We start from the raw sequence: 115,343 nt of genomic DNA on the forward strand, positions 1-115,343 counted from the left end.
TAAAACCCTAGTCGACAATATACGAGAAGAAGTCGCTTTGAATGATGGTCACACCCTATTGCTCTCTGGCGGAGACGTTAATACCGGCGTTCCTGAATCTGACATACAACACGCTGAACCAGACTTTAAAGGCATGAGCTTACTGGGTTACAACGCGATGGCGGTGGGTAGTCATGAATTTGATAACCCCTTATCAGTGCTTAGAAAACAACAAGAATGGGCAGGTTTTCCTTTTCTATCAGCAAACATTTTTGATAAAGAAACAGGAAAACGATTATTTGATGCTTATAAGATCTTCCAAGAAGGAGACTTGAAAGTTGCTGTCGTCGGCTTTACCACCGACGACACCATAAAACAGGGTAATCCAGAGTACCTTAAAAACATCGAGATTCGCTCACCTATTGAGGTCGCAAAAAAACTAATTCCCGAATTACGCAAACAAGCAGATATCGTGATTGCCATTACTCATATGGGCCACTATAACAATGGTCAACATGGTAAAAATGCCTCCGGTGACGTGACCTTAGCCCGAACAGTACCAGGCATAGATGTGATTATTGGCGGGCATTCTCAAGACCCCTTATTTAAACCCGACGTACAAAATGGCACCTTGATTCTACAAGCGCATGAATGGGGTAAATACTTGGGTCGTCTTGATTTAGTCTATAAAAACGGCGTGATCACTTCGTCACATTACAAACTGATCCCTGTTAACCTACAGAACAAAGAAACGTCCAACGACAGCAAAACTAAACGTGCGCTTCTCGATGATAAAATCGACGAAGACCCTGCGATGTTAAAGCTGCTCGCGCCCTATGAAGAAAAGGGCAAGAAAGAACTCATACAGCACTAATTTTCACAGAGCGACACCACTATTCCTTTGTTTATCCGCTGGCTAGGTTGTATAAAAAATGGCACTTAATACTAGGTGCCATTTTTATTAAGCGCGATTAACGAAAAAGAGAGTTACGGCTTATGGGAATATATTAACGTCCACGTAAGTGGTTTTGGGAGTTTTTCTGACTCCAGTTTTGCTGTGTATTCTAATGTGTTGGCGTCTATCATTTTCCACGTGTTGGTGCGTTTTCCACGCTCAGATTCTAGAACCACTTCAACTTTTTTTGCTGTTTGATGAATGGTCGAAAAAATCTTACGGTCGTCATCGCCCTTGGTTTCATAGCGATTTGCGCCCAAAGGAATCGTTTCTGCCGTTTCTTTATCACATTGCCATTGCCATTGTTTGGCTTGTGTCGATAGCTGCCATTCATGACAAATTTTCGTTTCTTTCTTCAAGATTGGACGGGCCACCATGCGAACAAAAAAATTCATTTCTTTGGCCACACTGTCTACCGCAGCATCCAACTTGGCTTGTGTGCTATCTGCGTCTTGCAAATACCATTTTCCATCAATCTGAGAAGCGAACGTACCTGAACTCAACGCCATTAACAGCGCGCCGGTTATTATTAATTTCTTCACCTGTACCGCCTTATTTTTATTGTTAGGTAAGCAAAAGATAATGACAGAGAAGGCACATATTGTGAGGCGCAAAAACGCGCACAATAACTAACATTAATCGCCAAACAGACTTTATAGTAGAGACATGTCTATCAGTAGATTTATTAAATTCAGATTCAAAAACAAAGAAAAGCCCAGTAATAATGCGGTAGAACACATTAAAACTGGGCTTCTGTATCCCATCTAAGTGGGCGAATAAACACTATAATGTTTGTCTAAAAACGTTATCGACTAATTATCAGCAAGTGCTTTCTTTTGTAACTCAATGATTTCAGCAATGCCTTTACGAGCCACAGCCAGCATGCCAACCATGTGCTCATCGCTGAATGCTTCGCCTTCCGCCGTTCCTTGAATCTCGATGAAACCGCCTTTGTCATTCATGATCACGTTCATGTCTGTTTCAGCATTAGAGTCTTCAGGGTAATCCAAATCCAACACAGGTACGCCTTTATAAACACCCACAGAAATCGCGGCGATTTGTGACACGATTGGGTTTTCTTTGATCCTTTTTTTGTTCAGAAGAACTTGCATGGCATCCGCTAACGCAACAAAGCCACCGCTAATAGACGCCGTACGAGTGCCGCCATCCGCTTGGATAACATCACAGTCGATCGTGATGGTGTTGTCGCCCAGTTTTTTAAGGTCAACCGCAGCGCGCAAAGAGCGACCGATCAAACGCTGAATCTCAACCGTACGGCCGTTTTGCTTACCACGAGCGGCTTCACGATCCACACGACTGTGTGTAGAGCGTGGCAGCATGCCGTATTCAGCCGTAATCCAACCTTGGCCCTTACCTTTCAAGAAACGCGGCACGCCATTGACCACGGTAGCAGTACAAATAACCTTAGTGTCACCGCACTCGATCAATACCGACCCTTCTGCATGTTTAGTAAAATTGCGTGTAATTTTAAGGGGACGTAATTGATCTGCTTCTCTTCCGCTCGGGCGCATAGTGGTCTCTCTATTAATGGAACTATTCTAAAGCGGCAATTATAACGAACCTCCACAAAATTGCGCCCCTTCCCTATGAAACTCTTACTCATCAGGTACACTATTCGTTCGGCCTTTGGGCTCTCTTTATTAATATGCTATCTAACTTTGGGTATTTAACATGACTGCAAGCATGACCGCCTTCTCTCGCCAAGAAGCTGTATACGATTGGGGCACCATCAGCTGGGAAATTCGCTCAGTAAACCAACGCTACCTAGAGCCACATTTCCGTCTACCTGAAAATTTCCGCGAGCTTGAATTTGCTTTTCGTGATGTGCTGCGCAAAAAGCTTAACCGTGGCAAATTAGAGTGCCAACTGCGCTTTCAAGCCGTCGATAAAGCCGCCTCCAGCCTCAATATTAATGCTAACAATGCCCAAGCATTGGCGACTGCTATCAACGAATTAGGTACTTGGTTTAAAGACCTAAACCCAGCCAACCCACTCGATATCTTACAATGGCCAGGCATTTTAAATAACGAAGGCAGTGACTTCGATATGATGAAAAAAGCCGTTGCTGAACTTTTTCAGCAAGGTGTAGAAGAGCTTATCCAAGTACGTTTACGTGAAGGCGAACAACTGAAAGGCATCATAGAGCAACGCCTAGACGCCATCGACCAAATAGTTGTCGATGTACAAGCCAAATTGCCTGAGATTGTTGCGGTGCAAAAGCAAAACTTGATCGACAAACTAGAAGCCGCCAAAGCGGACCTTGACCCAATGCGCGTCGAAGCAGAAATCGTCATGCTGGCACAAAAAGCCGACGTGGCCGAAGAACTCGATCGCCTCGCCACACACACCAAAGAAGTGCGCCGTCAGCTGCAACAAAAAGGCCCAATCGGCCGTCGCCTCGACTTCTTAATGCAAGAACTCAACCGCGAAGCCAACACACTTTCATCAAAATCCATCGTCGTCGAAACCACCCAAAGCGCCGTGGAACTGAAGGTTTTGATTGAACAAATGCGAGAACAGATACAGAATATTGAATAATTACTATAGATGTATTTTATTATATTTTTAACGATAAAAATCAATAATTTAATTTAAAAAAATAGTCCATAGCTGTATTCTAAAAACCACCTTTAACCACCACCATGTGGTGGTTAATTTGGTGGTTGTGATAGAATCAGTAGAAAGCTGAGTGGTGGGTAATCAATGCCTACCCATATCGCATTACTGTAGGTGGGCTATGGCTAAGTTAACTGTTAAGAAAGTAGAAGCGCTGATCAAAGCGGGTGGCGATAAAACGAAGCGCCATGCTGACGGTGAGGGTTTGTACCTTGTTGTCCCAGCTTCAGGCACTGCGAGCTGGATGCTTCGCTTCACGTCAAATAACAAACGACGTGAAATGACGCTAGGTAAGGTACAAGACCTTTCTCTATCCAACGCTCGCCTGGAAGCTGCTACAAAGATGAAACAGGTAAGAGAGGGTTATGATCCTCTCTTACAACGAAAACGCGCTGAACAAGAAAATATTAAAACGGTTAATGACCTATTTGAAGACTGGTATCCAACCTTAGTTAAACGCCTTAAACATCCTAATATCCCCAAACGGGTTTACACCAAAGACATAGCTCCTCATATCGGCGACCTACGTTTAGATCAAATTACTGCTCGTGATATCAGAAGCACAATTAACGCTATTAACGAGTCTGGTCGCCCCACCATTGCCAATGATGCACTAGGACACTGTAAACAGCTTTTTAATCACGGTATTAAACTTGACCTTATCCAAGGTAACCCCGCATCAGCCTTTACTGTAAGAGACGCTGGTGGCATTGAACAAAGTAAAGACAGAGCCCTAACAGAAGCGGAATTAAAACAATTCTTTGATACGGCAAGAGAACATAGCACGAGCTTTACTCGCGACAATTACTTAGCTTGTGCATTGTTAGTTTGTTTGGGGGTTCGTAAATCTGAATTGTGTGAAGCAAAATGGGAGGAGTTTGAGCTAAAGAAAGGCTTATGGCACCTACCAAAGGAGCGCAGTAAAACCAACGTAGGTTTTACTATACCCTTAGCACCAGAAGTATTGGAATGGCTTAATGAGCTGAAGATAAGGGGCTTTGGCTCTGATTACGTGCTGCCTAGCCGTAGAAGTAGCAAAAACCTACATATGGGCTCAGACACGCTTAACAGAGCTATTACCAAGCTATTTGGACATGAAGCAGGCAAAAAGAAACAACCACCTAATTTGATGGGTGATATGCTGCACTTTACAGTACATGACTTGCGCCGCACTTGCCGTACACTACTTGCAAAGCAAGGCACCCCCGGCCATGTGGCCGAGAGGTGCTTGAATCATAAGTTGAAAGGCGTTGAAGGCATTTATGATAAGTATGATTATTTTGAAGAGCGGAAAGATGCGTTAGATACGCTAGCCTTGCGGATTTCTAATATTGTTAGCTAAATAAAAGCATTGATGCTGATGAAGAAATTTAACTGTGTTTAAAACAAGCCAAAAACTCCTTTTTATTTACCTCAAATGAGGTAGTATAAACAGGAATATCATACGGAGTATTTTAAATGACCAAGACAACAGGCAATCTAGCCCACCAACCACAAATCATTAAAGACCCACAAGACGTCGAGCCGCAGCTACAAAGCCTAGCCAACCTTAGCCTGCAAGATTTTGCACAAATCATTCTAACGGCGAACTTTGCTAGAAGCGACGAAACCGCCCACAGCACTAAAAATTATGCAGGCACTAACTTTTACCACATCCTGGTAAAGGCTATTAGAGACGTCTTGTCGACCAAAGGTTTTACAGCACACTCACACCGTAATATTGAACTCGCTTTACACGACAATATTGTTATTGGTGTTTGCAAAGGCGATGAAAATACGGGCAACCCAAACCAAGAACCACGCTCCCAATATAAAAAGGGAGATGTAACCCTAAAGCTTCTAGGGTTAAGACAAGACGATAACCCTCAGCAAGAAAAATTATTCTCCGATACAGAGAGACTGCACGTAAAAGGCGGCAAGCTACAATTAACGCTTGATGAAAAAGAAAGAGATGTTTGGGTATTGGTTCACTACTCAATAAAAAATACCCTTGGTGACTATCAAGTAAAAGCGGAGTTATCGCAGCCAGCAACTTATGATAACAATGGCTATATCAACTCGTTTGCAAACAGAATTATTCTTGATTTTGGCCAACAGCAAATTAATAATGCTGCCCCTGAGTTTACCGACAACATCGATTTTAAGATTGAATAATGCTGCACTACAACCCTGAACGTTTACGCTTCGCTCGCGAGCGCCGTGGCTTAACCAAAAAGGCATTGGCCGACGCAGCGGATCTTGATAGCAAAACAATTACTGTCTATGAGAGCGATAGTAAAGATAGCGCCCCTACCCTATCCACCTTAGAGAAATTTGCATTCGCTTTAAGCTATCCCATTAGCTTTTTTCAAAAAGACGACGCGCCTACACTCGAAACAGGCGCCGTTAGTTTTCGAGCGGCAACCAAGCTCAGCAAAAAAAATGAAAATGCAGCCAGGCGAGCAGGTGAGTTAGCTAAAGAACTTAATCAATGGTTGGAAAGTCAGTTTTCGTTACCAGCTAATACCACCCCCGCGTTTGAACCAGAAGAATATGGCGACCCTGCAACAGCCGCCGCTATGCTGCGCCAGCAATGGCAACTGGGCGAACGCTCGATTACTAATATGGTGCACTTGCTTGAATCGAAAGGGATCCGCGTACTTTCCTTAGCGGAGAATTGCTTAGATGTTGATGCCTTCTCATTTTGGGAAGACAACACACCCTACATCTTACTTAACACAATGAAATCACCAGAACGAAGCCGCTTTGATGCTGCCCATGAGTTAGGCCACTTGGTGATGCATAAATTCACACAAAACAAAGGACCCGAAGCAGAACAGCAAGCCAACCAATTTGCCTCTGAATTTTTAATGCCGGAAGCCAGCGTAAAAAGTATCTTGCGCCCGTGGCCTACACTTCACCAGCTGATCCAACAGAAGAAAAACTGGAAGGTATCGCTTGCCGCATTAGTCAGACGCTCTTACGACCTTGGCTTCTCTACCGACTGGCACTATCGCCAATTGAGCATTCAACTAGCCAAACAAGGCTTTAGAAAGCAAGAACCAGAAGGCATGGAGAAACGCGAAACCTCGCTCTTATTAGAAAAAACATTCAATGCGTTGCGCACTAGAGGCATTAGTCAAAAAGACGTGCTTGAACAGCTAGGCTGGCCGTTGGATGAATTAAAGGCACTTACATATGGGCACGGGCTAGGAATGCATATCGCTAGTAACAAAACTGTTATACGCACGAATAATAAAAAAGCAGATTTAAGCGTTGTGAAGTGAAAGGTACCATTCTGTACTCACTGCCTTTAAGTTATTAGCCTATCACGTCGCCACTTCAGGATTCCGCTGGCTACCTTCAGCATAGCTATCCAATGCATCAGCTAATTGTCGGCGGTAGTTTTCTTCTTGCAGAGCAGAGACAAGGTAATTTTCATCACGCTGATCAATAAACTTGGTATGACCACCAGCGCGCTCGGCCATTACATCCAAGATAATATCCAGCAGACGTGAACGCAAAAGGCGTGCGGGCTCACTTTCTGTTAATAACATCCCTATGTTGAGCACTGCACGAAAACCGAACAAACCCAGCGCGGTGGTTTTGGTACCGTCATTGATGTCGGTACCAGACATTAGCCCCTTGAATTACTTTAGTTTTTTTACCTTCTAACACCTGATAGCCGTTGCTTTTTAACTCATCGGCATGGCTAGATAAGTAGCGCTCAATAGTACGGTCTGTAATGTAATACAAGGCAACCACTAGGGCCTTGGTAAATACCGTTTCACCTTCAAAGGTCACACCACCCAAACCCAAGTGCTGCTCGGCTTGTTGCAGGGCGTAGCGGTTGTTAAGGATATTTTGACGGTCATGTGATGATGCGGTTAGGTCTTTAGCCATTTGCTGCTCCCCTTGCCAACTGAGCCAGTGAAATATACCCAGTCTGGTAGGCTTTGGGGGTAATCACTTCAATGTGATAGTCTGCAATATGGGTTGCTGTTGCATTAGGGCGATATGTAGCACCTTTACGCACAGCACGGTCATCAGTTGTAGCTATCACTTTCTTTATTTGTATTGTGTCCGTCGCAATACCATAATGTAGATTCACCATTGCCAACAGATAATTAAGGAACAACTCCGAATTATTGAGCTGCTTTTTTGTCGCTTCAGGCTTTGGTTTGTCTGATTTAAGATCGAAAACCAATGCATAAGGCTGTTCACCTTCTTGCCATAGAATGATCAGGTCGCAACCTTTGTTCACGCCTTGGTCGTTCCCCACGTCAACATAAGGCGATAGTTGCTTAAACCAGCGATTTGAGTTACCACCTGGCTGATGATCCAATGTAAATGCAAGCGCATTTTCAGGCACATTGGTAATATACAACTTTTTAATCTTGCTATCTGCTCCATCTTCTTTAAGTAAAAGTTCTTTATTAACAATATCACCATCAATAACTACATCACGATTAATGATTTCCCTCATCGATGCCAGCATATATCACTCCTTGATACCGTAATAAATTTTATCTGCCAGCTCGTTAGCATCGGCAATTAGATTATCAAACACTTCCATATTGATGCCATACTGGTCGACTTCAACGGAATGTATCTGGTGATCGTCTTTTAAGCTGTAGGCTTTGATTTGTGTGGGTTTGAGCAAATCCAAATCCGTCATTTTGGCTGACTTCATAATCTGCTCTTTGTTTTCTACGTCAAGGTTAAGCATCACACGATTGTTCAGCTCGCGAATGAGATAATCGCTATGAGTCGTTACCAACACTTTAACGCCAGAATTCACTAGCCGCGCTAATAGTCCCGCCATTTTGCGTTGATTATCTGGGTGTAAGTTTAGCTCTGGCTCGTCGATAATAAGCATGCCATTTTTCTCAGCTAACGAGTTGATGTAGAGGTCGATCAAAAACAATGATTTAATCGAAGATGAAGCCACATAAACAGGTATTGCGACTTTATCTCGGCCGCGTTCTTTTTTGGGCATATACATCACTTGTTTATCGACGGCTTTGTAAGAACCGCCCATTAAATCTTGTAGTGCATCACGAATCGGTTTGCAGTCGCTTTCTTCTCGAATAAAGCTCTTACTTTTGCAGAGATTCTCATAATCCCGAACAACACTAATATTGTCTTGTATTGGCTGGGCATATCGCGAACGCATGCTATTGAGTAGCTCAAGCGGGTTAACCTTATCGCCGCTGGTAATATGCTCGATAATAGCGTTTTTACTAATATCCAGCTCTTTATAGAACAAGGCTATGCCCGTTCGTTCTGATGTCACGACAAAGGGGCGTGGCAATAAATCCGCAAACAGGCAATCAGTAATATGATCACTAATGACATCATCCAAAATTCGGTCAGGCACACGGCTGCCACTTTTGGTCTGGAAGGTCACCGACAAAACAGTTTCCTTGGCGGCTTTATAAAAACTTAATTGTTCCGACTGACCAAAGTTTATCGATTGCTTAAACTCATTGGCAAAATCAAATTGTAATTGATCATGGCTAAATTCGGCTTTAGCGCCATTAAAAAAATCTTTTGGCACATTAAAGTAGCGCGGCAAGTTCTCAGAAAATTCTGAAGAGGCGTTTTTTAGGTAGTCCGCTAATTTCGCTTGATAGTCGGTTAATTCGATCAACAACGTGCCTTCGTCACGCAGTTGCGCTAACCTTTCACGCGATACCGATAAATCAATCCACTGTTTAAACTGGCGCAGCAAGCCATAGATAGCATAGCTGATGTAGGTTTTGCCCATATTATTGGGGCCGCAAATCACGGTTAAATCACCCAGTTCAACGGTGCCTTTATCAATACCGCCTAAGTGTGCAAAGTTAAATTTCATGCGACCTCCTGATTAAGCAGTGTGGTGTAAAGTTTAACATTTAGCTTGCCTCCACAACAGTGACTTGGCCGTTCATTAGCATGGGGAGAAGCCAATCACGGAGTGAAGCGAGCTCTTGGTTCTCTTTTAAGTTTGTCAAAATAAGATCCATTTTTGACTTCGTAAATTCATGAAACTGAGTCAATGTACTTTGCGCAGGGATAACCACATCAAGGCTTTTTATTTTGTCCTGTGACAAATTATCTCGAGCGGATCCAGAGCTTAAATTAATTAGGTATTCGTAGAGCCTTTCAAGTGTGAACTTAAGGTAAACATTCATTTCTTGATCAAATGGATTAATTGCGCAAATTGCCTGATTAGTCGCAGCTGGAAAATCAATAAAACTGACTTTACCTGCTGTTGCTCCATACATAGCCATTAATATGGTATTTTTCGAGAATAATTTCGCGCTGGATTTTTCCAACCCTAGCTCGGTTATAAAATTAGCTGTTGAAACAATGAATTGTGCATTTAATTCACCACTATTAATCCACGGGATAGTACCATTTTCGTAGAATTCAGGGGTTGAGCTCAGCGGCGTTCCGCCCGAACCTGTCACCGCAATTTCTGATAGTTTTTTAACCTCCCACCCCTCCGGTATTTCCCGCTTTAGGATTGGGTTGTAGACCATTTTGCCGCCGGAGGTTTTGTAGGGGTTGCCTTGGCCTCGCGGTGAGTCGTCGGGGAAGTCGAACTGTACAAACCAGTAGTCGTACAGGGTTTTAGCCATGGCTTCCAGCTCAGCGTTGATGCGGTCACGCTCGGCCAGAACACCTTCGCGGTTATTGGGCTTTTTTACTTCAATAAATACCAGCGGCATGCCATTGATTAGCAGAGTGATGTCTGGACGGAATTCTTCATCGCCATTCTGGCAAGTGAGTTCTGTAACGACATGAAAACTATTGTTATTGAAGTTCTCGAAGTCAATCAGCTTGGTGTTTGAACGCTCAGATAGGCGCTCAAAAAAAGCACGGCCTAAATCTTCATTGTCGAGCAACAACTTTACATCTTCCAACAAACGCCCAGCTTCAGTAGCTTCAATGCCTGGATTAATTTTACTAATAGCCGCTTTGAACAAATCGGGGAAAATGTTGGTATCCAGATCCCAGGCTTGACCTTTTAACGAAAGATACTGATAGCCCAAGCGCATTAGATGCAAAATAGCAGGGATTTTGACGCGAGAATCTTCATTGAACTTCATGATATTCCTTTATAATTTTATTAATAAGTGCATCATTTTTTTCGAAAAACTAGAATTTTATATCAATCAAACCTAATCAAAATCACAGGATATTTTACTTTATCCATTTTAGGTATCTAGATAACCATGCAAGTTTTTAGGAACTATTTTTCTCTAACAAAATCAATTCTTGCTCAGCAATATTCCAGGGTAAACGCCTACCATTAGCTTGCATAAGTTTATAGGCAGTTCGCGCTTGTTCGGTGTTGATTTGCTGATGAACCACCAGCTGGCTTACTAGCCAAATTGTGCCGTTGACAATTGCTGCTTCTTTTTCTGCTGCGTTTCTAAGTGCCATGTCACCCGTAAGCAAAGGACATGACTCTTGCTTAGCTAATGCTAGAGCAAAACAATCGTTACGACTCGCTTTTCTATACATAGTCGTCAACTGCATGGCATACATCATTGAGGCGGGTAAGATCTCTTTTAGCTCTAGACCAAATTCAAGCAAATGGGAATGCGCCTCTTCCAATTCTTCTACAAACAAAATGTCTGGCGTTGCAAATTGGTACGGCAAATTAAACATAGCTTCAAGCAAGCCACCCTCTTCCATATCAATCAGAATATTGGCATCACTAATTAATAACTGCACTCAAAGCCTCCAACTTTCGTTCTTTATGAAAGCTAGATACAGACATACCAAGTAATTCTGCGGCTTTAGACTCTCCTATGTACTCTTCACCTAACGCTCGATATACCAACTGTTTATACAAAAAAGTCGACTCATGAGGATACTCTTTACCAGGCTCTTGAGTTCGCCAGCCACTTTTACCGAACAACATAAACAAACTTTTCTGAGTTGCTGGAGTAATAATCTCACACTGGCCTGCTCGATACAGTGCCGCTAGCATGCTAATCCCGTATTCATGCTTTAACATCAGTAACTCGCGCGGCTCAATGTTTCGACGTTTTTCACCTAGATGCTCGACAAGAGTTTGTGCAGGCAGTAAAAAAGCGCCAGCAAAGGCATTGCACACTTTCTCTTCATCTAGTTCTTCAGATAAGCGGCCATGAACCACCAAGTGCCCAAGCTCATGTGCTAACGTAAAACGCTGTCGGTCACCACTCTGGCTCGTTGAAATCACAACAACTGGAGTGTTATCGATTTTACCAGCTAAACCATCAAACTTTTTATTCGTTTCCACGTCCGTGGTAATGATCATGACCCCTTTTGCTTCAAGAGTATCGATCATGTCGTGAATTGGGTTTAGGCCGAGATCCCAAGCGTGACGCATCTGAATCGCTAGCTCTTCGGCTTGCTCTAGGCTATTAATTTGCTTTGGTAGATCATCCGGCAGCCCAAACTCAGGAATCGGTTTCACTGAGTCGGGATAAAGCTCTAGTAGCTCTTGCCAGCGTTCAGCTTGGTCTAAAACATCACCATTGATTCGGTCTAACACTTTCTTTGGTGTGCTCGCACGTTTGCGATACTCCACACCGGATATTTCGACCTTAGTAGGACGAAAGAAGTATTCGGTGCGAACTGATAGCGCCTTAGCAAGCTTTAGTAGGTTGGTGGATGAAGGCATAGCAATGCCATGTTCATATTTGTTAATTGAGTTTGCTGATAGATCGATTTCATCAGCTAAAGCCTTCATTGTTAATCCAGCAGCCTTACGAGCTCGCTCTAGACGTTCTGCAAACATGGTGTCCTCTCTGAAATGACGGATAGGTTGATAAAACATAAAAATATATATGATTTATAAACCTAATCATTACATTTTTTCGATTACTTTTCTATTCTATTCCTTCTATTTTACTCATCATCCAATCCTCAATTTCACTTTCCAACCATGCTTTACGCTTACCCATCACTGTGACGTTCTTAGGAAATTCTCCGGCATTAATCAGGTTATAAATACTGCTGCGGCACAAAGATGTTTTGTCCATTACTTGTTGTAGTTTTAAAAATCTCATTGGGTAATCCTTGTTATGCGGTTTCTGTCATAACAAAGGCAGCAGTGTTATTTTTTACCCTAGCCTATTTACTCAACTGATTTTCTTGCCTTACTAACAATGCAGATTTAAGCAGCAAAAAACATGAATCACTCACTGGCAGCACCAGTGAGTGATTCATTATCATTACAATTCTCGGCTTGCTGCTGAATAAGCAAGTTTAGAGGCCGCATCTTTTGCACCTATAGGAGAATAGGCATCCACTTTTTCCACCTCCATGAACTTTTCTGATCGCAACTTATCCACTTGATGCCAAAGCTCCCTATTGGCAATAGGCTTTTTACTTGCCTTGCGCCATCCTCGACGCTTCCAGTTATCTAGCCATTCATTAAAGCCTTTGACACAGTACTCACTGCTCGAATAGATAACATCACCATCACTAGCAAACTCTAACCCTTCAATGAGAGCCAATAGATCTAAGCGCATCACCTCGATTGTATTTTCAAAACATACCCAGTTCTCATAAGTAATTTGTCCATTGTCATCAAGCGCAACCAAACCAGTCCCACCACAAGGACCGCCTCTTTGCTTTTCTATAACAACCGCTTCCACATAAATTTCTTTGGTCATGATAATTTTCTCCAGATACTAAAAAGCCGATACGTAATTGCACCGGCTTTATTGGTTTAATTGTTAAACACTCAATGTCATTGCGCTGTCGTGTTATGCCCTTCTGTCATAAAGAAGACTTCGTGTGTATTTTTTAACCTTAATCACTCATCTCCCAGCCTTTAACTAGGCTCCCTGTCATCATCGAAAGCTTTTTCAGATATATATCATCGTTACGCATAGCCCCATTAACTAATGCCAAAGGAGGCACCCTATGCGTTCGCCTAAGCAACTATCCAGCTATCCCTCTCATCAGACTACAAACATCACTGAACTGTTAGAACAAGCCGCTGAGGCTCTTGCACAGAAATACAAACGAGAAGGCACTTTTACTAATGCCAATAATGTAAAAAAGTATCTCACGCTAAAATTAGGTTCTTATGAACGTGAAGTGTTTGCACTCATGTTACTAGACAGTCAGCATCAGCTAATTCGATTTGAGGAACTGTTTTTCGGAACAATTGATGCTGCTGCGGTTTACCCCAGGGAAGTCGTCAAAGCCGCCTTACACGCCAATGCCGCTGCTGTCATTCTGACTCACAATCATCCATCTGGATCACCGGAACCCTCGCAGTCCGATATAAACATCACCAACACACTCGTCAGTGCTCTAAAGCTCATTGACGTTAGAGTGCTCGATCATATCGTTGTGGGTGAACAATGCGTGTCGCTCGCTGAAAGAGGGTTAGTCTGAATAGGCCCTTCTCTTTAACCAATCCCCTTCTAACTACCCCCTTTCTTTATAAAGAATCAAATGGTGTTACTTCGATAACACCAAGGAGAGCACATGTCTGTTCAAACACCTGCTATTTCATTTTGTGACACTGCATTACCTATCTCCATAGCGTTCAAAAAGCGTTTACAGATTGTATTAAACGAACATACAAGCCAATTAGAAAAGCACCACATAATCCTTAACTTTAAAGATCAAAGTTACTCTGCTGATCACGGTGGTTATCACCCTGTTGAAATAGCATTAAGTAAATTGCCTGACGGTCAGTTCTTGATTCAATACATTACTGACTTTAGCTATGAGAACCATGAAGACACTGAGCTAGAAAAAGAACTTGATTTCGACTTTGATAATTCTGTGGCGTTTACTCGTTACTCAGGCTGGCAAGAGATTAATTCACCAGGTATCGATGAGCTCTATCAACTTTGGGAAAGTAACTTTCTCTGTTATCTAGAAATTGGCGCATTCGATCGAGTTGACGTTGAAGGCCTTTAAGTTAAGTCGCTTTTCTCAACTCATAACCTCATGAATGAACCAACAAGATCACCAGCACAGACACGCGCCTAAGCAGCTGCTTCCCATATTGTTAAAACGGGAAGCTGCAACCGCCCATGAAATAAGGGTTTAGCTATCGCGCCCCCTCTCTGCTTCTCAAAACTCCCACCTACAAACAAAAAAGGAAACAGACAATGGCTGAAGTGCAAGCGGTAAAAGACAGCGACACGATCCATCTGATCGGCCATCTACTAAGTATTCGCTTTAACCCACAAATGGCGGATGTATGGAACATTGGCCTCAACTTAGCGTTACGGATATCAGATCTGCTTTCTATTCGTTTTGAAGATATTCATGGAAGCCGTTTAATAATTCGAGAAAGCAAAACAGGAAAACTAGCCAACATTCAATTGAACACTAAAACTCTTGAACATATTTCAAGAATCCAAGCTCAGTACCCTTCACATATTTATCTATTCCAATCCCATCGATGTCAGCAAATAAAGCACACAGCACCCAAACCGATTTCACGACGTGCCGTGTCTATGGCTTTTCAGCAAGTAGGAAAAGAGGTGAATATTATTTTAGGGACACACTCTATGCGCAAAACACGAGGTTACTTTTTATATCAAGCAACGAAGGACATTGCCCGAGTAATGAAGATGCTTCGCCATAGCTCGGAGGGCGTCACCTTACGTTACATAGGCATTACCCAAGATGAAGTAGACAAAGACTTTGTATCGCTTGAGCTGTAGTCACAGAAACAACTGTCAGCTTAAGTAACCCCTTCCACAAATTTGCCAACGATCTACGCTGGCTCAGCTGAGTAATAAGTTATGAATCCATTAGCACTCTTAGGAAATATACTAGTAGGCAATTTAGCTAAAAGCCTAACCGACAATCTTTTCTACAAAACAAATGGCCCCGTCAGAGGAAGCATTCTTTATTGTGATTTGGCATTTGGTGCTGCTGAACATTCCGGCATCTATGTCGGCAATAACCAAGTAGTCCACAAGAATGGCCAGGGGGCGGTTGAACTCGTATCGATCAATCAATTCAAAAACACCATTAGCGCCATTACGATCTACATAAGTTGTAATAGCGATGGAGAACCAATAGGTGATGAGCACGTAGCTAATGATGCAGAAATGCTGATTGGAACCAATAGCACATATTCTCTACTGAGCAATAACTGCCACCAATTTTGTAGTTACTGCATCACAGGGAACTTCACATCAAACACCTTCTCTCTCAGGCAGCTTAAAAAGGACGCCAAGCTTTTTTTAGACACATCGCAATGGAGAGCATGGAATTTAACGAAACGTTAACTAAGAGGGCTTTAAGAGCCCTCTGCTAATCATCAACGAGAGCTACAACCAAAACATCGACGACCTTCCCCGTAATGCTTGGTTCTTTTTTTTGCCATATAACTTATTCGATGAAATAGGTCACTATACTGCTGTGAAAAATTCCGATCATTTTCATTCAGAAAATAGCCATGATCCTTAGGGAACTCGACCAAACGAGAGTTACTAGCAAGGCTACAACCTAAAGCGCTAGACCAAGCATCAATAATCATTGACGCTAAGCTTCCATCAGACGAATACTGACCTGCTTTGTAATACCTGTCTTTATTAAAGAAAAGAACGACATGATAATGATCGTTTCTAGAAGTATATCGCTCTCTTACCCATGCATACCTTACAGTACAAGGACGAGCTCTTTTACCTTCTCTACACATCCTCCTTGTTTGGGCTTTAACCTTTGCGCTTAACGATTCTATAAATCTCTTCATCAGGTTTATTCGATCCCAATTGTAGCTAATTATCTCATCTCGACTTAAGCAATCATCATAGACATCAAAACCTGGAAGCCTAAGATCAACCCTAATAGCGTAAGTTCGAGGATGTTCTAATAGAGATAAATTTATCGTGTTTAACAGCTTGTCTAAGTAAAGAAGACTGTTACTGTCAAGCGTCCCTTGGATCGGTAGGCCCTGATAACTATTTTCTTTCATGAGTAATACCAGTGTTATTTGTTCACAGGTATCCCCAGTCATATTATTTTTTTACAGATTAACTAAGCTTTACTCTACTTGGATAAATTAGTGTCTTATACGTTAGTGCTAGTTAGTTATATTAACCATACCGCCACTACCAACATCATCTTGCCAGACTACAAGCCAGCAATAGAGACACTGGTGACAACATAATCATACAAAAATCAGTCTGAAGTTACTTAACGATAAAGTGGTGTCCTTAAACTGAAAAATACGACCATAGGTCAAAATAATCCATATTCAGTCACAGCCAACTTGTAAAACATCACCTATTTCATGGCAAAACCTATGCACATTTAGCTCCCCATCTAAGAGAAAACCTCTATTAAATAGACTTCCTGTCAATATACTTATATATAATCATTACGGAAAAACCACTAAAAAATCACCTTTAAATCACCTTAAAACCACCATTAAATCACACAAAACAAACTAAAAAATCACTAAAAACACTACACAGTAATACATATAAATGATACAAGTACTGTATCCTCGTAGCTACAGAGCCTAATAATTATGTTTACAGTCAACTATGACTTTGAAGCGCAATCATTTCGAGAGTGCGCTTTCTATATCGAACACCTCTATAAAGAATTTGAAGATGTTCGTCTAAAGAAAATAGACCAATTTGACTCAGTCTCTACATGTTCGAATGCAATCAAGGAAGAAATTGGGCATCTTGTTAAGGGCGAAAATGCTAGAAACAGACTAATTAAAAAAATGAAAGCTGCATTTAAAGAACAGCAACTTAGCGACAAAGATTTTCTCTGGCTGGATAGTTCAGATGTACGGTTTTGTAACTGGGTATGGTGTTACTTAAGATCAAACCCCAATAGAAGAAAAAGAAACAGGACGCGAGAAAACATAACATCAAGATCTAATATAGATTGGAATGAAGATATAGAGATATTAAACACAGAATTGTTAGACTCAACTACCTATAATCACCGCTCTCTAGGTACTTTAGAAAGTATAAGCAACAACACCAAAGATAGGTATAAAGATATTATTAAATATTTTCATACATCAGAACTAAGCTTAGATGAACAAAAAACAGACATAAAAGGGTTAATTCGCTATTGGGAACCAATTTTTGAAGACAAAAGAATCGTTAACTGGCTAAACAAGAAAGATGATATTGAGTGTGACTGGGCATGGAAATACATTAAGAAATTTAATCGTAAATTACTTAGCGAAACCTGGTCTCCGACTAATGACAATGAAAAAAAACAAGCCATCATTAGTTTATTTGATCGACTTCACGACAGACAAGATAGCAAATCACTACTAATTGGAAATATGAAGCGTGCCTGGAATCAAAAGAAATTCCGAGACAAAAAAGAAGGAAAAAAAGCTTACAGCATAAGTATGACAGAGACGACAAAACAGCAGCTCGATAAGCTAACTGAACACAAAGGATTGAAAATCAATGAGACTATAGAGCTACTAATCAGAACTGAATTTAAAAACCTTAACAATTAACAAACCTATGCGGTGGTCAATTTGGTGGTTTATAAATTTAAAAACAGATAATATAAAAACAACCATTTGATTTTTAATGTTTTTATATTTATATTCTACATTCAGATCCAAAACATCGAATAGACCCTCTTATTGAAGCGACAGCTCCGATAAAGTAGTAAACGCTCTATTGGCTTAACGCCAAAACCTCGATATATACATCGAGATTTTGGCGTTATATGAAGGTGTCTTCTACCTGTATGAGGTTAAAAATATTTCAAACCCTAAATGATGCATTTTTTTGGTCGTAGGGACTCCGTTAAACCTCTGAAAATAATAAATTGAATGGCATTGGATAGCGATAATATCGACAAGCCATCAAGGTTAAAGGCATATGTCCTTTTGAAACCGCTGATAGCTGCCAAAAGCCATTCAAATGCTCACACTCTTCTTTTATATGGCCTAAGGCGTCCTTTCCATTAATAGGAAAATCCGTTGTTGCAACGCCATGTTGATCCGTTCCTGAAAACCAATGTATTTCCGAACTTTCAGATGGATACCAATATTGCAGAGTGCAATTTTTTAACTCCTCTTTACTAAAGCCTTCAAGTCTTGTTGCGGCTTCCTCTCTGCCATACAACTCACAAAAAACTGTTAATACAGGATAAAGAATACTCGCTTTTGTAATGGATTCCTTATATGAGGTATCCGTTTTATCTGTATTTCGATGCTCGAGCAATTGTTCGTATGTATGTAAATTAGTGGGATACATTCCATTAGTAATATATGAAAAAGTCACTCTTTCCACTAAGGCATCAATCCAGCTTTTTGCGAACTCTTTATTTCGATCGTCTTGGTATAACAGATGAAGAGCTAAAGCCAAATCAATAGCTTGCTCATCCTTATAAGGCGAGAGTAACAGTGGGTTGTTAACGACTAACTGACTAATAGAAGCAGTTACGTTTGACAGCCTATCTTGTAAGGAAATTTGCTCTTCACTGTCATAATTTTTAGTTGTGTCTTTGTTATATGACTCTGTCAGCTCAAACAATAACCACTGACCCTTGATCGCTAAACGTCCTAAAATATCGAACAGTTTAAGATTAATACTGATCGAGCATGGAGCAGAAATAAGTTTAGATATAGTGTGTTTTTTACCAACGAAAGGATGAATACATTTATCCAAATAAGCATCTGTGATTGTATGGTAAGTACTTAAAAGATTAGCAAAAGCTTTTTTTACGGTTGGTTTCCTAGGGTGTTTTTTAGCTATGTCCCAAGCTAATAAAAGAGAATATTCAGCTGAAAGGTAAGCTGGCTCAAGATTGTCCTCATCTCTACACCATGAAAATAATACCCAAAGTACTAGATTTAACTGTATTAAATTCTTAACTATTCTTTTATCTTCATTCTCCTGGAAAATTAGGCGAGCTAACTCGCAAAAGTGTCGATGAGATAAAGCAGGCTCTTCGATTAATATTAATGACTTTCTCATTAAAGATGACTTTTTTTTTCCAAGGTAGAATACTTCCTGAAAGTAGATGAGCTGAAATTAATGTCGCTAAATAGTCTCCATTCCAAATTTCATAAGCTCTTTTTTCTGTTTTATTCTCATCGATATAGGATACAACCCGATCAGACATACTTGAATGCATTTCACCGCCGAAACAAATACAAATAACAATTTTTAGGTCTTTAAATTGATCAAGAATTCTATTTCTAATAAAAGTATATTTAATATCCTCTAAAGATGGAGCCAAAGCTTGATTACCATTAGACCAATGATCTCTAGTTAAATCTCCGTCCTTAATAGAAAAAAGGTATAACTTTTCTTCTTCTCCTTTTTTAATAGATCCAATTGCAACAACATCGACTCCATATTCAGCTACACCTCTGGAAGGCTTGATTAAAACATTCAATCCCATTTGACTAAGCAAGTCGGGGAGCACTGCATCTAGCTCTTCTCTCTCACGTAAAGAGGCCAAATATTCCTTAAGAATCAACTTCATTGTTGAACCTCTCTGTGCGAAAAACTCTGAGCATAATATTCAAACCTTCAGGGTCAATAATATCCATTTTTGGCATTTCTGTAGATTGTGAAAAAGTTTGCATAGTGTTGATACTGCGCTTCGTTTCATGCCCTGTATGAATATGACCAATAACATCCCGACCATATAAAATAGTTTGAGTCCCTACCAATTCCATTATTGAACCTTTTTTAGAATGATCAATACTCTGAGATAGTTTTGTATTGAAGTCTTTCCAATAAAGATCAGCTTCTCGTTGAGGTGATAAAAGCTCTTTAACAGAGTTAGCTTCACTTATATCTGAGCAATAACTATCTAAATTTGATAGCAGACGATGGATACTAATCCTAATATTTTCATCATCTATGCTTTCTAATTTGTCTTGTATATAGCGTTTACTTTTCCCCATATAACTCAGTAGTAATGGATCATAAATAAGCTGTTCGATTTGTATTTTGATATTTGATGATGCATGAGGAAAAATCGAAAAAAGGTAGCTAATAGCCGAAATAGGTTGAAGGTAAAACCAACTAATAACCTTCTTAGATAAGAACAATATCTTTTTATCAGTCAGAGGTAAAACTGATTTATCAATAGATAGTTCATTGCCTGATAAACCTGTACTTGAAACGAGGTCATGTATTGCTTCATAAAGCTTAACCTCACCAGAGAGAAACCACTTGGTTACAATAAGATTCAGAAAGGTGTTATTTTCCTTATTAGATATTTCATGAGCTAAATGCGAGAAAAAATCTATGGTCACTCCTTCATTTTTGAGTAACAGAGACTTAAGTAAATTTTCTGCAACATCATATTTCTCAGCATTAATGGCATTACGAATAACGATGGTAATAAGGTTAAAAGTATCCTGATTTTTTGGTGATGTATGCTTTACATAGGATATTAATAAATCGACTGTGCTATCTGGAGCACTCTTACATTCAAAACAAAGAAGGTATGCAGCTTCATGAATTGTTTCTGCCTCCTTAGCCCCAAGACAACTATCTAATATTTGATTAACACCAAGCCAAAGGTCAGGTGTGTTCTTTGCTAAAAAACCAACGGCACGGACAATTCCTGATTTTGCCATCGAATTGTTTTCTGAATAATATGCCTTATCAAGTAGCTCAAAACGCTCTTCTGCTGAACATCCGTCTACGAGAGGCATTCGACCAATAGCCAAATATATTTGTCGTCTTACTGATGGATTTGGATGTTGAATCAAGTCAGAGAACTGTGCCATTACCCACTTAGAATCTAACTCTGCAGCAGAGAAAAGCGTGGTTTGTATAAGCTCATTTCGTTCTTCTGGCTTATCTAAAAGATAGCTCAACGCTACTTTTGGTCGTTCAATATCTTGTTTACAGAATTGAACATAGAATTCGTGGAAATTAGCATCAGGGAGTTTGTTTTCTTTTACATGTTGGAAAACATCTATCACATCAACAACTGAGCACGTTAGCTCAGGTAACGCAGCACAATAGATGTACATGAGATCGTAAGGGTTATTTCGGTCATCAAGTTGCCGGAATTGTTCATTTAAATCAAATCTACTTTCATTATGAAGACTTATTAATTCTTTAATAATAACGCTTTCTTCGGCTCGAACAGCTTTAAATTCGAAGTCACTTAAAATTCCCAGTAAGCTGTCATTTTCAATCGCATTAATTAGTGTTTTTCTTACTTCCAATTGTTCCATCTAAAAGTCCCTTATAAAAATGAACATAGCTACGATCTATGCGATACAGCAACCTTACTATAGGAAATACCTAAACATTAAACGCCGATTTCTTCAGGGCTTGCTCGGCTCGGCTTGAAATCGATCTTAGTGCTTGGCGCGCTTTAGCGTCTAAATACCCATCTAGACGATCGAATTTATAGTATTGATATTCGCTCACGATGACCTTCCTATGTATTTATTAAGAATTGAAAAGTTGGTTTTACTTTTATTGAAAAAGCGCGGCATTTTCCTGTTTGCGCTGACCCAATGTCTTAGTAATCGCAGACACTGTTGTTTTACTGATCCCTTGTTGCTTCGCAAGATACGTAAATTGGCTGAGTGCTTCTGCGACTTCTTCAATAACTTGCCTTGCATCATGCCAATTCCCATAGCCTGCGCTTGCTGCAAGTTTTTGCATGACCTTAAGCGGTGGCGCTTTGCCATAACCTCCGAACGCAGTGGCGTGTTCGTTGAATGGATGTGGACTGTAGGTAACATCATAAAAAGGTGCAGGATTCCATTGACCGTCATCCGCTTGCAAAAACGCCCAGTTTTTACTGTGGTCGTCTTGATTAGACGACAGCAGATTAAAAATGGCGCGGCGAAATTGCAGTTGCCCAGCAGCTGGAGATTTACACAACTGACGGCTGGCTTTGATCAAGTCAATATAATCTAAACTTGGCGTTCGAAAGTCTGCATTCAGCAGCCCGCAGGCGCTGTGCATATGCAAGCGACCTGAACTGCGCTTGCTGCCTAAATTGCTCTGTTCAGTGACATAATCAAAACGTTTGAGCGCCAGCCACGCAAGTGCACCGCTGGCATGAGGCGCCTCAATAAGTTGCCAGATCGGTGGTTGGCACTTAGCTTGCTCGGCCATTTGCAAATAGACGGCCTCACACAAACCTTCTTCATGGCCGAGCGCTAGGTTTTTAGAGGTAAACTTAATTAGCCAAGCTTCATCTCCAGGCTGAGTAAAAGTTCGACAATGCTGGGTTTCCCCAGCAGGCATATAAATCTGCGCCTTGGGTCTTGCTCCACCCGAACTACCACCGGCGACTAATGCGGCCAACACCTGTTGAGTATGCCCATCTAACTCATCGTGATTATCATCCATATAATCTGACATTGAAGAATCGAACAACGTTTGCGCTTCTAAGCCTAAATTAGCTAAATCAATGTCAGCGTTCGTCGTAGCTGAAAACTCAGACACCGGAGTAAAAGACAATGCTCCCATGCCTTTATCACCGACAAAAGCCAGTCGGTCCATCGCCGTTAATTGATTAGGCAGGATGCCCTTTTGCCGGAAAATACGATCTTGTAACAGCATGCCCCAGCCATCGGGCAAACAATCTCCAAATACGCCATGTACACCTTGATGCGGCTCTTTAGGTGCGGCTTGTACTTGCGTGTTCGCTTGCAAGGTAAACGGTGATAAATTGCCAAACTGCTGAAAATAGCTGTCTGCATACTGGAAAAAAACACCTTGCCGATTCTGAGCCAAGACCCCTACAGTGACCTGCTCACCTGAGCTTAACGTGCGGGTTACAGTGAGTTTTTGAATGGGTTTAAAACTCATCTTTTAGCACCTCATCAATGCTAGCGGGCATAGTGGCGCGCTCTTTGTTAGGTTGTGTGAGCTGATAAAGCCTATCCAATGAGTCGAGGGTCTGCCATAGCAACAACAATTGGCGAAATGAAATTTGCCCGGTCAGCTCAAATTTCTTAATGGTGGCCGCAGGTACGCAGCTTCGCTCGGCTAACGCAGCTCGTGACAACTTTGCTCGTTGACGTAACTCACGTAAATAAACAGCATAGGCTTGGCTTACATCGGTATCATCAAGTAAGGTAAAATTCATTAGCAATGACCAAATAGATACAGTTATATCCATTATAGCGAAATAAAACAGAAATTGGATACTATTGTAACCATTAATTGAAAGGTGTTGAAAAGTTACTCTATGAGTAACAACCTGTAGACCTGTGTAAAGGCTTACTATGAATGTTATAACCATGATGTATAAAGCCAGCTCTTCTCGATTTTAGATTTTTCTATTCTAGAAACGCCAGTTTCACAACAATTCCGTCATTTCGAGTAATTAAAAGCACTTTCTCTTTCATCTATCGGTTAAAATAAACACTAATTCGATCAATCACTAAGTTATGGATAATGATTAATGGACTGTGTTACTCGCCCAAATTCACTGATTTACGCATTGATTGCTTTTTGCTGTTGGCTTTTCCCTGTGGCAGCCTCTGCAGTGGTTCCCACACAGAATATTCAGAGTGATTTTACCAAGCTAGAACAGTTTCAAGTGGGCTATTTTGTCGACAAAACAGAAAAAATGTCATTGTCTGATATTGAAAAACAGCATTTTACAACGTCCTCTAATGCCATAACATTAGGCGTTACTTCCAAAACAACCTGGGTAAAAATAAAGCTTAAAAACACCAGTATTACGCCGATTAAAGTCTTCCTGCATGACCCATATGCCTATCATAACCACCTACTTGAACTCTATGAAGTTGTCGATGGGAAGCTCACAAGAAAACGTGTACTGGATATGAACCGGAAGGAAATACAACAGTGGATGTTTCACGGTACTTCTATCTTTGACATCGAATTACCGCCCCAGCAGGACAAAACATTGTTCATTAAGAACCTTGCCTTCTCCTCCCAATGGTTCAGTTTCAATTTATATAATGCTAATCAATCAAAACGAGCACTAATAGGTCAACACTCTGATATTTCTTTAATTATTGGGATGTTGCTGGCGCTTATTATTTATAACTTTCTGCTATTTTTCTCATCACGCTTAAAAGAGCACCTTTTTTATGCGTGTTATCTCATTTTTGGTGGTTGCTGGGTCGCGTTCTCGAATGGTTTATTGGCAGGTTGGTTTAATATATTCGGGGTTCACGCTCTAGACTGGAACCTATCATTAGGCGCGATGCCAATTTGTTTACTGCTGTTTATGGCTAATATTTTTGAAACCAAAAAGAAATATCCTATTGAGCATTGGGCGTTATTAGCCACTATTCTCATGTTAGTCGTCAGTACTTTCTATAGCTTATTTGATGTTATTACAGCGCTAAAATACTCAAGTACAATCGCGGCAATCATGATGGTCGTCAGCCTCTCAGTTGCGCTCTCAATGGTTATTCGTAAGCACCCGATATCCCTCTTATTTCTTACTGGGCATGTGTTTTTCGTTGCCTTTAGTACTTTAGAAGTGTTTTTCTATAAGGGTAAAGTCGAGTTTAATTACCTGAACACCCACGGTGTCGCTATTGGTATTATTCTAGAAGCCATTATGCTTTCACTCATTATTGCTTACCGTGTTCGCTCCTTAGAAAAACTCAAAGCAACCCAAGCCGAGTTGCAATTACTGGCCTCGACGGATCCATTAACCCAGCTTCTGAATCGCCGCTCTCTTGGCCTAGAAGCTAGCAAACTGCTAAGCCAAGATAAGCAAACACAATTCCCTCTTTCTGTTGCTATGCTCGACATCGACTTATTTAAAAATATCAATGACACCTACGGACACACTTTAGGCGACCAGGTCATTGTTCAGGTAGCTAATGTTCTTAGAGATCAATGCCGACGCCAGGACATTATCGCCCGTTACGGTGGGGAAGAGTTTGTTATTCTTATGCCAAAAACAGAACTAGAACACGCCCATTCATTAGCAGAACGGATTCGTCAAACATTTGAAAAAGTCAGCATTCAGAATGACCAACATCAGACGATCAATGTCACTCTTAGTGTCGGTATCTCAGAAGTAGACCCTAAAACAGCTGATCTACAAGCTGCGATTGATCGCGCTGACAAAGCCCTATACGAAGCTAAACATAGCGGACGAAACCTGTCTCTACTCTATGCTGGGTAGGTAACGGACAGATTTAGCGCACATAATATAAGATGTTGAACGTATTCTTATGTTACTCAATGATGCATGGATCTATATCATTATTCTCGGTGTCTCTAAGTTAAAATCTGTGCACTAATTTCCCCAGCGCTCCACTCGATATTGCCTTGGAGATTTACCAAGGGACTTTTTAAAAAAAGTAATAAACGCACTAACCGATTCATAACCCAACTCTTCAGAAATCGTTTGCACAGGGGTATTGATAGCTAATTTTTGCAAGGCTAAAACAATGTGTAAATGACCTCGCCATTGGCCAAAGGTAAGCTGGACATGACGCTTAACCATGCGTGCTAATGTGCGTTCGCTCATTGCAAAATCGCCGGCCCATTCACTTAACGTACGCTTTTCACTGGGATTGGCCAGTAACGCTAAGGCAAGGCGATTGAGAATCGGGTCATCTGGGATAGGGAAGTCAAATTCTTCTTTTTCTAGTGCCGCAAGTTGGTCAAGAAAAACCGTGGCCAAACGATCTGTTGCAGAACCCGCTTCGTAGTCTAATGCCAGCGTCGCTAAATGCATGGCCAACTCTCGTAATAGCGGCGTTACAGTGAGAGTACAAACGGTGTCCGGCATGACGAGAGCCGATTGGTCAACAAGCAACATACAAACATCCGCATGCGGTGATATTTGATTTCGATGCACCACCATGCTGGGAATCCATATTGCACAGCGAGGCGGAACAAGCCACATTTTGTCATTAATAAAGCTCGTCACTACACCAGTTAGAGGCAGTACTAGCTGCCCTTTTTGATGTTGATGCCATGGCGTCTCTTCAGCATGAGGAAGCGACTCAGAACGCAGAGCAAGTACTGGTTGCGGATAGTTATCTGAAAAATTCAGATCAGTCGTGAGCGGGGAAGCAATATTGTCTGTATTTAGCAATTTATTGTCCAAGTAGCTTAATTCAGCACATAGATTAGCGCATATAATAGCCCATCGACAATCTTCCAAATGTGACCATTACTCTATGAATGCTTTACGACGCCTCGCGCAGCATGACGCACTCTACTTGCTTATCTTTATTTTTCTTATCGCATTGAACTTACGCGGCCCAGTGACAGGTTTACCGCCCCTTTTGGATCGCATCAGCCAAGATTTACATCTTTCCAGTTCACAATCTGGATTATTGACCAGCTTACCTCTGCTAATTTTTGCGCTCTTCGCTCCGGTTGCCTCTTGGTTAACAAGGCACTTTCAGATTGAACGAATCTTAGCTAGCGGCGTGGGACTGATTGCTCTTGGCATGATTGCTCGCTCACTGGGTTCGCTCAGCACCTTGTACATTGGCGCAGTGCTTATCGGGGCTGGTATCGCCATCGGCAATGTTTTACTGCCAAGCTTACTAAAGCGTGAATTTCCAAATCACATCGTTCAACTTACCGCGATTTATGTCCTCATGATGAGTGTTGGAGGCTTTGTCATGTCGAGCTTTGCGGTGCCATTAAGCGAGTTTGCTGAGCAATCGGATTTTACTTTGCCAATGAGTGGTTGGTCGTTCGCACTGGCGTGCCAAGGGATCATGATTCTCTTGCCACTAGCAGTCTGGTTTACCTGTAAAATCACCCAACATCATACGCCCCAAGTAAACAGTACTGAGATATCGCCTAAACTGTGGCGCTCTGTCACCGCCTGGCAGGTAGCTGGTTTTTTAGCCTTCAACTCTTTGATTAATTACATCGTCGTCGCTTGGGTACCCTCTATTTTAGTGAGTTACGGTTACGAAGATTCAATTGCTGGTCTATATCAAGGTTACTTACAATTGGCCGGCGCCTTGCCCTCATTAATATTAGCCCCATTTATCAACCGCTTAGGAAGCCATCGTCGACTATGCTTGTTGGCTACGGGATTAACTTGGTTAAGTTTATTTGGCTTTTTATACCTCCCTAGTTGGTCTGGATTATGGGCGGTATGCTTTGGTTTTGGTGTCAGTATGGGCTTTATTTTAGGATTATCGTTTGTCGGTTTAAGGACCAGTAGCCCTAAACAAGCCGCGGCCCTCTCTGGCATGGCACAACTCATTGGCTACACTCTAGCCGCATTAGGTCCGGTGCTGATAGGCACACTTCACGATTCATATCATTCTTGGAATGCACCACTCTATGTACTTTTAGTCATTGGTTTTCTATGGATGATTTTAGGATGGTTTGCTAGCCCAAAGCCATCACAGTAGCGGATAAAAGCGTAAGAAATACTGTTTTCTTGATGATCAAAAGAGTGCTCAGTCGAAAAAAAAAGGAAGAATGCTATACTCCATTTTCTCTCCATCTTTGTAGTTTAGGAACCGACCATTCATGTACCAAACGAGAATCCGCTCGCTGTTCGCGACATTAGTGTTCCAGATAGTATATATCGTGCTGATTTTAATGGTGTCCCGCTATGCGATGTTGGCATCTTTTTCTGAACCCAGCCAACTAGCAAGCCATAGCGATGATGTACAGCGTATGTGGACTACAGGAATACGCTATGATTTACGCGTCGCGGGCATGTTAATGGTTCCTTTTGCGCTACTTGGGCTACTTATGGCTTTCAGTCAAAAAACCTGGAAGGTTATGAGAGTATGCTTGCCATGGGTGTTTGGACTGCTTGCTTTTATTGTCGCCATGGTGGCGATTAGTGACTATTACTATTATCAGACTTACCACAATACCTTTGACGTTTTTGCTTTTGGCCTTGCCGAAGATGACACAACGAGCGTGCTAGCAAATATGTGGGAAGGCTACCCTATTATTCGAGGTTTACTAGCGGCACTTGTCTTGGCATTTATTGCCGGCCGTTTAGTGAAATTCTTTATTAAAGAAAAAACACCTCACAAATGGAATGTAGGTTTTTTTGTTCTTTATGTTTTAATTTTCATTATCGTACTGGCCATTATTAGCCGCGGTAGTCTAGGAACCTTTCCTCTTAGACGAGGTAACGCACAAGTATCCCAATTGTTATTGCTCAACAAAATAACACCTAACGGTTTTATGAGTCTTAGCTGGGCTATTGATGATCACAATGAAGATTTATCGTTCTCTCCTGTCACAAAAGCCAAAGGTAAACAGCTCGAGAAAGCGCTTGGCATCAGCAGTATTATGGAAAAAACGCCTAAGAATCCTTGGCTTGCAGAGAATAAACCCAACGTTGTTATGGCATTAATGGAAAGCTTTGGCAGTAATATGCTGCAATTTGATGAGGTGGGTAAAAATGATCTATTAGGCCACCTGCGCCCTCACTTTGCCGAAGATTTCGTTTTCAAACGCTTTATATCTGAAGATAATGGTACCGCCCCTTCGTTAGCTGCAATGTTCTTTCATAGTCCAATGCAAAACATCAGCCACAGCTCAGCGCAACATACTAAGTTAAGTGGTACGCCATTCGACGTGTACAAGAAAGCCGGTTACAAGGTCATCTTTATTTCACCGGGCAATATGATGTGGCGTAACCTGGTAAATTATTTACCTGTTCAAGGGGTGGATGCCGTTTACGATCAAAACACCCTGATGAAGATGTATCCTGAATCTGCCAACGAAATCACCGATTGGGGTGTGCCTGATGACTACGCTTATCGGTTGGCCGAAAAACTGTTAAAAGAATCCAAAGGGCCTATTTTTATCAGTATTTTGACCATTACAAATCATCCACCTTATGTCACGCCTAGTCGTTACCATCCGCAACCAATAGCCATTACCCCTGAGGTAAAAAGGCATGCGGAAGCGCAAGGCCAAGAAGAGCTGAATATACAAGAAACGTATCAGTTTGCGACAGATGCTTTTGGTCAATTCATTAATGCTGTAGAGGCCTCCAACAAAGCTGATAGTACATTAATCGCCGCCACTGGAGACCACCAGATGCGACGTTTAAAAGCCTATTATCCTGAAGAGCAAATGCTTGATCGAGCAGTGCCTTTCTACCTACATATACCGAAAAAAATTCTTGATCATACGAGCTGGCGTTACGATCAAAATCGCGTTGGTTCTCATAAAGACATTTTTCCAACCCTTTATAATTTCAGCTTATCAGATACGTCTTATCAAGCCATTGCAGGGCGTAATATGCTTGCAGTAGAAGACGATAGAAGTCGAGATTTTGGCTATAATACGACCCTTTGGATTGATAATAAGGGCGCGTATCCCATGAGTGGTAAACCGGCTTTTTATCCTTGGAAAAACGATTCTGGATTAGAAGTCAAAAAACAAAGCCAAGACGTTGCACCTTTCCAGCAAGCACGTCAAAAAGCCTTACCCGCGCTATTACGCTGGCAAATTAATGCTCATATAAAAGGCTTTAAAGACTAAAAAATAGTCGTTAAAAGCGCTTAAATTCAGATAATAGATCGAATTATTAAGCGCTTTTAACTTCTTAGTTATTTGTTCATTCTCTGTTATGTATTAAGGGGATGGAAACCACAAAACTAGTGCCCTCACCTTTTTTAGACGTCACTTCGATATGGCCATTCATTAGTTGATAAACCCACTGATGAACTAGATGCAATCCAAGGCCTGTGTGTTTATCCCCTCGCCCTGTTGTTACAAAAGGGTCAAAAAGTCTATCAATAACCTCGTCAGATATTCCTTTCCCATTGTCTTCAATAGTCAACACCAGACAGCCTTCGTGGCTCTTTGCGATGAGTGTAATCGTTCCTCTCTTTACGTCTTTAAATCCGTGCTGAAGTGCATTATCAATAAAATTTTGAATGACCTGAAAAAGAATGCCAGGAAAGCCTTTCATATTTATATTTGGTTCGCATTCATGAATGATTTCAATGCCAGTATGACGTTTCAATAAAGACTTATAAACGATGAGTACATCTTTCAACACATCATTAAATAAGAAGGTCTCTATATCTTGGCCTGTCGCATCTGAGGTAATTCGCTTAAAACTTGCAACTAGGTTAACGGTTCTTGTTAAATTCTTGTTTGCTATCTCTATCGACGTCATCATGGAAGATTTACTTTTATTGGATAATTGATCTACCTCCCTATTAATTAATGCCGCTAAGGAAGAGATAGCCATCCGTACACCACCCAGCGGCGTGTTCATTTCATGAGCTAAGCCCGCAACCATCAAACCAAGAGCTGACAACTTACTTCTCTCCACTAACTCGTTTTGCAACTCGACTAATTGGCGGTTTATCTTATTAAGCTCTTCATTCGCTATTTTTAAATGTGACTTTTCTTGCTCTAGAGCAACCAATAAATCTCGGCGCTTATAAGCGTTCCCCATTTGCCACCAAACTAAAAATGACAGCACAAGAAAAGCAACACTACTCAGGGATATAATTACCCACAACAGATAGGTCCGATGCTCAGAAAGAACATGCATTTGTGAACGCGCGATAAAATATAAAGAAGAAGCCGAGCCTTCACTCAAAGCTGTCGAATCACCTTCAACCATAACTTGTTTTGAGCTCCAAACTTGCCCTTTATAAAGTAGGCTTGATAGATCACCATTAGGTAAAATGGAATTCCAAACGTCAGGGTATAAGGCTTTTAAAACGTTTTTATCTTGATCATAATTGAGAGCGTTAGCCCATTCTTGTTTAGGGTCTTTGCTAATCAGCCATTCCCCTTCAGGGTTTACAACGTCTAAATAAACTCGATTATCAGACAAGCTTCGTAGCTGACCAAATATTTGGGTTAAATTGTAGTTCACAACCAGCACACCTTTCATCTCTCGATCCAAAGAAACGGCGCCTCGTAAAGTAGGCTCAAGCGGGTGAACTATTTGATCATTTTCCATGTTCAGATCTACTGGAGAAATATAAACATAATTCCCTTTCGCCTTAGCGCCTTGCTGAAAATAATAGCGATCAGATTTATCTTGAAGTTGATCGGTAGGAACAACCGTAATTTGCCCTCCATGAGAGTTTATTCGGATAAGCTCTTTACCTTGTGGGTCAATCCAGCGAACCTGAGAAATATAAGGAGAAGTACGCGCAAATTGAGAAAAAACTTGGGTAATATCAGGTTTTCGCCAAACTGAGTTTGGCATATGGTTATGTGTCGTTGATAGTGCATAAACACTATTCCGTAAGAACAGTGTAGTGCTTCTTATATGACCTAATTCACGGCTAAAAAGAGCATTACTCTGGGAAAGTAATTCAGACTCGGTAACGGTCAACTGGGTAGTAAATCGATTTTCAAATAATCGATAATTACTCCACCCTATAAATACTATGGTTAAGAAAATGGCAGCAATAATAATAGGTACAATAATTTTTTTAGGAAAGCGAGTCATAAAGTATGACCCAAGTCCTTAGAGTATTTCTCCGCCCAGTTAACCACTTGATCTAAAGGCATGGGTCTAGAAAATAAGTAGCCTTGCCCTTGCTGGCAGCCTAATTCCGTTAATTGAGTACGCTGTGCAACCGTTTCAATACCTTCAGCAATAACCGTCAACCCTAATGCTTTGCCTAAATCGATAATCATTTTAAGGATTTGCCAATCTTTCGTGGAGTCTTCCATTCGCCAAACGAAACTGTGATCTACTTTCAACGTTGAAAGTGCCAATGTAGACAAATAGGCCAACGAAGAATAACCGGTGCCAAAATCATCAATATTTACCTTCATTCCATTGCTTTTTAGAACCTTCAGCTGCTTACAGATTGTGGCTTTTTCTTCTATGAGTTGGCTTTCTGTCAACTCTAATTCAATTAGCTGAGGGTCAATCTCTAGATCATGAAGAAGTGCGGCTAAATGTTCGAAGTAATCAGGACGAACGACTTCACTGCCGGTAACGTTGACGGAAATAGGAACAATAATGCCCTCCTTCACTAGTGCTTTTACCGCAAGACAAGAACGGCGCATAATATTCTGATCCAACTTACCAATCAGCCCACAACTCTCAGCGAGTGCAATAAATTGGTCAGGTGGAATAAAATTTCCGCTATGATGTTGCCAACGCGCCAATGCTTCAAATCCTACTAACTCGCCATGTTCTAAAGATACTTTAGGTTGAAGATAAATCTCAATTTGATCGTTAATCACGGCCTCACGTAAGTCTGTGAGTAACGCGTAACGGTCAATAATCGCACTGGCGAGTTTTTCACAATAAACCAAAAATGACAGGCCTTTTCTTCTCGCTTGCTCCAGCGCACTTTCTCCGGCACTAATAATTTGCTCTGCCTCATAGTGTTTAAATTGGTCTATTTCAATAGAACCAATAATAACATCGACGGTGTGTGTGGCATTTTCAATATTCAAACTTGCGTGGATAATTGGCTCTAAAGACTTTTCATCATAAACTTGGCTTGCATACACCAACACAGCCAAAGTATCTCGCTCAACTAAAACGATGTGAATCGTGTCGGTAAAATAGCTATGCAGATGACTACACAGTGATTTAATCAGTTGATCCACAAATTTTGAACCAAACACCATCTCTGTATGAGCTAAGTCTTCTAAATGCAGCATGAGTAGTTTTGCACAAGGTATGTCTACTGGTGACATATTTTTAATTTCACGAGTTAGCCAGTTCTTATTATGCAAACCAGAAGTAGGATCAAAATACGCTAGCTCTGTTAATTTACTGTGCAGTGCTACATTACGAAATCCAACGTTGATGTTTTCGCACATGACTTGCAGCAAATTTAATTCGTTTGGCAATAACGCTCGATCTAATTTTACCAAGGAGATACACACTCTTTCTTCCAGCTCTTTATTTGAAAACAACAAAATAGAGTAGCCTTCAATAAACACATGCTTCTTTTCTTTGCATGCATCTGAAATAGACTGCAATAGGAAGTGATCATCAAAAACATTACCTAGCTTTTGTTGTGCATAACCTGATAACTCGCCGCTCGCCGCGACAATAATAGCTTGCTCGATTTCACCGTCAGCGGTATCCGAAAAACAGACAATGCCACCTTTTTTGATATTCAGTAACTGGGAGACTTCTTCTAAAATTGACCGAGTGTAACCAAGAATATCGCGTTTGGTAGCCAGCCTTTGACTCGATTCGATAAGCATCTGCATACCATGTCGGGCTTCTTTCATGTCTTTTAAGTGATGCCAGGTACGAAGGTTACTTAAAATAATGGTTTGCAGGTGATCCTGCGTCAGGTCAGGCTTACTCCAATAATCATCGATATCATAACGGTTCATAATATCATCAGCTGGCGCCGAACCCGGTTGACCTGTTAACAGCACAATCCGAACCAAATCATTGCCTATGCCATCTCGGATAGTGTCAATTAAACGCAACCCTGCATCGTCTGTTTCCATAATAACGTCAAGAAGAATAACGCTAATGTCCGGATTCATCGCGATTATGACGCCCGCCTGAGCAGCTGAATTAGCCGTCAAAATCTCGACATCTTTACCATCATAATTCAATGTCGATAAGGCATTAATTAATGCGTCTTGATAATCTTGATCATCCTCAACAGATAAAACTTTACAAGTATCAACCCGTGATTCAAATATCGACATGTTCTGTTGATCGTGCGGCTTAACATTCATATAACGGCTCTTCCTTGCATCATAAGTCTGCTGTTTTTTTCTTACTTCAAGCTTAGATCTATCTCTTTGCTTTTGCCCAAATCAATCTCGTGTTAGTACATTTTTATACCAGCATAGCGTGACTTAATATATAGACTTATTTCACTAAACAGAACATAAGCGAAAAGATGTATACCATGATACAATCTCGAAACTTTATTTCGACTAATCTCAACTAGGTTTAAAGGTTTTATGGATCTACACACGGGCAACTTATTTATCCTTTCTGCACCTTCTGGGGCTGGTAAATCTTCTTTGTATAAAGCGTTACTAAAAGCGGATGATAAGGTTCGTATTTCCATCTCTCATACAACAAGAGCGGCGAGAACCGGCGAAGAACATGGCCGTGAATATTTTTTCACGGAAGATGAAGACTTTTTGGATATGATTGCTGAAGATGCCTTTTTTGAACATGCCCAAGTGTTTGATAATTACTATGGCACATCCAAAGCTTCCATTTTCAATATGCTTGAGCAAGGCTTGGATGTCATTCTAGAAATTGATTGGCAAGGCGCTCGACAAGTACGTCAACAGTATCCAAATGCGATTGGTATTTTTATATTACCACCGTCTTTAGCGGTACTAGAAGAACGTCTTCGCGACCGAGGTACAGACAGTGAAGAAGTAATTCAAAGACGCATGAGTAAAGCAGTAAACGAAATATCACACTATAATGAATATGATTTTGTCATTATAAATGATGACTTTGATATGGCTTTGGCACAAATGAAGTCGATTTTTACCGCAATGCGTTCAAAAAACACAGTAATGAAACAAAAATATGGCAATCTTATCAATGATCTCTTGTCATTATAATAAGCCGTTAAGTAGAATTACATTTGCATAAATAGCTAACCGCAATACAGAGGTCAAAATGGCTCGAGTTACCGTAGAAGATTGTTTAGAAAACGTTGATAACCGCTTTGAATTAGTCATGGTGGCATCAAAACGCGCACGCCAGCTAGCAACCGGTGGTGAAGAAGCAAAAGTAGCTATCGAAGACGATAAAGTGACAGTTGTTGCTTTGCGTGAAATTGCTGCAGATTTGATTAACGCTAAAAACGTTGATCTTCAAAAGCAACCTATTCACGAGTTCTAATATTGATGGTGTCGCTCATACCACTGCCGTTGTACTTCTTATTTATTGTTGTGAGGTGAGCGATGTATACCATTGAAGATCTAGCACTGACATTAAGTCAGTATTTACCATACGAGCAAATTGCTCAGGTAAAGCGTGCTTACTATTACGCAGAGCAAGCCCATGATGGGCAATGGCGTAAAAGTGGCGAACCTTATGTTACCCATCCGCTTGCCGCCGCCGAAATTCTTGCCGAATTACGCATGGACAGCGAAGGGTTAACAGCAGCACTTCTTCATGACGTTATCGAAGACACAGGCATTAGCCGTGAAGCGCTAACTGAGCAGTTTGGAGAAGGCGTTGCCAGTTTGGTTGACGGTGTTAGTAAGCTGACACATCTTGAATTCAACAGCCAAATTGAAAAACAAGCTCATAACTTCCAGAAAATGGCCATGGCCATGGCAGATGACATTCGAGTCATTCTCGTCAAACTGGCGGACCGTTTACACAATATGCGTACGCTGAACTCCATGCCAGCGCACAAAAAACGTCGTATTGCTCGTGAAACCCTAGATATTTATGCACCCATTGCTAACCGTTTAGGTATGTACAATGTGCGTGTTTCCTTAGAATCTCTCGCTTTTGAAGCCTATTACCCTATGCGTGCTCGCATGCTGCAACGGGCCATTAACAAAAAATATGGCCACCGCAGTAAAGACACCGAAAAGCTTGAAGATTTTATCCGCTCCGAACTAGCCGCCGATTATATCGACGCACACATCAGTGTAAGAGAAAAACACATCTACAGCATTTATCAAAAGATGAGCAAGAAACATCGCTCTCTCGATGAAATTATGGATGTGTTGGGTGTTCGTATTGTTACTGATCGTCACGATAGTTGTTATCGTATATTGGGAACAATCCACTCATTATTTAAGCCCATCGAAGGTCGTTTTAAAGACTATATTGCGGTTCCAAAATCCAATGGTTATCAGTCATTACACACGACTGTAGTGGGCCACAATGGTCTGCCAATGGAAGTTCAAATCCGTACAGAAGAGATGGATTTAGTTGCCAATAATGGTATCGCGGCGCATTGGGCTTATAAATTCAATGGCAATTCCGCAATACCAAGCAATCATGATCGTGCGACCAAATGGGTGAAAAGTCTGCTGGAAATTCAGCAGAAAACAGGCAACCCAATGGAGTTTGTTGATAACGTCAAAAGTGACTTATTTCCAGACGAAGTGTATGTATTTACACCAAAAGGCCAGATCATTGAATTACCATCTGGCGCAACGCCTGTTGATTTTGCTTATGGTGTACACACAGAAATAGGCAACACTTGTATTTCATGTCGTATAAATCGACGACTTGCACCATTAAGTACGCAACTAGAAAGTGGTCAAACGGTCGAAATCATCAGTGCTAAAAATGCCCAGCCAAACGTCGCTTGGTTAAGTTTTGCGATTACTGGTAAAGCACGAACCAATATCCGTCATTATCTCAAAGACAAGCAGCGTGAAAATGCCATTTCCATTGGTCATCGTTTGCTAACTCGTTCTTTGAATGCTTTTAAAACGAATATTGAAGAACTAACAACAGAACAGATCAATCAAGTCCTGATACAGCATCAACTCACCTCATTAGAGGATTTGCTTGAATCCATTGGCAAGGGCCGACACGTCGGCTACTTGGTTGCCAGAGAATTGTTCCCTGATTACGATGAAAAAACCTTGGTGACACCGAAATCCTTTAAGGTAAACGGCTCCGAAGGCATGCTAATTTCTTATGCCAAGTGTTGCTCACCAATTCCTGGAGACCCAATTGTCGGCTACGTCCAAGTAGACAAAGGCATTGTTATTCATCACTTAAATTGCCCAAATATTCAAGATCATCTAGCCAATCCTGAACGCTTTATTCGTATGGCTTGGGGTAAAGACATTGAAGAAGACCTCAATATTAACCTAATCGTTAGCTACATAAACGAACGTGGAGCCGTGGCGAAAATTGCCAGTTCCATCAGTGATACAGATTATCAAGTCTCTAACTTAGACATCATTGAACGTGGCCGCGTAAGTCGACTTCGCCTAAGTATTACTATCTCTAGCCGTGTTGGCTTGGCTGATGTAATGCGTCGCATTAAAGCCGTTCGTTGTGTTGAAAAAGTCTCGCGTGAGACCATTGTTGGTCGTTAAATAATTATTGAGTAATATTTACATTTAAACCTGTCGCAGCATAAAAATGCTGCGGTGACATAACTTTTGAAATGGGATTTAGTATCATGGCAAAACAAATAATTCATACGGACAAAGCACCTGCTGCAATCGGTCCATATTCTCAAGCGGTTCGTGCTGGCAATACCGTTTATATTTCTGGTCAGATTCCTTTAGTCGCTGAAACGATGGAAGTCATCAGCGAAGACATCGTTGACCAAACAACACAAGTATTCAAAAATCTTCAAGCAGTTTGTGAAGCGGCTGGTGGTTCTTTAGAAGATATCGTGAAATTTAATATTTTCATGACTGATCTAGGCAATTTCGCGACAGTGAACGAAGTAATGACTCAGTTCGTTAAACAACCTTACCCTGCTCGTGCCGCAATGGGTGTTCGCGCTTTGCCTAAAGGCGTTCAGGTTGAGATCGAAGGCATCATGGTACTTGAAGACTAATTATCTGTTTTCAGTACATGTAAGATAATTTGAAAAGAGGCGCTCGACGCCTCTTTTTTTATTTATAACTTAATTCATCTTGATAAGACTTAACTAACTCTAGATACCCACTGACGTAGCTTGGGTAATCGAAACAAAAGCCCGTCTCCTTTAACGCCCGATTATCAATACGTTTCCCAGACTGCGGAATAAAGGCATTCACATCATTAGGAATGTTTGCTTCAACACCCAGTAATTTAGCAATGCACAACTTAACTTCCCACATAGACACCGGCGTATCGTCAGTCACGTTGTAATGATTCGCTAATACGACTCCGCTAAGCGCATTTTCAGCCAAATGACACAAAGCACGAACCACATCGTGGCGATGAACTCGATTGGTCCAGCTATTCGCTTCCCATACTTCATCAGACATGACTTTAGTCAGCATCCGATAGCGGCCTGGTCCATAAATCCCAGAGCAACGTACAGCGATTGAGGGCAATACTTTTGCTAACGCGGTTTCTGTTTCTAACAATATGCTCGCAGTTGCCTTGCTCTCCTTTGGCACGGTTTCACTATCAATCCATTCGCCTTGGCTCTGACCATAAACACTGGTGCTAGAGACAAATATGATCTGGGGCTGAGTCGCTTGATAGCGCTGAATAAGACGTTGAGCCGTATTATAGTAAGCGGCACGATACCCCTCTGGGCTTCTGTTTGCGGGTGTCATAATCAGAAAAATCAGCTCAACCTCTGGCAACTTGTCATCTTCAAGCTCTGTGATATCGCCTGTTATTCCTTGTACACCTTGAGGAAAAACAGTACCCGAACGACGAATACCGTAAACGCGGTCACCTCTTTCAATAAAATAAGGAGCAATACCCGCCCCTAAATCACCACATCCTGCGATTAGAATTCGTTTCGGACTCATGAGAACCTCTTTAAGTAATAAAAGCGCAAACTGGATTAACCGATTCACTTTATCAAAATTTGTATTATCATAGTTATTAACAATGATTAGGTTGAGGGCACGTTATGACACTAACTGAATTAAAGTACGTGGTTATGCTGGCACAAGAACAACATTTTGGTCATGCCGCTGAAAAATGCCACGTTTCTCAACCAACGCTAAGTGTTGCCGTTAAAAAGCTCGAAGAAGAGCTGGGTGCTGCTATTTTCGAACGCAGTAAAAGCTCGGTGTATATTACGCCTATTGGCGAGCAAATTGTTACCCAAGCGAAACGCGTTCTTGAGCAAGCCAACACCATTAAAGAGCTAGCCTCATCTGGTCACAACCAGCTTAAAGGCCCGATCAAGATTGGCTCGATTTTTACCATTGCTCCTTATCTTTTCCCTTCAATGATTCCTAGTTTACGTAAAATAACGAACGACATGCCTCTTATCATTGAAGAAGATCTGACTGAAAACTTGCGACCTAAACTGCGCAATGGCGAACTGGATGCGATAATAATCGCCCTTCCATTCCACGAACCAGATGTAGTGACACAACCGATTTATGAAGAAGAGTTTGTCGTATTAATGCCCAAAGATCACTTGTGGACTAAGCTAACTCACATCAATACCGATCAACTTTCTAGCGATAACTTACTACTACTTGGTAAGGGGCATTGCTTCAGCGAGCAAGTATTAGAAGCCTGCCCTTTAGCAAACGAAGGGGGACATAGCGAAGGGCGCACCATAGTCAATGGCAGCTCTCTTGAAACTATTCGCTACATGGTAGCATCTGGTCTAGGCGTTACCGTTTTACCTAAATCGGCCGTCATGCACATCGATCATTCACTATTGGAAGTTCGACCTTTTACAGCACCTGCGCCTAAACGCACTGTGGCACTTGCGTGGCGTGCTAGCTATCCACGTCCGAATGCCATTGAAGCGGTAAGCCAGTCGATCCGCGAAGCCAGCAAGAAGTTGGATCTTTAGGCTCATTATGATAGATGATCTCGACACACAAGATGTTAGAGAACTAAAAGGTGTTGGCGATGCCATGGCTGAGAAGCTAGCAAAGCTGCACCTAAATACGGTACAAGACTTACTTTTTCATCTGCCTATTCGCTACCAAGACAGAACCCGCGTTGTGCCAATCGGCCAATTACGCTTCGGAGACGAAGCGGTTATTGAAGGCATATCAACTGGCTGTGAAATAAAAATGGGCAAACGTCGCAGCTTAGTGTGCCGAATTAAAGACGCTACAGGAACCTTGTGCCTGCGTTTCTTTCACTTCTCAGCAGCACAAAAAAAACAACTTGAGTCTGGAACGCGCATTCGATGTTTTGGTGAAATACGCCGTGGCAGTACCGGATTCGAAATATACCATCCCGAATATAAAACGATCAACGACGATGATACTCATTCAGGTAGCGACCAGCTGACGCCAATTTACCCTTTAACTGAAGGCATTACTCAAGCCAAGATACGCACACTTTGCGAACAAGCTTTAGAGCGCCTTACGCCATACAATCTAAAAGAATGGCTACCCGATAGCATTCGTCAGCAATTTGGCCTTCCCCCACTAGATGATGCGATTCGTTTTCTCCATCATCCAACAACTGACGCAAACCTAGAGCAGTTAAAAGCAGGTGCTCATCCAGCACAATACCGTCTCTCTTTTGAAGAACTAATGGCTCATCAACTGTCTTTGATTGGTAAAAAAATTAAAGCAAAAGAAGATAAGGCCATTCAGGTTGTTGAGTCAGGTCAACTTGCTCAGGGGTTATTAGAACAACTTCCTTTTTCGCCAACCAATGCGCAGCAGCGTGTTTTTCGTGAAATATTATCCGACCTAAAATCTGGACATCCTATGCTCCGTCTTGTTCAAGGAGACGTTGGATCAGGTAAAACCCTTGTCGCTGCATTAGCAGCTGCCGCCGTAGTAGATGCCGGCTACCAAGTGGCGATTATGGCACCAACAGAAATTCTCGCCGAGCAGCACCTCGCTAACTTTACTCATTGGTTTACTCCGCTTAACTTAAAAGTCGCTTGGATGGCTGGCAAACTAAAAGGCAAAGCACGCGAAGCAGAGCTTGAAGACATCGCTTCGGGAGCCGCTCATATCATTGTTGGCACACATGCCTTGTTCCAAGAAAATGTCCATTTCGATCGCTTAGCACTCGCGGTGATAGATGAGCAACATCGCTTTGGCGTTCATCAACGTATGGCGTTACGCGAAAAAGGCTTAAAACAAGGCTTTCAACCTCATCAGCTTATTATGACCGCTACCCCTATTCCTCGCACACTGGCCATGTCAGCCTATGCAGATTTAGACTGTTCAATCATCGACGAACTGCCCCCAGGAAGAACACCTGTAAACACCATAGTGGTATCAGATCAACGTCGTAGCGAAGTGATTGAGCGGGTAAAAGTAGCCTGCCAAGAAGGCAAACAAGTATATTGGGTTTGTACTCTCATTGAAGAATCAGAGGCGCTGCAATGCCAAGCAGCAGAAGACACAGCTATTTTATTAGAAGAACAGCTAACTGGACTTAATATAGGCTTAGTTCATGGACGGCTTAAATCGACAGAAAAAGCCGATATTATGGCGCGATTCAAAGCAAATGACATTCAGTTACTGGTTGCAACAACCGTCATTGAAGTTGGGGTAGACGTGCCTAATGCCAGCTTAATGATTATCGAAAACCCTGAACGCTTAGGCTTAGCTCAGCTACATCAGTTACGAGGCCGAGTAGGTCGTGGCCAAACGGCCAGTCACTGTGTGCTTTTATATAAGGCTCCTTTAGGGCAGCAAGGAAAAGAGCGCTTATCTACTATGAGAGAAACCAGTGACGGCTTTAAGATCGCCGAAAAAGACTTAGAGTTACGCGGCCCTGGCGAATTACTAGGCACCAGACAGACAGGCCTTTGGGAATTCAAGGTTGCTGATTTACAGAGAGATAAAGCATTGTTAGACGATGTTCAAAAAGCGGCCACTCTGCTCCATCAGCATTATCCAGAATGTATATCACCCTTGCTTTTGCGGTGGTTACCAAATCATAGCCAATATTTAAACGTATAGCTTCTTTTAGACAGCTCAAAAAAAAGGCGTTAGATTGCTCCAACACCTTTTTTAATTTTGCCTATCAGCACTGCTATCGATCAGCGCTTCTATCTATTAAAAACTTGATAAGCTACGGGATGCTAACCACAGTCGTATTTTTCACTTCTTCCATGGCGACATAGGTACGAGATTCTCTTACATGCGGCAAGGTTAGTAATGTTTCACCAAGCAGCAACCGATAAGAATCCATATTAGACACTCGCGCTTTCAATAAATATTCAAAATCACCAGCGATCAAATGACATTCAAGAATTTCAGGTATTTCTGTGACCGCGGTTTTAAATTCGTTAAAACCTTCAGGAGATGTCGTTTTTAAACGAATTTCTACGAATACCAGTAAGCCAGCATCCACCTTTTTAGGGTCAACTAACGCACAATAGCCCGTAATATAACCATTACGTTCTAGACGTCGTACACGCTCTAAACACGGAGTCGCGCTCAAGCCTACACGACTGGCTAATTCAACGTTCGACAAACGTCCGTTGACCTGCAGTTCCCGCAGAATTTTTTTATCTAAACGATCAAGCGGCTTAGTTGAGTTGTCCATTCGAAATGGATCTCCTTTGTCACACTAAAGTATTGTTAAGTCTATCATGTAGATACTAAATTATGGGGAGCACTTTTTATAAAATATTTCTGTTGTTTGATGACTAAAATATAGCGAGTCATTATTAGAACAGAATGGATATTTTGCACTGATATGGTGCTTTTTACGTTATCTTACGAATTGCTTCCTTATTTTACACTTCCTGATGCACTAATAGGTAACATAATCGTCAATTGGATAATCTAGATTATTACTTTTAAACATAAATTGGATATTTTTTATACACGATTTTGCTAAAAACGGCTCACCTTGCAAAAATTAAGCATTAAAAAAGTCATTTATAGCATTTTACCCTTGACTAGAAGCTATAAACAGTCATTCTATTAGACATTGCAGCGTTCTTTCAGAAGAATATTCTGCATCTAATGATACAAAAAAAATAAATAATCATATTGTTGGCAATATTTTTGCATTATTTTCATTCAAGTCCAAGACTTACAAAGAGTGAAAAGACAAACAACACACACAAAAGAAATGCCTGGGAGGCTAAATCAATGAAATCGAACGTTTGTAAACTATTCGCAATGGCTGCTGTCACTGCAGCAATCAGCACGGCTGCTGCTGCTGGCACACTAGATGACGTTAAAGCAAAAGGTTTCGTACAATGTGGCGTAAGCCAAGGCGTACCAGGATTTTCAAATGCTGATGATAAAGGTAACTGGACTGGTATCGATGTAGACGCATGTCGTGCCGTAGCCGCTGCCATCTTCAATGACCCACAAAAAGTCAAGTTCACTCCTCTTTCTGCTAAAGAACGTTTCACCGCACTACAGTCAGGTGAAATTGACATTCTTTCTCGTAACACAACATGGACTTACACTCGCGATGTTGCGCTAGGTCTTGACTTCACAGCAACCAATTTTTATGACGGCCAAGGCTTCATCGTACATAAAGAGCTAGGTGTAAAATCTGCATTAGATCTTGATGGCGCTACCGTTTGTACTGAGCAAGGTACAACAACAGAATTAAACATGGCGGATTTCTTCCGCAAACACAAAATGTCTTACGTTCCTGTTATCGTCCAAAAAGCAGACGAAGCTGTCGCAGCCTATGCATCAGGTCGTTGTGATGTATTTACGACGGATAAATCTGGTCTTGCCGCTTGGCGTACTAAGATGAAAAATCCTAAAGACAACATAATCCTTCCGGAAACTATTTCTAAAGAACCACTAGGTCCTGTTGTTCGTCACGGCGACAACCAGTGGAAAGATTTGGTTACTTGGGTAATGTTTGTTCAGGTTAACGCTGAAGAAATGGGCATTTCATCTAAAAACGTAGCGCAAATCAAAGCTGACTCTAAAGACCCATCTGTTCGCCGTCTATTAGGCGCTGAAGGTGACATGGGTAAAGATCTAGGTCTTAGCGCTGATTGGGCTTACAACGTTATCGCAAAAGTAGGTAACTACGGTGAAGAATTCGACCGTAACGTAGGTAAAGATTCTCCTCTAGATCTTCCTCGTGGCCTAAACAATCTTTGGAACAACGGCGGCATCATGTACGCGCCACCAGTTCGTTAATATAGTATTAAATAACTTCGTTTAGTTATTTCCCAGCAGCAAAACTCGCTGCTGGGAATTTTCCCTTCCTTATCCATCTGACGAGCAGTTTGCCTGAACCAAGATGAGCGATATTAAAAAACCTACTAAAAAAAGCTTTTTGTACGATGCGGGAACACGTTCCATCATCTTCCAAATTTTGCTTTTAGCCCTTGTTGTCTTTGTTTGTTATTACTTATTTAGTAACTTACAAGCCAACCTAGATAACCGCGGAATTTCTACTGGTTTCTCTTTTTTGAATCAACCAGCTGGCTTTCCAATCCTTATTCACCTTATTAGTTATACTGAAGCCGATACTTACGGGCGCGCATTCCTCGTCGCTTTAATCAATACTTTTGTTATTTCTATTCTCGGCATCTTCTTTGCGACCATCATTGGCGTCGTTATGGGCCTGGCCCGTTTATCAAAAAACTGGTTAGTCGCACGTTTAGCAACGGTATACATTGAAACGTTGCGGAACATTCCACTCTTACTACAAATATTCTTTTGGTATTTTGCCGTATTAGCCGCATTACCCAGCCCAAAACAAAGTTATGAATTTGCCGATTTTTTCTTGAATAAACGCGGTATTTATTCTCCAAATCCAATCACACAAGATGGCTTTGGTATCGCAATTATGGGCTTTATACTGTCTATTTTTGCCGCTATTGCACTGATTGTATGGGCGAAAAAACGTCAAACTAGAACGGGACTTTGGTTCCCTGCCTATTGGTCTGCTCTTGGTACTATTGTGGTGATTACCTTTATTGCCTTTGCCGTTGCAGGATTCCCACTAGAGTTCGACCTTCCTGTAAAAAGTCGTTTTAACGTTACTGGTGGGATGGTATTGCCTCCAGAGTTTGTTGCCGTGCTTATTGCACTGTCTACTTATACCGCCTCTTTCATTGCAGAAATTGTACGTGCTGGTATTTTGTCCGTCAGTTGGGGACAAACGGAAGCCGCTCGTTCACTAGGTCTTAGTGACAACATAACTCAGCGTTTAGTGGTTTTGCCGCAAGCATTGCGAGTCATGATTCCACCACTAACTAGTCAGTATTTAAACTTGGCGAAAAACTCATCTTTGGGTGCTGCCGTTGCTTATCCTGAATTGGTTGCGGTTGTGATGGGCACAACGCTTAATCAAACGGGTCAAGCAATTGAAACCATTGGTCTATGTATGCTGGTATACGGAACCTTGAGTTTAACTATCTCATTGTTCATGAACTGGTATAACAAAAAAATGTCTCTCATCGAGCGCTAGGAGGTAGAACATGGCTATCGTATTTAAACCATCACCCAGCCTCCCACCACCATCTACTTCGGTGGGTGCTGTTGCTTGGGTTCGACAAAACTTATTATCGTCACCGCTGAATATTATTTTAACGATGCTCAGCTTGTACATAATGTACTTAACTATTCCTCCTCTAATCGAATGGGGAATCATAAATGCAACCTGGACAGGATCATCCAGAGCGGCTTGTACTGGTACTGGTGCATGTTGGGCGTTTGTTAATACACGCTTTGATCAGTTTATGTATGGACTGTATCCCAGCGAAGAAACGTGGCGGATTAATTTAGCGGCAATTTTGATTGTTCTATTAGTCGGTATGTTTTCCATCAAGATGATCAGCAAACTGTACCTATCAATCACCATTACCATTATTTATCCGATTGTTGCGTATTTCCTATTTGCTGGCGGTATTTTCGGTTTAGAGCCTGTCGAAACGTCTCGTTGGGGCGGTCTTTTTCTGACTGTCTTGTTGGGTACTATTGGTATTGTCGCCTCTTTCCCGCTAGGTATTTTACTAGCGTTAGGACGTCGTTCTAATATGCCGATTGCAAAATCTATCTGCATTATTTTTATCGAAACTATCCGAGCGGTACCATTAATCACCATTATGTTTATGGCATCGGTTATGATCCCGCTGTTTCTGCCAGACGGCTTGAACTTCAACAAACTACTACGTGTCTTGATCGGTATTACCCTGTTCTCTGCTGCTTATATGGCCGAGGTGATTCGGGGCGGCTTACAGGCTATTCCAAAAGGTCAGTACGAAGCCGCTGATGCAATGGGGCTTACTTATTGGAAATCCATGATATTAGTAATTTTGCCACAAGCGTTGAAATTGGTAATTCCTGGTATTGTAAACACCTTTATCGGCCTGTTTAAAGACACCACCTTGGTTTACATCGTTGGTATGTTTGATTTGTTGGGCATTATACAGCTCGCCAATCACGATACTAAATGGCTAGGAACCACCATCGAAGGTTATGTTTTCGCCGCTTTCGTTTACTGGATTTTCTGCTTTGGTATGTCACGTTACAGCATGGCAATCGAACGCAAATTAGAAACCGGTCACAAGCGAAATTAGTTAAGAATTTGAGGTTTTTACAATGACAGATACAAATATGGCACGCGCCCACTTAGAAGCAGGCGAATCTACAATCATCGAATTTAACGATGTTAATAAATGGTATGGTGACTTTCACGTATTGAAGAACATCAACTTCAGTATCAAAAAAGGCGAACGAATCGTTGTCTGTGGTCCTTCCGGCTCTGGTAAGTCCACCATGATACGTTGCATTAACCGTCTAGAAGAGCACCAGAAAGGGACCATTCTAGTAGACGGTATTGAAATGAATAACAATCTGAAAAACATCGAAACTATCCGTAAAGACGTCGGAATGGTGTTTCAGCATTTTAACTTGTTTCCTCACCTTACCATTTTAGAAAATTTAACATTGGCACCGATTTGGGTACGCAAAACACCTAAAAAAGAAGCCGAAGAAATGGCGATGCATTACTTAGAACGAGTGAAAATTGCCAATCAAGCGTTGAAATACCCTGGGCAATTATCAGGTGGTCAGCAGCAACGTGTAGCGATTGCTCGAGGATTATGTATGCAACCTCGTATCATGCTATTTGATGAACCAACATCAGCACTTGACCCAGAAATGATCAAAGAAGTACTGGATACCATGATCGAATTGGCAGAAGAAGGTATGACCATGGTGTGTGTAACACACGAAATGGGCTTTGCCAAAACCGTTGCTGACCGCGTTGTGTTTATGGATGCCGGAGAAATCGTTGAAGCCAATGAGCCTCACACATTCTTTGATAACCCACAACATGACCGAACTCAAGCGTTCTTGAGTCAGATTTTAAACCACTAATTGCTCAAAAACTGTTATATTAAAAGCCCCTTTATTGGGGCTTTTTTTTAGTGACTATTCGATTTGAGTTGATTTATGACATCTATGGCAACGGAATTGGCCAATACAAAAAAACTACGAGTGGTTCACTTAGCGGACCATACTGGTCGTTTACAAGTTATATTTCCAGAAGACCACATGCTTGATATTGCCGCTATCTCACGCATTACAAAGCGACGCCTTGAGCCTATTGCAAATTACAATACAAAGGGTGACTCACTGCTAAAAGTAGGCAGCTGCGCCAGTATCATTGAGGTAAGTCTGCTTGAAGAACCTTTCATCGACATTCGTAGTAATTCGCACAGCCCTTACCACTCTATGTCCTCAAATGAATTTAAAAAACGTTTTTCAGGCCCATTAAGTCGTTTTGAATCGATCTCTATTAATATCGCTAATATCAAAAAGCCATCTAATAATGATCTAAATGACGAACAACAACTATTAGAATCTCTGGGGAAGTTTCAATCTGTTCGTATAAAGCAGCGCCTCGCAGAGACGCTAGAAATTCCGCCATTACCAGTCATTTCAAGCCAAATTATTCGCCTTTGCTCTAATGCCTCTTCTGATACGGACGAGCTTTGCGAAATCATTAGTTTAGACCCTAGTTTAGCAGCACAAGTCATACGCTGGGCATCTTCGCCTTATTACGGTGCCAAAGGCGGCATTGAATCCATCAAAGATGCCGTTGTTCGAGTGCTTGGCTATGATATGGCGATGACTTTAGCACTCGGCCTTTCTATGAGAAATGCGTTTGCCTCTCCAGAAGAAAGTCCTCGTCATTATGAAAACTTCTGGCTCAACGCGGTATCTCATGCGGTATTAATGGAAGCCTTAGTAAAGGCTATGCCACCAGCATATCGCCCAAGTAAAGGGCACGCTTATCTTGCTGGGCTGCTGCATAACTTTGGTTATTTAGCCATCAGCATTATTATGCCACCTCATTTTGCTATTTTAGCAACATACTATGAAGCCAATGCTCACCTAGACTCGTCAATAGTAGAAATGCAGATTCTACACTTCACTAAAGAGCAACTAGGCGCCTGGTTGCTTAAACAGTGGGACCTTCCTACTAACATTTACACCGCTATTCGTTACAGCAAAACACCCAGTTATGATGGAGAGTACGCAAATTTTGCCCATCTTTTGTATGTTACCCACCAACTTAACGAGCACCTCGATATCGACCCAGATGTGTTAGAAGGTCTAGGTATTTCATTAGAGCAAGCCACGGCGTGCCATACTGAAGTTCAAGCATCGTCTGCGGAGCTGTATAAAATGGTCGCTTTAATCAACAGTAAAAATCACTAGCTTTTATAATGCATATTGACCACGCCATTGCACAAAAATTAGATTACCGCTGGCACCCTATTCATAGGGTAAGCAAAGCTAAAATTCCGACCGGGTTGTGGCCATGGCTTTCCACACCAGCGTCTATCACCAAGAAGTTACAGCAAGCTGGTGAATTAAGCGTTGTGGTCTTAGAAGACGGCTGGGGGAAGCCAACCCAAAGAGAAAGAAGAAAGCTAGGATTGGCTCCGCGTCACGCAGTGCGTATTCGTACCGTCCTCCTCAAGTTTAATGGTGTAGTGGTTATCTATGGGCGCTCAATTATTCCCGCACAATCTCTTAAAGGGCATTGGCGAAGAGTCAGCCAGCTAAAAGAAAAACCCCTAGGCGGCTATCTGTTTCGCCACCCTGGCCTGTCTCGTAGCACAATAGAAATCGCCAATTTACCTGCTAACTTGTTTCCCGGCATTCATAAAAAAGTCTGGGCTAGACGCTCTGTTTTTTTACAATATGGGCCTGGTATATTAGTCAATGAAGCTTTCTTTGATACTATTCTCGACTTTAAGTCTCTTCTTGGATCACTATGACAAAATTAAACGACTACGCTGACCTCACTCGCTTTAACCGTCCTATTGGCTCTTTGCTTTTAATGTGGCCAACACTGTGGGCTCTTTGGCTTGCGGCGGATGGCTGGCCGCAATGGCATCTTGTTGTTATTTTTGTCTTGGGTGTTTTCAGTATGCGCTCAGCTGGCTGCGTTATTAATGACTATGCCGATCGCAAAATTGATGGTCACGTTGAGAGAACAAAAAATCGCCCTCTGCCTTCTGGGCGTGTTACAGAAAAAGAAGCTCTGGGTCTATTCTTTGCTCTTGTGCTACTGAGTTTCCTACTTGTCTTATGTACCGATTTACGCACTATTTTATTGTCATTTGTTGGCTTAGGTTTAGCCGCTTTGTACCCATTTATGAAGCGCTATACCAATCTTCCTCAGCTATTTCTTGGTTTAGCGTTTTCTTGGGCCATTCCTATGGCTTACAGTGCCCAAGGCGGCGATTTACTCGATCCTCAACTATGGATGCTCTTTCTAGCTAACTGCCTGTGGACTATCGCATACGATACCTATTACGCCATCACAGACCGTCCAGACGATCTAAAAATCGGTGTTAAATCTACGGCAATCTTATTTGCTCAATACGACTTACTCGTCATTGTTTGCTTACAAGCACTGACCTTATCATTGCTGGTTTGGATTGGCGCACTTGCCCACTTACAGTGGCCCTATTTTGTGTCTATCTTGGTTGCTATTGGCCTCTTCTATCTGCAATTTAAAAAAGCAAAAAACAGAGAACGCCTACCTTGTTTCCATGCATTCCTAGATAACAACCGTATCGGCTATTGCATCTTTATCGGTTTAGCTGCTAACTATTTAGTTTAAAATATGGCAAAAATGTGACAGTGTAATCTAATTGTCACATTTAGCAGATTTAATGGAATCGTTCCTGAAACGAGGGTGAATCCTGTGACTGGTAAAAAAGTATTAATAATTGATGATGAATCTTCCATCCGTGAAATGATCGCGGTTGCCCTAGAAATGGCAGGGTACGAATATATGGAAGCAGAAAACAGCCAACAAGCTCACGAAATCATTGTGGACCATAGACCAGATCTAATTCTTTGTGATTGGATGATGCCTGGTGGTAGCGGTATTGAGCTAACACGTCGTTTGAAGAAAGACAGCACGACAGCGGAAATCCCCGTTATTATGCTGACGGCGAAGAGCGAAGAAGACAATAAAATTCAAGGGCTTGAGGTCGGTGCAGATGATTACATCACCAAACCTTTTTCACCTCGTGAACTCGTTGCTCGCTTAAAAGCCGTATTGCGTCGTGCAACACCACAAGGTGTGGATGAACCTATTGAAATAGACGGTTTGATGCTAGACCCTATTAGCCAACGCGTTACCATTGGCAATAAACCATTAGATATGGGGCCAACGGAGTATCGTTTGCTAAAGTTTCTAATGACACACCAAGAGCGCGCTTATTCGAGAGCACAGCTACTTGATCAAGTGTGGGGAGGGAATGTTTACGTAGAGGAAAGAACGGTCGATGTTCATATTCGACGCCTACGTAAAGCCATTGGCACCGATCACGACTCGTTAATTCAAACCGTACGCGGTACGGGCTACCGATTCTCTGCGAAACGAACGGCTTAATATTATGAAAACTATTTGGCGACAATCTGTCATCCGCTGGCTCTTAGGGTTAACAGCTTGCATCGTCATTGGTTTTATTATTAAGCACCCTCTTCTTGTCGTTCTCATATACCTACTGGGTTCTCTCTACCATCAGCTATATCAGTTGTACCAATTCCATAACTGGCTGCGTTATTCTGGCAAAGCACCGCCGCCAGAAGCGTCTGGTATTTGGGGCGATATTTTTGATGCGGTTTACCGCTTACAGAAAAAACAACGCAAGTCCAAGCGCCGCATGCAGCAAGCGCTAACACGTATCGAACACTCAACAGCCGCGCTAAAAGAAGGCGTAATCATGGCTGACAGTGAAGGTAATTTAGAATGGTGGAACAACTCAGCGGCACACTTCTTTGGCTTAATGCGCCCTGTTGACCGTGGTCAGACCATAACGAACATCGTTAGAAATCCAGATTTTTTCCGCTACTTCACGCAAAAGCGCTTCGGTGAACCATTAATCATAAAGTCGCCAGCTAAAGAAGGCGTGTATTTAGAAATCCAAACAACGCTCTATGACAAAAATGACCACCTTATTTTTATTCGAGATGTGACTCGTCTCCATTTACTTGAAATAATGCGTAAAGACTTCGTTGCCAATGCTTCTCACGAACTAAAAACTCCGCTAACCGTTATTAAAGGCTACCTAGAAACCTTAGAAATGTTTCAAGACAATTTGCCAACCAGTATGCAAAAAGGCATTGCCAATATGTCTGAGCAGTCGGTACGAATGGAGCATTTAATCGAAGACCTGTTATTACTATCTCGTCTTGAGAGCAATGAAAAAGGTGAAGAAGATAAATGGTACGCCGTCACGGATTTCACTACCGCGATTAAGAAAATGGCGTCACCTATACTGACAGAGCAACATAAGCTAAGTTTTGACATACCAAGCAGCGCACGTCTTTATGGCTCTTATAATGAACTATACAGCGCCTTTTCAAACCTCGTCGTCAACGCTATAAAGTACTCACCTGATGGCGGAGATATCCTAGTAAGATGGGAATCAAGCGAATTTAATGGCGTCTTCTCTGTGAAAGACAATGGCCTTGGTATCGACCCAAGATACATCCCACGCCTAACCGAGCGTTTCTTTCGGGTCGACAAAGGGCGAAGCTCTAAAACAGGCGGTACTGGGTTAGGTCTTGCCATCACTAAACATGTATTAATGCATCATGATGCCAAATTGCAAATTCGCAGCGAACCAAACCGAGGCAGTGTATTCTCTTGTCACTTCCCGGCAAGTCGCGTACGAAATGACAGCATTCCGGCCACGGACTCGGCTACTACGGTCAATCCATCTAAAGAATAAACATAAAAAAACGGCTCACTTTTCTGCAAAGTAAGCCGTTTTATCGATTAATCTCGCGACTTAAAGACCGTTAAATAGCGCACTTATAAACGTCTCTTTCTCCAAATCTTGATCAATCAATCCCAAAATAACGGTTAAAAACGTTGAATCATGCTTCTTTTCTGTTGTGGCAACGGATTGAATATAATAATTCAAACGATTCGTTTGCCCAGCAAATTCTAAATCTAATACAGCTTGCCCTAATACTTGAGGCACCACGTCGTCGCTCTTAATCAACAAGGTCGCATCTTGCTTACTAAACTGAACCACCATGCAACGAAATTGCTTCTCTTCAAACCGCACCATAGTCGGAATTTTAACGTCTTTCGTCGTCGCGGCTGGTGTCACAGGATGAGTAAATTTCGTCGCTTGAACTGGGCGTGTTGATTTACCCGCGCCCATTAGAACATCAATCGAAGCTGCCGCCACACCACCTTGTCCGGGCGAACTAGCAGGGTTTCTAGGATTCTCTGCGATTAATTTACTTTCCATCTTATGCTTTTTTGCGGCGGACAAAATTTTGTTCGCCAGTTGCTCGCTCGAAAAAGGCTTACCTAAATAATCCGTCACCCCAGATTGCACCGCTTCGACCACATGACTTTTATCGCCACGACTGGTGATCATGACAAATGGTACTGCTTCTTTTTGATAACTGGGTTGCTCACGACACCACTTGAGTAACTCAACCCCATTCATTTCAGGCATTTCCCAGTCGCACAGCACCATATCAAACTGCGTTTTTTCGAGCATTTTCTGGGCTTTTCGACCATTCACAGCTTCTTCTACAACAGAGGCAGGAAACTGCTGACGTATCGTTCGTTTAATTAAATCACGCGTAAAAGAAGCATCATCAACGACAAGGATTTTTATCGACATTACAACAACCCATCAGTACGACCAACCAACGAAGAGACTTCGACATCTTGTGGTCTGAACACGGAAATCCACAACAAAGTGGCAGCGACAACAGCGATCGGCATGACAAATAAATTAAACAAAGGGATCGTCAAACCTACCATCACAATGCCACCAAATGTCCAACACAGCAGAGGCTTAGTTCGCAACATCTGACGCATATCGTGAAACGCTACCTTGTTGTTATCAAAAGCATAATCCATGTATTGGAGCGACAGCATCCACATAGAAAACAACAACAATAATACAGGAGCAACGACATTCACTAACGGAATAAAAGACATGAGTAAGAGCAAAATAAAGCGCGGTAAGAAATACAATATTTTCTGCATTTCTCTTTGTAATGTGCGCCCTGTTATCACCATAAGTGCTTTAGCATTTAATGCTTCATCAAACACTTTTCCCGTTTGGCGTTCTTCTACTTTTTCAGCCAAAAACGCCATAAAAGGAGCCGCTAAAATGTTAATGCCAACAGAAAAACTATAGAACAACAACACACTAATAAGAGCGGCAAAAATCAAATAAAACAACCAATGGAGAAACGCCAGCCAGTTTGGCAAATAGCCCATTGCCATCGTCATTAAATCGTTAAAGTAGCTCAACGCCACCATGTAGAGTAACGCCATCAAAGCAAAGTTAGCCAATAATGGCACCACGATGAAGACTCTTAATCCAGGAGAAATCGCCAAAGGTAACGCTTTTAAAAACGCTCCGGCTGCTTTAAATGGCTGTGTAATCACTCTTCCTACCTTAATTTAATAAATTGACATAATGCGTTGGCAGAGAATACCACGCGCCCATCACTGGCTCCATAAAGAGTATGTATTATCGAGTAACACAGGCTTATGACGACACTTTTTCCTGACAAGATAGCCTGACTTTTTCCCACTTCTACACGATGCCTTACTAACCTTACCTTTATTAGACGCATAGCTTGATGCGGAATTTCGATTGTGACCTTCCCTAAATTAATGAACTATGAAAACTCAAGATACGCTTGTTTTGCCATTTATTGATGGCTGGCCAATAAGTAAATCTAATGATAACAATGCAAAAACAAAAGCTAACTTAACAAAGGGAACACTATGAAGAACACAAAAACATTACTCGCCAGTGCTATTCTTGCGGCGTCTTTTGGTGCTATGCAAGTTCATGCTGCCGATGTACCGGCTGGCGTAAAACTAGCCAAGGAACAAGTATTGGTTAAAGGTGGCGAAGGTGAACCAGCGACACTAGATCCCCAAAAAATCCAAGGTACGCCAGGTTCTTTGCGTGCTCGCGATCTTTTTGAAGGCTTATACAGCGAAGGCAAAGATGGTACATTAGTACCCGGTGTTGCCAAAGATTACACCGTCAATAAAGACAATACGGTTTACACCTTCAATCTACGTCATGATGCAAAATGGTCTGACGGCACCCCTGTCACTGCAGAGGATTTTGTTTACGGCTTCCAACGTCTTGTTAACCCTCAAACTGCCTCTGTTTACTCTTGGTACGCTGCGCTTGCTGGCATAAAAAACGCACAGAACATCATTGATGGCAAAGATAAAGTCTCTTCTCTAGGTGTGAAAGCCCTGGATAAATACACCTTTCAAGTAACATTGGACCATTCAGTCCCTTACTTTGTAAAAATGACATTGAACTCAGTGCTCTTTCCAGCACCTAAAAAAACCATCGAGAAATGGGGCGAAGCTTGGACAAAACCAGATCACCTTGTTAGCAATGGTGCTTACAAATTAGACAAATGGATCGTCAATGAAAAAATGGTCTTGGTTCGTAACCATGACTATTGGAACGACAAGAAAACCGTTATCAATAAAGTGACTGTCTTACCCATTAAAGATGCAAGCGTGGAATTCAGCCGCTACCAAGCTGGCGATTTAGATATTACATCTAATCAGGGTATCCCAACTAACCGCTACAAATCACTTTTAAAATCAACGCCTAAAGAAGTAAAAGTGTCTCCAGCATTAGCCACTTACTACTATGATTTTAATAATCAAAAGCCACCGTTTAATGATGTTCGTGTACGCAAAGCACTGTCTTATGCGATAGACCGCACTATCATCACTAAATACGTCACTGGCGTTGGCGAAATCCCTGCTTACTCATTTACGCCACCAGATGTTGATGGTTTTAAAGCAAAAGAACCTGCATACGAAAAATGGACGCAAGCTGAGCGCAATAAAAAAGCCCAAGCACTGCTAAAAGAAGCTGGCTATGATAAGAGTCATCCACTTAGCTTTAATCTGCTTTACAACACAGACGAAAACCATAAGAAAATTGCTATCGCGATTGCCTCTATGTGGAAAACAACTTTGGGCGTCAATGCGAAGCTTGAAAACCAAGAATGGAAAACATTCTTAGATACTCGTAATCTAGGCAACTTCGGTGTCGCCCGTGACGGTTGGTTCGGTGACTACAATGAAGCCTCTACTTTCTTAGATTTATTCAAATCCACTAACACCAGTAATAATGCCCACTATAAAAGTGCAGCGTACGATAAGTTAATGGCACAAGCAGCCAAAGCTAATGACCCTGCGCCTTTTTATCAAAAAGCCGAAGATTTAGCCATTGATCAAGATATGGCCGTCGCGCCTATCTTTCAATACGCAACTAAACGCTTATTGAAAACCTACGTCGGCGGTTACAAACCAAATCTTGAAGACTATCTCTACACTCGCGACATGTACATTATCGCTCACTAGGATAGTCCTGCACTCTTCCCAGCGCAGTCATGCGCTGGGTCTTTATTCCCAATTAATGGTTCCTAGTATTAGCCGCCTAGCGGCGACCTAATCAGGTATTTTTTTATGTTCAGATTTATTATAAAGCGCTTGCTTGAAGCCATTCCAACGTTACTCGCGCTGGTTACTCTTTCTTTCTTTTTGATGCACTTTGCTCCGGGTAGTCCATTTACCTCAGAGCGTGGCGTACCGGCCGCAGTAATGGCTAACCTACAAGCCAAGTACCATATGAACGAATCCCTAATGAATCAATATTTTTATTATCTATGGGATTTGCTGCACGGTAACTTAGGTTATTCATTCCGCTTTACGGATTTCACGATCAATCAACTGGTCGCACAAAGCTTCCCTGTTTCCGCCGAAATCGGATTTTGGTCTTTTCTCGTTGCTATCACTTTTGGTGTACTGTGCGGCGTATTTGCTGCTTTACGTCAAAACTCTTGGTTAGATTATGCCGTTATGTCCTTTGCTAACGTCGGCATGGTACTGCCTAATTTCGTGATTGCGCCCTTGTGTATTCTATTCTTTTCGATTCAACACCATTGGCTGCCTGCCGGCGGTTGGAATGGAGGTGCTTGGCCATTTTTAATTATGCCTGTCATCGCCATGTCCACCAGCTACATAGCACAAATTGCCCGTATTACCCGTGGCAGCATGATAGAAACCATGCACTCCAACTTTATTCGTACGGCTCGAGCCAAAGGCTTACCGAAGTCTCGCATTATTATTCGTCATGCGCTTCGCCCTGCTATGTTGCCAGTCGTATCCTATCTTGGCCCTGCGTTTGTCGGCATTGTCACTGGTTCTGTGGTTGTCGATCAGTTTTTTGGAACTGGTGGTATCGGCCAGCACTTTGTAAACGGCGCCATCAACCGTGACTATTCCATGGTGATGGGAATCACTATTTTGATTGGTACGCTGACCATCCTTTTCAACGCCATTGTCGACATTTTATATGTCTTCATTGACCCTAAAATTCGTTATTAGAGCGACTCACTATGATGACAAGTAAAGATAAAGTCGCGGCTGTCGAGCAATTCGCCGAAAAGGTGGTCGAAGTAGAAGGCCGCAGTTTATGGCAAGACGCTCGCCGTCGTTTCTTCACCAACAAAGCCGCCGTGGCCAGTTTGATTATATTAGTTATTATCGCGGCCCTGTCTATTTTTGGCCCATTATTAAGCCAATGGAATTACGCGGATATCGATTGGACTGCCCTGTCTGATATTTCCGTTTTAGGCCGTCCAAATATTGCTTCTGGACACTATTTTGGTACCGACCCTCTTGGCCGTGATATTTTTGTTCGTACTATGCAAGGCGGCCAAATCTCTTTAATGGTCGGTATTTTAGGCAGTTTCGTCGCGGTTGTGATTGGCACCTTTTATGGCGCGACGTCTGGCTACCTTGGTGGTCGTGTCGACAGCTTAATGATGCGTTTCCTAGAGATTCTTAACTCTTTCCCATTCATGTTTTTCGTCATCATCTTGATGACCGTCTTCGGGCGGAATATCTTATTGATCTTTATCGCTATTGGCGCCGTCTCTTGGTTAGACATGGCAAGGATAGTTCGCGGTCAAACGTTAAGCTTGAAAAACAAAGAATACATCGAAGCGGCTTACGCCGGTGGTGTCTCTACGCCAAAAATAATCGCTCGTCACATAGTACCAAACGTACTGGGTGTGGTTATTGTTTATGCGACTTTGCTAGTACCAAACATGATTTTGTTAGAGTCCTTTATCAGCTTTTTAGGCCTTGGTGTACAAGAGCCTATGACCAGTTGGGGGGCACTGATTTCAGAAGGCGCACCGAATATGGAAATTGCTGTTTGGCAATTGGCTTGGCCTTTAGGCTTCCTTGTCGTCACACTATTTTGTTTTAACTTCCTAGGCGACGGTTTACGCGACGCTCTAGATCCAAAAGACCGCTAGGAGGACCTAATGAACTCATTGAAAACCGATAATATTTTAGAGGTTGATAATCTGCGGGTGAATTTTAAAACACCAGATGGATTAGTGACCGCTGTAAATGACTTGAATTTTGACCTAGCACAAGGGGAAACCTTAGGTATCGTAGGTGAATCTGGTTCTGGTAAAAGCCAGACCGCATTTGCCTTAATGGGGCTATTAGCAGGCAATGGCATCATTGAAGGAGAGGCGCGTTTTGAAGGACAAAACATTCTGACTCTGAATGAAAGAGCCATGAACAAAATTCGTTCTGAAAAAATTGCCATGATCTTCCAAGATCCAATGACCTCATTAAACCCTTATATGAAGGTCGGCAAGCAACTAATGGAAGTGCTGATTTTACACAAAGGCATGAACAAAGCAGATGCCTTTGAAGCCTCGGTAAAAATGCTCGACGCGGTAAAAATGCCAGAAGCTCGCAAGCGTATGAACATGTACCCACATGAATTTTCAGGTGGCATGCGCCAACGAGTCATGATCGCGATGGCATTGCTGTGCCAACCAAAGTTATTAATAGCGGATGAGCCGACTACGGCTTTAGACGTGACCGTTCAAGCACAGATTTTGACCTTGTTGAATGAACTAAAAGCCGAGTTTAATACCTCTATTATTATGATTACTCATGATTTAGGTGTTGTGGCGGGGCTGTGTGATAAAGTATTAGTCATGTACGCTGGCCGAACCATGGAGTACGGCCTAACAGAAGACGTATTCTACCGACCAACTCACCCTTATACTCAAGGCTTGCTAGAAGCCATTCCTCGTCTCGATGCCAACGATGAAGTGCTCGCCACCATCGCGGGGAACCCACCCAATTTATTAAACCTTCCCGTTGGTTGTCCGTTCCAAGAACGCTGCCAGTTTGTTGAAGATCGTTGCCGTAAAGAAGCACCTGTTCTAGAGGAATACCAACCAGGTAAATTACGCGCTTGTCACAAACCTATTAATGGGGAGGCGATGCTATGAACAACTCAACAAATACTGTTTTAATGGATGTGAAGAACCTAAAAGTTCACTTCAATATTAAATCTGACAACGCATGGCCATGGCAAAAAGGCCAAGCTTTAAAGGCGGTTGATGGCGTTGACCTCACCATTTACGAAGGTGAAACTTTAGGTGTAGTGGGTGAATCTGGCTGTGGTAAATCTACACTCGCGCGCGCGCTGCTACGCCTTGTTCCCATTACTGATGGTAATGTTGTCTGGTTAGGCCAAGATTTAACGAATCTCGACAAAAAGCAAATGCGCGACAAACGACAAGAACTGCAAATGATCTTTCAAGATCCATTGGCGTCGTTAAATCCACGCATGACGGTCGGCGATATCATCGCCGAGCCGTTAAACACTTTTAAACCGCATCTTTCCAAACAGGAAGTAAAAGACCAAGTACGCGCCATCATGGATCGCGTTGGTCTTCTGCCTAATGTGATTAACCGCTACCCTCATGAATTCTCAGGTGGCCAATGCCAACGCATTGGTATCGCTCGTGCTTTGATTCTAAAGCCAAAGCTTGTGGTCTGTGATGAACCCGTTTCCGCATTGGACGTGTCTATCCAAGCACAAGTAGTAAATTTGCTAAAAGAGTTACAAGCCGAAATGGGGTTATCTCTGGTGTTTATCGCGCATGATTTAAGTGTCGTTAAACATATTTCAGATCGCGTACTCGTTATGTATCTTGGTAATGCGGTTGAACTAGCCAGCAAGCACGCTTTATACGATAACCCACGCCACCCCTATACCAAGGCATTATTATCTGCAGTACCAGTACCTGATCCAAAACGTGAGCGTAATAAAAAAATTCAGCTACTAATGGGAGATCTACCTTCGCCGATCAATCCGCCTTCTGGCTGCGTGTTCCGTACTCGCTGCCCATACGCCAATGAAGACTGTGCGAAACAAAAACCGGCGTTAGAAAAACTATCAGAAGAGCATCAAGCCGCTTGTATCCGACTCGCTGATATCGCGTAACCCAGCGTTTCATACTATTCACTCAAAACGCCCAATAGGACCTATTGGGCGTTTTATTATGAAAAATGAGATCGTTTTCCGCCAATTTCTCAGCAATTTCTCAGTACTTTGTTATGATTGATGAACATCAAACCTTTTCAGGAATCATCAATACATGCGTTTCCTACTTTTAGTTATTGGTATTCTTTACATCACACCCGTGCTCGCATTATCACCACCAACAGGGCGTGTTCTGCTGACTTTAACAGGGAATATTACCGACACAAACGCAGGTCACACAGCAAAACTAGACAGAAAAATGCTCAATGCTTTACCACTATATAGTATTACAACCAAAAACCCTTGGGTTCATCAAGCCCATAAATACAGTGGATTCTCCGCGGTCGACCTGTTAAAACTTACCGGTGCCAAAGGAAATTTATTGCGAATTACCGCGCTCAATAAATACGTTATTGAAATACCTATCACAGATTTCACTGAGCGCGGAGCCATCTTCGCAATGCGCAAAGACAGTCACCCAATGAGCGTCAGAGAATTAGGCCCTATACTGGTAATGTATCCTTTTGATGATGACCCAAAGCTAAAAAATGAAACTTATTACTGGCGATCTATTTGGCAAATTAGCACAATTGAAGTGCTTACATCCCCATCCAAGGAATAAAAACTGATGGTAAAGTGGTTTCGAAAATGGCTTCCTACCTCCAAGCTACAACATTGGTATGTTTACGGTCTACTTTCCTTGATCGTAACCATTACCCTACTCGCCTCAAGTATTATTCTTTATTCGTACAATGGAAACCAAGCAACAAAACAACGAATTTATGAAGACTCACTCTGGAATGCACTCCAGTTTCAACTTCAATCCTATCGTTTCTTAAATTATCTCGTTCAAATAGACAAAAAAGACCTTCCTCTCAATGGTGCCGCTTACACACAATATGATTTGTTAATGAGCCGAGTAGATTTGCTACGCAGCGGCGAAGTCGGTTATTTGATTAGAGGCTTAACCGGTGGACGAACAGTGCGCCTGCTTAATATTATTACTGGCGAACTGGAACTCATTAGCCTAAATCTATCAAAAATCGAAGAAGGCGATTTGTCCTACCTAAAAGACATGACGACGCGACTTAAGCAGCTCGATAATCAAGTTAATGAATTTACCATTTTGGTTGGTAAAGGGACCAATTTATATATAGCCAGACAGCGCAGAGCGTTAGGCGAGAATCTGGAAAACGTTCGTATTCTAATGATATGCTTTTTAGCCAGTTTATTAGCGCTATGTTGCTGTATCGCAAAAGGCTTCTCAGTATTTAAAATCAACCAACGCAATAACAAACAGTTACTGATAGATATACAAAATATTCATGAAGAAAAAGCGAAAATCTTAACCCTAGTAGCACAAGAAGCACGGCCACAAATTCAGGCATTATTAGGTGTACCTTGCGATAATACAGAGTCTTCAAATAGCATCAAAGAGTCTGCGAATGAGCTGCTTCATACGATTAATATGTTTACTGATTTAGCATTAATCGATATCAAAAAATTGAGCTTAGACATCACCACAGAATCGCTACAAAAAAACCTAGATGACTATGTGCAAATTTTTTCATCCAAACTCCAACGCAAAGGCGTAACCCTGGTTAGCTACATTGATCCAGCATTGCCGGATGCCATTGGCCTCGACTTTAAACGCCTAAAAGAAATAATTTTAGAACTGCTTCTAAATGCGATAAAACACACGCCTGAAGGCAGTATCAGTATTAATGTTAGGCCTTCTAGCTTAACGCCAACACAGCAATCTCTGAACTTAGAGAATAGACGTATCGGCATGCTACAAATAGCGATAAAAGATACTGGCTTTGGTTTAGAACACGCAATACAAGATACCTTACGCGCCTCGCCTACTACTCAAGACAACCAGCCACTTATATTACAAAATAATATAGGTCTTGGACTTTCTCTTTGTTACCGCTTAGTCCATCTTATGAGGGGGGAAATTCATTTTTCCAGCGAAGCCACATCAGGCACTGAGTTCTGGGTAGATATTCCTTATGAAGTCAGCCAATCGTCTCCTGAAAATATAAGTCTGTACTCTTGTCCAGACCCTAAACAAGCACTCATTTTCACAACAGATAGCCACTTAGCAAACACGTTAAGCCTACAACTATCAGATTTTAATATTGAAGCAAATCGCTATTTAGAAGGCCCTTACTATGATGATGAAGATATCGATCTTGTCATCATTATGGACAGCAACCTCATCAGTCCTGAAATAGAATCTAATATTAAGCAGTGGCAAAAGAACGGCACTTTTGTATTGTATGATCACCAACTAACAAAGGATGTTCAAAACAAAGCATATGCAGCAAAAGCGCAAAGCCTATCTTTTCCTTTAACGCAGTCGCGCCTAAATGGCCTGATAATGGATACGTTCAAGACAGATTAAATGAAAACAACATTAGCCTGCATTGTTTATCGGCAAGGTAGGATGCTTGGATTGGAGATGTTAGCCCAAAGATAATATGCTTTTCTCTAGGCTAATATTTAATGATTACAACATGTTAGACTTTCGAGGGCTAAAAAGACCAACCAAAATCCGTTGCGGCTACAAAGGTTTCAACTAGACGCTCGAGACCCGCTTGGTCTACCTCAGAAAAACGCCCTGTTTTTGGACTATCCATATCAAATACGCCAATCAAATGACCATCAACTATGATAGGGATAACCACTTCAGAGGCCGATGCTGAATCACATGCAATATGGCCTTCAAATGCATAAACGTCTTCGATGCGTTGAGTTTCTTTAGTCTGAGCCGCGGCACCACAAACACCTCTTCCGAAAGGAATACGAGTGCAGGCCACTTTACCAACATAAGGCCCTAGAACCAGCTCTTTACTACGAGCAAAGTAGAAGCCAGACCAATTAAGATCGGCGACTGTCTGCATAATAAACGCAGAAAATTGTGCTGCATTGCATATCAAATCACGCTCGCCAGAAAGCAAAGCCATCAGCTGACCATTCAGTTCCTGATACTGTATTTCTGGTGTTGTATTTGAGTCGATTTCTATCTCAAACATGGGATGTTACCTAGTCAATGTATATAGGGGCAGATAATAGGCAAACTACGACAAAGAGCCAACATTGAATAAGCAAAAGAAAGGAAAATAGTAAGATAAAAGAAGCTAAGCGACTCTTTGTCGAAACAAGACCTCAGAGTCGCCCAAGTTGTGAATTATCCGTTCACTTGTGCGTCAATTTCATTAGCAGGAACATGACGAACGTCGATTCCTTTAACCATGAACACCAAATGCTGACAAACATTACGCGAATGATCACCAATACGCTCTAAAGAACGCAAAACCCAAATGACGTTTAACACGCGCGAAATACTACGTGGATCCTCCATCATGTAAGTTACTAAAGAACGAAGTGCCGTTTTGTACTCTTCGTCTACCATGCGGTCTTGCTTTACTACTGTGATCGCAGCATCGATGTCTAAACGTGCATAAGCATCTAATGTGTCATGGATCATACGAGAAACCATTTGACCAATACGATTGATTTCCACATAACCTCGTGGAGATTCACCTTCGTCGATCAACTTAAGCGTGAGTCTAGCAATCTTTTTGGCTTCATCACCCATTCTTTCAAGCTCATTCACCGCCTTACTAATGGCCAATACCATTCGCAAATCACCCGCTGCCGGCTGACGTTTTGCTAAGATACGATTACATTCTTGATCAATAATGCCATCCAGCTCGTTTACCGTAGCGTCTTTGTCTTTCACATCTTCAGCTAAAGAACCATTGCTATCAATCAAGGCTTGAACGGCATTCTGTACTTGTAATTCAACCACACCACCCATCGTCAGAAAGTGCTGACGCAAGGCTTCCAACTCATTATTAAATTGTTTTGATGTATGGTCTGATGTTAACTCTTTCATAATTTATCCTTCCGCCTCGATGCCTTGATGGCTGTAATGCGGGTTAAAAAGTTATAAATGCAGTGCTTAAACAAGCAAAAGGCGGTTTGAAATTTTTCAAAAATATGGATCAAATATAAATCGTTTGCTTAGTCCATTGCTAGACTACTCACATTAAAGCCCAAACTATAATCTGACTCTGTTACAGAAATATTAAAATCAATACGCTTATCGCCTTTCTTGATAACCTGATAACACCATTTTACCGTGTCTAAGCAATTCCCAAGTATTCCGATATCCAATAAACTGTTCTGAAGACACGAATAAACATAAACAACAATTACAACATCGGTATTAAGCGAGAATTCTATGAAAGCAATGCAGATAATGAATTATGGCCCAGCAAGCGATCTAACATTAGTTGACATTGATACACCAACAATAAATGCAGATCAGGTATTGGTAAAAGTCGGCGCGGCCGGCGTCAACCCTGTCGATACTTACATTCGCTCAGGAGTAAATAATTATTCTGCGACCTTTCCTCATACACCAGGTTCAGACGGTGCCGGTACTGTTATGGAAGTGGGCGCAAACGTTGTTGGTTTTACCGTCGGACAACGCGTGTATTTTAGCCGTAACCTAGGCGGTTCTGCCGCTGAATACACCATTTGTGCGCCAGATAGACTGTTCCCTCTGGCGGACTGCCTAAGCTTTGAAGAAGGTGCTTGCCTTGGTGTTCCTTTCACAACCGCTCACCGCGCTCTGTTTGGCCGTGCTCAAGCCAAAGCGGGCGATAAAGTATTGATCCATGGCGCAACAGGCGCGGTCGGTACTGCGACCGTACAACTTGCGTTAGCGGCGGGTATGGATGTCGTCGCCAGTGCTGGCACCCAAGCGGGCGTAGCACTGCTTAACCAATTGGGTGTGACGAACGTCATTCTACATAATGAAGCAGACCACTTAGCGCCTTTCCAGTCCCTTGAAAACGGCTTTAATGTGATTATTGAAATGCTCGCCAATCACAACCTAGATCAAGATTTAAAAGCCTTGGCTTTTGGTGGTTGTGTGGCCGTTGTTGGCAACCGAGGAACCGTGGAGATTAACCCTAGAGACTTAATGGCTCGTGATGCTTCTGTGATTGGTGTCGCCTTGGCAAATGCTCAACCAAAAGATCTACAACTTATTGCCAAAAGCATGCTGCCGCTGTTTCAAAAAGGCGTATTAAAACCCGTCGTTCGTAAAAGTTACCCATTAACCGAACTCGCACAAGCGCACGATGACGTCTTATTATCAGGCGCATTAGGCAATTTGGTTATCCAAATAAATTAGCTTTTTTCGGGCGAAGACATCTTATAGATCAATGAGGTGTCTTCGTGCTGACTCTAGGTGGTAAAAATAGAGCCACGTACTGGAGAAAACACATCATCCTTCCTCTACTAAAGGCCTGTTAAGACCGCTATACTTGCCATTACTTACGATTATAATACTGATGAGTTTATGAACTTTGACTTCTTCCGAATCTGACGTTTTCAGTTTACCTAGCGAAGCCGATACTCATGACCATGATTACCACCAACTTGTCGTGGTAATTGATGGCAATACCGACTTCGATATTGAGGGCAAAAGCAGACAGCTTCCTACGGGCGGCGGTTGTATTTTACCGTCTGAAAACAGTCACGCCTTTGCGGGCCTAGGCGACAACCGGATCATGGTGGTTAACCTACCAATTCCACCGCCAAAAGCCATTACCGATGAAGAATATGAGATTGTCTCGCGCCTCTTTGATCAGGCGGCTTATTTTCAGCTAAATCCTAGGTTACAAATTCTAGCCTCCGCCTTATCTGGCGAGCTGCAACAGTACCCAAATGACCCCATGTTAGCCCGCGCCTGTGGCAACACCTTGCTAAGTTCTATTCGTCATCAACTGACGAATAATAAAGACGTACGCGTGCGGGGCAACCAATTAGACATTACCAAGCTCGATCAGTTTATCGAACTCAACTTATCGCGCCGTGTCCATATCAGCCAGCTGGCCAACTTCTGTTTTTTAAGTGTGAGTCAATTTCACGAACGATTTAAAGAACGAACCGGCATCACCCCTCATCAATATTTAATGCGAAAACGACTCGAGCGAGCTCAACACTTATTAAGCGAAGGTTTTCCGCCTATTCAGGTGGCTGAAATGTGTGGTTTTTCGAGTCAAAGTGCAATGACGAATGTGTTTTCTCAAACATTGGGTATTACCCCGCTACGCTATCAAAAACAATTTCCAAAAAGTTAATATTTCCACTTTTTTGGACAATATTCCATTTCGCTAAATGACAATATCTAAAAACCACTTGCGCACCATTCGCAAGCATTTCGATCATTTTAGCGACTATTTTTGCACAGTTATCGATCGATGTACGTTTTCTTCCATTAAAATCGGATTTTCTTATAAAAAAAACCGACTTTTTCGAAAGACAGTTTCTACACTCTGTCACTACAGTGTGTTGATTATCCATACATGCATTTTTTTGAAAATTAACAGTAAAAATGAACCGTTAATAAAAAAGCAAAAAATCGCCTGATGCTCTATAACAACACACGGTCTAATCAAAAAAAGCCAACCGGCTTTTTGATTTGTAGCGGGAGAATCCGACCATGTTTAAAGCAATTGAAGTATTACAACCTAACTTCATTCAGCGGCCACTAAACGAGCTGTGGCAGCTTATTTCCCCTCTTTATAATACCGATGAAGAGACATGGTTAAAGGAATTACTACCTTTAGCTAAGCCGACTGACGCAGCGCTAAAAACCTGCACAGAAGCCGCTACACAATTGATCGAACAAGTGCGTAAAGACGATGACAGCATGTCTATGATCGACGCCTTGTTGCTGGAATACAGCCTAGACACAAAAGAAGGCATCTTGCTGATGTGTTTGGCCGAAGCACTAATGCGTGTGCCAGACAAAGCCACAGCAGATGCTTTCATCAAAGACCGTTTAAGTGTGGCCGATTGGGCTTCTCACGCTAAAAACTCTGACTCCTTCTTCGTTAACGCGTCAACTTGGGGACTTTTGCTAACTGGCAAAATCGTCACCATGGACGAAAACCAAGACGGCACACCTGCAAACCTAGTCAACCGCATGGTAAACCGTGTTTCTGAGCCAGTTATTCGTAAAGCGATGAACCAAGCGATGAAAATCATGGGACATCAGTTCGTACTGGGTCGCAACATCGAAGAAGCCTTGTCTCGTGGCAAAAACTACCGTGACAAAGGTTACACCTACTCTTTCGACATGTTGGGTGAAGCCGCACTAACTTCTGCAGATGCAGACAAATACCTAAAGTCTTACGAGCAAGCGGTTGAATCCGTTGGTCGTGATACGTACACCAAAGGCTACCGCCCAACTATCTCCATCAAACTGTCTGCACTGCACCCACGTTACGAAGTGGGCAGCGAAGAACGCGTGATGACTGAGTTGTTCGAAAGCGTAAAAGGCCTTATCACGAAAGCCCGTGCATTGAACGTCGGTATTACTATCGATGCAGAAGAAGCAGATCGTCTTGAATTGTCTCTTCACCTGTTCGAAAAACTGTACCGTGACGAAAGTGTTCGTGGCTGGGGCTTATTTGGTTTGGTTATTCAAGCCTACTCAAAACGCGCGCTACCTGTTCTAGCTTGGCTTGCCGCTTTGGCTAAAGAACAAGGAGACCGCATCCCTGTTCGTCTTGTAAAAGGCGCTTACTGGGATTCTGAGATCAAACTTTGCCAACAACGTGGCATCAATGGTTACCCGGTTTACACTCGTAAAGAAGCGACAGATACTTCTTACTTGGCTTGTGCCCGTTTCCTACTGAGCGAACACACTCGCGCGAACATCTTCCCGCAGTTTGCGAGCCACAACGCACACACAATTGCGACCATCAGCTGCTTAGCACAAGAGCTAGGGGCGACCACGCAAGAATACGAATTCCAACGCCTTCACGGCATGGGCGATGCGTTATACAACAGCCTAATCAAAGGCAATGACATCTGTGTACGCATCTACGCACCAGTTGGTAGCCACAAAGATTTGCTACCTTACTTGGTTCGTCGTCTACTAGAAAACGGCGCCAACAGCTCTTTCGTTCACCGTCTGATTGATGCTCGTTGCCCAGTTTCTGAATTGGTAGACCACCCAGTGACAACGCTAGAAAGCCGCAAGTCTCTATCGAACCCAAACATCAAACTGCCAATCGACATGTTTGAAGACCGCAAAAACTCGTTTGGTCCAAACATCGAGATCGAATCTGATTGGGGTCCATTTAAAGCCCAAATTGATGCCTTCATGACGCAAGACACTCAATGGCGCGCTTTCCCTATCGTGGGTGGCGAAAAAGTAGAAACAGGTCAAACACATACCATTACTAGTCCATATGACCACAGTGAAACAGCGGGTCAAATCGACTGGGCAGATGCTGCAACGGTTACTAAAGCCATTGATCTAGCGGATGCGGCTTTCCCTGCATGGTCTGCACGTCCTGCCTCTGAACGTGCTGATTGCTTAGACAAAACAGCCGATCTAATGGAAGAAAACTACCCAGAATTGATTGCACTTTGTCACCGTGAAGCGGGTAAAACCATTCAGGACAGTATTGACGAAGTACGTGAAGCCGTGGATTTCTGCCGTTACTACGCGCAACAAGCGCGCAGCAACTTCGCCGCACCTCACACGTTTACTAATTACCTAGGTCAAGAACAAAGCGTTCAAATGACAGGTCGTGGCGTCTTCACTTGTATCAGCCCTTGGAACTTCCCATTAGCGATCTTCTCTGGACAAGTTGTAGCGGCATTAGTTGTTGGTAACACAGTGGTTGCGAAACCAGCGGAACAAACCAGCTTAATCGCTATTCGTGCGGTTGAAATGATGCACCAAGCTGGTGTTCCTACTGACGTACTTCACCTACTTCCAGGTGACGGTGCAACCGTTGGTGCGCCAATCACAAGCGACAAACGCATTGCTGGTTTGGCCTTCACAGGGTCAACAGGCACAGCACAATTGATCAACCGTACCTTGGCGGCGCGCGGTGTTGCACCGGTTCCTGTGATCGCAGAAACAGGCGGTCAAAATGCCATGCTAATCGACTCTACTTCTCTGCCTGAGCAAGTAGTTCGTGATGCGGTTCGTTCTGCCTTCGCTTCTGCAGGTCAACGTTGTTCTGCACTGCGTGTGATGTTCGTTCAACAAGACATTGCAGATCGCGTTATTCCAATGATCAAGGGCGCCATGCAAGAGCAGTCTGTTGGCTTGCCTTACTTGCACAGCACAGATGTTGGTCCAGTCATCGATAAAAAAGCCCAAACTATGTTGCTTGAACACATTGAGCGCATGAAAGTAGAAGGCACATTGATTGGCGAAACCCCATTGCCAACGTTTGCAGACAAAGGCACTTATGTTGCCCCTGCAGCGTTTGAAATTGCCAGCATCGACCAGCTAACGGATGAGAAATTCGGTCCTATCTTGCACGTCGTTCGCTACAAAGCCAAAGATCTAGATAAGATCATCGATACGATCAACAACTCAGGGTTTGGTTTGACCATGGGTGTCCACAGTCGTAATGAAACGACGTGTGCACGTATTGCACGCCGCGCTCGCGTTGGTAACTTGTACATCAACCGCGACCAAGTTGGTGCCGTTGTGGGCGTACAGCCATTCGGTGGCCAAGGCTTATCAGGTACCGGTCCGAAAGCGGGCGGTCCACATTATCTACAGCGCTTCGCTATTGAAAAGCAACTTTAAGGCGAGCAGAGGAGACAAGGCAATGACAATCGTACAACCTGTTCAAATTCAAGTAGCAGACAAAGTATTTGAAGCGTGGGACTCTTTAGGTGTTGAAGGTCGTGACGAGCTATTGGCTCGCACCCTTACTCTATTCCCAGAAACACAACGTAAAATGGCGATTTGGCAGATCGACAACGCTCAGCGTGAAATCGCTGAAACCTTGACCATGGTAGGACCAACAGGCGAGAACAACGAACTTTCAACTCAAGGTCGTGGTGCTTTCCTATGTCTTTCTAATGACGAAAGCGACGCGGCTATTGTCGGTTTGGTTGGCCAAGTATTTGCGGCTTTGATTGCGGGTAATCCTGTCATCACCGTGGGTCTTAAAGGCCAAGAAATCATGGATAAAATTGCCACGTCTGTGCCTGACGGTGTGGTTCAAAACGTCGCAGAATCCGCATTGGATTCCATCGTTGAAGCGAACAACCTAGCCGGTATCGCGATCTTATGTGATGACGCAGAAGCGCAAGTTTTAAACCAACGCCTAGCAGCAAAAAGCGGCTTGATCTGTCAGCTAGTCATCGAAAATGACAGCCAGAACTTCACCACTATTGCGGCACCGCATTACATCTTGCGCTTCGTTACTGAACGCGCCATCTCTATCAACACCACAGCAGTTGGTGGTAATGCCACCTTGCTTGAACTTGGTAGTTTAGACGAGTAAAGCAAACGACTCAGGCACCCAGTGTCTGAGTCATCGATTTTTCATTCAATAGAAACCTCCCTATTGAACGTATTAACCCTCTTTCCTCGAAAGAGGGTTTTTTTTCGCCTGATTTACTGACTTTTCAATCAACCTATCTTTGGCGTGTAATCCCAAGCCACTCGTTGGCCAGTTTCTGCGGATTGCTCAGCGAGGCACAAGCCATAGATTAATTGGCAAGCTTGTTCCATGGGCACAGGCGCATCACCTTTACCGACAATGGCTTCGCCAAGTTGACGATAAAATGCCGCATAGTCGCCTTGTGTCGACGACTCTTGGAACGTTTCTATGTCATCTTGAGTATGTGCAACAAAGCGAGTATTACGCTGTTGTGCCGCTTGTGAAGGAAAATCAGGTTGCCATGGCATTTGCCCAGCACGTAGTGCATCTTCTTGTGGATCTAACCCCACACATTGCCAACTACCTTGTGTAAGCCTTGCATTGAAACGACGCATTTCTCCCGCTTCAAACGGCGTTGACCCCAAACGAATACGCTTATCGTCATAACCCAACTCCAGCTCAAACCAATCGTGTGTTTGGCAACCTTCACGCAGGGTATCGATACTTGCGTGCAACCATTTTGGCGCACCGAAAAGGAATAAGGCTTGATCCAATATATGCGGCCCAAGATCCCAAAAGATCCCCGCTCCCACACCTGGTTGTTCACGCCAGCGCGTTTGAGCAAGCGGTCGAAAACGATCGAATCGAGAATCTAAATGTTTCAACTCACCTAATTCTCCCCCATCGATTAAGGCTTTTAAACGCAGAAAATCCCCATCAAAGCGACGATTTTGATACACGCAGAATACCAAACCTTGTTGTTTAGCCAACGAACAAAGCGCTTCGATCTGACACACACTCGTCACCGAGGGTTTTTCTAACAACACATGTTTACCGCTTTCGAGCGCACTTTTTGCCTGCTCAAAATGCAACCCATTAGGTGTCGTAATCACCACCAGATCCACATCAGAAGCGCTAAAAATAGCCTCAGCAGTCGACACCACCGCCACCTCAGGCAGCATAGCCTTCACTTCTTCTACCTTGGAGCTGCACACATATGCCATCTCCATATCAGGATCATTCATCACAAAAGGCGCATGAAAAACACGCCCCGATAAACCAAACCCAACCAACCCGACCCTAATAGTCATCGCGTTCTCCTTTTTTATTTTTAGTCTTTTCAAACAGTCTACAGATTAAAAATAGAATTTGCTGCATGCAAAAATAAAAAGGTATACTATAGTGTATTACAATGTATTTTTACTATTAAAGGACTCTACACTATGGGCGTCACAACCGTAAGACTTCAAGCTGAAACCGAACAACATTTAGAAGCGCTAGCGAATAAGATTCAACGTAGTAAAGGTTGGGTCATCAACCAAGCACTAAACGAATACATAGAAAAACAACAATTAGAACAAGACCGCTGGAAACAAACACTAGAAGCAATGGAATCAGCAGCACAAGGAAAAGTCGTAGACGCCAATGAAGTACACGAATGGCTAAACAACTGGGGAACTGAAAACGAACAGGACGCGCCGAGGGTTAAATAATGAAACTGGTTTACACGGAAGAAGCCATTACCGACTTAAAACGACTACGAGAGTTTATTGCTGCTCACAACCCCAACGCCGCAAATAAAGTTGCCAAAGAACTGATTGAAAAAATCGCCTTACTACCAGACTTCCCAAAAATAGGAACACCAGTACAGCAAGCTCCTTCGCCTGAAACCATCCGAGATATGATATTTAACAACTACATCGTTCGCTACTCAACCCACCCAAATACCATTATCATTTTACGCCTGTGGCATGGACGGGAAGATGAGAATTAATAGTAAACTTATACCTCAAAATGTTTTAAGGCTTGATCTGCCACCTGTTTTTGAACAAATATAGTTTCTTCTCTATGTGAGATTTCTGCTTGACCGTCACCGTCATACCATTGTCCCCAAGATTCCTTGGCTTCATCATATTCTTCTTGGCTCTTGGATAAATAGTTATCAAATACCAACTTACTTTTTTTATCTAAATACAATCGAATTTTAAAACCTTGAGAGTGAAGATCTTTAATGAGAGCTGTAATTTCTTTATCAGCTTCATATAAACTTAAACCAGACATAGAAAATTTTTCTGAGTATTCTCCCTTTAGGTAATGGTCTACGATAAAACTAATTCTTGAAAGTGTTTCAGAAAATAACTCCCGCGCCCACAACTCCTTTTCCCATCGCCACTCTCTACGCTTTAATCTAAAAGGAAAAAATGAATTTGTTAGCCAAGCACCAATAACAACGCCTAATAAAGGAAGCCCCAAAAAAGGAAGTAAATATGTAGTAGTAATGTGAATAACATTCTCTAAATTCATAATTTTTCTTCTAATCACCTAAAAAGAGACCGAGTAAGAGATTTATGCTGACGCGTTGAGCTTGCGAAACAGGCGCAAATAAATCCTTACTCGGTCTCGTTTAATCCAAAACCAAAAACTACAAAACTTCCAGCTTAGCAAACGATAACACCAGCCATTTAGACCCTTCGTCATCGAAGTTCACTTGCACTCGAGCCTGTGGGCCTTGGCCTTCGTAGTTGATTACTAAGCCTTCACCAAACACCGGATGCTTAACCCTATCGCCCATACTGACAGTGACCTCTGGTGCTTTGAAACTGTTCAGTACCGTACTGTTTTGCAGACGATTTTTCTCTGTCTGATAATCAGGTCGTTGCATAGAAACAGGGCGGCTTACTTGTGAGCGTAAACGAACTTCTTCCAAGCATTGTGGTGGGATTTCTTTAATAAAGCGTGACGGACTATTGAACGACTCGCTACCAAACAAACGACGAGATTCCGCATAAGTGATGTAGAGTTTTTCCATTGCGCGAGTGATGCCCACATAACAAAGTCGGCGCTCTTCTTCGAGACGACCCGGCTCCTCAAAAGACATCTTGCTTGGGAATAAATTTTCTTCCACACCGGTCAAGAAGACCAATGGAAACTCCAAACCTTTCGCCGAATGCAAGGTCATCAATTGCACCGCATCTTGGTATTCATCCGCTTGAGCATCGCCGGCGTCTAATACCGCTTTATCAAGAAAAGCCATTAATGGTGTACTGAACTCTTCCTCTTCATCGTTCCAGCTAAAGCCACCTGCTGCGCCAACCAACTCTTTTAAGTTCTCAATGCGAGCTTCGCCCTTTTCACCTTTCTCTTTCTCGTGAAACGCGATTAATCCCGCTTCGGCGATAATTTGTTCGAAAATATCATTGAGGTTCAAATCCGTTTGCTGAACGGTCACGCTCAAGCCTTCAATCAGATGTAAAAAGGCTTTTATCGCGTTCGTCGCTCGCGCTGGCATAAGACTTTTTTCGACGATTATTTGCGCCGCTCGCCACATAGAACAGCCTTCGTCGCGGGCCATTTCTCTTAATATGCCAATGCTACGCTCGCCAATACCTCGCGGCGGTACATTAACAATCCGCTCCATCGCGCCATCATTATTAGGATCAAGTGCCAAACGGGCGTACGCCAATGCATTCTTGATCTCTAGACGATCATAAAATCGATGGCCGCCATAAATACGATAAGCGACTCGCTCTCGAACGAGGCATTCTTCCAGCACGCGAGACTGAGCATTCGAACGATATAAAATAGCCATATCTGCCAAAGGCGTACCTTCATCATGCCATTTCTTAATAATGCCAAGAATAAAGCGCGCTTCGTCTTGCTCATTAAATCCGGCATACAGAGAAATAGGATCCCCTTCGCCGCTTTCAGTCCAAAGCTCTTTGCCTAGGCGATCATCGTTGTTTTTGATCAAGCCATTCGCCGCATTCAAAATATGCCCTGTCGAACGATAATTTTGCTCTAGACGAATCGTTTGTACGTCTTTGAAATCTTTAGTGAAGTTATGAATGTTTTCGATTTTTGCACCACGCCAGCCATAAATAGATTGGTCATCATCCCCAACCGCGGTGATGGTACCTTGAGCGCCAACCATAATACGCAACCATGCGTATTGGATCGTGTTGGTATCTTGAAACTCGTCCACCAGCACATGACGAAAGCGCTCTTGGTAATGACGAAGTAATGGCGGATTTGTCAGCATTAATTCATGAGCGCGCAATAACAGTTCGCCAAAGTCTAACAAACCGCCATTTTCACAAGCTTCTTCATAATGGTAATAAAGTTCGCGCATGCCCTTCGAGAAAGGATCATGGCTGTCTGGCACATGAGCCGCTCGACGGCCTTCGTCTTTTTGTCCATTGATAAACCAACATACTTGCTTTGGTGGCCAGCGTGTATCGTCAATGTTCATCGACTTCATGATCCGCTTTACTAAGCGCAGCTGATCATCACTGTCCATGATCTGGAAGTTTTCTTTCAGACCCGCATCACGCCAATGAGCCCGTAATAAACGATGGGCTAATCCGTGAAAAGTCCCCACCCACATGCCTTGTGGTGGCACACCAACCAGCTCTTCAATACGCCCTTGCATTTCGCGCGCCGCTTTATTGGTAAAAGTCACGGCCATCACACTGTAAGGCGATAATTCATAGGCGTGCATTAACCATGCAATACGATGCACCAATACCCGAGTTTTACCGGAACCTGCTCCCGCTAACACTAGGCTGTTTTGCAATGGCGCGGCCACTGCATCGCGCTGCTTGTCGTTTAACGAGTCGAGGATAAAAGAAACGTCCATTACATTCCGCCGTAATTATTTAATATGTTTGTCACAAAAATACGCAAAGATAGGTTGATTTTTAATCGATTTACGTTTTTTATAAACTTGAAAACGAGTAGTTTGTCTATTTTGACTTTTTTCAACTGTCGATGACAGTGATCTGTTCATTTCAGTGTCATCGAATTAGCCAAAGGGTATAACGATGAATCATATTTATGAAACTTTGACTGAAGTAAAAACCGATATTCTCCACGCATCCATCAGTTTGGAGAAGGAAAAAAACGAACGAAATCAAAAGGAAGATAGTATTCGTCTGCTAAAAGCACGTCGTGCGATTGAGCAGCACTTAGAGGAAAAGCGTTTAAACCAAGCCATCTCTGACGGTTGGGACGAGTAAGTATCTCCTTATTTGCGTTAGAGGGATAAATAAGCAACAGACACTGCCTGTTGCTTAAATTAGATCAGCCTTTTTTGGGCTGCCATTCCTTTTTTGTCAACTTTTCTGATTGACGGTTTTCTTTTGCGCTTAAAAACTTACTAAGTTTTGATGTAAAACAAAAGAAATAGCACACCTAATCGGCTCTCTTTACTCCCTTTTTATAGCGGTTATGTCTGTGTTGGAGTACCATACGCCACTGATTTTTGATCTTTTAACCGATAATAAAAATAGCAAACAACCCTTATGGGGAGTCACCATGTTCGAACATATCCAAGCTGCTCCTGCAGACCCAATTCTTGGCCTGAATGACGCGTTCCGTAATGATCTAAATCCTAATAAAATCAATTTAGGTGTGGGCGTTTACAAGGATGAAAAAGGCACCACTCCTATATTAAAATCGGTTAAACAAGCGGAAGAACGCTTGCTTAACCAAGAGCTAACCAAAAGCTATTTAAGCATCGAGGGCGCTCCAGCCTATCGACAAGCGGTACAAACACTTCTGTTTGGTGAAAAGCACAGCATTATTACCAAACAACTTGCACAGACGGCCCATACACCTGGCGGTACTGGTGCACTTCGTGTCGCGGCAGAATTTATTAAAAAACATTTGCCAGAAGCCACTATGTGGGTCAGCAACCCAACATGGGCGAACCATCAAGCGGTTTTCCAATCTGTTGGTTTAGAAGTAGGCAGCTACGCGTATTATGATGCCAATACGAAAGGACTAGATTTCGAAGCAATGCTTGCTAGCCTTTCACAGGTGCCAGCGGGTGATGTCGTTTTGTTCCATGGTTGCTGCCATAATCCAACTGGCATAGATCCAACGCCTGAGCAATGGTACCAATTAGCCAAACTATGTAGCAAACAAGGGTTCTTACCTCTGTTTGACTTCGCTTACCAAGGGTTTGGCGAAGGCCTTGAAGAAGATGCGAAAGGGTTACGAACTTTCCTTGAGCACGTGCCTGAAATGTTAATCGCGAACTCTTTTTCGAAAAACTTTGGTCTATACAACGAACGCGTTGGTGCCTTGACCATTGTTTGTGAAACGCCTGAACAAACCGAAGCAGCCTTTACTCAGATAAAACGCTGTATTCGCACCAACTACTCTAATCCACCCTCTCATGGCGCTGCTATTGTTGCTGAGATTCTAAACAGCAAAGAGCTTCGTAGCTTATGGGAAATGGAATTGAAGAGTATGCGTACTCGTATTCATGAGATGCGTAGCTTGTTTGTGAATACGCTGCGAACTAAAGGCGTGACACAAGACTTCTCCTTTATTTCTAAACAACGAGGCATGTTCTCTTTTTCAGGTTTGACACCTGATCAAGTGGCTCAGCTGCGTAAAGACTTCGGCATCTACATTGTGGGGTCTGGACGTATTAGCGTTGCAGGCTTAACGCATGACAATATGGAACCGCTTTGCGATGCCATTGCCGCGATTCTAAAAGACTAACGCTGACTTTTACTCAACACAGAGTGAAATGAAACGGCTCGAAAGGCCACCTTAATGACATTAAGGTGGCCTTTCTTAATGGTTATTTTAAGCTAAAAAGTAAAAGAAAATACTGTTCAGTGACGGGGTGGACTGTTAGCCTTGAAGGCTTTCTTTCATTCATTTTTAATGGAAATCACCTATGACAGCCACGCTAATTTACTGTTATGACCCTATGTGCAGTTGGTGTTGGGGATTTCGTCCTACTTGGACCAAACTGCAAAAAAGCCTGCAACCTTTAATCGATTCTAAACAGCTCACTATTCAACCTATGTTGGGCGGGTTAGCTGTCGACTCAGACACACCCATGCCTGATGATATGAAAGCGACGTTAGAAGGCGCTTGGCAACGTATCAGTGCTTATCTTGGGACTGAATTTAACTTTGATTTTTGGCGTAATACTCAACCTCGTCGCTCGACCTATCCTGCATGTCGTGCTTGCATGGTTGCCAGAGATTCAGACCTTGAAGATGAGATGTATCACGCGATTCAAAAAGCTTACTACTTGAACGCACAGAACCCATCGGATCTCTCCACGTTAACCGCGTGTGCCGGGCACATTGGCTTAAAAGCAGAAGGCTTTGAAAAGGCCATGGCGCATGTGAAAAGTGAAGGATTACTAGAGCAGGAAATCAACCAAGCTCGTCATTTGGGCTTAAATTCATTCCCTTCTCTGGCTTTATTACTAGGGGATCATCTGACGCCGATTCCTTTGGATTACCAAGACCACACAAGCATGTTAGCGGCGATCAAAAAAGCGCTCGCTTAGCCAAAGTCATGATTGATCAGATCTAGCATTGGATTATAAAGAGGATTAGTAGACGCATCACGTTGTTTTCTATCCTCTTTTTTCTCTTCTGCTGAAGCCTTTTTTGGTGAGTCTTCTGCATGAGAAGACTCTACCGCTGATGCTTTCGCGCTGGTTCGCTTTGCCTCTGACGCGCCTTCATTCTTTAATGACAAACGCTCTGCAAGCTTTTTAGCCAACGGCTCCACATCATCTAGCGTGACGTTAATCGCCATCCAATAATCCGCATCTGGTTCATCGCTAATCAAGGTTCCGGGGACAATAACGTGACGATAATTGGCCAACAAAGCGGTCATATCTTGTTGATTTAATGGTGCTTCTAAATTCATCCAAAGCCCCATGCCTCCCTTGCTAGCCGCAAAACTGACTTGCCCCTGCAGATGGGTTTCAAGGTGTGCTTTGATACGCTCAGAATTGGCCCACACCTGACGCGCTCGACGCACTAAAGAACGCTTGCCGGTCGATAACAACGCCTCGCTCAAGGCCTGCTGTTGGGCATCGCTTAATGCCATATCAATGGATAAAAATGCGCCTTCTAATGCGCTTTGATGACGCCCCGGTAAACACCAACTAGCAGAGCGATTAACTCCCTTGGTCTCAACGCCTCCGATATAAACAATGTGATCTGACGAATCCAATGACTTATACGTCATCAGTGAACCCGCTCGATGCGGCAAATGCGAACACAAATCCCACTCAATGGTCGGCAGTTTTAACTCATCAATAATAGCCACCCAACGACGCAGACTTAAATTACTAATCGCCAGACCCGCTGGAAACGCAAATTGTCCCGGTAAAATCAGCAGTTTTATTTCATTTTCTTGTAAGCAACGGACCACTAGGTCTAGATCCACCCCTCGGTCGCCTGCGGCAATGCTGATCACCCGACGGCCCAAGCTTTGCAATGTAGACGATAGTCGCGGGTCGCAAGGCGTAATAACCAACACTGTGTCATCGCGCTGCGTCAGCGCTTGGATACTTTGGGTCAGCATGGTCAAGGGCGAATCCCCTAACCATAATTGTGATGCGTGATTTTTAATCGCTAAGCCTTTTAAATGCTCGCTAACGGTTTCACGAACCGTCAAGTGCCCTTTGCCTAAAACCGGAATATCCACTTCTTCGGAACGCACGGAAGATACCAAAAACGCATCACTTTGATCCACCAAAGCACCACGATGCGCTAAGCAAGACCATGCGGCTTTACTGCCTACAGGCGCTAACTTTCGTAACGCTTCACCGGCCAATAAAAGCGCCGGCTTGGTATCGCTTCGATGACAAACAAAGTAACCAGATTTAGGGCGTGATTCGATCCAACCCTCTTCTGTTAATATTTCATAGCCATGGATAACCGTGTTTAAACTAAGACCAAGTTGCTTAGCTAATGCACGTAACGAGGGCATGCGATCACCAGCAGCAATCGCCTCCTGTGAAACCTGATCTAAAAACCAGTCCACTACCCCTTTGTATAAAAAATCCGCCACGCTTTGTACCTTTTCTAGTTTGTCATCTACTATCTGTTATCAAAGAGTAAGGGGGTTATCAAAAAAGACAAGCAAAAAAATACCAGTAAAAATAATAATTCCCAATGACACTAGGAAGTTAAGGTACAATTTCACCACGTTAACAGCAGTATTGGCACTTTTAAGGCTTTTACTCGGTACTAAAGAGCGTACTGCAATAACTTTATTTCAGATAACCAGTAACGCAACAAGTGGACTGTCTATGGCTTTTAATTCTTATTCCTTGCGCAACCAGTTCCCCATACTCCAACAAACGGCGTATGGCTATCCACTGGCTTACCTCGACAATGCGGCTACCACACAAAAGCCTCTGTTCGTGTTAGACGCGATTCAAGACTACTACCGATCCTTTAATGCCAATGTTCATCGTGGGGCGCATTTCCTCAGTGACCGCGCCACAAACCGCTTTGAGCAAGCCAGAGAAAGAGTCGCCCAGTTTATTCATGCGCCAGAAAACAGTCATGTTATCTGGAGTAAAGGAGCCACAGAAGCCATTAATATGGTGGCTTACGGCTTAGAGCACCTATTACAACAAGACGATGAAATTCTCATTACCAGTCTGGAACATCATGCTAACCTAGTCCCTTGGCAACAGCTGGCGTTTCGTACTGGAGCACGCTTACGGGTATTACCTCTGACTTCTAATGGCGAGTGGGAAAGCGAATATCAAAAATACTTCACCGATAGAACTCGCATCTTTGCGGCAACTCAGGTTTCCAATGCCATCGGTGTAAGCACGCCATTAAAAACCATGATCCAAGAAGCTAAGAAGTACAGTGCATTTACCTTGGTGGACGGCGCTCAAGCCGTAGCGCATTATCCAGTTGATGTAGAGGATATAAATTGTGACTTCTATGTTTTTTCTGGCCATAAGATGTATGGCCCTACGGGTATTGGCGTTTTATATGGTAAAAGTCAGGCGTTGGAAATTTTAATCCCCTATCAAACAGGTGGAGAAATGGTGCGACATGTGGCGTATCAAGCGACTGAATTTAATATTTTGCCTTATCGCCTTGAAGCCGGTACGCCGCATATAGAAGGGGCAATTGGCCTAGCCGCTGCCTGTGAATTTCTCATCCAACAAGACCGACCTGCGTTACTGGCGTGGGAACAAAAACTGGCGAATCATGTTTACACTCGCCTGATTAAAGAAGGCGGTATCGAACTGTATTCGCCAGAAAAGAACACCACGCTGGTCTCATTAAGTGTACCCAATATTCATACCATCGATTTAAATGCTTACCTAGACAGCAAGGGAGTCGCGGTTCGAGCGGGTAGTCACTGTGCCCATCCATTAATGGCACAGCTAGGTGTCAGTGGTACATTGAGAGCCTCGTTTGCCTGTTACAATACCCTCGAAGAAGCAGATCAATTCTGCGATGTTTTACTAGAAGCCATTGAGATATTAGGTGATGACTGATTTTCCAACGCCCTGTTTTCCTACACCCCATGTGATCAAACAACAACTGCAAGCCTGTCGCAGTAAAGAAGAAACGTTTAAAGCACTGATCACCTTGAGTAAGGCGTTACCGCGCCTCTCAGACGAAGAAAAAACAGAAGATAATAAAATCAAAGGCTGTGAAAGCGCGGTCTGGTTAATAACGGTAGAAGACGCTGGACGTCGCTATTTCAAAGCCGACAGCGACGCCAAACTGATGCGAGGCGTGCTGGTCGCGGTCATCAGCCTAGTGACAGGGGAAAAACAGCAAACCATACAAAAAATGGACTTGAAATCCGAGCTAGCCGAGTTGAACCTCTCCAGCTACCTCACCAGCTCACGCAGCAATGGCGTGTTGGCAATACTAAAGGCGTTGCAAGCCTAAACTCACTCGCCTTTTCTTCTCTATGGCTGAAAAGGCACGGTGACGCTCGATACATGACGCTGTAGCTCAGTGCGAATGCGTTCAATACCTTCAGGTGTTAGCCAAAACTTCACAATCACGACTTGTTTTTCTTTTCCATCAACCGTGTATTCCACTGACCAAGCTCGCTTCTGCTCTTCAATGCTCACAACGTCTTCATAACGCATCGATTTTAAACCAATTACTTTTGATGGTTTCACCTCAAAACAGTCGTTTTTAAATATGACGTAAGGTGTATTCTTCCAATATTTTGCCGTCATATAACGTGAAAAAATCAGTAACAAAACCGGAAGCATGACAAAATAATTATTAGCGTAAGCACAAATGGCCAGCAGAGGTAGGCAAGAGATTAACGCATAACGAATAATTCGAAATGAAATATTCGCGCCTTTTTCACCATAAATGACAGTGGGTTTTGTTGTTTCTGACAAGCTCATAAACAGTCTCTTTAAAATAGATTATCTAACGTGAATAGGTATTAACTTGATTTGGCTAACTTTTCTAGTACTTTCGAAACCGCTACAAAGCCAAAGGTCGCAGTGACAGCCGTGCTGGCACCGAAACCGGTATCACACCCCATTTTGGTCTCTGTATCGCCTTTCAGCCTCGTTTTGGAAACCGTACCATCGCCTTGTGGGTAGTTAAGTTGCTCAATGGAATACACACATTCAATGTGAAAACGACGTTTGATATTTCGGCTGAAGTTATAATAACGACGTAAAAAATTGCGTAAATTCGCAGCCAATGGATCACCTATCGTTTTCGCCAGATCTGCTGTCTGAATTTTGGTAGGATCCGTTTGTCCGCCCGCACCACCAATCGTAATAACAGAACGCTTGTTGCTCTTACACCAGGCCACTAGAGCCGCTTTTGGTTTAATGCTATCAACGCAATCAATAATGTAATCAAATTGCTCTGCAAGCAGCTCAGAGAGGTTCTCGGGGGTAACAAAGTCTTCTACTGCCGTCACTTTGCAGTTAGGGTTAATCAGACTGATACGTTCCGCCATGACTTCTACTTTTGACTTACCTATGTTGCCGTCCAGCGCATGTATTTGGCGATTGGTGTTGGTGACGCAAATATCATCCATATCAATTAAGGTGATTTTACCAATACCAGAACGGGCTAAGGCTTCTGCCGCCCACGAACCAACGCCACCAATCCCCACTACACAAACATGCGCTTGGGAAAAAATTTGGTAGGCCGCATCACCATATAAACGGCGAATTCCGCCAAAACGCTGATCATCACTCACTTTCTACTCCTCGCAAAACACCATGCTTTGCGCTCTATTACGTATTAAATGTCTTATTCCATGCCTTTACATCAGCACAAACGGGCGAGTATTCTGCACACTACTATTGATATTTGGTTTTTGTAACGCTTATGATCCAACACGCTTTTGAACAACTCGGTCTCACACCTAGAGAAACTCAGCTTTACCAGACTCTGCTAAAGCTAGGGCCTTCTTCGATCCGAGACATTGCCGAACACAGCGGGATTAACCGCGGCACCGCCTATGAAGCACTCAAGCAATTGCAAAACAAAGGGGTAATCAGTTATTTTCCAAAAGGAAAACGTCGCTTTTTCATGGCGGAAAACCCAGATATTTTACTCAGTCTTGCGGAAGACAAGCGTCTTCAATTAGACAAAACCATAGAATCACTCAAAAGCACTATCATTCCCAATTTAAGCCAGCAACAGCCTGATTATCATCATACTGACGTGCGCTATTATGAAGGCGACGATGGCATAGAATGGGTATTGCGCGACATTCTAAACGTCGTATCGCAACAAGACCATAAAGAATATTGTGTGTTTTCATCTAAACCCATTCGTCCGTATCTGTATCGTCCGTTTCCGAACTACACCAAACAGCGAATCAAGCTAGGCATCAACGTAAAAGTCATCGCATTGGGAGAAGGTGGTGAAGAAGCCGGTCTATCAGAGCGTAAGTGGATCAAAACCGAAGGCCCAGTAGACGCCAGCTATATCGCAATCTACCCACCAAAATGTGCGATTATTTCTTTAGCGAGCAACAACTTCCCTTCTGCTGTCGTGCTAGAGTCAAAAGACATCGCCAGCGCCCAGCAAATCATCTTCGATACGCTTTGGAAAATGCTTTAAGAATCTGCGGCTTCAGTTAGCAGTTAGCACTAAACAAACATAAAAAAAGCAGCCCTAGGGCTGCTTTTTAGACTGTTCAACTCTAGCGTTTCGCTTATTGATGGCGGAACTGCTGGATAGTACGCAAGCGAGCCATGGCTTCTGCCAATTCCGCTGTTGCACGAGAATAGTCAACATCAGGTTTTTGGTTGGCTAAAAGCTCTTGTGCGTGTTGCTTCGCTTTTAGTGCCGCCTCTTCGTCAAGATCTCTTGCACGAATGGCCGTGTTGGCCAAGACGGTGACACGGTGCGGTTGAACTTCTAGGAAGCCACCGGACACGAAGATAAACTCTTCGTCACCATTTTCTTTAACCACACGAATAGGACCTGGTTGCAGAGTCGTCAATAATGGCGCATGACCAGGCATAATGCCTAGATCACCATAATCACCTGCAGCCACAAGAGATTTAACGACTCCGCTAAAGATCTCTTGTTCAGCGCTTACGATATCGCAGTGTACTGTGATAGCCATAAGTTGCCTCTCTTAGTCAGGCTTAGTAAGAACGCCTAAGCGCTCTTACTTCGCGTGATGGTTAAAGTTTCTTAGCTTTCTCGACTGCTTCGTCGATACTACCAATCATGTAGAACGCTTGTTCTGGAAGTTCGTCAAACTCACCATCCAAAATACCTTTAAAGCCGCGGATAGTATCTTTCAAAGAAACATACTTACCTGGTGCGCCAGTGAAGACTTCAGCTACGAAGAAAGGCTGAGACAAGAAGCGTTGGATTTTACGAGAACGGTTAACCGTTTGCTTATCTTCTTCAGATAACTCGTCCATACCCAAAATCGCGATGATGTCTTTAAGTTCTTTGTAACGTTGCAATACCATTTGTACGCCACGTGCTACGTCGTAATGCTCTTGACCGATAACTAGAGGGTCAAGCTGACGTGAAGTAGAGTCAAGAGGATCGATCGCTGGGTAGATACCCAAAGATGCGATGTCACGAGACAATACAACGGTTGCGTCCAAGTGAGAGAACGTTGTTGCTGGAGACGGGTCAGTCAAGTCATCCGCAGGTACGTATACCGCTTGAACAGACGTGATAGAACCAGTCTTAGTAGAGGTGATACGTTCTTGAAGAACACCCATCTCTTCAGCAAGTGTAGGCTGGTAACCTACTGCAGACGGCATACGACCTAGCAATGCAGATACTTCCGTACCCGCAAGCGTGTAACGGTAGATGTTATCTACGAAGAAAAGTACGTCACGACCTTCGTCACGGAATTTCTCAGCCATAGTCAAACCAGTCAAAGCAACACGAAGACGGTTACCTGGTGGCTCGTTCATTTGACCGTATACCAAAGATACTTTATCGATTACGTTCGAATCAGTCATCTCATGGTAAAAATCGTTACCTTCACGAGTACGCTCACCAACACCAGCGAATACAGAATAACCGCTGTGCTCGATTGCGATGTTACGGATAAGTTCCATCATGTTTACGGTTTTACCTACACCGGCACCACCAAACAGACCAACTTTACCACCTTTCGCGAAAGGACAAACAAGGTCGATAACCTTGATGCCTGTTTCTAGCAATTCGTTACTAGAAGACTGTTCAGCATAAGAAGGTGCGGCACGGTGAATTGACCAACGCTCTTCTTCGCCGATTGGGCCTTTTTCATCAATTGGTTCACCTAGAACGTTCATAATACGTCCTAGTGTTTTAATACCAACAGGAACAGAAACAGGGTTGTTTGTATTATCAACAATCAAACCACGCTTCATACCGTCAGTAGAACCCATGGCGATAGTACGAACTACGCCGTCGCCTAGTTGCTGTTGAACTTCCAACACCAACTCTTTACCTTCAATGGTAAGGGCATCATATACTTTTGGCACGCTATCACGTGGGAATTCCACATCGATAACTGCACCGATAATCTTTACGATTTGTCCGCTACTCATGTTCGGATCCTCTTAAATACCTTAAACCGCTGCCGCGCCGCTGACTATCTCAGAAATTTCCTGAGTAATCGCTGCTTGACGAGCCTTGTTGTACACCAACTGCAATTCATCAATGATATCGCCGGCGTTGTCGGTTGCGTTTTTCATAGCAAGCATACGAGATGCTTGTTCACACGCAATGTTCTCAACGACTGACTGATATACTTGAGATTCAATATAGCGAACCAATAGTCCATCTAAAATATCAATGGCTTCTGGTTCATAAATGTAATCCCAGTGGTGCTGTAACTCTGTATTCTCTTCTGCTTGTAATGGCAAAAGTTGCTCGACCATCGGAATCTGAGTCATGGTGTTCACAAACTCATTAGAAACCACATACAGACGATCAATGCGACCTTCATCAAATGCATCTAGCATCACCTTTACGCTGCCGACTAAGTCGTCAGCTTTAGGTGCATCACCTAAACCAGTGAAAGCTGCTGCTACATTTCCACCGTAGTTACGAAAGAATGACACAGCCTTGCCGCCAATGGCACAAATGTCGATTTCGACACCAGTATCAGCGAACTGCTTCATATCTTTAATGGCTTTTTTAAACACGTTAATGTTCAAGCCACCACATAAACCACGATCAGAAGAGATTACGATATAACCAACACGCTTCGCCTCACGTTCGGTAAGGTAACGGTGTTTATACTCAGGATTCGCGTTAGCCAAATGACCAACAACTTGGCGAATTCGTTCCGCATACGGACGAGAAGCGGCCATACGATCCTGAGCTTTACGCGTCTTACTTGCTGCTACTTTTTCCATAGCACGAGTAATTTTACGCGTATTGTTAATGCTCGAAATCTGAGTACGTATCTCTTTTCCGACTGCCATAATAGAACTGCCCTTGTGAGAATGTTATTTCACAAACTGCAAGAAAATGGCAACAGGCTAAATTAATAGTCTGTTGCCAAGCTCATTACCAAGTTTGCGTCGCTTTAAACTTCTCGATTGCCGCTTTAAGTGTCGCTTCAATCTCGCCGTTAAAGTTGCCAGTTTTGTTGATGTCAGCCATAAGATCAGCGTGTTCGCTGTTCATATAACCCAACAATGCCTGTTCAAAACTACCAATTTTGCTTGTTTCAACATCTACAAGGAAGCCATCATTAGCAGCGTAAAGAACTACGCCCATTTCAGCTACGGGCATAGGAGAGAACTGCTTCTGTTTCATCAGTTCAGTAACCTGTTTACCGTGCTCTAGCTGCTTACGAGTCGCTTCATCTAGGTCAGATGCGAACTGAGCGAAAGCCGCCAATTCACGGTACTGAGCCAATGCAAGACGAATACCACCGCCAAGTTTTTTGACAATCTTAGTTTGTGCAGCACCACCAACACGAGAAACCGAAATACCGGCGTTCATCGCTGGACGAATACCCGCATTAAACGAGCTCGTTTCCAAGAAAATCTGACCATCTGTGATGGAGATTACGTTGGTTGGTACGAAAGCAGATACGTCACCACCTTGTGTCTCGATGATAGGCAAGGCTGTCAAAGAGCCTGTTTTGCCTTTCACTTCACCATTGGTGAATTTCTCAACGTACTCAACGTTTACACGAGACGCACGTTCTAGAAGACGAGAGTGAAGGTAGAATACATCACCTGGGTAAGCTTCACGACCTGGTGGACGACGAAGAAGCAAAGAGATCTGACGGTAAGCCCAAGCTTGCTTGGTCAAATCATCATAAATGATCAAAGCGTCTTCACCGCGGTCACGGAAGTATTCACCCATAGTACAACCAGTGTATGGCGCTAGGTAAAGCATCGCCGCTGGATCAGAAGCACCAGCCGCTACCACTGTGGTGTAACTCATTGCACCCGCTTCTTCAAGCTTACGTACAACGTTGGCAATAGTAGATTGTTTCTGACCGATCGCTACGTATACACATTTAATACCGCTGTTTTTCTGAGCGATAATAGTATCGATAGCTAATGCTGTCTTACCAATCTGACGGTCACCGATAATTAACTCACGCTGACCACGACCGATTGGCACCATGGCATCAATCGCTTTGTAACCAGTTTGAATAGGTTGATCAACAGACTGACGTTCGATAACGCCTGGTGCTACTTTCTCAACTTTATCCGTTAATTTTGCATTGATATCGCCTTTGCCGTCGATTGGGTTACCCAATGCGTCAACAACACGACCAAGCAATTCAGGACCAATTGGAACTTCCAATATACGACCTGTACATTTAACTTTTTGACCTTCTACAAGGTCTTGATATTTACCTAATACTACTGCACCGACAGAGTCACGCTCTAGGTTCAATGCAATACCGTAAATACCACCGGAGAATTCAATCATTTCTCCGTACATAACATCTGCCAAACCGTGAACCAGAACGATACCGTCTGCTACACTGACAATTGTGCCCTCATTTTGGGCATCAGAAGTGACATCGAGATTCTCGATGCGCTTCTTGATAATCTCGCTGATCTCAGATGGATTCAGTTGCTGCATGCTAAATTCCTCAACCCTGTTTTCGATTTAACGAAACACTAGGAGTTTATCGCCTCGGCCAGTTTCGCCAGTTTACCGCGAACTGAACCGTCGATGATTAAGTCACCTGTACGGATAACCACGCCACCAAGCAGGCTTGCGTCTGTTTCATTGGTTAAGTTGATCGTACGATCCAACTTTTTCGCCAATGCTGCGGCCAATACTTGCGCTTGTTCTGCTGATAATTCAAAAGCTGAGGTAAATTCTACATCTACCGCTTTTTCATAATTCAGTTTGAACTGTTGAAATAACACAGAAATTGCCGGAATAAGCGTTAAACGCTTTTTCTCAGCCAGTGCTAGCAAAAATGCTTTGCCCTGTACTGTTGTTACTTCTGCACAAACGTCCGCTAAAGCGCTTGCCTTCTCTTCCGCATTAAAAGCTGGATTTCCAAGTGCTATTGTCAGCTTAGGATCCACCGTTACAGCGGCTAATATGCTTAGCATATCAGCCCATTCTGTAACCTGGCCTTGCTCACGGGCAACTTCGAAAGCCGCTCTAGCGTACGGTCGCGCGACTGTTTTTAGTTCAGCCATTAGACCCTCGCTTAAAGCTCTTTAGCGAGTTTTTCAACGATCTCGCTATGTGCTTTTTCGTCAATAGTGGCTCCCAAAATTTTCTCGGCACCAGCAAATGCAAGAACAGAAACTTGAGAACGCAATGCTTCTTTAGCACGCAATACATCTTGTTCTATTTCTACTTGAGCTGCTTCGCGCAAGCGTTTGCCATCGGCAATTACTTGTTCGTTTGCTTCGTCAATAATTTGGTTCGCACGTTTGTTGGCTTGTTCAATAATCTCGGCCGCGTTTTCTTTGCTTTCACGTGATAGTTGAGCGGCATGTTCTTGAGCCAACTCTAAATCACGTGAAGCACGATTCGCTGCTTCTAATCCGTCTGCAATTTTCTTGCTACGCTCATCAAGCGCAGCAATTACTGGTGGCCACACGTATTTCATGCAGAACCAGACAAAAATGGCAAACGAGATAGCTTGGCCTACAAGTGTGAGATTTAAGTTCACGCTAATATCCTCGCTCTAAGTCGTTTAAAAATAGTTTCTGCAAAGTATCGCAGAATCTTAGCCAGCGACCTGAGCAATAAAAGGATTCGCGAAAGTAAAGAACAATGCAATACCTACACCGATCATAGTTACGGCATCAAGAAGACCCGCTACGATGAACATTTTTACTTGTAGCATTGGAACCATTTCAGGTTGACGCGCAGCGCCTTCCAAGAATTTTCCACCCAATATACCAAAACCAATCGCAGTACCTAAAGCACCTAGACCGATTAGAAGGGCTACAGCGATCGCAGTAAGACCAACTACAGTTTCCATTTTAACTCCTACATTTTCACAGTTTTAAATTTAAGGTTTTTAACGTTTAACTAAGAACTCTTTTAGTGCTCTTCATGTGCCATGCTTAGATACACAATGGTCAACATCATAAAGATGAAGGCCTGAAGCACAATGATCAAGATATGGAAGATTGCCCAAGGCACAGAGAGTGCCCACTGCAAGCCCCAAGGCAACACAGCGATCAAAATAAAGATCAATTCGCCAGCATACAAGTTACCGAATAGTCGCAATGCTAATGAAACAGGCTTCGCAAGCAGACCAACACCTTCAAGTAATAAGTTGAAAGGGATCATCCATTTTCCGAATGGCTGTAGTGTTAATTCACCAACAAAACCACTCACGCCTTTCACTTTGATGCTGTAATAAATGATCAAAGCAAATACCGATAGGGACATACCCAAGGTCGCATTCACATCTGTCGTAGGGACAAACTTGAAGTACACATGACCATCGGTTGCACCAAATACGTTTACGCCAACCCAATTTGCCACAACAGGCAAAAAGTCGACAGGAACCAAGTCCATCGCGTTCATTAAGAACACCCAAACAAAAATGGTTAACGCAAGTGGAGCAATGACCTTATTCTTGCCATGGAAGGTTTCTTTGACGCTACCGTCAACAAACTCCACCATTAACTCAACAAAGTTTTGCAATCCAGATGGCGTATCTGCAGAGACTTTCTTTGCTGCCATGCGAAACAACCACAAAAATAGAACACCAAGAGCGATAGAAACCGCCATTGTGTCTAAATGAATTGCCCAGAACCCCATTTCCGACGCTGCCTTAGCACTATGAGCAATACCCCACGAACCATCAGGATGCTGACCAAAAGTCAAATTCTGAAGGTGGTGTTGTATGTATGCGGAAGTCGTTGGACTTTCAATTGCCATATTTATATCCACGCTCTTTCAATGATTAAAACCTTTATCCCTTTGTACTGCTATTTGTTCAGTACAATAGGGCTGAGCCAATGACTCAAAATCGCAATACCAAAACCTGCAAAAAAAACACCGGCAGCTAATGGCTTAATAATAAGAAAAACTAGCGATAATAACACCGCGGTCAACACTAGCTTACCAGCTTCTCCTCTATAGAATGCTCTCATAACATCCTTGGCTGGGCGCGTTCCTTTATATCCGAAAACTCGCCAAGCCATATAAACACTGGGAACTATGCTGCATAACGCACCAAGTACAAAAGAGTACCAGTACAGACCACTAGTAAAGAAAATAATTCCCAAAGAAATGAAGAATAAGCAAAGAATTTGCAAAAAAATAAAACGAAACACTGATTGCTTCTTGGCAATAAGTAGAGCGGTCGCACTAAGGGGCTTCCTATCATTCATTACCTAAATACCTTTTTGTTGTGCACTAAAATAAAGCAAACTAGTGCATTCCTTGTCTTCAATTCTAAAATCCGTGGCATTATATGAGTATTAGAAGCTGTGATCAACTTAAACCGACCTCTCTCAACACTTCCTAACAGTTCTGTCTAGATAGAAATATTAACTTGTCATAAAATTACTTTATTTTTTCGTAAAAAGTTCACTGATTAATAGCTCTAAATGTTCAGGGTTGCGGTATTCGATGACTACCTTACCCTTTCCTTTAGCAGAAGGTTGAATTTTTACAGAAGCATTAATGGTTTGGCTTATTTTTTCAGCCTCTGCATTAAAATCTGGTAACACAGGAGAAGTTTTTTCAGTACTTTCAGGGGCTTGGATACTTTTCACTAAGCGTTCTGTCTCACGAACAGACAATGACCTAGTAACCACTTGAGAAGCGGCTTGAATTTGTTTTTCTTGCTCTAATGGCAATAAAGCTCGAGCATGCCCCATTTCGATATCACCATGCTCTAATAAGCGGCGAACTTCTGGAGAGAGACCTAAAAGTCGTAAAAGATTGGCAACAGTAGAACGTGATTTTCCAACCGTATCAGCCACTTGTTGCTGCGTTAAATTAAAATCTTCAACCAAACGCTGTAAGGCTAGAGCTTCTTCAACCGGATTCAAATCCTCACGCTGAATGTTTTCAATTAATGCGAGTACTACCGCATCTGAATCATCAACATGACGAACAATAACAGGAACTTGCGTTAGATCCGCTAATTTTGCAGCGCGCCAGCGGCGTTCACCGGCAATAATTTCATACTGATTGGTGCCATTTGGACGAACGACGATCGGCTGCATAATGCCTTGTGTACGAATAGAAGACGCTAATTCATTAAGCAAGGCAGGATTCATATCACGACGAGGCTGAAATTTACCTTTTGAAAGCCATTCAACCGGTAAATATGTTAATCCTTTAATAGGCTCATTTGGCGAGAGTTCTTGCAACTCTGTTGTTGCAGCCTGCGGCGCTAATAAAGCATCTAAACCGCGACCTAAACCTCTTTTTTTCATCGTCATGTTATTAAACCCTAATTGAATTCAGTATGCCTACAAGTTAAAGGCTATTGTTCATCGCTTTATGCTGAGCGCTTTCTTATAAATTCACCCGCCAATGCAAGATAAGCAATAGCACCACGGGACTGTTTTTCATAATGCAATACAGGAAGTCCGTAGCTAGGCGCTTCGGCAAGACGGATATTTCTTGGGATTACCGTATCGAAAACTTTACTACCAAAATGCTTTTGCAACTGATTCGACACATCGTGAGTCAAACTGGGACGAGGATCATACATAGTCCGCAGGATGCCTTCAATTTCTAATGATGGATTTAGCGCGCGGGTAATATGTTCAATGGTTTGCAAAAGTGCGGAAAGCCCTTCTAAGGCGTAATATTCGCATTGCACAGGAATTAATACGCCTTGCGAAGCGGCTAATGCATTAACGGTCAGCATGTTTAAAGCTGGCGGGCAATCTAACAAAATATAATCAAAGTCATTATCCACTTCGTAAAGACCTGCTCGCAGACGCGTTTCTTTACTTGGTAAATCAAGCAAGGCCACTTCGGCTCCCGTTAAATCACCATTGGCAGGCAGCACCCAATATTTCCCAGGGCCGGGGGTATCCTCCATTACCGGTCTCATGACTTCTTTGACGCCATGAGTTCCGATCAAAACATCAAAAACGCTGGTATCCAGTTCTGCTTTGTTTAATCCGCTACCCGTAGTGGCGTTTCCTTGAGGATCGAGGTCGATTAAAAGCACACGACGTTTCATCGCCGCTAAAGAAGCGGCCAAATTAACACAGGTTGTGGTTTTACCCACGCCACCTTTTTGATTCGTGACTGCAATTATTCTCGCCATTTTTATTTATCCTTTACGCGCCATAATTACCATATGGCGCTCGGCTTGTATGGTAGGCACAGTGAGCGGCTCTATATGGATGACCTCTACTCCAGATGGCAATCCTGTCAGCTCTTCGTTGGGGTATACCCCTTTCATAGCTAAAAAGTTACCTGTGTCCTTTGGAAGCGGTAAGGTCCAGTTTATCATGTCTTGAAGCGAAGCAAAGGCTCGAGAAATAACATGATCATAGTGACCTTGATGCGCGTGTTTCTCAACGCGCTCATTAGCAACCGTAACATTCTTAATGCCCAGCTCCATTTTAACCTGCGTCAAAAAGCGGGTTTTTTTGCCGTTACTGTCGAGTAAAGTAAAACGTTTTTCAGGCAGGCAAATAGCCAGAACCATACCGGGCAAACCTGGGCCTGTCCCGACATCAATAATGTCGTCCCCGGTAATAAAGGGCAAGGTGGCTAAGCTATCGAGTAGATGTAATGAAATCATCTGATCAACATCGCGGATTGCCGTTAGATTGTAAGCCTTATTCCATTTTTGGAACATGGCAAGGTAATCTACTAGCGTTTGAATGGTTGTATCAGATAAATCGGCGCCCATTTGTTGGGCGCCTTTTTGAATGGCATCAAAGTGAGTCACAGTCGAATCCAATTAAAAGGCGTTATCGGCTGCTGATTCTAGGCACTTTTGCGTGCAATCGCACGTTTTTTCAAGTGAATTAATAGTAAGGATACCGCAGCAGGTGTTACTCCAGGGATTCTAGAAGCCGCCGCAAGTGTCGCAGGACGAGCCTGAGTCAGCTTTTGCTTGATCTCGTTAGATAACCCTTCCATCTTGCTGTAATCAAAATCATCCGGTAACGACGTGTTCTCCTGACGACGTACACGCTCGATGTCTTCCGCTTGTCGAGTAATATAACCTGCGTACTTAACCGCTATCTGGACTTGTTCTGATACTTGCTCATCAACCGGAGTATCTGGTGCATTTTTCAGATTAGCAATATCGCTATAAACCAAGTTTGGACGCTTTAATAAATCCAATAAACTGTATTCATGCGTAATTGGTGTTTCAAGTTTAGGATTGATTTTTTCAGCTTCAGGTGAATTAGGTACAATCCAACTGGACTTCAAGCGTTGAGTTTCAATTTCGATAGCATCACGCTTTTTACAAAATGCTTCCCAACGTTCATCAGAAATTAAACCAAGTTCGCGGCCTTTTTCTGTTAAACGTATATCTGCATTATCTTCACGTAAGATCAGACGATATTCTGCACGACTCGTAAACATACGATAGGGTTCTTTCGTACCCATGGTAATCAAATCGTCAACTAATACACCTAAATAGGCTTCGTCACGACGAGGTGTCCAAGCGTCTTTTTCTTGAGCAAGACGTGCGGCGTTAATGCCCGCTAATAACCCTTGAGCTCCTGCTTCTTCATAACCCGTTGTACCGTTAATTTGCCCCGCAAAAAATAAACCAGGCATATGTTTGGTTTCAAGTGAGTATTTTAGATCTTGCGGATTAAAGTAATCATACTCAATCGCATAACCAGGTCGGGTTATATGGGCATTTTCCATGCCTTTCATTGAATGCACTAGCTCTACTTGAACGTCAAATGGCAAAGACGTTGAAATACCATTCGGGTACAACTCATGAGTTGTTAATCCTTCTGGTTCAATAAAGATTTGATGTGAGTTTTTATCTGCAAAACGTACAATTTTATCTTCAATTGATGGGCAATAACGAGGACCAACACCTTCAATAACACCGGTATACATAGGTGAACGATCCATACCACTACGGATAATGTCGTGAGTTCGCTCATTGGTATGAGTTATAAAGCACTCTATTTGACGAGGGTGCATCTCACGGTTCCCCAAATAAGACATCACTGGCGTAATATCATCACCAGGCTGTGCTTGCATTTGAGAAAAATCAACGGTGCGAGCGTCGATCCGCGGTGGCGTCCCCGTTTTTAAACGATCAACACGAAACGGCAGAGCTCGTAGCTTTTCAGCTAATCCAATGGATGGTGGATCACCAGCTCGACCGCCAGCATGATTTTGTAAACCAACGTGAATAATGCCACCTAAAAAAGTACCGGCGGTTAGTACGACAGTTTTACTGTTAAAACGAATACCTGTTTGGGTAATTACCCCACATGCAGCACCGTTTTCAACAATCAAATCTTCAGCAGACTGTTGAAATAGCCAAAGGTTTTCTTGGTTTTCTAATTGATAGCGAATCGCTGCTCTGTAAAGAATACGATCCGCTTGGGCACGAGTCGCTCGAACAGCAGGACCTTTACGAGAATTTAAAGTCCGAAATTGAATACCAGCTTTATCTGTTGCCAGTGCCATGGCACCGCCTAAAGCATCAATTTCTTTTACTAGATGGGACTTCCCGATACCACCAATAGCAGGATTACAGGACATTTGTCCTAATGTTTCAATGTTGTGGGACAACAATAAAGTTTTTACGCCCATACGAGCTGCAGCTAAAGCAGCTTCTGTACCAGCATGTCCACCACCGACCACAATCACATCAAAGCGGGTTGGGAAATCCACAGGAACCTCGGAATTAAGAATGAATAAAAAACGAACAACTTGATAAGGGCGCTTAGTATATCGGCTAAATTTCAAAAAGAAAGCGACAACAATCCTGAATCCCCGGTCATCAATATTAATAAATAGTATTATATATATGGTTTCTTATGTTTGTTATGTTTATGTAGTAAGCAAAAAACAGTGGATAACTATAAAATCATGATACAAATTATATAATTACAGAGATAATAACTTGTTAAGAGAGGCCCTATTATCCTGTGCTGTGCATAAGGTGAACCTGTGTATAAAAGACCTAGTTATACACTCGAAAAAATTTCACCCAAAGTTGTTAAAAACTGTGCAAAACTTCTTACGAACCTATCACCATACTTATCAACAGTCTGTATTTTTAGTGCCTTTCATTTTATCCTTATGTTTTTAAACAGTTTATTTCGTTTAGTAACAGTCTGGATATCTGTTTGTTAAAAAAATAATCCACAGGGAAAAAAATTGAAAAAACCTTATTTTTAAAGGTTTTATGAAAATCTGGGTGTGAATAGTTGCTGTCTTTGGATATTTTGAAAGTGGAAAAGTGATTGTGAAGAAACTATGAAAATTCCATTCAGTATAGAGTGTTAGTAACTTTCTACCTTCTACCTTCTACCTTCTACCTTCTACCTTTTCCTTTTTCCTTTTTGTAGTAGTCTTTCTTAATCTGACAACAGGTTCGAGGGCTTCTATGCTAAGGCAAGCAATTTGGATTCAATCTCCTAAATCGATATTAGCTAACAATGCTGATGGCGGAGTGGTTATTCGTAATGGAAAAATTGATGAGCTAGTACCATTAGGTAAACAGCCAAATAGCCATTACGACATAAAATTTGATGCATCTGACCATGTCGTATTACCAGGCTTAATTAATACTCATCATCATTTTTATCAAACGCTCACACGAGCTTTTCCCGATGCACTAAACAAAGCCCTTTTCCCTTGGCTACAGACTCTGTATCCACTTTGGGCTGAGTTAGAACCTGATATGCTGGCGAGTGCGACAAAATTAGCGATGGTCGAATTAATGGAGTCGGGTTGCACGCTAGCGGCCGATCATCATTATCTTTTTCCTGCTGGCATGGAAAACGCCATAGATGTGCAAGTAGACGTGGCAAAATCTCTTGGTATGCGAGCGATGTTTACTCGTGGATCAATGAGTTTGGGTGAAAAAGACGGCGGTTTGCCGCCACAATCTACGGTTCAAAATGAAAAGACTATTCTTGATGACAGCGCTCGATTAATTAAAGCTCATCATCAACGTGGTGAAGGTGCGATGGTTCAAGTTGCGCTAGCACCCTGCTCTCCTTTTTCCGTCACGACTGACATTATGAAAAGCAGCGCCGAGCTAGCAAAAAGAGAAAATGTACGCCTTCATACTCATTTAGCAGAAACCTTAGATGAAGAAGCATTTTGCCTAAAACGTTTTGGTATGCGCACTGTCGACTATTTAGAAAGTGTTGGTTGGTTGCATGATAGGACATGGCTAGCACATGGTATTCATTTTGATGATGAGGAAATAGTAAGACTCGGCCGCGCTAAAGTGGGGATATGCCATTGTCCCACGTCGAATATGATGTTGGGCTCAGGTATTGCTCGTAATAATGAATTAGAAGCCGCAGGCGCATTGATTGGATTAGGTGTCGATGGCTCCGCATCGAATGATGGTTCTAATATGATTATGGAAGTACGCCAAGCCCTTTATATACAAAGGTTACGATATGGTTCTGCTAACGTTTCGCATTATGATGCTTATCGCTGGGCGACAAAGGGCTCTGCTGCAGTATTGGGGCGTGATGATATCGGTGAAATTTCAGTTGGAAAACAAGCTGATTTAGCATTATTTAAGCTCGATGAACTACGTTTTTCTGGAAGTCACGATCCATTGGCTGCGCTTTTATTGTGTGGTGCTCAAAAAGCTGACCGAGTTATGATCGCAGGAAAATGGACGGTAGAAAATGGCCATGTTGTCGGCATTGATACTCAACAATTAATGGCAGAGCATTCTGCTCATGCTATGCGTTTGGCGAGCAAGCTACTGACTAAGAAGAGCGGTTAACCTAATTGTCTTACTAATATTAAAAAAGCGTCTATTTTAACTAGGCGCTTTTTTTATGTTTTGGATGTTGGTTATTCTTGAGTCGTGAGCCACTAACCAAAAATAAGCAAAGAGATAGCGTATTGTATGGTGCTTTGTATTGATGTTTGACTTTAATAGACAGTCGGTCTAAATTATAAATAATCGTATTTTAACGTAATAGGTAATATGGCTTGTTAGATTCTGAAGTATTGAGTCCTGAGAGCGTAAAGGATGTTGAGTTAGCAATGGTGACTCAACCACGTCGCGGACGTCCAAAAAAGCACCCTGGTGAGACCCAAGACACGCGCGAAGTGTTATTGCGAGCAGGCATGTTAGTGTTGACAGAAACGGGTTTTACCCGCAGTGGAATTGATACAATTCTAAAGTCAGTTGGCGTACCAAAAGGCTCTTTTTATCATTATTTCGCTAGCAAAGAAGTGTTTGGATTGGCGGTTCTTGAACGTTATAGACGCTATTTTGAAGCCAAGCTTAACAGCTTCTTATTGGACGACGCCTTCCCTCCTCTAGAGAGATTGCAACGCTTTGCGAAGGACGCTCAAGAAGGCATTGTGCGACATGATTTTAAGCGAGGTTGTCTAGTCGGAAATTTAGAGCAAGAATCCGCGTTGTTGTCAGACGCGTTTCGAGAACAGTTGCAAGCCACCTATGAAAGCTGGCAGCGTCATGTTGCCATGTGCTTATTGGACGCTCAAAAACAAGGTCATGTGCAATTAACTCAAAGCCTTGAAGACACCGCTCAAGCGTTCTGGATTGGCTGGGAAGGAGCGGTACATCGGACTCGATTAATGAAAAGCACTCAGCCATTAACAGTCTTTCTTACATTTTTTATTCAGGCGATTAAAACCAAATAAATAACGTTAAAACAACCAACCAAAAGTCACTTTTTGGTTTTTTTATCCATTTAAATAGACGGTCGGTCTAAAAGGAGAAAATATGTTTCATGCACTAATTATTAATCAAAATGAAGCGCGTCAACAATCTTGTACTTTGAGCCAAATAGAAGAATCTCAGTTGCCTGAAGGGGACGTTTTAGTGGAAGTCGCTTACAGTACGCTGAACTATAAAGATGCGCTAGCCATCACCGGAAAAGGCCGTATCGCGCGTTCTTTTCCTATGGTGCCAGGGATCGATTTAGTGGGTAAAGTACTGCAAAGTGACTCTGAACGTTTTCAAGAAGGCGATTGGGTACTGCTTAACGGTTTTGGTGTGGGTGAAATGCATTGGGGTGGCTTGGCTGAAAAAGCGCGCCTTAAAAGCGATTGGTTGATTCCATTACCCGCTGGCATCGATGCCAAACAGTCTATGGCTGTTGGTACCGCAGGATATACAGCGATGCTGTCAGTTCTAGCGCTAGAAAAACAAGGTGTAACACCGGATTTGGGTGAGATATTAGTCACTGGTGCCAATGGTGGTGTGGGCAGTTATGCGATTCGCTTGTTAAATCGCCTTGGTTATCAGGTCGTTGCATCAACAGGGCGAATGGCAGAAAGCGAGTACTTAAAAAGTCTTGGTGCAAACGACGTTATTGACCGTGCCACCCTCTCTGAGCCAGGTAAGCCGCTGCAAAAAGAACGCTGGGCTGGCGTTATTGATTGTGTTGGTAGTCATACCTTGGCTAATGCTTGTGCAAGTACTAAATATGGTGGTGTAGTGACCGCGTGTGGTTTAGCACAAGGCCTCGACTTTCCTGCTTCTGTCGCGCCTTTTATATTACGAGGCGTTAAATTGATTGGTATCGACAGTGTTATGCGACCTTTGGCAGACCGAACAGAAGCATGGCTGCGTTTAAGTGAATTACTGCAACCAGAAGACTTTGATGTTATCAGCCAAGAAATTACTTTAGATAAAGTAGAAGAAACAGCTTATGAACTACTTGAAGGTAATGTTCGTGGTCGAGTGATTGTTGCACTCTAAAATGCTTGTTTGTCTTAACGCCATTTAGTCACATCGCGAATTTTTATCTATTAAATCAGGCCATTGCAGTACATGCTTTTTGTTCTGCAGTGGTTTTTTGAACGAAAATAGACAAATAAAAGTGACAATTTTTCATAAAAAGTCATATGGTTTTTGTGCAATTGAACAAAAAAACTGTCAAAAACATCGAATATTTCCATACAGCTGTCTAAAGCGCCTCCCTTTTTTTTAATGAATACTGTTCTCTTATTGCAAGAACGAGCTTTCGTTCAGTCAGCGAAATTTAACAGGGAGTTATGATTATTACCGTCATCGTTTTTATAACTTCCCAATATATAACCATCTTTTCCTAATTTTTATTTAAGCAGCACTTGCCTACGACTTGCCTAGTTGCACAAAATGTTAACGTTCGGCTTTGGTGGCATTTAATTCACTTTCTTAATAGGTATGTTCTATGAAAATTGTCATTGCCCCAGATTCGTTTAAAGAAAGTTTAAGTGCTCTTGGTGTGTCTAAGGCCATTGAAGAAGGATTTAAACTCGTCTTTCCTGATTGTGAGTACATCAAAGTACCCATGGCCGATGGCGGCGAAGGGACGGTGCAGTCAATGGTGGATGCAACTGACGGTTATTTTATTGATCTTGAAGTTACGGGACCCATGGGAGAGCCTGTAATGGCACAATATGGCGTGTTAGGTAATCAACATGATCAAACCCCTAAGACCGCAATCATTGAGATGGCTTCTGCTTCAGGTTTACATTTAGTGTCGAGAGATCAGCGTAATCCTTTAGTGACCACCAGCTATGGTACCGGTGAGTTGATTAAAGATGCATTAGACCGCGGTATTGAGCACATTATTTTAGGGTTGGGTGGTAGTGCTACGAACGATGCTGGTGCTGGTATGGTCCAAGCTTTAGGTTTTCAATTACACGATGCAAGTGGAAAAGAAGTGCCATTTGGTGGTCTTGCTCTAATGCAGCTAAGTGACATTAATGACAGTCAAGTTCACCCTGCGCTTGCGCGTTGTCAAATTGACGTGGCGTGTGATGTAGACAGTCCATTGTGTGGTGAGAGTGGAGCGTCAGCGATTTTTGGCCCTCAAAAAGGCGCGACGCCTGACATTGTGGCGCAGCTAGATATTGCGCTGGATCATTTTGCCGATATTATTGTAAAAAGTGGTCGACAAGATAACCGTTTATTAGCGGGTGTGGGGGCTGCTGGTGGCATGGGACTAGGTGTTAAAGCATTTTTAAATGGTCAATTGAAACCAGGCATTGATATTGTCATTGAAACAGTCGCGTTTGCTGACAAACTCAAAAATGCAGACTTGGTGATTACTGGAGAAGGCTGCATTGATGGTCAAACTGCTTTTGGTAAAACCCCAATGGGAGTCTTGAAACAAGCACAACAGCAAGGTATTCCAACGATTGGGATTGCCGGCTGCCTAGGTGTTGGTGCAGAAACCATGTTAGATCATGGGATGACCGCTATTTTCCCTATTATTCCATCGTTGTACACATTAGAAAAAACGCTAGCTGAAGCGGAACCTAATCTAATTAATACCGCCCGCAATATTGCTCAAAGCATTAAACTTGGCAATATGATTGGTAATAAAGCCAGCTAATTGTTGTTTTAATCAGATACAAAACAGCTATTCTTTAGTCTGTTTTGTATCGTTAGCGATCTCATTAGAAGCGGGTAGCTTGTTCGTATCCCAGCCTCCACCTAATGCCACAATAAGCTGAACGCTGTTAACCAATTGTTCACTCACTAAATTGAGTTGTTTTTGTTGTTGATTCAGATTACTGGCTTCTGTGGTAGCTACGTCTAGATAATCAATCATGCCTGATTTAAATTGGTTATAAGTTACTCGAGCAGACTCTTTAGCCGATGCCGTTGCTAATTTCTGAGAGATTGACTCCTCCGCCAATATATTCGCTTTTACTAAATAATCTTCTACTTCCTGAAACGCACTCAATACCGTTTGACGATAGTTTGCTACCTTGGCGTCATACCCTGCTTTAGCTTGTTTTATTTGCGCTTTGGTAGCTCCAAAATCGAAAATATTGCCGCTTAATGATGGCCCTATCGACCAAACCCTAGAAGGTAATTCAAATAGATTACTCAGTGCTGAGTTAACAAAGCCTCCACTGACAGACAAAGACAAATCAGGATAGTAGCCTGCAATAGCGACACCGACAGCCGCATTAGCCGATGCCATTGTTCTCTCTGCATAGGAAATATCGGGACGACGTTCTAATAATACGGATGGAATACCAATAGGAATCTCGGGTAACTGGTACTGTAAAGGCTCAATAGGCAGTGAAAAAGCTGCAGGCGTTTTGCCTATAAGTACTGCAATAGCGTGTTCATATTGTGCTCGTTGCCACTTTAGATCGAGCATGGAAACGCGAGTGCTGTGCAGTTGTGTTTGTGCTTGAGATACCGCAGAGCTGGAAATATTACCGGCTTTATATTGGTTGTTAACGACCTTTAGATATTGGTTGTAGACAGTAAGATTATTTTGATAAAGGTGTATTTTTTCGTCTAAAACTCGCAGTTTGAAATAGTCTTGAGTAAGAGAAGATTGAGCACTGAGTGTTGCTGAAGCAAGTTCTGCTGCACTGGCTTGTGCGCTGGCTCTATCCTCTTCTCGAATACGACGTAATTTTCCCCATACATCGAGCTCCCAGCTAGCACTGGCTTGGGCGGTATAATTGTTACCGGTTTGGCTTTGCGTTTTTGAACGTGAAGCCCCTACGCTTGCATTGATAGATGGATACAAGTTTGCGCCAGCTTCTTCGGCAACAGCTTTGGCTTTTTCATAGTTTGCTGCGTATTCTGCGACATTCTGGTTATTAATCTGTACCTGTTCGAGTAGTTTTGACAACGTATTATCTTGGTAAACAGTCCACCATGCTCCTTTAGGTTGCTGATCGGCAGGCGCGGCTTCTTTCCAACCTTTTGCCTCTTTAAAATGTTCGCTGCTCGGAGCATCAGGACGTTGGTAATCAGGCCCTACGGTACTACAACCAGCCAACACTAGTGTGATTAAACTCAGTCCAAAAAGTTGCATAATACGATTATTCATCATGATTCATTCTTTTATTGGTTACGGCGTTGGTGGCTAATGTTTTATTTGTTTTAAGATCTTGTTTATTGCCTTGAACACAGCGGTGCCAAAGACCTTTTGTTGCATCACTGATACGTTCCATATAAAGGTAAACAACAGGCGTGGTATAGAGTGTGAGTATTTGGCTAACAAGCAGGCCACCACAGATAGCAATACCTAGAGGGCTGCGTAAGTCAGCATCTCCGCCACTTTCGATGGCCATAGGCAAGGCGCCAAAAAAAGCGGCTAGTGACGTCATCATGATGGGTCTGAAGCGTTTTATACACGCTTCACGAATGGCCTCCTCGGCACTTAACCCCAGCCGTCGCTGTGCATCAAGAGCAAAATCTATCATCATAATGGCGTTCTTTTTAACAATGCCAATGAGCAGTAAAATGCCGATTAAGGCGACGACGGTAAGTTCAGTACTTGTTATCTGCATAAGCAATAAGGCACCAAGTCCAGCGGATGGCAAGGTTGATAGAATGGTCAGTGGATGTACAAAGCTTTCGTATAACATACCCAAAATGATGTAAACAGAGATCAGTGCGGCAAGGATTAACCAAGGTAAGTTTTTGGCGAAAGTGTCTGATAATTTTGCTTTCCCTGCATAATTTGCAACAATGCCGCTAGGCACTCTTAAGGTGTCCATTGCTATTTTTATTGCCTGTTTGGCTTGTTCTAAGGTGACATTATCAGCGGTATTAAACGCAACGGTTACGGTTGCGGATAAGTCTTGATGGGCTACTGATAACGCGGCATTACCGCTTTTTAATGTAGTGAAATCACTGATAGGAATGACATGACCACGGCTATTGACGATATTGAGAGATTTGAGAACATTACTATCACTGGTGTAATCATCTGTTAAGTTCATCACCACATGATATTGAGTGGATGTTTTATACAGGGTGGCGATCTTACGTTGACTGAAAGCGTTATTTAACAAAGTATCCAGATTTTTCACCGTGACACCTAAGCGTTTAGCGGCATCTCGGTCAATGACGATTTGAACCTCTTGTCCGCCATTTTCCATATCTGAATCTACACCACTGAGCTCAGGTAATTTGGCTAATGCCGCTTTGATTTTGGGTGCCCATATATTCAATAAATCTAAGTTATCTGATTGTATGCCGAGTTGGTAATCAGCGTTGGCGCTTCGCCCACCAATTTTAATATCACTGGCAGGACGTAAGAATAAATGCCCATCAGCCATATTTTGTGCTTTTTGATACAATCTATTGGCCACTTCGGAAGCGGTTGCTTGACGTTCATCAATGGGCTTCAATTGGACAAAAAACTTACCTATATTTCGTGAGCCATTATGCGAACTACTGATTGAACTCATGACACCAGCTACAGCGGGGTCTTGTTGAATCATCTCAGAATATTTGCGCAGTCGTGGTTCCATTGCGGCAAATGAGGTGGTCTGATCGGCACGTACGACACCAAATAAAATGCCTGTATCTTGCTTTGGAAAGAAACCTTTTTGCACAATACTGTATAAATAAACGTTCAAGAAAATAGTCGCTAATAACACAAGTATGGTTAAGCGTTTATGATTTAGTACCGTATCAAGAGTGCTTCGATAACCATGTTGTAGCCTTAAAAAAGCATTTTCGATGAGTTTATATAATTTAGGTTGTTTTTTTTGTGTGGTCTGACGACGTAGCATACGTGAGCAAAGCATCGGCGTTAGAGTGAGCGACACCAACATTGAAATGATTAGAGAGACAGATAAAGTAACGGCGAATTCTCTGAGTAATTGGCCAATGACATCGTTCATGAAAAGTAATGGAATAAAAACAGCAATCAAAGAAACTGTCATGGCGAGCACCGTAAAACCGACTTCTTTCGCTCCTCGTAGCGAGGCTCTAACGGGGCTTAATCCATTTTCTATGTGTCTAGAGGTATTTTCTAACACCACAATGGCATCATCGACAACAAAGCCTGTTGAGACAATGAGTGCCATTAAAGACAAGTTGTCTAAACTGTAGCCAAGTAAATACATGACAGCAAAGGTGCCTAATAACGAAATTGGCAATGCCAAGGCTGGAATGAGTAAAGCACGACCATTGCGTAAAAACACAAAGACAACGGCAATAACCAAAATCATTGCGATCAATAATGTCTGTTCTGTTGCATGTAAGGCAGAGCGAATCGTCGTTGAGCGATCCATGACAATATGTAATTTGGCATCACCGGGCAGTAGTTTATTAAAAACGGGTAATTGGGCTTTTACGGCAGCGATAGTCGAAAGCATATTCGCGCCTGAGGATTGAGTGACGCTGATGGTAACCGCAGGATTATTGTTGTAGTACCCCACGTTAAACCGATTCTCTACGCCATCCGAAATCTTAGCTACATCAGATAAACGAATAGCGGCACCGTTTAAGTAGGTAATGATTAACTGACCAAACTCTTTAGCATGAAGCATCTGGCCATTAGAGTTCACCATCCAAGTGTTTTTTTGCCCTTGAATAATGCCAGTAGGCTTATGGCTAGTACTGTTTACAATGGCTTTGCGTACGGTGTCCAAAGAGATGCCATAGTGAGTCAATGCTTGTGGATGCAGATCGACTCGAATGGCTGGTAAGGAACTGCCATATAGAGAAACGTCACTTACCCCTTGTACTTGTGATATTCGAGGTTCTAACTGATTAGATGCAAAGTCATAGAGAGCACTGGGGCTTAATGATTGGGATGTCAGCGCCAACATAAAAATGGGGGCCGCAGATGGGTTTCTTATGCGGTAAGTTGGCATGGATGTCATTGCACTTGGCAAGGTACTTTCAGCGGCATTGATTGAGGCTTGTACGTCGCGTGCCGCGCCATTGACGTCTCTACTTGCATTGAACACTAAGACAATGTTTGTTTTGCTGTCTGAGCTAGACGACGTCATTTGAGTAACACCAGAAATCTGTCCTAATGCTCTCTCTAGTGGTGTGGCCACTGTTGCTGCCATGGTTTCAGGGCTTGCGCCAGACAAATTAGCAGAAACCACAATCATAGGTATATTTAAGGTTGGTAAGCTAGAAACCGGTAGCCATTGAAACCCCAAAGCACCTAAGGCCATGATGGTCATGGTAATCAGCCATGTCGCGACAGGCCGAAAAATAAACAGTCGGGACGGATTCATTAAATGAGCCCTTTACTGTTTTGTTTCTTGAGACGTCGACGATGGTAAACAAGTTTATCGAACAACAGATAAATAACTGGGGTTGAGAACAGTGTGAGTAACTGACTTAGAAGCAAGCCTCCGACGATTACCAAGCCCATAGGCTGGCGCAATTCGGCGCCCGATCCTTGTGCCAACATTAAGGGCAAAGCGCCAAACAGTGCGGCCATCGTAGTCATGAGAATCGGCCGCAAACGCAGTAAACAAGCCTGATGAATCGCGTCTCTAGGGCTTAATTTCTGTTCTTTTTCGGCTTCTAGGGCAAAATCTATCATCATAATTGCATTTTTCTTAACGATACCGATCAGCAGAATGACTCCAATTAGCGCAATCAAGTTAAAATCAGTACCGCGTAATAACAAAGCAATAAAGGCACCAATGGCAGCGGTTGGCAGTGTGGATAATATGGTTAATGGATGAATAAAACTCTCGTACAAAATACCTAACACTACGTACATAGTCAGTAAGGCGGCTAAAATTAACCATAAGGTATTTGAGGTCGAATCCGTAAACGCAGAGGCGGATCCTTGGTATTTTAGGGTTAAGCTATTTGGCATTTTAAGCGCAGCAGTGGTATCACTTATGGCTTGTTGTGCCTGCTCTAGTGAGTAACCCTCAGCGAGATCAAATGAGATGGTTACCGCAGGGATTTGATCTAAGTGTGCCTTCATCAAGGACCCTGTTTTTTGCGTTACTGTCGCCACATCTGTTAAGCGCACCATAGGAGTAGTACCACCTTTACTGCTTGCGGTGCCGGCAAGGTAAATATGGTTCAGTGTGTCCGTGGCTTGTTGAGGATTAGGAGGGACTTCTAACACGACACGATATTGATTGGACTGAGTGTATATGGTGGATATTAAGCGTTGGCCAAAGGCATTGTATAATGCGGTATCTACATCGGCTGCAGTAATGCCATAACGAGCGGCAATATCCCTATGAATAGTGACATAACTGACCAGCCCTTGGTCTTCTAAATTACTGATAACGTGTTGAAATTCTGGTTTTTTCTGTAATGCAGTGACGAGTTTAGGCGTTAGCTCTACGAGCTGAGAGGTGTCGGTATCGTCTAAGGTGAATTGATATTGACTCGGGGTTATTTGATCATCGACGGTTAAGTCTTGTTGAGCCTGTAGATAGAGCTGAATTCCAGGAACATCAGCCACTTCGGCTCTTAAGCGTTTGATGATGGCAGGGGCTCTATCATCTCGTTTATCAAAACCGATGAGGTTAATCTGCAACATTCCGCGATTCAAACTGGTGTTTTGTCCATCTACCCCAATTGTCGAGCTAATGCTTTCTATATCTGGATCTTTCAGTAATTGAGTGACCATCGCTTGTTGGCGTATTGTCATTTCTTTGAAAGATACACTATCGGATGCCACGGTTATGCCGCGAATAATGCCGGTATCTTGGGTTGGAAAAAAGCCTTTAGGCACGGCCATATAAAGCCCAGCAGTGAGCAATAAGGTGCCAAATATCACGGCTAACGCAATGCGCTGGTGGTTTAGTACGATCGTGAGATATTTATCATAAACCGCGATGATTTTATCAAATGCCTGACCACCTTTTTTATAAAAACGACTTTGTTCTTCGTCTGGAATTCGGCGCAATAAATAAGCACATAGCATGGGAGTTAATGTCAGAGAAATTACCATAGACACTAAAATAGAGACGGATAAGGTGATCGCAAATTCTCGAAACAAACGCCCTACTACGTCCCCCATAAAGAGTAAGGGAATTAATACCGCAATCAGTGAAAAGGTCAGTGAAATGACGGTAAATGCAATTTGCTTCGAGCCTTTTAAAGCCGCTTGAAGTGGCGTTTCGCCATTCTCCAAATGGCGTGAGATGTTTTCAACGACCACAATGGCATCATCAATCACAAATCCGGTTGCTATGGTTAGCGCCATTAAGCTCAAATTATTGACACTAAACCCCGCCATATACATAACACCAAAGGTACCGATCAAAGACAACGGCACAGCAATACTAGGAATTAATGTTGCAGCAATATTACGTAAAAATAGAAAAGTCACCATCACGACTAGGGCAATAGACAACATTAATTCAAATTTTACATCGCTAATTGAGGAGCGGATGGTTTGGGTTCGATCGGATAAAACGGTTAATTTAATGCTGTCTGGTAAGAGTTTTTGTAATTCGGGTAGCTTGGCTTCGATATTATCAACTACGGCAATAACATTGGCGCTTGGCTGACGTTTTACTTGAATAATAATCGCTGGTTTACCATTGGCGGTGGCGGATAAATACTGATTTTCACTGCCAGAAATGACCATTGCGACGTCTTTTAGACGCAATGGAGCGCCATTTTCGTATTTTAGAATGAGATTAGCGTATTGGTCCGCATTTTCTAATTGGTCGTTAGCATCGATACTGATCGAATGATATTTACTGTCGAATCCTCCCTTAGAGCCGTTTACATTGCTGTTATTGATCAGCGTATAAATATCTTCTAGCGTTAAGCCATGGGCCGCTAAAGCTTTAGGATTCGCTTGAATACGAATTGCTGGCTGGTGTCCCCCCGCTAATGTTACTAATCCCACCCCAGATATCTGAGCGAGTTTTAATGCCACTCGCGAGTTAATTAAATCTTGGACTTTAGTCAGCGGTAAGGTTTCTGAACTGGCTGCGATGGTAAGTACAGCGCCATCAGCAGGGTTGACCTTTTTATAAGTCGGAGAGCTTGGCAAATCGGATGGCAATAAGCTATCCGCGGAGTTAATGGCGGCTTGTACTTCTTGTTCTGCGACATCCAAAGAGAGCGAAAGGTCGAATTTCAAGGTGATAATAGAAGCCCCACCAGAGCTGGTGGAATACATTTGGCTTAATCCAGACATATTCCCCAATTCTTGCTCTAAAGGCGCTGTGACGGATGTTTCCATTACATCTGGACTTGCTCCTGGGTACAAGGTGGTAACTTGAATCGTTGGATAATCGACCTCAGGAAGCGCTGAAACAGGCAGTAAAGTATAAGCAAAGACGCCAGATAGTAGCACTGCCATCATGAGTAGGATGGTGGCTACAGGTCGTTGAATAAAGAGTCGGGACGGATTCATTCGTTGCCCTTACGCTGCTCAATAATCTTAATTTTGCTGCCATTAACGAGGTTATCAATGCCGGTCGTGACGAGTTGATCGCCTGCTTTTACACCGGTAAGTGCGACTATGTTGTCTTCACCATCAACCGGACCTGCGGTCACGCTTTGCTTATGGACCTTGTTGTCATCTATCACAAACACAAAGTCACCATTGTCGTTGAGCTGTAAAGCGGCTTTGGGAATAATAACGACTTGCGATAATTGTTCTATTTTCATACGAACATTAACGAATTGGTTAGGGTAAAGCATTTCATCATCGTTGGTAAAAATAGCTTTTAATTTGATGGTGCCGGTATCGCTATCAATGCTGTTGCTGATGTTCTCAAGCGTACCTTCTGCCAGTTTTTTCTGCCCAGTTTGATTAAATACAGTCACAGCAAAGTGTTTTTTGCTGCGTAATCCTTGGAGCACTTTTTGAAGGTGGACTTGGGGAATACTAAAGGTAACGGTAATGGGATTAACCTGTGTGATGGTGACAATGGAGGTTGTATTGTTAGTAATTAGGTTACCCTGATCAACATTTAACAGGCCTGTATAGCCACTGATTGGCGCGCGGATTTTGGCGTATTCAATATCCAAATTAGCAGAACTAATTTTTGCTTTATCGGTCGCTATGATGCCTTGATATTGGCCCACTTTAGCCGCTTGGTCTTGTACGTCTTGAGCGGAAATAGAGTTTTGTTTAGCAAGTTTTCTATAGCGCTCTAATGTGGCTTGTGCGCTTTGCAATAAGGCTTTGTTTTGTGCCAGCTCACCCTTGTATTCGGCGAGTGTGGCTTGATAGCTGCGGTCGTCTATTTGCGCTAATAAGTCCCCTGCTTTTACGTACTGGCCTTCTGTAAAAAAGACTTTATTCATTTCACCGGTTATCCGGCTTGTGACCGTGACAGAAGCATTGGCTTCCACTGTACCTAATGCTTCTAGATAAACGGATACATCTGCTTTACTGGCGGTTCCAGCGTAGACGGGCGTGATGCTATTGCTATTAAAGCGCTTTCCTGGCCTTTTTCCTTGATGTGCGGCTTCCGGCTTCGCCGCATTAAAATATTGTGAGCTGAACCAACCAGCGCTAATTAATAGCACGGCAATAATGATTAAAAAGAGTCGAGATGTTTTTCTTGAACGAGTCGTCATTTTTATTTCACTGCCTTTAAGGTATGGCTATCAATGGTCAAAGTAAGCCTGATTTTAGTCCGGAATGATTACAAATAAGGATCAGCCTTACATAATACTGAGTCAGTTTATGAATAATTAGGCTTGCGACAATTCCCTTTACCTTTATTTACATAAGGTTTTTAAGAATGAGACTGGCGTTGCTACCGTTTTGTACGCTAAAAAAAATAAGAGAGATGGCTTATGGCTGACTGTTGTTTTTAGACGAATAGTCGTAAGAAGTGAATGATTTTAGTGACGTGAGTGAACGAGGAATAGGGTGTCATTACTCTGATGATAGATTCTCATCAGAGTAACGTTTTAAGCGAGTGATTTGTCTTTAAATAGAACTATTTCCCAATACAGAACGACCCAAAGATACGTCCTAAAAGATCGTCGCTGGTGAATTCTCCCGTAATTTCGCTCAACGCTTGCTGGGCTTCTTTCAGGTCTTCTGCAAGTAATTCGCCAGCACCATAACCATGAAGCTGTTCGTTACCTGCGTCTAAAAAGCGATTGGCCTTGTTAAGCGCTTCTATATGACGACGGCGAGCGATAAACCCTCCCTCAGTCGTGCTGTCGAAGCCCATGATGGCTTTTAGATGGTCAGTCAGGTCAGAAACGCCCTCACCTGTTTTTGCTGACAGAGATATCACAGGAACGTTATTGATGATTTCTGTTCCAGTGGCTTCTTTGGTCAAATCGACCTTATTTCGAACCAGTGTTAGGTGCTTGGTATCGCCGAGCTTTTCGACAAAATCTGGCCAAATTTCATTAGGATCTTTACTGTCGATGGATTGGCTGTCTACCATCATCAGGATACGATCCGCTTTGCCTATTTCATCCCATGCGCGCTGAATACCGATGCGCTCTACTTCGTCAGGGCTGTCGCGTAAACCGGCGGTATCAATAATGTGCAGTGGCATGCCATCGAGGTGAATGTGCTCGCGCAAGACATCTCGAGTGGTGCCTTCAATACTGGTGACAATCGCAGACTCTTTGCCAGACAACGCGTTTAACAAGCTAGATTTCCCCGCGTTTGGACGCCCCGCAATCACCACATTCATACCTTCGCGAATCAAGGCGCCTTGATTCGCCTCTTTGAGCACTTCGCGCAGTTTTGCTTGGATACCGGCTAATTCATTGGCGACTTTGCCGTCGCCAATGAAATCGATTTCTTCTTCAGGAAAATCAATCGCAGCTTCAACATAAATACGCAGATGAATTAGCGCTTCGACGAGTTCGTTGATGCGCTTAGAAAATGCACCTTGTAGCGAACGTAGCGCGCACTTGGCGGCTTGCTCAGACGAACTATCGATCAAATCAGCAATCGCTTCTGCTTGCGTTAAGTCCATTTTATCGTTTAAAAACGCGCGCTCAGAGAACTCGCCAGGACGGGCTAAACGTGCGCCTAACGCCACGCAATGAGTAAGCAGCATGTCCATAATGACAGGGCCGCCATGGCCCTGTAGCTCAAAGACATCTTCTCCGGTGAAGGAGTTAGGGCCTGGGAAATACAAGGCGATGCCTTCATCAAGCTGCTCGTTGTTGACGTCTTTGAAGGGCACATAATGGGCGTAGCGTGGTTTCGGCTCAAAGCCAACAATTTGCTGGGCAATAGCGTAGCTGTTTGGGCCTGATAAACGAATAATGCCTACGCCGCCACGACCAGGAGCGGTTGCTTGGGCTACGATGGTGTCTTGGTCAATGGCGTACTGAAAGTCGGTCATAATTAAACTCTGTACTGTGACTTTATTGAGTGAAAGTAATAGGAATTATTGCCATTGTCCTTGAGCACGAAGAGCATGGCAATCTAAACGTAAAAAAGGCCTCCCGAAGGAAGCCTTTTTTCAAAGAAGGTCGCTGCTAAGTATTAGCGGCTAGGCTTCTCGTTCAATACGCTTGGTAATGATGTACTGCTGTACGATCGACAAGCTGTTGTTGGTTACCCAGTATAGAACTAGACCCGCTGGGAACCACAAGAAGAAGAAGGTAAACGCAATAGGCATTAACTTCATCAAACGAGCTTGCATTGGATCTGGAGGCGTTGGGTTCAACATTTGCTGACAGAACATACTTAAGCCCATCAAAATAGGCAGTACAAAGTATGGGTCCATAACAGACAAATCATGAATCCAGAATATAAATGGAGAGTGACGCAATTGCACCGATTCCATTAATACCCAGTACAAAGAAAGGAATACCGGCATTTGTACCAAAATAGGTAAACAACCACCAAGAGGATTGATCTTCTCTTTCTTATACAGCGCCATCATGGCCGCAGACATTTTCTGACGATCATCACCATGCTGTTCTTTTAGCTTGGCAATTTCAGGACCGAATTTGCGCATTTTCGCCATTGAACGATAGCTGGTTGCAGACAGTTTGAAGAAAATTGCCTTCACACAGACTACGATCAAGATGATAGAAACACCCCAGTTAATGACAACAGATTGGATCAATGTCAGTAACCAGAAAATTGGTTTAGCTAGCCACCATAACCAACCATAATCTACGGTTAGATCAAGGTTTTCAGCGGTCGCTTCAAGGTGTTTTTCCAGTTTTGGACCAACAAAGAATGTTGAGCTCAAAGTACCTTGTTTACCTGGGGCAATTGCCACGGCAGAACCGGTAAAGCCTACCAAGTTGAAATCGCCATTTGTGCGTGCTTGTAAGGTAAATTTCTGACCTTGCTCAGGCACCCAAGCGGTTACAAAATAGTGTTGTAGTACGGCAACCCAGCCTTTTTCTGATGTTACTTTTACAGGCTCTTCTTTCATTTTAGAGAAAGAAACTTTGCTGTATTTAGTGCTTTCATCAGAGATCGCGCCACCTAGATAAGGCTGTAAGCCCATGCTAGTTGCTTTACTTGGATCAGGAGAGTTATCACGTTTGATTTGACCGAATAAGTTACCACGCCATGTCTGGTCAGTCGTATTATCAACGGTAATCAATTGACGAATACGATAGTTGCCTTTCGTGAAGCGGAAAGTCTTAGTGTATTTCACCCCTTTCGCATCTGTAAAATACAGATTCACGTCTAAGCTGTCTTGACCTTTAGCTAAGGTATAAGACGTTTTCTCGGAGTGATAAACGGGACGGCCATTTGGTGAAGCATCTGGACCATCAGGTCCAATTAATCCACTTTGAGTAACGTATGTATGAGCTGAATCGTTTTCTAAAATGACGAAAGGATCAGGCTTGCCTAATTCTTTGGTGTATTTAAGAAGAGCGGCACGAACAAGGTCACCACCTACAGGATCAATGGCAACACGAAGTGTATCGGTTGTCACTTCGATGAACTTTCCAGGTGCAATTTTTTTCGCATTGCTTGGAAGTACACCACTGGTGTTTGTACTGTGAGATGCATTTGCATTCGGCAAATCTGTTTCTGACGATGCGCTCGCCTCAGATTGTGCTTGGGTCGTCTGAACTACGCTTTGCTTGTTTGACTGAGGACCATAGTCTTGGGTCCACTGTAAAAACAGTAGGTAGCCACTGACAAAAAGCGCACCCCATAAAAAGTAACGTCTGAAATCCATGGTATTCAACTAATTTGTTTGGTTGGACAGATGGGTTCACAGAACCCTATTTAAAAATCACGCGCTATTAAACCAGCCTTTGACTGTTTTTTCAGCTTATTTCTGTTTCGAATTAACGTGTTTTTTGTTCGGAGGTGTTTTTTTCGATTTTTTCGCCAATTGATCCCACGCTTTATCTAAGCGAGAGCTCAACGTTGGGTTATCGAGTTCTTTAATACCCTGACGAGCAAGAAAGACAATATCGAGGCCAGCTAGAGGTATTTTGTGGTGGCGAAAAGAATCCCGCACCAAACGTTTGATACGATTCCGGCCTACAGCACGTTTATCCGTTTTTTTAGCAACAATAAGGCCCAACCGAGTTTGGTCGTCCTCTCGTTTTCTTGCTAATAGAAGGAATTCACCCGCGAAGACTTTGGAGGTGGTGTCGTTAAAGACGGATTGATAATCCCCGGCATTCAGAAGTCTGACATGCCGAGGAAAACAATATTCGGTCATCAGCGTGTTTATGCGCTTAATACCTTGCGGCCACGAGCACGACGACGAGCGACGATTTGACGTCCGCTTTTAGTAGCCATACGAGCACGGAAACCGTGGTTGCGTTTGCGTTTTAGAACGCTAGGTTGAAAAGTTCTTTTCATCTTTATTCACTCACTGAAGCAGTGTTTCAGTTTTGAGGGTTAGCCTTAGCCAAGCCTCTACATTTTGATTCAAAATCAGGGCGCGGATTTTAAAACCTTTCTCTAAGAAATTCAATCACTACTGATGCTTAATTATTAAAAAAATACCTCCACATTTAATTAAATACTTACTAACAGACTTGTACCTGATCAGTGGACAATATTTTTTAAACCTCCGTAAAGTTATCAACAGGTAAAAATATAAAAAAATTATATGTATAAAAATCAAAATGATAATGCCATTTTTACTTGTGGAAAACATTTCTAGTAACCGCTTGTATACATGTGTATAAGTGCCTGTTTTATACACAAAGGAAAAATCTTATCTACCGCTGTGTATAACCTTACCTGTTATTAACAAATTTTAGTTTTATACCATTAAATGTGTGTTTTTCGATTTATGTGTGGATAACTAAATTTCTGCAGGGTAAAATCCGCCTCTTATCTGTCACTCAATCAGGGAGTACGCCAACAGTGTCTTTGGAGCATTGGAATCTTTGCCTTCGGCGTTTACAGGACGAGTTTTCCACATTGCAGTTTAACACTTGGATTCGTCCGTTAGAGGCTGAAATTACGCCCAATGGTGAATTGTGCTTACGCGCCCCTAACCGTTTTGTGTTGGATTGGGTGAGTAACAAGTATCAAGCGCGCATTAAAGAGCTATTGTCAGAATTGGCAGGAGCCGATCCATCGCCCGTTTTACGTTTTGCGGTAAAAGAGCAAAACTTTGCGCAAGCTAACCAATCTGCCCCACGTCCACCTGCGCCCCCAGTTGAGCCTGTATCTAGTCCACTTAATAATGAAGTGGCTAATGAGTCAGGTTATCACCCTGGCGTTGGTTTTGGTCTCATGGATGGTGAAGGTACTCAACATGCTGATTTAGAGTTTGAAGCACCATTAACATTATCTGGTGCAGGATTACGTGGTAATGATTTAGAGCCCTATGAACAAGGGCAGCTTCCTTTAACACCACCTAAGCGTAAGGTCGATGTTGAAGGTGGTATCAATCACGGCGCCAATCTAAATAATTCTTTTACCTTTGAAAACTTCATCGAGGGTAAATCGAATCAACTTGCTCATGCAGCCGCATTGCAAGTCGCAGAAAATCCAGGCGGTGCTTACAACCCACTCTTTATATACGGTGGCGTTGGCTTAGGTAAAACTCACTTAATGCAAGCCGTTGGTACAGAAATGATGCGTCACAATCCGAATGCTAAGGTGGTTTATCTGCATTCAGAGCGTTTCGTAGCGGATATGGTAAAAGCATTGCAACTAAACGCGATCAACGATTTTAAACGATATTATCGTTCGGTAGATGCGTTACTTATTGATGACATTCAATTTTTTGCAGGTAAAGACCGTACTCAAGAAGAGTTTTTCCATACCTTTAATGCCTTACTGGAAGGCGGGCAACAGATGATTCTTACCTGTGACCGTTATCCTAAAGAAATTAATGGCTTAGAAGATCGTCTGAAATCACGTTTTGGTTGGGGGCTGACGGTTGCTATTGAGCCGCCTGAGCTAGAAACCCGTGTTGCTATCTTGATGCGTAAAGCGGATGAAAGCGGCGTGAAGCTGTCGTATGATTCAGCCTTCTTTATTGCTCAAAAAATTCGCTCTAATGTGCGAGAATTGGAAGGTGCATTGAAACGAGTCATCGCCAATTCTCACTTTACTGGTCGGGCGATTACACCAGATTTTGTTCGCGAG

The 115,343-nt window shown here is 42.7% G+C and carries 106 protein-coding genes (2 of these 106 cut by a window edge); 52 read left to right on the forward strand and 54 right to left on the reverse strand.

Features of this window, described 5'->3' with window-relative positions:
- Nucleotides 1-853 carry the 3' portion of a metallophosphoesterase gene (locus V6259_RS00250; protein ID WP_341582870.1) on the forward strand. It extends 197 nt beyond the left edge of the window, so only the last 853 of its 1,050 coding nucleotides appear in the window; the start codon falls outside the window, past its left edge; its stop codon occupies nucleotides 851-853.
- A 113-nt stretch (nucleotides 854-966) separates the two neighbouring features.
- Here V6259_RS00250 and V6259_RS00255 read toward each other — a convergent pair whose 3' ends face one another.
- On the reverse strand, nucleotides 967-1,476 hold the full coding sequence (locus tag V6259_RS00255) for a hypothetical protein (RefSeq protein WP_133012564.1): 510 nt from the start codon (nucleotides 1,474-1,476) through the stop codon (nucleotides 967-969).
- Between the two features lie 270 nt (nucleotides 1,477-1,746).
- Nucleotides 1,747-2,466 (reverse strand): ribonuclease PH, encoded by a 720-nt coding sequence (gene rph, locus V6259_RS00260; RefSeq protein WP_133012565.1) that lies wholly within the window; start codon nucleotides 2,464-2,466, stop codon nucleotides 1,747-1,749.
- A 160-nt stretch (nucleotides 2,467-2,626) separates the two neighbouring features.
- Here rph and V6259_RS00265 point away from each other — a divergent pair, with 160 nt between their 5' ends.
- From V6259_RS00265 to V6259_RS00280, 4 genes are all read left to right on the forward strand, one after another.
- Nucleotides 2,627-3,493 (forward strand): YicC/YloC family endoribonuclease, encoded by an 867-nt coding sequence (locus V6259_RS00265; protein ID WP_341582871.1) that lies wholly within the window; start codon nucleotides 2,627-2,629, stop codon nucleotides 3,491-3,493.
- Between the two features lie 199 nt (nucleotides 3,494-3,692).
- Nucleotides 3,693-4,913, forward strand: coding sequence for a tyrosine-type recombinase/integrase (locus tag V6259_RS00270; protein WP_341582872.1), 1,221 nt, complete (start codon nucleotides 3,693-3,695; stop codon nucleotides 4,911-4,913).
- A 116-nt stretch (nucleotides 4,914-5,029) separates the two neighbouring features.
- Nucleotides 5,030-5,725: a hypothetical protein gene (locus tag V6259_RS00275; RefSeq protein WP_341582873.1), complete on the forward strand. Its 696-nt coding sequence runs from the start codon at nucleotides 5,030-5,032 to the stop codon at nucleotides 5,723-5,725.
- Nucleotides 5,725-6,837, forward strand: coding sequence for a helix-turn-helix domain-containing protein (locus V6259_RS00280; RefSeq protein ID WP_341582874.1), 1,113 nt, complete (start codon nucleotides 5,725-5,727; stop codon nucleotides 6,835-6,837). The genes V6259_RS00275 and V6259_RS00280 overlap by 1 nt, the downstream gene beginning before the upstream one ends.
- Before the next feature lie 42 nt (nucleotides 6,838-6,879).
- Here V6259_RS00280 and V6259_RS00285 read toward each other — a convergent pair whose 3' ends face one another.
- From V6259_RS00285 to V6259_RS00325, 9 genes are all read right to left on the reverse strand, one after another.
- Nucleotides 6,880-7,188, reverse strand: coding sequence for a hypothetical protein (locus V6259_RS00285; RefSeq protein ID WP_341582875.1), 309 nt, complete (start codon nucleotides 7,186-7,188; stop codon nucleotides 6,880-6,882).
- Nucleotides 7,166-7,453 (reverse strand): hypothetical protein, encoded by a 288-nt coding sequence (locus V6259_RS00290; RefSeq protein WP_341582876.1) that lies wholly within the window; start codon nucleotides 7,451-7,453, stop codon nucleotides 7,166-7,168. The genes V6259_RS00285 and V6259_RS00290 overlap by 23 nt, the downstream gene beginning before the upstream one ends.
- Nucleotides 7,446-8,048: a hypothetical protein gene (locus V6259_RS00295; protein WP_341582877.1), complete on the reverse strand. Its 603-nt coding sequence runs from the start codon at nucleotides 8,046-8,048 to the stop codon at nucleotides 7,446-7,448. Before V6259_RS00295 ends, V6259_RS00290 begins: the two co-directional genes overlap by 8 nt.
- 3 nt (nucleotides 8,049-8,051) lie before the next feature.
- Entirely contained in the window at nucleotides 8,052-9,407 is a 1,356-nt protein-coding gene (locus V6259_RS00300) for an AAA family ATPase (RefSeq protein WP_341582878.1), read from the reverse strand.
- A gap of 40 nt (nucleotides 9,408-9,447) precedes the next feature.
- The gene (locus V6259_RS00305) at nucleotides 9,448-10,647 is read right to left on the reverse strand and encodes a type I restriction endonuclease (RefSeq protein ID WP_341582879.1); all 1,200 of its coding nucleotides are present in this window, start codon (nucleotides 10,645-10,647) and stop codon (nucleotides 9,448-9,450) included.
- A 136-nt stretch (nucleotides 10,648-10,783) separates the two neighbouring features.
- Nucleotides 10,784-11,278: a PIN domain-containing protein gene (locus tag V6259_RS00310; RefSeq protein WP_341582880.1), complete on the reverse strand. Its 495-nt coding sequence runs from the start codon at nucleotides 11,276-11,278 to the stop codon at nucleotides 10,784-10,786.
- Nucleotides 11,262-12,332 (reverse strand): helix-turn-helix domain-containing protein, encoded by a 1,071-nt coding sequence (locus V6259_RS00315; RefSeq protein WP_341582881.1) that lies wholly within the window; start codon nucleotides 12,330-12,332, stop codon nucleotides 11,262-11,264. The genes V6259_RS00310 and V6259_RS00315 overlap by 17 nt, the downstream gene beginning before the upstream one ends.
- Nucleotides 12,333-12,423: 91 nt before the next feature.
- Nucleotides 12,424-12,603: an AlpA family phage regulatory protein gene (locus V6259_RS00320; protein ID WP_341582882.1), complete on the reverse strand. Its 180-nt coding sequence runs from the start codon at nucleotides 12,601-12,603 to the stop codon at nucleotides 12,424-12,426.
- 165 nt (nucleotides 12,604-12,768) lie between these two features.
- A complete protein-coding gene (locus V6259_RS00325) occupies nucleotides 12,769-13,212 on the reverse strand; it encodes an RNase H family protein (RefSeq protein WP_341582883.1) in 444 nt (147 codons plus the stop codon).
- A 253-nt stretch (nucleotides 13,213-13,465) separates the two neighbouring features.
- Here V6259_RS00325 and radC point away from each other — a divergent pair, with 253 nt between their 5' ends.
- From radC to V6259_RS00345, 4 genes are all read left to right on the forward strand, one after another.
- Nucleotides 13,466-13,945, forward strand: a complete 480-nt coding sequence (gene radC / locus V6259_RS00330; RefSeq protein ID WP_341582884.1) for a RadC family protein — start codon at nucleotides 13,466-13,468, stop codon at nucleotides 13,943-13,945.
- Between the two features lie 93 nt (nucleotides 13,946-14,038).
- Complete coding sequence (locus tag V6259_RS00335) at nucleotides 14,039-14,479, forward strand: DUF2787 family protein (RefSeq protein WP_341582885.1); 441 nt, start codon at nucleotides 14,039-14,041, stop codon at nucleotides 14,477-14,479.
- Between the two features lie 194 nt (nucleotides 14,480-14,673).
- Entirely contained in the window at nucleotides 14,674-15,234 is a 561-nt protein-coding gene (locus tag V6259_RS00340; protein WP_341582886.1) for a tyrosine-type recombinase/integrase, read from the forward strand.
- Between the two features lie 81 nt (nucleotides 15,235-15,315).
- Entirely contained in the window at nucleotides 15,316-15,807 is a 492-nt protein-coding gene (locus V6259_RS00345; RefSeq protein WP_341582887.1) for a lecithin retinol acyltransferase family protein, read from the forward strand.
- Between the two features lie 32 nt (nucleotides 15,808-15,839).
- Here the strand turns inward: V6259_RS00345 and V6259_RS00350 are convergent, their stop codons facing one another.
- Nucleotides 15,840-16,496, reverse strand: a complete 657-nt coding sequence (locus V6259_RS00350; RefSeq protein ID WP_113915757.1) for an inovirus Gp2 family protein — start codon at nucleotides 16,494-16,496, stop codon at nucleotides 15,840-15,842.
- Nucleotides 16,497-17,054: 558 nt separating this feature from the next.
- Between V6259_RS00350 and V6259_RS00355 the strand changes: the two genes are divergently transcribed.
- Nucleotides 17,055-18,020, forward strand: coding sequence for a hypothetical protein (locus V6259_RS00355; protein WP_341582888.1), 966 nt, complete (start codon nucleotides 17,055-17,057; stop codon nucleotides 18,018-18,020).
- A 298-nt stretch (nucleotides 18,021-18,318) separates the two neighbouring features.
- Here the strand turns inward: V6259_RS00355 and V6259_RS00360 are convergent, their stop codons facing one another.
- The 6 genes from V6259_RS00360 to V6259_RS00385 all read right to left on the reverse strand — a co-directional run bounded on the left by V6259_RS00360 (nucleotide 18,319) and on the right by V6259_RS00385 (nucleotide 23,635).
- Entirely contained in the window at nucleotides 18,319-19,494 is a 1,176-nt protein-coding gene (locus V6259_RS00360; RefSeq protein WP_341582889.1) for a hypothetical protein, read from the reverse strand.
- Nucleotides 19,406-20,008, reverse strand: coding sequence for a hypothetical protein (locus V6259_RS00365; RefSeq protein ID WP_341582890.1), 603 nt, complete (start codon nucleotides 20,006-20,008; stop codon nucleotides 19,406-19,408). Before V6259_RS00365 ends, V6259_RS00360 begins: the two co-directional genes overlap by 89 nt.
- Nucleotides 19,992-21,725: a hypothetical protein gene (locus V6259_RS00370; RefSeq protein ID WP_341582891.1), complete on the reverse strand. Its 1,734-nt coding sequence runs from the start codon at nucleotides 21,723-21,725 to the stop codon at nucleotides 19,992-19,994. Before V6259_RS00370 ends, V6259_RS00365 begins: the two co-directional genes overlap by 17 nt.
- Nucleotides 21,726-21,795: 70 nt before the next feature.
- Nucleotides 21,796-21,924 (reverse strand): hypothetical protein, encoded by a 129-nt coding sequence (locus tag V6259_RS00375; RefSeq protein WP_341582892.1) that lies wholly within the window; start codon nucleotides 21,922-21,924, stop codon nucleotides 21,796-21,798.
- Nucleotides 21,925-21,972: 48 nt separating this feature from the next.
- Entirely contained in the window at nucleotides 21,973-23,322 is a 1,350-nt protein-coding gene (locus V6259_RS00380; protein ID WP_341582893.1) for a type II toxin-antitoxin system HipA family toxin, read from the reverse strand.
- On the reverse strand, nucleotides 23,312-23,635 hold the full coding sequence (locus V6259_RS00385; protein ID WP_445928491.1) for a helix-turn-helix domain-containing protein: 324 nt from the start codon (nucleotides 23,633-23,635) through the stop codon (nucleotides 23,312-23,314). The genes V6259_RS00380 and V6259_RS00385 overlap by 11 nt, the downstream gene beginning before the upstream one ends.
- A gap of 285 nt (nucleotides 23,636-23,920) precedes the next feature.
- Here V6259_RS00385 and V6259_RS00390 point away from each other — a divergent pair, with 285 nt between their 5' ends.
- Nucleotides 23,921-25,633, forward strand: coding sequence for a sensor domain-containing diguanylate cyclase (locus V6259_RS00390; protein WP_341582895.1), 1,713 nt, complete (start codon nucleotides 23,921-23,923; stop codon nucleotides 25,631-25,633).
- 114 nt (nucleotides 25,634-25,747) lie between these two features.
- Here V6259_RS00390 and V6259_RS00395 read toward each other — a convergent pair whose 3' ends face one another.
- Complete coding sequence (locus tag V6259_RS00395) at nucleotides 25,748-26,554, reverse strand: AraC family transcriptional regulator (protein WP_341582896.1); 807 nt, start codon at nucleotides 26,552-26,554, stop codon at nucleotides 25,748-25,750.
- A gap of 85 nt (nucleotides 26,555-26,639) precedes the next feature.
- Between V6259_RS00395 and V6259_RS00400 the strand changes: the two genes are divergently transcribed.
- On the forward strand, nucleotides 26,640-27,842 hold the full coding sequence (locus V6259_RS00400; protein ID WP_133012574.1) for an MFS transporter: 1,203 nt from the start codon (nucleotides 26,640-26,642) through the stop codon (nucleotides 27,840-27,842).
- Between the two features lie 121 nt (nucleotides 27,843-27,963).
- Complete coding sequence (locus V6259_RS00405; protein WP_341582897.1) at nucleotides 27,964-29,949, forward strand: LTA synthase family protein; 1,986 nt, start codon at nucleotides 27,964-27,966, stop codon at nucleotides 29,947-29,949.
- 76 nt (nucleotides 29,950-30,025) lie between these two features.
- Here V6259_RS00405 and V6259_RS00410 read toward each other — a convergent pair whose 3' ends face one another.
- On the reverse strand, nucleotides 30,026-31,891 hold the full coding sequence (locus V6259_RS00410; RefSeq protein ID WP_341582898.1) for an ATP-binding protein: 1,866 nt from the start codon (nucleotides 31,889-31,891) through the stop codon (nucleotides 30,026-30,028).
- Entirely contained in the window at nucleotides 31,888-34,113 is a 2,226-nt protein-coding gene (locus V6259_RS00415) for a GGDEF/EAL domain-containing response regulator (RefSeq protein ID WP_341582899.1), read from the reverse strand. Before V6259_RS00415 ends, V6259_RS00410 begins: the two co-directional genes overlap by 4 nt.
- Before the next feature lie 231 nt (nucleotides 34,114-34,344).
- Here V6259_RS00415 and gmk point away from each other — a divergent pair, with 231 nt between their 5' ends.
- From gmk to V6259_RS00435, 4 genes are all read left to right on the forward strand, one after another.
- Complete coding sequence (gmk, locus tag V6259_RS00420; protein ID WP_133012577.1) at nucleotides 34,345-34,968, forward strand: guanylate kinase; 624 nt, start codon at nucleotides 34,345-34,347, stop codon at nucleotides 34,966-34,968.
- Between the two features lie 58 nt (nucleotides 34,969-35,026).
- Nucleotides 35,027-35,251 carry a DNA-directed RNA polymerase subunit omega gene (rpoZ, locus tag V6259_RS00425; protein WP_133012578.1) on the forward strand — a complete coding sequence of 75 codons (225 nt, stop codon included), beginning with the start codon at nucleotides 35,027-35,029 and terminating at the stop codon, nucleotides 35,249-35,251.
- 62 nt (nucleotides 35,252-35,313) lie between these two features.
- Nucleotides 35,314-37,428, forward strand: a complete 2,115-nt coding sequence (locus V6259_RS00430; RefSeq protein WP_133012579.1) for a RelA/SpoT family protein — start codon at nucleotides 35,314-35,316, stop codon at nucleotides 37,426-37,428.
- A gap of 86 nt (nucleotides 37,429-37,514) precedes the next feature.
- Entirely contained in the window at nucleotides 37,515-37,901 is a 387-nt protein-coding gene (locus tag V6259_RS00435) for a RidA family protein (RefSeq protein ID WP_133012580.1), read from the forward strand.
- Between the two features lie 58 nt (nucleotides 37,902-37,959).
- Here the strand turns inward: V6259_RS00435 and V6259_RS00440 are convergent, their stop codons facing one another.
- Nucleotides 37,960-38,814 (reverse strand): NAD-dependent epimerase/dehydratase family protein, encoded by an 855-nt coding sequence (locus V6259_RS00440; RefSeq protein ID WP_341582900.1) that lies wholly within the window; start codon nucleotides 38,812-38,814, stop codon nucleotides 37,960-37,962.
- A gap of 104 nt (nucleotides 38,815-38,918) precedes the next feature.
- On the opposite strand from V6259_RS00440, the gene V6259_RS00445 reads away from it, so the two are divergent.
- A complete protein-coding gene (locus V6259_RS00445; protein ID WP_341582901.1) occupies nucleotides 38,919-39,824 on the forward strand; it encodes a hydrogen peroxide-inducible genes activator in 906 nt (301 codons plus the stop codon).
- Between the two features lie 7 nt (nucleotides 39,825-39,831).
- Nucleotides 39,832-41,913, forward strand: coding sequence for an ATP-dependent DNA helicase RecG (recG, locus tag V6259_RS00450; RefSeq protein ID WP_341582902.1), 2,082 nt, complete (start codon nucleotides 39,832-39,834; stop codon nucleotides 41,911-41,913).
- A 112-nt stretch (nucleotides 41,914-42,025) separates the two neighbouring features.
- Here recG and lrp read toward each other — a convergent pair whose 3' ends face one another.
- Nucleotides 42,026-42,502, reverse strand: a complete 477-nt coding sequence (lrp, locus tag V6259_RS00455) for a leucine-responsive transcriptional regulator Lrp (protein ID WP_133012584.1) — start codon at nucleotides 42,500-42,502, stop codon at nucleotides 42,026-42,028.
- A gap of 554 nt (nucleotides 42,503-43,056) precedes the next feature.
- Between lrp and V6259_RS00460 the strand changes: the two genes are divergently transcribed.
- The 9 genes from V6259_RS00460 (at nucleotide 43,057) to phoR (ending at nucleotide 52,160) form a co-directional block, all read left to right on the forward strand.
- Nucleotides 43,057-44,079 (forward strand): amino acid ABC transporter substrate-binding protein, encoded by a 1,023-nt coding sequence (locus V6259_RS00460; protein ID WP_133012585.1) that lies wholly within the window; start codon nucleotides 43,057-43,059, stop codon nucleotides 44,077-44,079.
- Nucleotides 44,080-44,182: 103 nt separating this feature from the next.
- Nucleotides 44,183-45,358 (forward strand): amino acid ABC transporter permease, encoded by a 1,176-nt coding sequence (locus V6259_RS00465; RefSeq protein WP_341582903.1) that lies wholly within the window; start codon nucleotides 44,183-44,185, stop codon nucleotides 45,356-45,358.
- A gap of 10 nt (nucleotides 45,359-45,368) precedes the next feature.
- Complete coding sequence (locus V6259_RS00470; RefSeq protein WP_341582904.1) at nucleotides 45,369-46,469, forward strand: amino acid ABC transporter permease; 1,101 nt, start codon at nucleotides 45,369-45,371, stop codon at nucleotides 46,467-46,469.
- A 22-nt stretch (nucleotides 46,470-46,491) separates the two neighbouring features.
- Nucleotides 46,492-47,271 carry an amino acid ABC transporter ATP-binding protein gene (locus tag V6259_RS00475; protein WP_133012588.1) on the forward strand — a complete coding sequence of 260 codons (780 nt, stop codon included), beginning with the start codon at nucleotides 46,492-46,494 and terminating at the stop codon, nucleotides 47,269-47,271.
- 75 nt (nucleotides 47,272-47,346) lie between these two features.
- Nucleotides 47,347-48,618: an HDOD domain-containing protein gene (locus V6259_RS00480; RefSeq protein ID WP_341582905.1), complete on the forward strand. Its 1,272-nt coding sequence runs from the start codon at nucleotides 47,347-47,349 to the stop codon at nucleotides 48,616-48,618.
- Between the two features lie 8 nt (nucleotides 48,619-48,626).
- Nucleotides 48,627-49,184 (forward strand): chorismate--pyruvate lyase family protein, encoded by a 558-nt coding sequence (locus tag V6259_RS00485; protein WP_240537104.1) that lies wholly within the window; start codon nucleotides 48,627-48,629, stop codon nucleotides 49,182-49,184.
- Nucleotides 49,181-50,035, forward strand: coding sequence for a 4-hydroxybenzoate octaprenyltransferase (gene ubiA, locus V6259_RS00490; protein WP_341582906.1), 855 nt, complete (start codon nucleotides 49,181-49,183; stop codon nucleotides 50,033-50,035). Before V6259_RS00485 ends, ubiA begins: the two co-directional genes overlap by 4 nt.
- An 84-nt stretch (nucleotides 50,036-50,119) precedes the next feature.
- Nucleotides 50,120-50,815, forward strand: a complete 696-nt coding sequence (gene phoB / locus V6259_RS00495; RefSeq protein WP_133012591.1) for a phosphate regulon transcriptional regulator PhoB — start codon at nucleotides 50,120-50,122, stop codon at nucleotides 50,813-50,815.
- A 4-nt stretch (nucleotides 50,816-50,819) separates the two neighbouring features.
- Entirely contained in the window at nucleotides 50,820-52,160 is a 1,341-nt protein-coding gene (gene phoR, locus V6259_RS00500; protein ID WP_341582907.1) for a phosphate regulon sensor histidine kinase PhoR, read from the forward strand.
- 60 nt (nucleotides 52,161-52,220) lie between these two features.
- Here phoR and V6259_RS00505 read toward each other — a convergent pair whose 3' ends face one another.
- Both V6259_RS00505 and cysZ read right to left on the reverse strand, forming a co-directional pair.
- Nucleotides 52,221-53,075 (reverse strand): response regulator, encoded by an 855-nt coding sequence (locus V6259_RS00505; RefSeq protein ID WP_341582908.1) that lies wholly within the window; start codon nucleotides 53,073-53,075, stop codon nucleotides 52,221-52,223.
- On the reverse strand, nucleotides 53,075-53,854 hold the full coding sequence (cysZ, locus tag V6259_RS00510; RefSeq protein WP_341582909.1) for a sulfate transporter CysZ: 780 nt from the start codon (nucleotides 53,852-53,854) through the stop codon (nucleotides 53,075-53,077). Before cysZ ends, V6259_RS00505 begins: the two co-directional genes overlap by 1 nt.
- Before the next feature lie 345 nt (nucleotides 53,855-54,199).
- On the opposite strand from cysZ, the gene V6259_RS00515 reads away from it, so the two are divergent.
- The 7 genes from V6259_RS00515 to V6259_RS00545 all read left to right on the forward strand — a co-directional run bounded on the left by V6259_RS00515 (nucleotide 54,200) and on the right by V6259_RS00545 (nucleotide 62,235).
- Nucleotides 54,200-55,822, forward strand: a complete 1,623-nt coding sequence (locus V6259_RS00515; RefSeq protein WP_341582910.1) for an ABC transporter substrate-binding protein — start codon at nucleotides 54,200-54,202, stop codon at nucleotides 55,820-55,822.
- A gap of 105 nt (nucleotides 55,823-55,927) precedes the next feature.
- The gene (gene oppB, locus V6259_RS00520; RefSeq protein WP_133012596.1) at nucleotides 55,928-56,848 is read left to right on the forward strand and encodes an oligopeptide ABC transporter permease OppB; all 921 of its coding nucleotides are present in this window, start codon (nucleotides 55,928-55,930) and stop codon (nucleotides 56,846-56,848) included.
- 11 nt (nucleotides 56,849-56,859) lie between these two features.
- Nucleotides 56,860-57,786 (forward strand): oligopeptide ABC transporter permease OppC, encoded by a 927-nt coding sequence (oppC, locus tag V6259_RS00525; RefSeq protein WP_341582911.1) that lies wholly within the window; start codon nucleotides 56,860-56,862, stop codon nucleotides 57,784-57,786.
- A gap of 9 nt (nucleotides 57,787-57,795) precedes the next feature.
- On the forward strand, nucleotides 57,796-58,788 hold the full coding sequence (gene oppD, locus V6259_RS00530) for an oligopeptide ABC transporter ATP-binding protein OppD (RefSeq protein ID WP_133012598.1): 993 nt from the start codon (nucleotides 57,796-57,798) through the stop codon (nucleotides 58,786-58,788).
- The gene (gene oppF / locus V6259_RS00535) at nucleotides 58,785-59,789 is read left to right on the forward strand and encodes a murein tripeptide/oligopeptide ABC transporter ATP binding protein OppF (protein ID WP_341582912.1); all 1,005 of its coding nucleotides are present in this window, start codon (nucleotides 58,785-58,787) and stop codon (nucleotides 59,787-59,789) included. Before oppD ends, oppF begins: the two co-directional genes overlap by 4 nt.
- 154 nt (nucleotides 59,790-59,943) lie before the next feature.
- Complete coding sequence (locus V6259_RS00540; RefSeq protein WP_341582913.1) at nucleotides 59,944-60,450, forward strand: hypothetical protein; 507 nt, start codon at nucleotides 59,944-59,946, stop codon at nucleotides 60,448-60,450.
- A 6-nt stretch (nucleotides 60,451-60,456) separates the two neighbouring features.
- Complete coding sequence (locus V6259_RS00545; RefSeq protein ID WP_341582914.1) at nucleotides 60,457-62,235, forward strand: sensor histidine kinase; 1,779 nt, start codon at nucleotides 60,457-60,459, stop codon at nucleotides 62,233-62,235.
- A gap of 130 nt (nucleotides 62,236-62,365) precedes the next feature.
- On the opposite strand, the gene V6259_RS00550 is transcribed toward V6259_RS00545, so the two are convergent.
- Complete coding sequence (locus V6259_RS00550) at nucleotides 62,366-62,866, reverse strand: GAF domain-containing protein (RefSeq protein ID WP_133012602.1); 501 nt, start codon at nucleotides 62,864-62,866, stop codon at nucleotides 62,366-62,368.
- 155 nt (nucleotides 62,867-63,021) lie between these two features.
- A complete protein-coding gene (gene phoU / locus V6259_RS00555) occupies nucleotides 63,022-63,732 on the reverse strand; it encodes a phosphate signaling complex protein PhoU (RefSeq protein ID WP_341582915.1) in 711 nt (236 codons plus the stop codon).
- A 348-nt stretch (nucleotides 63,733-64,080) separates the two neighbouring features.
- Here phoU and V6259_RS00560 point away from each other — a divergent pair, with 348 nt between their 5' ends.
- From V6259_RS00560 to V6259_RS00575, 4 genes are all read left to right on the forward strand, one after another.
- Nucleotides 64,081-65,040, forward strand: coding sequence for an NADPH:quinone reductase (locus V6259_RS00560; protein WP_341582916.1), 960 nt, complete (start codon nucleotides 64,081-64,083; stop codon nucleotides 65,038-65,040).
- Nucleotides 65,041-65,215: 175 nt separating this feature from the next.
- Nucleotides 65,216-65,992, forward strand: coding sequence for an AraC family transcriptional regulator (locus V6259_RS00565; protein WP_341582917.1), 777 nt, complete (start codon nucleotides 65,216-65,218; stop codon nucleotides 65,990-65,992).
- A gap of 362 nt (nucleotides 65,993-66,354) precedes the next feature.
- On the forward strand, nucleotides 66,355-69,477 hold the full coding sequence (putA, locus tag V6259_RS00570) for a bifunctional proline dehydrogenase/L-glutamate gamma-semialdehyde dehydrogenase PutA (protein ID WP_341582918.1): 3,123 nt from the start codon (nucleotides 66,355-66,357) through the stop codon (nucleotides 69,475-69,477).
- Nucleotides 69,478-69,499: 22 nt separating this feature from the next.
- Nucleotides 69,500-70,183, forward strand: a complete 684-nt coding sequence (locus tag V6259_RS00575; RefSeq protein ID WP_341582919.1) for a 1-pyrroline-5-carboxylate dehydrogenase — start codon at nucleotides 69,500-69,502, stop codon at nucleotides 70,181-70,183.
- A gap of 128 nt (nucleotides 70,184-70,311) precedes the next feature.
- Here the strand turns inward: V6259_RS00575 and V6259_RS00580 are convergent, their stop codons facing one another.
- Complete coding sequence (locus tag V6259_RS00580) at nucleotides 70,312-71,373, reverse strand: Gfo/Idh/MocA family oxidoreductase (protein WP_341582920.1); 1,062 nt, start codon at nucleotides 71,371-71,373, stop codon at nucleotides 70,312-70,314.
- Nucleotides 71,374-71,505: 132 nt separating this feature from the next.
- Between V6259_RS00580 and V6259_RS00585 the strand changes: the two genes are divergently transcribed.
- Together V6259_RS00585 and V6259_RS00590 are read left to right on the forward strand one after the other, a co-directional pair.
- Complete coding sequence (locus V6259_RS00585; protein WP_341582921.1) at nucleotides 71,506-71,775, forward strand: CopG family ribbon-helix-helix protein; 270 nt, start codon at nucleotides 71,506-71,508, stop codon at nucleotides 71,773-71,775.
- Entirely contained in the window at nucleotides 71,775-72,056 is a 282-nt protein-coding gene (locus tag V6259_RS00590; protein ID WP_341582922.1) for a type II toxin-antitoxin system RelE/ParE family toxin, read from the forward strand. Before V6259_RS00585 ends, V6259_RS00590 begins: the two co-directional genes overlap by 1 nt.
- Before the next feature lie 8 nt (nucleotides 72,057-72,064).
- On the opposite strand, the gene V6259_RS00595 is transcribed toward V6259_RS00590, so the two are convergent.
- Nucleotides 72,065-72,586 (reverse strand): hypothetical protein, encoded by a 522-nt coding sequence (locus V6259_RS00595; RefSeq protein WP_341582923.1) that lies wholly within the window; start codon nucleotides 72,584-72,586, stop codon nucleotides 72,065-72,067.
- 118 nt (nucleotides 72,587-72,704) lie between these two features.
- Entirely contained in the window at nucleotides 72,705-74,918 is a 2,214-nt protein-coding gene (uvrD, locus tag V6259_RS00600; RefSeq protein ID WP_133012609.1) for a DNA helicase II, read from the reverse strand.
- A gap of 184 nt (nucleotides 74,919-75,102) precedes the next feature.
- Here uvrD and V6259_RS00605 point away from each other — a divergent pair, with 184 nt between their 5' ends.
- The 3 genes from V6259_RS00605 (at nucleotide 75,103) to V6259_RS00615 (ending at nucleotide 77,600) form a co-directional block, all read left to right on the forward strand.
- A complete protein-coding gene (locus V6259_RS00605; protein WP_133012610.1) occupies nucleotides 75,103-75,297 on the forward strand; it encodes a PA3496 family putative envelope integrity protein in 195 nt (64 codons plus the stop codon).
- A gap of 298 nt (nucleotides 75,298-75,595) precedes the next feature.
- Nucleotides 75,596-76,792, forward strand: coding sequence for an amino acid aminotransferase (locus V6259_RS00610; protein ID WP_133012611.1), 1,197 nt, complete (start codon nucleotides 75,596-75,598; stop codon nucleotides 76,790-76,792).
- 181 nt (nucleotides 76,793-76,973) lie between these two features.
- On the forward strand, nucleotides 76,974-77,600 hold the full coding sequence (locus V6259_RS00615; RefSeq protein ID WP_341582924.1) for a DsbA family protein: 627 nt from the start codon (nucleotides 76,974-76,976) through the stop codon (nucleotides 77,598-77,600).
- Here the strand turns inward: V6259_RS00615 and V6259_RS00620 are convergent.
- On the reverse strand, nucleotides 77,597-79,120 hold the full coding sequence (locus tag V6259_RS00620; RefSeq protein WP_341582925.1) for a GntR family transcriptional regulator: 1,524 nt from the start codon (nucleotides 79,118-79,120) through the stop codon (nucleotides 77,597-77,599). The two genes, V6259_RS00615 and V6259_RS00620, sit on opposite strands and share 4 nt — an antisense overlap.
- A gap of 241 nt (nucleotides 79,121-79,361) precedes the next feature.
- Between V6259_RS00620 and V6259_RS00625 the strand changes: the two genes are divergently transcribed.
- Nucleotides 79,362-80,579 (forward strand): aminotransferase class V-fold PLP-dependent enzyme, encoded by a 1,218-nt coding sequence (locus V6259_RS00625; RefSeq protein WP_341582926.1) that lies wholly within the window; start codon nucleotides 79,362-79,364, stop codon nucleotides 80,577-80,579.
- Nucleotides 80,572-80,982, forward strand: a complete 411-nt coding sequence (locus V6259_RS00630) for a SufE family protein (RefSeq protein WP_341582927.1) — start codon at nucleotides 80,572-80,574, stop codon at nucleotides 80,980-80,982. Before V6259_RS00625 ends, V6259_RS00630 begins: the two co-directional genes overlap by 8 nt.
- A gap of 20 nt (nucleotides 80,983-81,002) precedes the next feature.
- Here V6259_RS00630 and V6259_RS00635 read toward each other — a convergent pair whose 3' ends face one another.
- Together V6259_RS00635 and tcdA are read right to left on the reverse strand one after the other, a co-directional pair.
- A complete protein-coding gene (locus V6259_RS00635; protein ID WP_341582928.1) occupies nucleotides 81,003-81,458 on the reverse strand; it encodes a hypothetical protein in 456 nt (151 codons plus the stop codon).
- 41 nt (nucleotides 81,459-81,499) lie between these two features.
- Nucleotides 81,500-82,276: a tRNA cyclic N6-threonylcarbamoyladenosine(37) synthase TcdA gene (gene tcdA, locus V6259_RS00640; protein ID WP_341582929.1), complete on the reverse strand. Its 777-nt coding sequence runs from the start codon at nucleotides 82,274-82,276 to the stop codon at nucleotides 81,500-81,502.
- A 131-nt stretch (nucleotides 82,277-82,407) separates the two neighbouring features.
- Here tcdA and V6259_RS00645 point away from each other — a divergent pair, with 131 nt between their 5' ends.
- Complete coding sequence (locus V6259_RS00645) at nucleotides 82,408-83,148, forward strand: TrmB family transcriptional regulator (RefSeq protein WP_133010638.1); 741 nt, start codon at nucleotides 82,408-82,410, stop codon at nucleotides 83,146-83,148.
- A gap of 94 nt (nucleotides 83,149-83,242) precedes the next feature.
- On the opposite strand, the gene V6259_RS00650 is transcribed toward V6259_RS00645, so the two are convergent.
- The 13 genes from V6259_RS00650 to mnmG form a co-directional block, all read right to left on the reverse strand.
- Entirely contained in the window at nucleotides 83,243-83,659 is a 417-nt protein-coding gene (locus V6259_RS00650; protein WP_133010639.1) for a F0F1 ATP synthase subunit epsilon, read from the reverse strand.
- A gap of 61 nt (nucleotides 83,660-83,720) precedes the next feature.
- Nucleotides 83,721-85,097, reverse strand: coding sequence for a F0F1 ATP synthase subunit beta (gene atpD, locus V6259_RS00655; protein ID WP_133010640.1), 1,377 nt, complete (start codon nucleotides 85,095-85,097; stop codon nucleotides 83,721-83,723).
- A gap of 21 nt (nucleotides 85,098-85,118) precedes the next feature.
- Nucleotides 85,119-85,979: a F0F1 ATP synthase subunit gamma gene (gene atpG, locus V6259_RS00660; RefSeq protein WP_133010641.1), complete on the reverse strand. Its 861-nt coding sequence runs from the start codon at nucleotides 85,977-85,979 to the stop codon at nucleotides 85,119-85,121.
- Between the two features lie 85 nt (nucleotides 85,980-86,064).
- Nucleotides 86,065-87,609 carry a F0F1 ATP synthase subunit alpha gene (atpA, locus tag V6259_RS00665; protein WP_133010642.1) on the reverse strand — a complete coding sequence of 515 codons (1,545 nt, stop codon included), beginning with the start codon at nucleotides 87,607-87,609 and terminating at the stop codon, nucleotides 86,065-86,067.
- A 38-nt stretch (nucleotides 87,610-87,647) separates the two neighbouring features.
- Nucleotides 87,648-88,184: a F0F1 ATP synthase subunit delta gene (locus V6259_RS00670; protein WP_133010643.1), complete on the reverse strand. Its 537-nt coding sequence runs from the start codon at nucleotides 88,182-88,184 to the stop codon at nucleotides 87,648-87,650.
- Between the two features lie 11 nt (nucleotides 88,185-88,195).
- The gene (locus tag V6259_RS00675) at nucleotides 88,196-88,666 is read right to left on the reverse strand and encodes a F0F1 ATP synthase subunit B (RefSeq protein WP_133010644.1); all 471 of its coding nucleotides are present in this window, start codon (nucleotides 88,664-88,666) and stop codon (nucleotides 88,196-88,198) included.
- A 57-nt stretch (nucleotides 88,667-88,723) separates the two neighbouring features.
- Nucleotides 88,724-88,981 carry a F0F1 ATP synthase subunit C gene (atpE, locus tag V6259_RS00680; protein ID WP_133010645.1) on the reverse strand — a complete coding sequence of 86 codons (258 nt, stop codon included), beginning with the start codon at nucleotides 88,979-88,981 and terminating at the stop codon, nucleotides 88,724-88,726.
- A gap of 62 nt (nucleotides 88,982-89,043) precedes the next feature.
- Nucleotides 89,044-89,892 carry a F0F1 ATP synthase subunit A gene (gene atpB, locus V6259_RS00685; RefSeq protein WP_133010646.1) on the reverse strand — a complete coding sequence of 283 codons (849 nt, stop codon included), beginning with the start codon at nucleotides 89,890-89,892 and terminating at the stop codon, nucleotides 89,044-89,046.
- 50 nt (nucleotides 89,893-89,942) lie between these two features.
- A complete protein-coding gene (locus V6259_RS00690) occupies nucleotides 89,943-90,347 on the reverse strand; it encodes an ATP synthase subunit I (protein WP_133010647.1) in 405 nt (134 codons plus the stop codon).
- Nucleotides 90,348-90,527: 180 nt separating this feature from the next.
- Nucleotides 90,528-91,409: a ParB/RepB/Spo0J family partition protein gene (locus tag V6259_RS00695; protein WP_341582930.1), complete on the reverse strand. Its 882-nt coding sequence runs from the start codon at nucleotides 91,407-91,409 to the stop codon at nucleotides 90,528-90,530.
- A 59-nt stretch (nucleotides 91,410-91,468) separates the two neighbouring features.
- Nucleotides 91,469-92,251 carry a ParA family protein gene (locus V6259_RS00700; RefSeq protein WP_341582931.1) on the reverse strand — a complete coding sequence of 261 codons (783 nt, stop codon included), beginning with the start codon at nucleotides 92,249-92,251 and terminating at the stop codon, nucleotides 91,469-91,471.
- A 6-nt stretch (nucleotides 92,252-92,257) separates the two neighbouring features.
- Nucleotides 92,258-92,884: a 16S rRNA (guanine(527)-N(7))-methyltransferase RsmG gene (rsmG, locus tag V6259_RS00705; RefSeq protein WP_341582932.1), complete on the reverse strand. Its 627-nt coding sequence runs from the start codon at nucleotides 92,882-92,884 to the stop codon at nucleotides 92,258-92,260.
- 38 nt (nucleotides 92,885-92,922) lie between these two features.
- A complete protein-coding gene (mnmG, locus tag V6259_RS00710; RefSeq protein ID WP_133010651.1) occupies nucleotides 92,923-94,812 on the reverse strand; it encodes a tRNA uridine-5-carboxymethylaminomethyl(34) synthesis enzyme MnmG in 1,890 nt (629 codons plus the stop codon).
- A gap of 718 nt (nucleotides 94,813-95,530) precedes the next feature.
- Between mnmG and V6259_RS00715 the strand changes: the two genes are divergently transcribed.
- From V6259_RS00715 to V6259_RS00730, 4 genes are all read left to right on the forward strand, one after another.
- Nucleotides 95,531-96,898, forward strand: coding sequence for an 8-oxoguanine deaminase (locus V6259_RS00715; protein ID WP_341582933.1), 1,368 nt, complete (start codon nucleotides 95,531-95,533; stop codon nucleotides 96,896-96,898).
- Nucleotides 96,899-97,110: 212 nt separating this feature from the next.
- Nucleotides 97,111-97,791: an acrylate utilization transcriptional regulator AcuR gene (acuR, locus tag V6259_RS00720; protein ID WP_341582934.1), complete on the forward strand. Its 681-nt coding sequence runs from the start codon at nucleotides 97,111-97,113 to the stop codon at nucleotides 97,789-97,791.
- Nucleotides 97,792-97,873: 82 nt separating this feature from the next.
- On the forward strand, nucleotides 97,874-98,854 hold the full coding sequence (gene acuI, locus V6259_RS00725; protein ID WP_341582935.1) for an acrylyl-CoA reductase (NADPH): 981 nt from the start codon (nucleotides 97,874-97,876) through the stop codon (nucleotides 98,852-98,854).
- 454 nt (nucleotides 98,855-99,308) lie between these two features.
- Entirely contained in the window at nucleotides 99,309-100,478 is a 1,170-nt protein-coding gene (locus V6259_RS00730; RefSeq protein WP_341582936.1) for a glycerate kinase, read from the forward strand.
- A gap of 27 nt (nucleotides 100,479-100,505) precedes the next feature.
- Here the strand turns inward: V6259_RS00730 and V6259_RS00735 are convergent, their stop codons facing one another.
- The 8 genes from V6259_RS00735 to rpmH all read right to left on the reverse strand — a co-directional run bounded on the left by V6259_RS00735 (nucleotide 100,506) and on the right by rpmH (nucleotide 113,594).
- Complete coding sequence (locus tag V6259_RS00735; protein ID WP_341582937.1) at nucleotides 100,506-101,948, reverse strand: efflux transporter outer membrane subunit; 1,443 nt, start codon at nucleotides 101,946-101,948, stop codon at nucleotides 100,506-100,508.
- Nucleotides 101,938-105,105 carry an efflux RND transporter permease subunit gene (locus tag V6259_RS00740; RefSeq protein WP_341582938.1) on the reverse strand — a complete coding sequence of 1,056 codons (3,168 nt, stop codon included), beginning with the start codon at nucleotides 105,103-105,105 and terminating at the stop codon, nucleotides 101,938-101,940. The genes V6259_RS00735 and V6259_RS00740 overlap by 11 nt, the downstream gene beginning before the upstream one ends.
- Complete coding sequence (locus V6259_RS00745) at nucleotides 105,105-108,221, reverse strand: multidrug efflux RND transporter permease subunit (protein ID WP_341582939.1); 3,117 nt, start codon at nucleotides 108,219-108,221, stop codon at nucleotides 105,105-105,107. The genes V6259_RS00740 and V6259_RS00745 overlap by 1 nt, the downstream gene beginning before the upstream one ends.
- A complete protein-coding gene (locus tag V6259_RS00750; protein ID WP_341582940.1) occupies nucleotides 108,218-109,396 on the reverse strand; it encodes an efflux RND transporter periplasmic adaptor subunit in 1,179 nt (392 codons plus the stop codon). The genes V6259_RS00745 and V6259_RS00750 overlap by 4 nt, the downstream gene beginning before the upstream one ends.
- A gap of 368 nt (nucleotides 109,397-109,764) precedes the next feature.
- The gene (mnmE, locus tag V6259_RS00755; protein ID WP_341582941.1) at nucleotides 109,765-111,144 is read right to left on the reverse strand and encodes a tRNA uridine-5-carboxymethylaminomethyl(34) synthesis GTPase MnmE; all 1,380 of its coding nucleotides are present in this window, start codon (nucleotides 111,142-111,144) and stop codon (nucleotides 109,765-109,767) included.
- 150 nt (nucleotides 111,145-111,294) lie between these two features.
- A complete protein-coding gene (gene yidC / locus V6259_RS00760; RefSeq protein WP_341582942.1) occupies nucleotides 111,295-112,956 on the reverse strand; it encodes a membrane protein insertase YidC in 1,662 nt (553 codons plus the stop codon).
- A gap of 96 nt (nucleotides 112,957-113,052) precedes the next feature.
- Nucleotides 113,053-113,451 (reverse strand): ribonuclease P protein component, encoded by a 399-nt coding sequence (gene rnpA / locus V6259_RS00765; RefSeq protein ID WP_341582943.1) that lies wholly within the window; start codon nucleotides 113,449-113,451, stop codon nucleotides 113,053-113,055.
- 8 nt (nucleotides 113,452-113,459) lie between these two features.
- Nucleotides 113,460-113,594 (reverse strand): 50S ribosomal protein L34, encoded by a 135-nt coding sequence (gene rpmH / locus V6259_RS00770; RefSeq protein WP_084035504.1) that lies wholly within the window; start codon nucleotides 113,592-113,594, stop codon nucleotides 113,460-113,462.
- A 513-nt stretch (nucleotides 113,595-114,107) separates the two neighbouring features.
- Between rpmH and dnaA the strand changes: the two genes are divergently transcribed.
- Nucleotides 114,108-115,343, forward strand: the 5' portion of a protein-coding gene (gene dnaA, locus V6259_RS00775; RefSeq protein ID WP_133010661.1) for a chromosomal replication initiator protein DnaA. 321 nt of this gene lie beyond the right edge of the window; only the first 1,236 of its 1,557 coding nucleotides appear in the window; the start codon lies at nucleotides 114,108-114,110; the stop codon falls past the right edge of the window.

This window comes from Marinomonas sp. TI.3.20 (genome assembly GCF_038155025.1).
Classification (GTDB): domain Bacteria; phylum Pseudomonadota; class Gammaproteobacteria; order Pseudomonadales; family Marinomonadaceae; genus Marinomonas; species Marinomonas flavescens.

Excerpts from the sequence above, each read along its gene's own strand:
- atpB (WP_133010646.1), bottom strand. The coding sequence starts at position 89,892 with ATGGCAATTGAAAGTCCAACGACTTCCGCATACATACAACACCACCTT.
- V6259_RS00670 (WP_133010643.1), bottom strand. The coding sequence starts at position 88,184 with ATGGCTGAACTAAAAACAGTCGCGCGACCGTACGCTAGAGCGGCTTTC.
- V6259_RS00355 (WP_341582888.1), top strand. The coding sequence starts at position 17,055 with ATGTTTACAGTCAACTATGACTTTGAAGCGCAATCATTTCGAGAGTGC.
- V6259_RS00360 (WP_341582889.1), bottom strand. The coding sequence starts at position 19,494 with ATGAGAAAGTCATTAATATTAATCGAAGAGCCTGCTTTATCTCATCGA.
- oppD (WP_133012598.1), top strand. The coding sequence starts at position 57,796 with ATGAACTCATTGAAAACCGATAATATTTTAGAGGTTGATAATCTGCGG.
- V6259_RS00470 (WP_341582904.1), top strand. The coding sequence starts at position 45,369 with ATGGCTATCGTATTTAAACCATCACCCAGCCTCCCACCACCATCTACT.
- V6259_RS00750 (WP_341582940.1), bottom strand. The coding sequence starts at position 109,396 with ATGACGACTCGTTCAAGAAAAACATCTCGACTCTTTTTAATCATTATT.
- V6259_RS00380 (WP_341582893.1), bottom strand. The coding sequence starts at position 23,322 with ATGAGTTTTAAACCCATTCAAAAACTCACTGTAACCCGCACGTTAAGC.
- rnpA (WP_341582943.1), bottom strand. The coding sequence starts at position 113,451 with ATGACCGAATATTGTTTTCCTCGGCATGTCAGACTTCTGAATGCCGGG.
- V6259_RS00475 (WP_133012588.1), top strand. The coding sequence starts at position 46,492 with ATGACAGATACAAATATGGCACGCGCCCACTTAGAAGCAGGCGAATCT.
- V6259_RS00635 (WP_341582928.1), bottom strand. The coding sequence starts at position 81,458 with ATGAGCTTGTCAGAAACAACAAAACCCACTGTCATTTATGGTGAAAAA.
- V6259_RS00700 (WP_341582931.1), bottom strand. The coding sequence starts at position 92,251 with ATGGCGAGAATAATTGCAGTCACGAATCAAAAAGGTGGCGTGGGTAAA.
- V6259_RS00335 (WP_341582885.1), top strand. The coding sequence starts at position 14,039 with ATGTCTGTTCAAACACCTGCTATTTCATTTTGTGACACTGCATTACCT.
- V6259_RS00430 (WP_133012579.1), top strand. The coding sequence starts at position 35,314 with ATGTATACCATTGAAGATCTAGCACTGACATTAAGTCAGTATTTACCA.
- rpmH (WP_084035504.1), bottom strand. The coding sequence starts at position 113,594 with ATGAAAAGAACTTTTCAACCTAGCGTTCTAAAACGCAAACGCAACCAC.
- V6259_RS00345 (WP_341582887.1), top strand. The coding sequence starts at position 15,316 with ATGAATCCATTAGCACTCTTAGGAAATATACTAGTAGGCAATTTAGCT.
- V6259_RS00630 (WP_341582927.1), top strand. The coding sequence starts at position 80,572 with ATGACTGATTTTCCAACGCCCTGTTTTCCTACACCCCATGTGATCAAA.
- atpA (WP_133010642.1), bottom strand. The coding sequence starts at position 87,609 with ATGCAGCAACTGAATCCATCTGAGATCAGCGAGATTATCAAGAAGCGC.
- V6259_RS00440 (WP_341582900.1), bottom strand. The coding sequence starts at position 38,814 with ATGAGTCCGAAACGAATTCTAATCGCAGGATGTGGTGATTTAGGGGCG.
- V6259_RS00390 (WP_341582895.1), top strand. The coding sequence starts at position 23,921 with ATGGACTGTGTTACTCGCCCAAATTCACTGATTTACGCATTGATTGCT.
- V6259_RS00300 (WP_341582878.1), bottom strand. The coding sequence starts at position 9,407 with ATGAAATTTAACTTTGCACACTTAGGCGGTATTGATAAAGGCACCGTT.
- ubiA (WP_341582906.1), top strand. The coding sequence starts at position 49,181 with ATGACAAAATTAAACGACTACGCTGACCTCACTCGCTTTAACCGTCCT.
- V6259_RS00290 (WP_341582876.1), bottom strand. The coding sequence starts at position 7,453 with ATGGCTAAAGACCTAACCGCATCATCACATGACCGTCAAAATATCCTT.
- gmk (WP_133012577.1), top strand. The coding sequence starts at position 34,345 with ATGGATCTACACACGGGCAACTTATTTATCCTTTCTGCACCTTCTGGG.
- V6259_RS00590 (WP_341582922.1), top strand. The coding sequence starts at position 71,775 with ATGAAACTGGTTTACACGGAAGAAGCCATTACCGACTTAAAACGACTA.
- V6259_RS00540 (WP_341582913.1), top strand. The coding sequence starts at position 59,944 with ATGCGTTTCCTACTTTTAGTTATTGGTATTCTTTACATCACACCCGTG.
- V6259_RS00645 (WP_133010638.1), top strand. The coding sequence starts at position 82,408 with ATGATCCAACACGCTTTTGAACAACTCGGTCTCACACCTAGAGAAACT.
- V6259_RS00560 (WP_341582916.1), top strand. The coding sequence starts at position 64,081 with ATGAAAGCAATGCAGATAATGAATTATGGCCCAGCAAGCGATCTAACA.
- V6259_RS00480 (WP_341582905.1), top strand. The coding sequence starts at position 47,347 with ATGACATCTATGGCAACGGAATTGGCCAATACAAAAAAACTACGAGTG.
- atpD (WP_133010640.1), bottom strand. The coding sequence starts at position 85,097 with ATGAGTAGCGGACAAATCGTAAAGATTATCGGTGCAGTTATCGATGTG.
- putA (WP_341582918.1), top strand. The coding sequence starts at position 66,355 with ATGTTTAAAGCAATTGAAGTATTACAACCTAACTTCATTCAGCGGCCA.
- lrp (WP_133012584.1), bottom strand. The coding sequence starts at position 42,502 with ATGGACAACTCAACTAAGCCGCTTGATCGTTTAGATAAAAAAATTCTG.
- V6259_RS00615 (WP_341582924.1), top strand. The coding sequence starts at position 76,974 with ATGACAGCCACGCTAATTTACTGTTATGACCCTATGTGCAGTTGGTGT.
- V6259_RS00400 (WP_133012574.1), top strand. The coding sequence starts at position 26,640 with ATGAATGCTTTACGACGCCTCGCGCAGCATGACGCACTCTACTTGCTT.
- atpG (WP_133010641.1), bottom strand. The coding sequence starts at position 85,979 with ATGGCAGTCGGAAAAGAGATACGTACTCAGATTTCGAGCATTAACAAT.
- V6259_RS00610 (WP_133012611.1), top strand. The coding sequence starts at position 75,596 with ATGTTCGAACATATCCAAGCTGCTCCTGCAGACCCAATTCTTGGCCTG.
- V6259_RS00280 (WP_341582874.1), top strand. The coding sequence starts at position 5,725 with ATGCTGCACTACAACCCTGAACGTTTACGCTTCGCTCGCGAGCGCCGT.
- phoU (WP_341582915.1), bottom strand. The coding sequence starts at position 63,732 with ATGAAAGAGTTAACATCAGACCATACATCAAAACAATTTAATAATGAG.
- V6259_RS00305 (WP_341582879.1), bottom strand. The coding sequence starts at position 10,647 with ATGAAGTTCAATGAAGATTCTCGCGTCAAAATCCCTGCTATTTTGCAT.
- V6259_RS00265 (WP_341582871.1), top strand. The coding sequence starts at position 2,627 with ATGACTGCAAGCATGACCGCCTTCTCTCGCCAAGAAGCTGTATACGAT.
- V6259_RS00315 (WP_341582881.1), bottom strand. The coding sequence starts at position 12,332 with ATGTTTGCAGAACGTCTAGAGCGAGCTCGTAAGGCTGCTGGATTAACA.
- V6259_RS00585 (WP_341582921.1), top strand. The coding sequence starts at position 71,506 with ATGGGCGTCACAACCGTAAGACTTCAAGCTGAAACCGAACAACATTTA.
- rpoZ (WP_133012578.1), top strand. The coding sequence starts at position 35,027 with ATGGCTCGAGTTACCGTAGAAGATTGTTTAGAAAACGTTGATAACCGC.
- V6259_RS00695 (WP_341582930.1), bottom strand. The coding sequence starts at position 91,409 with ATGACGATGAAAAAAAGAGGTTTAGGTCGCGGTTTAGATGCTTTATTA.
- V6259_RS00715 (WP_341582933.1), top strand. The coding sequence starts at position 95,531 with ATGCTAAGGCAAGCAATTTGGATTCAATCTCCTAAATCGATATTAGCT.
- oppC (WP_341582911.1), top strand. The coding sequence starts at position 56,860 with ATGATGACAAGTAAAGATAAAGTCGCGGCTGTCGAGCAATTCGCCGAA.
- V6259_RS00690 (WP_133010647.1), bottom strand. The coding sequence starts at position 90,347 with ATGAATGATAGGAAGCCCCTTAGTGCGACCGCTCTACTTATTGCCAAG.
- V6259_RS00445 (WP_341582901.1), top strand. The coding sequence starts at position 38,919 with ATGACACTAACTGAATTAAAGTACGTGGTTATGCTGGCACAAGAACAA.
- oppB (WP_133012596.1), top strand. The coding sequence starts at position 55,928 with ATGTTCAGATTTATTATAAAGCGCTTGCTTGAAGCCATTCCAACGTTA.
- rph (WP_133012565.1), bottom strand. The coding sequence starts at position 2,466 with ATGCGCCCGAGCGGAAGAGAAGCAGATCAATTACGTCCCCTTAAAATT.
- V6259_RS00295 (WP_341582877.1), bottom strand. The coding sequence starts at position 8,048 with ATGCTGGCATCGATGAGGGAAATCATTAATCGTGATGTAGTTATTGAT.
- V6259_RS00735 (WP_341582937.1), bottom strand. The coding sequence starts at position 101,948 with ATGATGAATAATCGTATTATGCAACTTTTTGGACTGAGTTTAATCACA.
- V6259_RS00605 (WP_133012610.1), top strand. The coding sequence starts at position 75,103 with ATGAATCATATTTATGAAACTTTGACTGAAGTAAAAACCGATATTCTC.
- V6259_RS00580 (WP_341582920.1), bottom strand. The coding sequence starts at position 71,373 with ATGACTATTAGGGTCGGGTTGGTTGGGTTTGGTTTATCGGGGCGTGTT.
- V6259_RS00435 (WP_133012580.1), top strand. The coding sequence starts at position 37,515 with ATGGCAAAACAAATAATTCATACGGACAAAGCACCTGCTGCAATCGGT.
- V6259_RS00270 (WP_341582872.1), top strand. The coding sequence starts at position 3,693 with ATGGCTAAGTTAACTGTTAAGAAAGTAGAAGCGCTGATCAAAGCGGGT.
- V6259_RS00385 (WP_445928491.1), bottom strand. The coding sequence starts at position 23,635 with ATGGATATAACTGTATCTATTTGGTCATTGCTAATGAATTTTACCTTA.
- acuI (WP_341582935.1), top strand. The coding sequence starts at position 97,874 with ATGTTTCATGCACTAATTATTAATCAAAATGAAGCGCGTCAACAATCT.
- atpE (WP_133010645.1), bottom strand. The coding sequence starts at position 88,981 with ATGGAAACTGTAGTTGGTCTTACTGCGATCGCTGTAGCCCTTCTAATC.
- V6259_RS00285 (WP_341582875.1), bottom strand. The coding sequence starts at position 7,188 with ATGTCTGGTACCGACATCAATGACGGTACCAAAACCACCGCGCTGGGT.
- V6259_RS00740 (WP_341582938.1), bottom strand. The coding sequence starts at position 105,105 with ATGAATCCGTCCCGACTGTTTATTTTTCGGCCTGTCGCGACATGGCTG.
- V6259_RS00575 (WP_341582919.1), top strand. The coding sequence starts at position 69,500 with ATGACAATCGTACAACCTGTTCAAATTCAAGTAGCAGACAAAGTATTT.
- V6259_RS00415 (WP_341582899.1), bottom strand. The coding sequence starts at position 34,113 with ATGAATGTTAAGCCGCACGATCAACAGAACATGTCGATATTTGAATCA.
- yidC (WP_341582942.1), bottom strand. The coding sequence starts at position 112,956 with ATGGATTTCAGACGTTACTTTTTATGGGGTGCGCTTTTTGTCAGTGGC.
- mnmE (WP_341582941.1), bottom strand. The coding sequence starts at position 111,144 with ATGACCGACTTTCAGTACGCCATTGACCAAGACACCATCGTAGCCCAA.
- V6259_RS00515 (WP_341582910.1), top strand. The coding sequence starts at position 54,200 with ATGAAGAACACAAAAACATTACTCGCCAGTGCTATTCTTGCGGCGTCT.
- recG (WP_341582902.1), top strand. The coding sequence starts at position 39,832 with ATGATAGATGATCTCGACACACAAGATGTTAGAGAACTAAAAGGTGTT.
- V6259_RS00340 (WP_341582886.1), top strand. The coding sequence starts at position 14,674 with ATGGCTGAAGTGCAAGCGGTAAAAGACAGCGACACGATCCATCTGATC.
- V6259_RS00485 (WP_240537104.1), top strand. The coding sequence starts at position 48,627 with ATGCATATTGACCACGCCATTGCACAAAAATTAGATTACCGCTGGCAC.
- V6259_RS00625 (WP_341582926.1), top strand. The coding sequence starts at position 79,362 with ATGGCTTTTAATTCTTATTCCTTGCGCAACCAGTTCCCCATACTCCAA.
- radC (WP_341582884.1), top strand. The coding sequence starts at position 13,466 with ATGCGTTCGCCTAAGCAACTATCCAGCTATCCCTCTCATCAGACTACA.
- V6259_RS00460 (WP_133012585.1), top strand. The coding sequence starts at position 43,057 with ATGAAATCGAACGTTTGTAAACTATTCGCAATGGCTGCTGTCACTGCA.
- V6259_RS00595 (WP_341582923.1), bottom strand. The coding sequence starts at position 72,586 with ATGAATTTAGAGAATGTTATTCACATTACTACTACATATTTACTTCCT.
- V6259_RS00320 (WP_341582882.1), bottom strand. The coding sequence starts at position 12,603 with ATGAGATTTTTAAAACTACAACAAGTAATGGACAAAACATCTTTGTGC.
- phoR (WP_341582907.1), top strand. The coding sequence starts at position 50,820 with ATGAAAACTATTTGGCGACAATCTGTCATCCGCTGGCTCTTAGGGTTA.
- V6259_RS00730 (WP_341582936.1), top strand. The coding sequence starts at position 99,309 with ATGAAAATTGTCATTGCCCCAGATTCGTTTAAAGAAAGTTTAAGTGCT.
- V6259_RS00275 (WP_341582873.1), top strand. The coding sequence starts at position 5,030 with ATGACCAAGACAACAGGCAATCTAGCCCACCAACCACAAATCATTAAA.
- V6259_RS00745 (WP_341582939.1), bottom strand. The coding sequence starts at position 108,221 with ATGAATCCGTCCCGACTCTTTATTCAACGACCTGTAGCCACCATCCTA.
- V6259_RS00465 (WP_341582903.1), top strand. The coding sequence starts at position 44,183 with ATGAGCGATATTAAAAAACCTACTAAAAAAAGCTTTTTGTACGATGCG.
- V6259_RS00545 (WP_341582914.1), top strand. The coding sequence starts at position 60,457 with ATGGTAAAGTGGTTTCGAAAATGGCTTCCTACCTCCAAGCTACAACAT.
- V6259_RS00405 (WP_341582897.1), top strand. The coding sequence starts at position 27,964 with ATGTACCAAACGAGAATCCGCTCGCTGTTCGCGACATTAGTGTTCCAG.
- V6259_RS00325 (WP_341582883.1), bottom strand. The coding sequence starts at position 13,212 with ATGACCAAAGAAATTTATGTGGAAGCGGTTGTTATAGAAAAGCAAAGA.
- V6259_RS00650 (WP_133010639.1), bottom strand. The coding sequence starts at position 83,659 with ATGGCTATCACAGTACACTGCGATATCGTAAGCGCTGAACAAGAGATC.
- uvrD (WP_133012609.1), bottom strand. The coding sequence starts at position 74,918 with ATGGACGTTTCTTTTATCCTCGACTCGTTAAACGACAAGCAGCGCGAT.
- V6259_RS00410 (WP_341582898.1), bottom strand. The coding sequence starts at position 31,891 with ATGACTCGCTTTCCTAAAAAAATTATTGTACCTATTATTATTGCTGCC.
- V6259_RS00365 (WP_341582890.1), bottom strand. The coding sequence starts at position 20,008 with ATGAAGTTGATTCTTAAGGAATATTTGGCCTCTTTACGTGAGAGAGAA.
- V6259_RS00370 (WP_341582891.1), bottom strand. The coding sequence starts at position 21,725 with ATGGAACAATTGGAAGTAAGAAAAACACTAATTAATGCGATTGAAAAT.
- V6259_RS00350 (WP_113915757.1), bottom strand. The coding sequence starts at position 16,496 with ATGAAAGAAAATAGTTATCAGGGCCTACCGATCCAAGGGACGCTTGAC.
- V6259_RS00505 (WP_341582908.1), bottom strand. The coding sequence starts at position 53,075 with ATGTCGATAAAAATCCTTGTCGTTGATGATGCTTCTTTTACGCGTGAT.
- oppF (WP_341582912.1), top strand. The coding sequence starts at position 58,785 with ATGAACAACTCAACAAATACTGTTTTAATGGATGTGAAGAACCTAAAA.
- V6259_RS00550 (WP_133012602.1), bottom strand. The coding sequence starts at position 62,866 with ATGTTTGAGATAGAAATCGACTCAAATACAACACCAGAAATACAGTAT.